Origin of the sequence: Thiomonas arsenitoxydans (assembly GCF_000253115.1) — a bacterium.
GTDB lineage: Bacteria > Pseudomonadota > Gammaproteobacteria > Burkholderiales > Burkholderiaceae_C > Thiomonas > Thiomonas arsenitoxydans.
Map to the genome: position 1 here is coordinate 3,563,930 of NC_014145.1, position 115,343 is coordinate 3,679,272.

Consider the following 115,343-nt stretch of genomic DNA (forward strand, 5'->3'; position numbering starts at 1 on the left):
CCCTGACAGCAGCCCAACGGGCGGTCCGCGGCATGGTCAAGCGTGGCCTTCTGCGTCGTTACAGGACCGACCGATTCCAGACGGTCTACGGACTCACGCAGCCCGGCGTAGATTGGCTCGGCGACCATGGCCACGACGCCGCATCTTCAGTGCGAAGGGTCAGCGATATGACCAATCCCGAACACCGATTGTGGGCCCAATTTCTTGTGGTTTGCAGCTGGGCGCGAGGCCTCCGTGCGGTCACAGAATCCGAGCTCCTGCATGACCTCAATGCCAATGCCAAAGCTGGCACGCGCAATGGGAGCAGCAAGGCCGTCCAAGGTTACATCACCGTGAGCGTCCATCGCCGCGGCGCCTCTGTCCGCAAGCACCTGCGCCCAGATGCCGTCGCGTTCGATGTGGAGGGGCGAGGCGTCACCTGGTTCGAGGTTGACCGCAGCAAGCGTGGCTCAGACCGCGCGGCCGACTTGGCTGCTCTGGTCGGAGCAATTGGCAACAAAACGGCCGACGGTCGCGTTCTCCGCCGCGTTGTCGTCATGTGCAAAACCGAGCGCATTGAGCGGGATGCCCTGCGCATCGTCGAGCAGCTCGCGGCTGCTTGCAATCAGCTCGTGCTGACCGAAGGGCGTAGGCACATCCGGCGGCAGAGTGATGGCGTCTATGAAGTGATGGCGGCAATCCCGGTCAAGCGTCAGGACGGTCGAACCGCGCTGATAGACGAGCAAGTTGGGCATGTCATCGTGCAGATGCTGCCAATCTGGCTGCCGAAGGTGCGGATTGACGCGAGCAATCGATGGAGCACCGATGGTTGGTTCAGCGACAACTGCCTCCCGTACAGGCGGCCAGGAAACCTCAGCCTATGGCCGATGCCCGGGTCGCCGCTCGTCACGGTGGACGATGAGTGACCCGTCGCTACACGAAGGGATGGCGCCATGCCATCTCCATTCGAATAGGACAAAACATGCAAGTTTTTGGAAACGTCGCGACCGCGCCGGAGCGAAAGGTCAGCAAATCCACTGGGCGGGGACATTTTGAGTTTCGCTTGGCAGAGAGCCAGCGCGGTGTCGATACCGAACCGACCTGGTACACGGTGCGCGTGATGAAGGACCACAACCCCAAGCTCGACAAGGGCGCGTTTGTCAAAGTCACTGGAAAGCTGAAAACCGACTTCTACCTTTCACGCGAAGGCAAACCGACCGGCACCCTGTTGATTCTGGCATTCGAGGCGACCAAGCTGGCCAAACCCGCCGCGCAGGCCACCGAGCCTGCGCGGCAAGAACAAGAAGACTGACTGGTCTTCGTTGATTCCAGCGCCCCCGACACCGGGGGCTTTTTTCTTGGTTTTATGGAAAAACCTTCCACGGCTGACCCTCCATAGCTCCCATCGCCGGCTTGGCGCGTGTCGAAGACCTGCCGATGACTGCAGGTGGATAAATGCACTGCCTAGACGTGCCAGCTGATGCCAAAAACAGGCGTCAGTCGGCGTGAGAGTCCGCAGTCGGTCGGCGTCTCTGCCCATAAACGACCGGCTGGAGTTTCACCATGGAAGCACAAAAATTGCTCGACCTGGACGAGCTCGCGCAGATGCTGCGACGCAGCCCCGAGACCATCAAAAAAGACCTTCGCCGCAACCCAGACGCCGTGCCGCCGCGATTGATGCTGCCGCATACGCGCCTGCTGCGGTGGCGCGCTGTGGATGTCGATGCCTGGCTTGGGCAATACGTGCAGCCGGCCATGCCTCGCGGGAGGCTGCAATGACGCGCCGCGCATTCCAGCCCCATCTCTACGCCAGCCACGCCGTCGCGACCGGTGGCATCGCCTCGGACTCCAACCTTCTCTATCAGTGGACGGGCACTCACTGGTCCCCTATCGATGAAGAAGCGGCTGAACGCGATGCGTACGCGTGGCTCGTCGCGCAAGACCCTGCTTGGGCGAGTGCCGAGAACGCCCGTAAGGCAGTTCGTGCTGCGAGTCTTTTTTCCCCACGCCTGCCCAAGCTCACGGATGCGGTCGTCGTGCCGACCCAGTCCGGCTACGTGCATCTTGACGGAGCAGAGCTCGTTCTAAAGCCCGCCGACCCGAGCCTGGGGCTGACGCATTGTCTCGATTGCCCTTATGCGCCTGAGGGCGTGATGCCAGCCCACTTCGCAGCCTTTGTCCAAAGGGTATTGCCGGACCCCAGCGTACGGGCACGCGTGCAGGAGTACATCGGCTACACACTTCTTGCGGATGCGCGTTACCAGCGGGCACAGTTTTGGCTCGGCGAAGGCGCCAATGGCAAGGGGGTTCTCGCAAATGTGGTCCAAGCCCTCCACGGCCACATCGCGGCAATGGCGCTGGACCAGTTGGCCGGCTTTCATCTGTCGGTCCTCGTTGGTGCAAGCCTGGTCTATGTCGACGAGGTGCCTCGCAAACCGATTGACGAGCAGCGGCTCAAATCCATGATTGCCGGGGAGCGCATACCCGTGGACCGCAAGTACCGCGAACCACTCAGCATCCATGTGCGCGGAAAGTGGCTTGTTCTCGGTAACCACCTCCCGGCCATATCCGACCACAGCAGCGGCTTTTGGCGGCGTTGGGACGTGGTGCCGTTTTCGGTCACGATTCCGGAGCGCGAGCGTGACCCGCTCCTCGCGCAGACCATCGTCCGCGAAGAACTGTCCGGCGTGCTGCGCTGGGCTCTCGATGGACTGGTGCGGCTACAAACCCGTGGAGGCTTTGACCCTGTCATGCCGGCGGCAATGCAGGCGATGCTGCAAGAAGCCAAAGCGGACACGAATTCCGTCGTGGCGTGGGTTGAAGACCTCGGCGTGAAACTACAGCTGGCGTGTGATGTCCCGAAGGAGCGTGTGTTCGAACACTATCGCAACTGGTGCGCGGTCAATGCCATGCACGAGGTGAGCGTCGTCCAATTCTGGAAGCGGGTGCGCGAGCATTTTCGGGAATTGACCGAGGCGCGCATACGGACGGGGCCTGGCCAGCGGCGGGTCTGCAATGTGAAGCTCTCGGCATCGACGACAGACCTGGATATCTGAACTGAAGGGCTGCATCAAGGGCGCGGGGCGCGAGTGCATTGGTCTCGCGCCCTTTTGCGTTGGCTCTGCCCGAGGAATGGCCGTGCCGAGTGTGCCAGGCGAAAATCCCAAAGACTTTGGGTTGTGTGACTCCTATTTCCTTTTTCCTTATCTTTCGCGAAAGTTTGGATTCTGACCCGTCACACTCGGCACAGAAGCAGCATTCATCCATCAAAACAATCACCTACAACATGCGCCGGGTGCGCCTTTGACCCGGCAACAGCCAGCACAGCCAAGGCAGCCACTTGGCGCATGACCCTGGCCCGAGTCGGGGCCAGGCAGGGCGACCACCACGAACCGCCGGTGGCAGGCCTCGAATACGCATGGGACAGGGGCAACCGGCTCTGCGTCCCACCGCCACACTGGCCGACCAGAGTTGGCCAGTGCATGAAGCAAGACAATCTATCCAGGAAGGAAAGGGTCCAGGGTCGACGCGGCTCTCCAAGGATGCGTTCCGGCGCGGTGGGTCTGGCAAACCAAGCTGAAGGACGCATGCGCGCCCGCAACGTCCCGCTGGTGGCTGGGTGCTTGCGCTGTGATTTCGACTTCTGTCGATGACGCTTGACTTGCTGACGCCTGAATCAGTCCATGAGAGATGCCACCCATGTTTCAGTAAACTATTTGAAATTACTGAAATTCGCGCAACGCCATGCATGCCTTTGCCCTGTACCGGGTGCACGAACAGGCCTACAGCACGCTGTTTGCCAGTCTGGCTCAATCGGCTGCCACGCAGGAGCAGGTTCTCTTGGGCGCGCCCGGCACCATCATCGAGCACAAACGGGGCGCACACGTCTATTTCGCGCGGCAGTTCATGAGTCCGGAAGGCAAGCGGTGCGAAGAAACCCTAGGGGGCACCGCCAGGGACCCTGACGTGCTGCAGCGTGTACAAACCATGCGCCAACGCATGGAGCGCAGCCACGGCCTCATCGCGCGCATTCGCGAGCTTGGGCGGCTGGGCTTTCAACTCGCCGACAACAAAACGTGCGCCACGGTTGGTGTCTTGTACAACCATGGTCTGTTTGCCGCCGGTGCTGTTCTCGTGGGCTCACATGCCTATGCCGTGCTGCTGAACATGCTGGGCATTCAGGCCGTGGCGTACCGCACCGAAGACGTCGACATCGCTCGCGGGCACCCCTTGGCCTTGGCCGGCGTACCCGACGATGGCCTCTTGGGCATGTTGCGACAGACTGGTATTGCGTTTGTGGAGGTTCCCGGCCTGCATCCGGCTGAACCCGCAACATCGTTCACCCAAATCGGTCCCTCTCGCTTCCATGTGGACCTGTTGGTCCCGGCCAGAACGCAGGACATTGCCATCGTCCCGGTACCCGAGTTGCGCGCGCATGCCACGGCGCTGCCCTATCTGGGCTACCTGCTTGAAAACACCCAGATGAGCGTGCTGCTGGCCCGGCACGGCGCAGTTCCGGTCCGCATTCCTGACGCCGCACGCTTTGCCCTGCATAAGCTGGTTGTCGGGCGGCTGCGTCCTGCTGCGATGCACGCCAAGGCCAGCAAGGACCTCCAGCAAGCGGCCACCTTGTTGGCCATGCTTGCCGAGCAGCGCCCGGGGGACATCGAGGACGCCTGCCAGGCCTTGCCAAGTGCCGCGCGCGCGAAGGCTCGAGGTGCCTTGTCTTTTGTGAAGAGCCTTTTGCAAAACGCGCACCCTGCGGCCATTGAGGCGTTGCAAGCTGGCCTGAGTGCCAAGGCCTGAGACCTTGTGGCGACGATTTTGCAGGCTTCGGGGCCGGCGATTTCAATCGTGGAAGCGCATGGCTTTGTCGTTACGTCGTTACGCGGTTACAGCGTGACGCCGCCGCATCAACATCGGCTCGCGCTTTGCCCGGGGCCGCCCATTGCATCTCCAATCCGACGACGCCTCTGACCTCCGCATATTGCCGAATCGCGGACTTCTTCCGTCCCCCCGCCACTTTCGCCGCTAAGCTAGCCACACGAAGGTGGCGGCAAAGCAAGGCAAAGCCGCCAGCCGCACCAAGCGCGGCTCAACCAGGGGGAGCTGATGAGCTACATCGACCGCAATCTGCTGACCAACGAGCAAATCCTGCACCGCGGCTACCTCAGCCGCATCGTGTTCGTCTCACCGTCCCTGCTTCTCCTCCTCGGGCTCGCCGTCCTCGCGCTCGACGGTGATGTCGCGGTCATTGGCGTCATCCTCCTGCTCGCAGGCGTGGCTGGTTTGCTCGGCGCCTTCATTCGTTACAAGACGTCCGAATTCGCAGTCACGAACAAGCGCGTCATCATGAAGGTAGGGCTCATCCGCAGGACCTCTGTGGAGATTGTGCTCAGCAAAATTGAGAGCATCACCGTCGACCAGGGGATTGCCGGGCGAATTTTCAACTTCGGCTCGATTGCTGTGGTCGGAACCGGCGGAACCCACGACCCGTTCCATCGCATCGCCGCGCCGCTGCAGTTTCGGCGGGCGGTGCAAGAGCAGTTGGCGGGGTAGAGCACCGCCACACGTATTGCTTCCATCCGGCAAACGAATCGAAACACGCCCAAGCCTAGACGCAACCATGCGTCGCGCAGAAACTGCGCGAGGAGCTTGCGAATGTGTCATCGGAGCCCTCCTCGATGCCGGCTGCCGACCTATCCCGCCGCAGCCGGCATCTACGAGAACCTGCAGTACTCATGGGTGGGTCGGTGTCGGGCCAAACTATGCATGCCACCGCATCGCCGCTCAGGCACGTTTGCCCGCGTCTTCAGCGCTGACCATCTCGATGGCTGTCCAGTCGAGTTGCCCGCGCCCCTTGGCGAGACTGGTCAGCAGGCGGGCATGGAGCAAGTCGGCCAAGGGCATCGGCACCGTGGCGCTCTCGGCCGCATCGCGGACCAGGCGCACATCCTTCATGCCCAGCTCCAGCTTGAATCCCGCCGGCTCGTAAGTCTGGGCTGCCAGGATGCGGCCGTAGTTCTGATAGATGGGGCAGTTGAATATCGTCTGTCCCAGGAAACCGGCCAGGGCCTGCCGGTCGATTCCGCTCTTCTCGGCCAAGGTGAGCGCCTCGGCCATCGCCTCCACGGCGGACAGAATCAGAAAATTGCCCGACAGCTTCACGACATTGGCAGCGCCCGGCTCCTCACCAAAGTCGTGAATGGCCTGGCCCATGGCCTCGAGCAGTGGCTTGGCACGTGCCTTGGCCTCGGCCGTGCCGGACTGGCAAATCCACAGCTTCTGCGCAGCGGCCGCTTCTGGGCGACCGAAGACAGGTGCGCTGAGCCACAGGCTGCCCCGCTTGGCATGCTCGGCAGCCAGATGGCGGGACGTTTCCGGCGAGACGGTGCTCATCGAGATATGCAGACCGCCAGCGCCCAGCCGGTCGGCAACACCCGAGCCGCCAAGGGTGACGTCCAGCAGTGCAGCGTCGTTGGCCAGCATGGTGATGACCACGCCGCCAGGGGTCACCGCCGCTGCGACCGAGTCGGCCACCTTGGCGCCTGCCGCGGCCAGCGGCGCGGCGCGCTCGCGGGAGCGGTTGTAGACCGTCAGCGCGACGCCGCTGCGCAGCACGCTCGAGGCCATGGGTTCCCCCATGGCGCCCAGACCGATGAAAGTGACCGATGAGTCTTGCATCGTGGATTCCTTGTTGGTGAGTGAGAAGGGCCCAGGACTAGGCCCCTGGCATGCCCAACCGGGAATTCTCCGTTGGATGCCGACTTTGTGCTGTCGCGGCGGGGCAGGCTTCTTTGCCAGGCCATCGGCAGCCTTGGTGCGGCCTGGTATCGGATGCATCCGCGTCACGCCATGACTATCGCAAAATCGAGAATGCCCCCGTGTTGCGCCGTTACAGGACTCTGTACGCTTGGTCACATTTCCTCCAGTTACATCTCTGCCACTGCCCGTAAACTGGGATTCCAATCAAGTTGTATGCCAGCCTCGCCGACATCGCGCAAGCGCTGGCGGAGTACGGCAAAACAAGTACAAGGACAAGGCGTCTGTACCCTGCATGAACCAAGACCTCAAGAAAACGCTCTGGGCCGCCGCCGACAAGCTGCGCTCCAGCATGGACGCCGCCGAGTACAAGCACATCGTGCTTGGGCTCATCTTCATCAAATACATCTCTGACGCATTCGACGAGCGCCGCGAGCAACTCAAAACCCAGTTCAACGACCCCGCGTCCGACCTGTACCTGCCCGATGCGGCCGACCAGGCCGCCGCGCTGGAGGAGCGCGATTACTACACCATGGCTAATGTGTTCTGGGTGCCCGAGGTCGCGCGCTGGGAGACCCTGCGCGCCCAGGCCAAGCTCTGGGACATCGGCATCCGCATCGACCAGGCACTCGACGCCATCGAGGCCGACAACCCGCGCCTCAAGGGCATCCTGGACAAGCGCTACGGCCGCGCCCAACTGGAGCCGGGCAAGATGGGCGAGCTGGTGGACTTGGTCTCCACCATCGGCTTCGGCACGGGCACCCAGGCCAAAGACGTCCTGGGCGAGGTGTACGAGTATTTCCTCGGCCAGTTCGCCAGCGCCGAGGGCAAGAAGGGCGGGCAGTTCTACACCCCGGCCTCGGTGGTCAAGGTGCTGGTCGAAGTGCTCGCACCGCACCAAGGCAAGGTCTACGACCCCTGCTGCGGGTCGGGTGGCATGTTCGTGCAGTCCGAGAAGTTCATCGAGAGCCACGGCGGGCGCTTTGGCGACATCTCCATCTACGGCCAGGAGGCCAACCCCACGACCTGGCGCCTAGTGGCGATGAACTTGGCCATCCGGGGCATGGACTTCAACCTCGGCAAGGAACCCGCCGACACCTTCCACCGCGACCAGCACCCCGACCTCAAGGCCGACTACGTGCTGGCCAATCCGCCGTTCAACATCTCCGACTGGGGCGGCGACCGCCTGCTGGACGACAAGCGCTGGCTCTACGGCACGCCCAACCCGAGCAATGCGAACTACGCCTGGCTGCAGCACATCCTCTGGCACCTGAACGCCAACGGGCAGGCCGGCGTGGTGCTGGCCAACGGCAGCATGTCGTCCAACCAGAACAACGAAGGCACCATCCGCAAGGCCATGGTCGAGGCCGACGTGGTGGAAGTCATGGTGGCGCTGCCGCCGCAACTCTTCTTCAACACCCAGATTCCCGCCTGCCTGTGGTTCCTGACCAAGAGCAAGACCGCCCATGGCCGCGACCGCAGGGGCGAGGTGCTGTTCATCGATGCCCGCAAGCTCGGGCGCATGGAGACCCGTGTCAACCGCGTGTTCGATGACGAGGACGTGGCCAGGATTGCCGGCACGGTGCATCGCTGGCGACAGGATGGGGAGGCTGGTGCGCAAGAGCCCTATGCCGATGTGCCGGGATTCTGCCGCGCGGTGAAGCTGGCCGAGATTGCCGAACACGGCCATGTGCTCACGCCGGGGCGGTATGTGGGCGCGGAGGCGGTGGATGATGACGATGAGGCGTTCAACGAGAAGATGGAGCGGCTGACCACCTTGCTTGCCGAGCAGATGGCGAAAGGCGCGGAGCTCGATGCGGTGATTCGGGAGAAGCTGGGGAGGATTGGGTATGCGGTTTGAGTGGGTGCCGCGACCTCTCTCCGAAGTGGCTCGCGAAATCACAGTGGGATTTGTGGGGACGATGGCAGACCAGTACGTCGCCGAGGGAGTGCCGTTCTTGCGGTCGTTGAATGTTCGTCCATTCGAGATTGACCTTGGTGATGTGAAGTACATCTCGCGTGACTTCCACGACCGCCTGCGGAAGTCGGCGCTACGTCCTGGTGATGTGGTCATCGTGCGGACCGGCAAGCCAGGGACGTGTGCCGTCGTTTCAGATGCTCTGCCTGAAGCGAATTGCTCTGACGTCGTCATAGTTCGCTGCGGAGAAGAGTTGAACCCGCACTTCTTGTCCTACTGGGTAAACGCCATGGCGGCTTCGCACGTCACTGCCCATACGGTTGGCGCTGTTCAGCAGCACTTCAACGTGGCGTCGGCGAAGCTGCTGCGCCTGCCCGTTCCGCCGCTGTCTGTTCAAGATGAAGTGCTCGCTCCGTTGCTAGCTATTGACCGTCGCATCGACCTCCTGCGCCAAACCAACGCCACGCTTGAAGCCATCGCCCAGGCGCTGTTCAAGAGCTGGTTCATCGACTTCGACCCCGTGCGCGCCAAGGCCGAGGGGCGCGAGCCCGAAGGCATGGATGCAGCAACGGCGGCGTTGTTTCCAAGTGAGTTCGAGGAGTCGGCGCTGGGGGAGATTCCGAAAGGGTGGGGGGTTCGCTCGCTTGACTCGTTCGCGAACTACCTCAACGGGTTGGCCATGCAGAAGTTCCCGCCGGAGAGTGATGAAGAGTACCTGCCAGTAATCAAGATTGCACAGCTTCGTGCAGGCAACACCAGTGGCGCTGACAGGGCTAGCTCGCGGCTTAAACCCGATTACATTGTGCGTGATGGTGATGTCCTCTTCTCATGGTCTGGTTCGCTTGAAGTGGAGCTATGGTGCGGCGGAAATGGCGCCCTGAATCAACATCTGTTCAAAGTAACGTCCAGCAAGGTGCCAAAGTGGTTCTACTACTTGGCAACGAAACAATTCCTGCCCACATTTCGTGAGATTGCCGCCCACAAGGCGACTACGATGGGGCATATCCAGCGGGTGCACTTGATGGAGGCGAGCGTGGCCATGCCAGCACCTGAAGTCTTGGACGCTCTTTCGCCGCTGATGAGGTCCATTCTGGAACGACGAGTGATTGGCGCGCTACATGCGCGGGAGTTGGCTGCCGTCCGCGACGCCCTCTTGCCACGCCTAATTTCAGGCAAACTTCGCCTGCCCGAGGCCGAGGAAGCCTTCGCAACTTCTTGACCTCTAACAGGGCTCACAATGGCACTTTGGCTCGTTCGCGCTGGCAAGTATGGGGAACATGAAACTCGGTTTCTCGATGACAACCGCATCTATCTGACTTGGGATGCATTTACGGAGACCGACCTATCGGTCGCGAAGGACTACGAAGGCGTCAAGGCCCTCATGTCACAGCGTTATCCAAGCGAGCCATCGCGCCGCTTGGGAAACTGGTCAGGGCAAGTGTGGGCCTTTCTCCTCGCCATGAAGGTCGGAGATTGGGTGGTAGTGCCAAGTAAGACGTCACCCACGATTGCGATTGGGGAAGTCGTCGGGCCATATGCGTTCGACCCCAAAGCGGAGCCGATGTACCGTCACTCCCGTGCCATCAAATGGCTAAACAAGGCCGTCCTTCGCAGTGCATTTGGCCAAGACCTTCTGTATTCGATGGGTGCATTCCTGACGGTCTGCGAAATCAAGCGCAACGACGCGGAGGCGCGCGTACGCAAAATGGCGGCCAATGGATGGCGGGATGTGTTCGTGAATACGACGGCATCCGTTCCAAGCAACGGGGGTGCCGAAAGTCAGGCTGACGCGGTAGACGTGGACCTCGAAGAGCTTGCGCGCGATGCCATTGGCAAACTCATCATCCAGAGATTTAAGGGCCATGGGATGGCGAGGCTTGTCGAAGCCATCCTAAAAGCCCAAGGTTTTGCCACGTACCTCAGCCCCGAGGGGCCAGACAAGGGAATCGACATCCTGGCAGCCGGTGGCGCTTTCGGATTCGAGCGTCCCCGCATCTGCGTGCAAGTCAAATCGGGCGACACGCCGGCGGACCGACCCGAGTTCACCCAACTTATTGGGGCAATGCAGAGTGTGAAGGCCGAGCAGGGTCTCTTTGTCTCGTGGGCGGGGTTCAAGCCGACTGTGCTTAAGGAAGTCCCGACCCATTTCTTCTCGGTGCGTGTCTGGAACGAGAAGGACCTCGTTGAGCAGGTACTGGCGAATTACGACAAACTTGACCAGGATGTCCGTGCAGAACTTCCACTCAAGCGAGTCTGGATGATTGCCTCTTCGGAGGAGTGAGCCGAGCATAGCCAGCGAACAATTGAACACAAAGCCCAAGCCATGACGAGCGCAGTCCTTGAAGACCACCTCGAACAAGCCACGCTTCAGTGGCTCTCCGCGCTCGGCTGGCAAACCGCGCATGGCCCTGACATCTCACCGCCCGACGCCAGGACCGCTGGCACCGAGCGCGACACCTACCGCCAGGTCTGCCTACCCCATCGCCTTGCGGCCACGATTCAGCGCCTGAATCCCAACATCCCGACGAGCGCACGGGACGCGGCTCTGCGCCTAGTCCTCAACCCCAACACCCCCGGCCTCGTCGCCGCCAACCGCCAGTTCCACCGCTGGCTGGTCGAAGGTGTCCCGGTCGAGTACCAGAGGGACGGCGAAACCCGCGGCGACCGCGTCCGGCTCATCGACTTCAGCGACGTTGGCCGAAACGACTGGCTGGCCGTCAACCAGTTCACCGTGCAAGGCCCCAAGCACACCCGCCGCCCCGACCTCGTGCTGTTCCTCAACGGCCTGCCCCTGGTGGTGCTGGAACTCAAGAACCCCGGCGACGAGAACGCCGACATCTGGGGCGCCTTCAACCAGCTCCAGGCCTACAAAGACGACATTCCCGACCTGTTCATCGACAACGAGCTGCTGGTCATCACCGACGGCATCTCCGCCCGCATGGGCTCGCTCACCGCCGACCGGGAACGCTTCATGGCCTGGCGCACCATCGACGGCCACACCACCGACCCGCTCGGGTCCATGCGCGAACTGGAAACCCTGGTCCAAGGTGCCTTCGACCGCCAGACCCTGCTCGACTATCTGCAGCACTTCATCCTGTTCGAGGACGATGGGGGGCTGGTCAAGAAGGTCGCCGGCTACCACCAGTTCCATGCCGTGCGCGCCGTGGTCGACAGCGTGCTCAAGGCCAGCGCCCCTGGCGGCTCGCGCAAGGGCGGGGTGGTGTGGCACACCCAGGGGGCTGGCAAGAGCATCGAGATGACCTGCCTGGCCGGCATGCTCATCGGGCACCCGGAGCTCCAGAACCCCACGGTCTTGATGGTCACCGACCGCAACGACCTGGACAACCAACTGTTCGGCGTGTTCGCCGGCGCCACCGAGCTGCTGCACGAAACCCCGGTGCAGGCCGCCACCCGCCCCAAGCTGCGCGAGCTGCTGGGCAACCGCCCCAGCGGCGGCATCGTCTTCACCACCATCCAGAAGTTCGCACCTGGCGAGGACGAAGACAGCTTCCCGGTGCTGTCCGAGCGCAGCAACATCATCGTCATCTGCGACGAAGCCCACCGCAGCCAGTACGGCTTTGCCGCCAAGCTGCCCGGACAGGACGATGCCACCCGTCGCTACCGCCAGACCGCGGCCGCGCCGCTGAGCGCGCAGGATGCCGGCGCGATTGGGGCCACCACGGCCTTGGTCACAGCGGCCCCGGCCTCCAGCGTGCGCTACGGCTACGCCCAGTACCTGCGCGACGCGTTGCCCAACGCCACCTTCGTCGCCTTCACCGGCACCCCCGTGTCGCTGGAGGACCGCGACACCCGCGCCGTGTTCGGCGACTACGTCCACATCTACGACGTCGAGCAGGCGGTCAAGGACGGCGCCACGGTGCCCATCTATTACGAGTCGCGCCTGGCGAAGCTCGAACTCGCGGAGGAGGACACCACCTGGCTTGATGATGACGTCGACCAATTGACCGAGGACGATGAGGACGACGCCAGCAAGACCAGCAAGCTGCGCCGCTGGGCCGCGCTGGAAAAACTCGTTGGCGCACCGCCCCGGATTCAGAAGGTGGCCGCCGACATCGTCGAACACTTCGAAAACCGCCTTGCCGCCCTGGACGGTAAGGCCATGGTCGTCGGCATGAGCCGCGAGATTTGCGTCCATCTCTACGACGCTCTCGTCGCCCTGCGGCCGGAATGGCACGACCCCGACCCCGACAAAGGCGCCATCAAAATCATCATGACCGGCTCGGCCTCGGACAAGCCGATGCTCAAGCCGCACATCTACACCAAAGAGGTCAAGAAGCGCCTGGAGCGGCGCTACAAGGACCCTGCCGACCCGTTCAAGCTGGTCATCGTGCGCGACATGTGGCTGACCGGCTTCGATGCGCCCTGTCTGCACACGATGTATATCGACAAGCCCATGCGTGGCCACAACCTGATGCAGGCCATCGCCCGGGTCAACCGGGTGTTCAAGGACAAGCCCGGCGGTCTGGTCGTCGACTACATCGGCATTGCCAACGAGCTCAAGGCCGCCCTGAAGGACTACACCCTGGCCCACGGCAAGGGGCGGCCGACCATCGACACCCACGAGGCCCTGCGCTTGCTGCTGGAGAAGATGGAGGTGCTCCACGGCATCCTGCACGGCTGCGACTACGCGGACTTCCGCACCCAAGCCTGGCAACTGCTGCCCAAGGTGGCCAACCATATCCTGGGCCAGGATGACGGCAAGAAGCGCTTCGCCGACGCCGTCCTGTCCGCCACCAAGGCGTTCGCGCTGTGCTGCACGCTTGACGAGGCTCTTGAACACCGGGACGAACTGGCCTTCCTGCAGGCCACCAAGGCTGCCCTGACCAAGCACACCACACAGGACAAGAAGCTCAGCGACGAGCAGAAAGAACACGCGCTGCGGCAGATTCTGAGCAAGGCCGTGGTCAGCGCCGAGGTCGTCGACATCTTCCAGGCGGCCGGGTTGAACAAACCGGATATCGGCATTCTGTCCGAGGAGTTCCTCGACGACGTGCGGCACATGAAGGAGCGCAATCTGGCGGTGGAGCTGCTGGAGCGCCTGCTCAAGGATGACATCAAGACCCGATTCAAGACCAATGTGGTCAAGGCGGCCAAGTACAGCGAATTGCTTCAGGAAAGCCTCAAGCGCTACCGCAACCGCGCCATCGAGACGGCCCAGGTCATCGAGGAACTGATTGCGATGGCCAAGCAGTTCCAGCAGGAGGCCATCAGGGGCGCCGCGCTGGGGCTGAGTCCCGAGGAGCGGGCGTTCTACGACGCGCTGGCCGCCAATGAGTCGGCGGTCAGAGAACTGGGCGACGAGACGCTGAAGAAGATTGCGGTCGAGCTGACGCTGAAACTGCGTAACTCTGTAACCGTCGATTGGTCCGTGCGCGACGCGGTGCGGGCAAGCATTCGGGTGATGGTCAAGACGCTGTTACGGCGTTACAAGTATCCGCCGGACAAGCAGGAGGAGGCAACCGAGACGGTGCTCAAGCAGGCGGAGATGCTGTCGGCGGAATGGGTAGGGTGAGCAAAGTGGCACAACAGCGTCGCGGAGCTTCCGTTCGCAATTGGTCTATCAGAGCATCACGATTCAGTGCGTCAATAAGAGAGCCGATGGCCAGCAGTCGATTGCTGGCCATCGGCTCAAGTGTGAGCAGGTCTTGCCCGTGAAAGAGCGTTTAATCCAACTCGTAGTTTGCCCTGATTTCTAGACGCAAATCTTCAGCATCAAAATCTTGTGACCAATTATTGCCGTCGTCGTCTTCCTGCATCACATCTTGATAACTGTCGATGTGTCGCTGAAATGTCTCTTCATCTCGCGTACAAGCATCAATTTCAGAGCGGGACATATTGCGCCTCAAATTATCTTTGATGCCGTCTGCAAGTCCGGAATAGTCGTCTGCAATTTCGACATCGCCAGCGTCATAAATTTGCGGCTCGCCTGCTTCCTCCGCTTCACGATTCATTGCGCGTACCGCTGCCGTTACTGCGTCACGGCGGTACATATACGTTGAATACAGATAGGCGTTCGCTTCGTCGTCCCAGACGTACACGCTGTATTCTGGCCATTCGCTTCTCGGGTCCTTGAAGCACTCTACATAGGAACGAGGTTGAAATTCTTTCATTGCTTACTCCGAGTTCAGTGGGTAGGTTGCGTAAGCCATCTGACTTACGCCATGGTGTAGGCAGTCAGTTCGGAAATCGCGGCATCCGAGATATCTTGTTTCTGCTGTTGCATGTTGATGTAAATGCCAAGGGCGATGCGCCCTGGCAAGCTCGAGTTCATCCACGGGCGTGGCGTCGAGAGAGTGGGGTTCTGCGCAAATTGCCCCTCCAGAAAGAACGGTCCTTGCATGCTCGAGGGGTTCGATTGCTGCCAGCTTCGAGCGCTTGCCGAGTTCATGGCCTTTCACGGTCGATGCGTTTTATGGAGTGCTAGTGTTTGGCCGCAATTCAGGGGCCGGCGCCGTCAACGGCGGTCAGCTGCCACTATTGGGCGTCGGCGAACGGATGGCGCGGGTTCGGCTTTTTGGGTATGGCCGGCTCAAACCCCGTGGCGGGTGAAGCATCGTCTGCGGTTACTCGCATTTGCAAAAAATTTCCAGCGCATAGTGGGCGTCTGGAACATGTTGCTCAAGGTCTGCCGCCGTGTACGTCTTTCCCTCGAGGTCGAAAGCCACGGTCTTCGCCAGCGAGTCGCGCCAGGAGTTCTCGAAGGGACTGCCTGCGAAGTTTCTTGCCAGACCGCCGTCATCTCGTGTCCCGAGCACGACGATGCCCGGTTCACAGTAGTGGAGGCCATTTCGCCGAAGTCTTTGGTCCGAGACACGGGATGCATGCCCCCCAGCTGAATGACGCGCCTCGCAAAGCGACTTGAATGTTGTCGTCCTGCCACTGATACGAAGTGTTCTCTCCAGCACGTGCCGAACAGCCGAATTGGTGACGACCGATGCGCGCCATGATTTTGGCGATGCTGCAATCGGGACAGCGAAGGATTTCTCCCTGGAAGACCAAGGAGAGTTCAGCCAATTCACTTGCGTTTGGAGCAGGTCTGAAGCACAGCGCTCCAGTTCATCCAAGGTGCCAATGAGAGCGCCTTCGACTTCGGCGTCTCGCCGGCGCTCGAGGTCAAGGCGAACATGCAGAAGCGCGTCTTTGGCGAACAGCGTGGGCCATGCCTTCAGGTCTCCTTTGGCCAGCATTTCCGTCAGCGCGCTCCGGGAAAACAAGCTGAACAGATTGGCCGTTGCATGCATTGCAAACAGATTGGGGCTGCCAAGATGGCGGACTGCGTAAAGGGCGCCGGTCGTTGCGTTCAGCAGTGACGCCGCGTCATAGACGATTCCACTCGCGGGGTCCTTCTTGCCTTGGCTGACGCTTCGCAGCGATTCGTCAAACATTGCGATGTATCGCGCGGCTTGGTTGTTTTTGTTCATGAAAGCGTTCCAGGTTATTTGTTGCGGATGCTTAGGTGTGTGTGTGTGTGTCGAATAGTCGACATGGGGAATCTTTGGCGCATTGCGCCGTGGTAGGGGTCTTGGAGGCGCCCCTTGCCTTCTTCTCTGTCATGGCAGTCGCACCGCGACTGCCATGCGTTGCCGGTCGATGCCTGAGCACAAGTTTTTAAGGAACGCGAGCCACCAACTTGGTGGTCCGTTGCCGGGCGAACCGGCATCACAATCAACGAATATAAATAATACGTCTATTTTCTATGCGTGTCAATAAAGTAGACGTGTGGCACAATGCGCCTATGGCAAACACGCAACACCACACATCCACGCCGTCGGCGCTCGACCCTGCCGGTCATTGGGGCCAAGGCCGCCGGCTCGAATTCATTGACTTTCGCCTGCGCTGGGAGGGGCGCTTGAACCGGTCTGACGTGATGGAGTTCTTCAGCATCTCCACACCGCGGGCTTCCATGGACATCGGGCGGTACCTGGAGCTGGCACCCGGCAATGCCTTCTACGACCGCAGCTCACGCAGCTACTTGGCAGCCAAGGAGTTCAAGCCGCTTTTTCCCGACAACAACCCCGAGCGCTATCTCAACGAGTTGCTGGCACGTGAGGCTGGCGTCGTGCCCAAGGGCCTCAGCTTCATCGGTTGGGTCCCGCCACTGGCCGTGATGCCGCGACCTGGACGCGTCGCACGGGCTGATGTCTTTCTCCAGGTCTTGGATGCCATCCGCGGTCACAAGGCATTGACGGTGGTGTATCAATCAATGAGCACTCCGCGGCCACAGGAGCGCGTCATTGCTCCGCACGCGCTTGCCCATGACGGGATGCGCTGGCACGTCCGTGCCTATTGCGCCCAGCGGGAGAAGTACCTCGACTTCCAGTTGGGGCGCTTTCTCGAGGTGGCTCCAAGCCAACGCCCTGGTACGGATGGGGCTGACGACGCTGCTTGGCATCGCATGGTTCCGCTGGTTCTGGCCCCGCATCCTGAACTGAGCCCCGAGCAGCAACACGCGATTGCCCTGGACTACGGGATGGTGGACGGCTGTACTACCTTGCAGTGCCGCCAATCGATGCTCTTCTACACGCTTCGCTCTCTGCGCTTGCTCAAAGAGGGAGTCGAGTCCCCGCAGGACCAGCAAATCACGCTGAGGAACCGCGCGGCGATTGCGGAGTTCCTCCCCAAGGACGCTGCTAAGAGCTGACGGAACACGGCGCTGCTCGAGGCCGCTTAAGGAGCATTCGCAGTGGGCAAGACCCTGGGCGCATTCGTTGCAAGAGCACGCGTCGAGCTCGCAATGACCGATGCCGCAGGCAAATGGTTGCCAGCACACACGCGGGCTGCAGGAACTCCCGCGCAGGTCTACACGCGGGGCCCCAGTACTCCGCCCGCTCCAGCATCATGCGCTGAACCCTCGGCGCGCTGCGGCTTGGCACGGTTGTGCGGCACTTCTTGCGCCTGACGGTTCCTGTATCACAGTTCGCCCGCGTCATATGGGCCCCTGGTCGCTGTGATAATTCGCCACTTGTCTCCTACGACGACGTGCCGGAGGCTTAGCTCATGACCCTGCGGGCCAGGAGTTTGAAACTCGCCAAGGCAGCCGGAACGGCTTTGCACGCATTGATAGCGAACCGATGACCGACGAATCCCAACTCACCATCCCGCCGTCCTTCATCGCCCTTTACGTGGAGCCAGGCCGCACCAAGCCCCATGCGCCGCGCGACGTCATCACCCAGCGCTACGAGTTCTGCGAAGACCTGGCGACGATGCTGACCGACCGCGCATCGGAAATCAAGTTCGACCTGGGGGTGACCGAGTCGGATGTTCTTGAACGCATCCACCGCGGCTTGGAGGTCGAAGGCTCTGGCCTTGATGCCAAGGAGGCGCGGTGGGTGGTGACGCGCCTGGCGGAGTTGCTGGGGTGGACGGCGTAGGATGTTTGAGAAGGATACGTACGCCTGATGTGCCGATTGGCTTGCGTTCCAGACACCGCATATTTCACACCTGGAACGACGGCGGCCTCAGTTCGGTCGGCCGGCCCTTGCCTTCCAGAAAATACCCAATCTCGACCATGGCCCAGGTGTCCTGTTCGCAGTAGGCCAGCAGGTTGCGACGTAACTCCGCCTTGCGCCTGGGCGTCAGCTCGGCGTCGAAGCAGGACTGCAGGTAGGCAACCTGCGCGCCGGTGCCGTCCTGCACCTCGTCCAGTTCTCCATAGTTCAGGTCAGGGGCGATGACCGGCAGCACCTTCTTGATGGAGAACGACCCCTTCATCGCCGGATGGTAGAAATGCTCCTTGACCACGGGGTGCAGGTCGACCAATCGCGCGGCCAGTCGCTTCAGCCGGTCCTCGAAGGCCGGATGGCGTTTGGCCAGCTCGACGATGCGACCTCGTTCATACGTGGCGTAATACACCAGGATGGGGCCACCGTCCTCCACGTCGATGGCGTGCAGCATCTCCTCGATGCAGGGCTCGGAGGGGTCATGCCCGCTGAGGTCCAGGAAGGCGCGGTGCTCGAACACGCCGGGCGCCCGCTCGATATGGCAAGACCACTGGAACGGCACCTGCTCGTAAGGTCGCAAGCCGACCCACCGCGGCACCGGCAGGTCAATGCCTTCGAAGTCGAAGTAGTAGCGGGGATACGTCAGCCTTTGCATGAAGGTGTTGGCGCCAGGGGCGAGGATAGGGCGCCCGGTGCGGTGGGCCTGCTGGATGCGGCGGTACAACGCCGCCTGTGCACCGACCAGCTCACCGGGACGCGGCTCCAGCAAAGACGTATAGCCCTTGGCGGCGAGCTTGCGCGCCAAGGCCTTCCCAGCCGTATCGGGGAGCAAACTCAGCGGATGTTCGGGGCCGGGCGGCTCCAGCCTTTGGCACAGCGCCGCGTAAGGGCAGGGGTGGGGATGGGTGCATTGATTGCCCATGCGGACGTCGGGCATGTCGCCGTCAACCACATCCCGAGCCTGCCGCAGCCATTGTGGAACAGCACGCATGCGCTGTTGCACCGCATCGGTGACGTCCAGTTGGCGAAACAAGCCGCGGTAGTCGCCGGCGCCTGGATACCGCCATTGGTTGTCCAGCAGATTGAGCTCGGCGCGCGCCAGCGGCAGGCCGGCGCCTTCCAGCACCCAGGCCTGCACGGCGACATCGTCCAAATGATGCTCGTCCGGCGAACTCGGGGTGGCCTTGTCCGGCTTCAGCGGAAACGTGGAGGCCTTGGTCTCGCGCAGGACATAGCCCGCCGCCTCCGGCAGCAAGGCATCGGCGCGGGCATACAAGCCGTCGCGCACCATGGGCATTTCGACGGCGGGCAGCATGGCGGCGGCGGTCAGTTCGGCCAACGCGGTCGCAGCATCGCTTGCCGGGTCTCCGGAGGTGTTCGGCCAGAGGTACTCCCCGACATCCCGACGCGCATACTCGCCGACGAGACGGCCGTCGAGGGTGCGGCGGTCGACGGGGACGGACGCAGAAGTTTGCGGCTCGGGCGGATGGTGATGCAGCCACAGCATCCGCGGGCATTGGCGCCAGGCCATCAGGTCGGATTTGGTCAGCACCGAAGCTCCCCCTTGTCAATCCGTGTCGGGCGGAACGGCGTGTTCCGGTCAACAGCATTGTGCCGAGCTGGAGCCTTGCGTCGCAAGCAGCGCCAGGGCTTGTTGTGTCGGAGGGACATCGGCGGTTCTGCAGGGCGCGTGCGTTCCCATAAAAAAGAGGCGCGTTTGGTGCAGCGTTACGTCGTTACGGGGCACCGCATCACAACGCGATTCAAGACCACCGCCGCGCTTTACGGAAGCGCGCCCGCAAGCGCGGCCAAACAAATCCCGCCAAAGCGTGAATTTTTCACGCGCCGCTATCTGGGTTTTGGTAAGCGGTGGCTTTTCGCTGCTGAGCTGTTCCTCGAGCGCATCTCCTAGGCTCTTACGCGTCGTTCCGGAAAAGCGATGACGTTCGACCGAGGTGGCGTGGGCATTGCCGTGGCGGCAATGAAGTTCACCGACAAGGTGGACGCGTCCCCGTTTGACACGAGCTCCGCCATCGTGACATTCGCCTTTTCGGCAAGCCGTTCACGGCCCTTATGCGTGTAGTGCGCACCCTCGGTAGCGAACGCGGCATCGAGTCGCAGCGCCATCTTGGATGCGCAAAGGTGGGCATACCGTGTGAGCATTCGAAGGTCACGATGACCGGAGAAGGCCTGTAGGTCGACCAGATTGAATTGACCCGTGTCGGCGACGCGGCTGATGCCCTCGTGCCGCAAGTCGTGGATATGAAGCCCTTCAATGTGCGCATGGTTCAGGATGTAAGCCCAGGCGTCACGCACCTTGTCCACGCTCATGGGGAACACCCGTTCGTCATGGCGAGGAAGGGCGTCGAGCATCGCCACGAGTTCAGCGCGCAGCGGCAAGGTGCGCGCCAAGCCATTCTTGGTCTCGGGCAAGAACGCGGTTTGCTTGACCAAATCCACATGGGCCCATGTCAATCCGAGGGTCTCGCCCCGCCGCGCAGCGGTCATCAGCTGGAATGCAACGAAAGCCTGCATCATGGTGCCGGGTTGCGCTTGAGCCTGCGCTACCGGGCGCAATTCCTTGCGCAGTCGCGCCTCGATGCGCTTCTTTTGCGAGAGGCTGCGGTACTGCTCGGGGACCTCGGGATGGCTTGCCAGCAGTTGTTCGACGGTCGCATCGACGGCGCGTTCGAGGTCCCAGGCCCGTGCACCGGCAAAAATGCGCTCTTCTTCACCGTCAGCGAGTCGGCGGTTACGCTCGTTGCGGTAGCGTGGTCGTTGGACACCTCTGATGGGTGAGTCGGCCAGAGGGTATTTCCAAACGTCGAGGATGAACGTGAACAAGGCGCTGAAGATGTCGACTTCACGGTCGACCGTGGCCGGTTCGCTGTCCTGCAGACGCTCCTCAATAAAGTCGTTGAGGTCATCGGTCGTGACCTCGGGCAGAGGTTTGTGCAGCCATTCCAGGCTGCCATAGGTTGTCCGCATCTGAAAGCTGCCGGGGTGCACCCTACGACCATGGGCCTTTTGCCAGTCCTTGAACTCTTCGACCAGCGCCTTTCCGTGCGGGCCGCTGTCCATGAGCATGGCCTCAAGCTTGTAGGTGAGCATGTCGGCGGACTTGAGCTTGGGCACCTTCTCCTTCAAGTACCGAACCATGAGTTGCGCGACCGTGACCTTGTGGGAGCGTGCGTAGTCGACGTACAGACCTCGTCCGCGCTCCTCCTCGATTTTGCGGATGAGCTTTTCGGCTGTCTCGACCGACGGCAGGGTGAAGGTTTGTGGCGCGCGGCCTTTCTGCCGTACCCGCACCAGGATGGTGTCTTCGAGCTGGGTCACGGCAGGTTTGAATCCCTGCGCCCGCAGCTCGGCCATGTGGCTGGCCACGCGCGCTGGTGCGTTGAAGGGGAACTCCCGCGTGAGGTCCTCGCGATTTCTGACTGTGACGCGAAAACGGGAGCGGTTTTCCAGGGTTGCCATGCGTGTCTCCAAAACGAAGTGGGGACACCGTGAAGCAACCAGGTTTATGCGCCGCGCAAGGTCGGCGACGCATGGCCCTCAAGCCGTTTGGCGTGCGTCGCACGCCGGACTTTGAGGCAATCTGTGGCACAGAATTGCCACAGATTTCAATTCGCGGGATTTTTTCTTTCCGGAAAATCTTCGCAATTTATTGATTTTGCAAAGATTTTTGGTCGGGGTGAGAGGATTCGAACCTCCGGCCTCTACGTCCCGAATGGGTGCCACCGTCTGGCGTGCTGTCATCCGCTCGCGGCGCCGATGCGGCCAAAGGTGCGGCAATGTCGCAGGAATTGACTGAGCGCTTTGTTGCGGCCATTCGCGCTGAGTTTGGCATCTCCGGAAAGGCAAAGATATGACCCAGGTCCTCAGAATGTGGCCGCTTCTTACCGCCACCCATCGCTATGACAAGTCCCTCTCCACGCGCAATCGGGGAAATGGGCAGATCATCGAAGCGCCCATCCTTGCGTATTTGATCGAGACCACGCAGGGACGCATCCTGTACGACGTGGGCTGTGACTATCGCAAGATTGAGAGCAAGTCTCTGCGCGAGCGGTATTACGACCCGCAGACCTTCGCCTTCGGCGCACCCGACATGCAGGAGGAGCAGCGCCTGCCACATCACCTGCAACGGCTCGGCTTGACCATGGCTGACATCGACCTTGTCTTTCTCGGTCATTTGCATTTCGACCACGCCGGAGGATTGTGCGAAATCTGCGGCGCCGAGGTGCATGTGCAGCATGACGAGATGGAGGCCGCGCGCAGCGGCCTGGACCCAGCGTATTTCCCTGATGACTTTGCTGGAAATCATCGCTGGAAAATCATGCAAGGAGAGTATGACTTGGTGCCCGGTGTACGGGCGATTTCCAGCCCGGGCCACACAGCTGGTCATATGTCTCTCTGGGTCGAACTCCCGCGGGGTGCGCCTGTCATTTTGTGTGGCGATGCAGCCGATCTGGAAGAGAACCTCCGTGATGAAATCGCCCCTGGCATCTGCTGGCAGGAGCGGGACGATCAAGCCGTGCAGAGCATTCGCAAACTCAAAAACCTCGCAGCAAATGAAAAGGCCCAGCTCTGGCCCAATCACGACCTCGCGTTCTGGAAGAGCTTGTGCCAGTTCCCGGAGTTCCACGATTGATCGAGCACATCGTTCCTCAGCGCTACCAGGGCGTTTGGCGCCGAACGCTGCTGACCGCTCCTGAGGTTTATGACGACAGAACCCTGGTGCTGTGGATGCAGACTGCTCGGTGGCATGCCGATCTGCGCATTCCGGCGGATCGGCCGGATTGCTCCGGCTGCACCTCGCTCGCAGAGTGCAGCCGTGCGCAGTTGCTGTGTCTATTGAAGCAAGAAGGGTTTGCTGGCATCACGACTGTCAACGGAACAAGCTGCGAGTGGCGCCGCCAGATGGACTACCACCCCAAGGGATGGCGCGACAGAGGAGAGATGGCCTTTTCGACATGCACCAGAGCGCTGGATGAATATGGCATCGAGGCGGACTATGCCGAACGCTGGGAACGCGATCCGGCCAGTGATCAGTCCGGCTGGGTCGCCCGCAGCAGCAGCGCGGCAGGTCCGGTTCTCTGGCTGCGCTCAGGCAAGCGTTTCATGTTGGCTCGACCGCGTGCAATGGACGCCACGGAAACCCTGGCGATCTGGTCGCGTGCGTCTGCCAACCGGGCCAGCATCGAGGAACTCAGGCGACTGGCTGACTTCGAAATCTCCTATGGAGTGATCACCGGAGACGATGGTTGCATCCTGCACAGCACCCTCCCCTGGCGCGAGTTGCAAAGCGTTGTTCTGCCTAAGAACTGGTCGATCGACTGCGCAGTGGGGGATCTAGCCTCCGGTGCGTGCCTCGGCTGAAGCCACCAATCAATACATCTTGTAGGGCAGAAACTTGCCGCTCATCGTGATGTGCACGCGGTCGCCCTTGGGGTCGGGCTCGCGGGTGAGGTCCATCTTGAAGTCGATGGCGCTCATGATGCCGTCGCCGAACTCCTCGTGGATCAGCTCCTTGAAGGTCGTGCCGTAAACGTTGATGAGCTCGTAGAAGCGGTAGATCAGCGGATCGGTCGGCACGGCGGTGGGCAATGCGCCTTTGTACGGCACCACCTGCAGCAGCTTCACGGCCGCGGCGTCGAGGTCGAACAGCGCGCCAATCACAGCGGCCTGTTCGGCACTGAAGGTCATTTGGCCCAGGCATCCGGCGGTCACCCACTCCTTGCTCTGGCCCACGGCCTTGGCCACGTCCGACCAGTTCAGGCCTTTGGCAATCTTGGCAGTGATGATGGCCTCGGTCACGTCGTTGCGATTCATGGAAGCTCCTTGTTACTTGGTCGTAGATGGAAGAGCGCTCAGGTCTGCAAATAGGCTTTCCAGCCAGCCAATGCAGTAATGTCCTTCGCCCCTTCGATGCCGATGCCTTCGCAGATGAACCCGGCAACGCTGCTGCCATCTTCAAGCTGCACGCTACCGATGCCCAGCGGCGCTGGAATGCCTGCAACGAAGGAACCGAAAGCCGTGGCGGGAAGCTCCCACACTTCGCAGGCGATGGAGGCGCCACCGCTAACAACGCGAATCAGCCCGGGGCGCTTGCCGTCGGGCAGGGCGTAGAACTTGTAGTGTGGCGCGGTGCGAGTTGCACGCAGCAAACGTGCGCCGCGCGAAGTGAGCTGGCCATTCAGCGGCAAACCACTGAGATGCGCGCCGACCACGGCCACGCGCACCTGACCACTGGGGATAGCAACTACAGGTGAAACGGGTTTTACGGGCGGTTCGGTTTCCACTGCGCCGCAGGGCAGCGCGCGGTCGTCCTGCCAAAGATCGGCCAGATGCAGCAGCGGCACGTCCTGATGCGCCGGGGCGAACAGGGTGATGCCCAGCGGCAAGCCGTCAGCCCGGAACCCTGCCGGCACGGCGATGGCGGCGTAGTCCAGCAGGTTCATGAAGTTGGTGTACAGGCCAAGATCGGTGTTGCGGGCAAGCGGCTCGGCCAGCATCTCGGCGCGGGTATAGATGGTGCCTGCCGTGGGCGTGACGATGCAATCCACCACGTCCCACACCGGTGCGCACTGACGCTGCAAATCGCGCAGGCGATATTGCGCGGCGAAGGCATCGGCCGCCAGGGGCTTGGCGCCACCCAGGGTGATCTCACGGGTGACGGGGAACAGCGCCTCGGGCTTGGCGTCGACAAAGGCGCGGATCGCCTGGTAGCGCTCCGCGACCCAGGGGCCGCCGTAAAGCAGGCGTGCGGTGTCCATGAAGGGAGCGAAGTCGATCTCCACGGCCTCGCCGCCGAGACGCTTCAACCGCTCCACCGCAGCGTCGAACAAGCGCTCGGATTCGGCGTCGCCAAAGAACTGCAGGTCTTTGCGCGCAGGCACGCCGAAGCGAAACTGCGCCGCGCGACCAAAGTCAAAGCCATGCGGCAGCGCCGCGCGAGAGTATGCGTCAGCGGCGTCTTCGCCCAGGGCCACGGCAAAGACCTGCTGTGCATCGGGCGCAGAGAGGGAGAAGATGGACACCACGTCGAGCGAGCGGCAGGCGGGCACCACGCCGTGGGTGGAAATTAGTCCGCATGTGGCCTTGAGTCCGACGAGGTTGTTGAACGCCGCGGGCACGCGACCCGAGCCGGCTGTGTCTGTGCCCAGTGAAAAGCTTGCCAGCCCCAGCGCCACGGCCACAGCCGAACCGGAACTGGAGCCGCCGGAGATGTAGTCGGGGTTGAACGCATTGCGGCACGCGCCATAGGGTGAGCGCGTGCCGTTGAGCCCGGTGGCGAACTGGTCGAGGTTGGTCTTGCCCATGGCGATGGCCCCAGCGTCCAGCAACTTCTGCACCACGGTGGCCGACTGCTGTGGCGTGTAGGCGTAGTCCGGGCAGGCGCAGGTGGTGGGCACTCCAGCGAGGTCGATGTTGTCCTTGATGGCGAAAGGCACACCGTACAAGGGCAGGTCGTCCATGCCATGCGCCTCCAGCTCACGAGCGCGGTCCAGGAGACGCGCACGCTCCGGCGGCGTGATCCAGATGGCGTGATCGGGATAGCGTGCGCTGCGCGCCAGCAATTCTTCGATCAGTGCCGTGGGGGTCAGACTGCCGTCGCGATACGCGGCATGCAGAGCGGGGATGGTCAGGCTGATGATCATTCAGGTCTCCGTCAGGATGATGAGGTTTTGTCCGGCACTCACCGTGCCGCCCTCGCGGCACAGCAGACGCTCCACAATGCTGCGTGAGGGAGCAGCCACGTTGATTTCCATCTTCATCGACTCCAGGATGCACAGCGCCTCCCCCGCCTCGACGGTCTGGCCGGGCTGCACCAGAACCTTCCACACACTGCCCGCCACCGGGCTGGCGACCGGGCGAGCGCCTGCGGGCAGGTCGAGTTCGCTGTCGCTGCCGGCGCTGGCGATGTCGGCATCACTGCTCCAGTCGACCTGCCCCGTCTGCTCCCAGCGCTGGCGCTCGGCGGCAAAAGCCTGCTGCTGTGTGGCGCGGAAGGCGGCGATGCTCTGCGCCTGCGCTGCCAGAAAACGGCGGTAGTCGGCCAGGCGGAAGCGATCTTCACGAATGTCGAGTGGATAGCGACCATGCAAAAAATCGGCCCGGATGGACTGCAACTCTTCGGTGCTGACGGGGAAAAAACGCACCTGGTCGAAAAAGCGCAGCAGCCAGGGCTTGTCGTCCTTAAATACGGGCGTCTGCCGCCAGCGGTTCCACATCTGCAGGGTGCGGCCAACGAACTGATAGCCGCCCGGCCCTTCCATGCCGTAGACGCACATATAGGCGCCGCCAATGCCCACGGCGTTTTCCGGCGTCCAGGTGCGCGCCGGGTTGTATTTGGTGGTGACCAGGCGGTGGCGCGGGTCGAGCGGCGTGGCCACCGGTGCGCCCAGATACACATCGCCCAAGCCCAGCACCAGATAGCTGGCCTCGAACACCGTGCGCAACACATCATCCACGGATTCCAGCCCGTTGATGCGGCGGATGAACTCGATGTTCGACGGGCACCAGGGCGCATCCTTGCGAACCCCGGCCATATATTTCTCGATAGCCAACCGGGTGGCGGGATCGTCCCAGCTCAGGGGTAGATGGACGGTGCGCGAGGGCACTTCCATGTCTTCAGCCGGTGGCAGCGCCGCCTCGGCTTCTTGTAGCGCCAACAACAGTGTGGGCAAGGGCAGCACGCGGTTGTCGTAGTGAATCTGCAGCGAGCGGATGCCGGGGGTGAGGTCGATAACACCAGGTAATTGGCGCTCTTCGATCCACTGCATCAGCGCATGCACCCGCAGGCGCAGTTCCAGGTCGAGCACCAGCGGGCCGTATTCCACCAACAGGTTTTTGTCACCGGCTACGCGGTAGATCACGCCAACCGGATGATCGGGCACAACCCGCTGCCCAACGATTGGCGACTCCAGCACGGGCGCGGCGGCGAGCGGTGGGTCAAGGGGATGGACATGCAACGCAGTATCGGGCGCACCTAAGCTTTGAAGCGCTGCGTCCTGCAAGGCTTCGAGTCTGGCCGCCTCATCCAGGCTCACCGGCACAAAGCGCACGGTATTGCCCGGACGCAGTTGGCCGAGCTTCCACAAGTCTGCCGCCGCGACCACGCCGGGGCAGACAAAGCCGCCGAGGCTCGGGCCATCAGGACCGAGCAGGATGGGCATGTCGCCGGTGAAGTCGATGCTGCCTACGGCGTAGGCGTTGTCGTGGATGTTGGAAGGGTGCAGGCCCGCCTCGCCACCGTCGCTGCGCGCCCAGCGCGGCTTGGGGCCAATGAGGCGCACGCCCGTGCGGTTGGAGTTGTAATGCACCTCCCAGGCCGTGGCGAACAGCATGTCCACGTCATCATTGGTGAAAAAGTCCGGCGCGCCATGCGGGCCGTAGCGCACGGCGATGTCCCAATGCGCCGCGTACATCGGCAGCATCTCGCCTGCAACTTCATGCCCTGGCTGCGACCGCGCGTTGCTCCCCAGATGCAATACATCCCCCGTGCGCAGCGTGCGTCCGGCATGGCCGCCAAACTGGCCGAGGGTGAACGTGGCACGGCTGCCGAGGTACAGCGGAGCGTCGAAACCACCAGCCACCGCGAGATAGGCGCGCGCGCCCCCGGTGCCAGACGCTGCATTGCCGAACTGGAGCACCTGCCCAGCCCGCACCGCATGGCTGCGCCAGTTGGGCAGAGGCGCACCGTCAAGCGTTGCCGCCATGTCGGCTCCAGCCAGTGCGATCACGGTGTCAGTGTTGAAGCGCAGCGTGGGCCCGGCAAGGAGGATCTCCAGGGTGACGGCGTCCGTCGGATTGTCGAGCAGGCGGTTGGCGGCGCGATGCGCCAGCGCGTCCATGGGGCCGGAGGGCGGCACGCCGACGTTCCAGTAGCCCAGCCGACCTGGCCAGTCCTGCAGGCTGGTCTGCACGCCAGGTTCCAGCACGTCCAGCGTGCGCGCCTGTGCAGGCAGGCCTTCCAGATAGCGCGTGGTCTGTCTGCCCTGTGCAAATGTGGGGTCAGCCACGATCTGCCGCAGATAGCCAAGATTGGTCTCGAAGCCATAAAGCCGCGTGTCGGCCAGGGCGGTCTGCAGGCGCTTGAGCGCATCCGCGCGGTCACTGCCGTGCACGATGAGCTTGGCCAGCATCGGGTCGTAAAACGCGCTGACTTCCGCCCCCGTCTCCACCCAGGTTTCCACCCGCATATCGGCGGGAAAGCGCACCTCGGTCAACAGCCCCGTGGCCGGCTGGAAGTTCTTGGCCGGATCTTCGGCATACACCCGCACCTGCATGCTGTGGCCGTGCGGCTGGTGCACATAGCCCGCGCTGGGCGCCTCGCCCGCGGCCAGCCGCACCATCCACTCCACCAGATCGACACCGCTGACTTCTTCGCTGACCCCATGCTCGACCTGCAGCCGGGTGTTGACCTCAAGAAAGTAGAACGCGCCGGATTCCGCGTCGAGCACGAACTCCACCGTACCCGCATTGCGGTACTGCACACCTTGGGCTAGGCGCACAGCGGTGTCGCACAGTGCAGTGCGCACGGCATCGGCCAAATGGGGCGCCGGTGTTTCTTCTATGACCTTTTGGTTGCGTCGCTGCACCGAGCAGTCACGCTCGCCCAGATGCACCACGCCGCCCGCGCCATCGCCGAACACCTGCACCTCGATATGGCGCGCCGCCTGCACATACTTCTCAAGATAGATGCCAGCTTCCTTGAAGTTGGCTCGCGCCAGTCGGTCCACCCGGGCGTAGGCCGCGTCCAACTGGTCTTCGCTCCAGATGAGTTGCATGCCGATGCCGCCGCCGCCCGCCGTGCTCTTGAGCATCACAGGAAAGCCGATGCGCCGGGCCTCAGCCAGCGCGTGGCCCGCGTCCAACAGCAGCCCCGTTCCGGGCAACAAGGGCACGCCGCTTTGCCGCGCCAGTTCGCGTGCGGTGTGCTTCAGGCCGAAGGCGCGCATCTGCGCGGGCGTCGGCCCAATGAAGGCAATGCCAGCAGCCTCGCAGGACGCCGCGAAGTCCGGGTTTTCCGACAAGAAGCCATAGCCGGGATGGATCGCCTGCGCGCCGGTCTGTCGTGCAGCCTCCAAAATGGCATCGGCCCGTAAATAGCTTTGCGCGGCAGGCGCTGGGCCGATGCACACCGCAGCGTCCGCCATGCGCACATGGGCGCTGTCGCGGTCGGCCTCGGAGTACACGGCGACAGAGCGCACCCCCATACGTTTCAGGGTGCGGATGATGCGGCAGGCAATGGCGCCGCGATTGGCAATCAGAACAGTGTGGAACATGGCGGGCTGGGTTGGGTCGTCCCATGCTGTCGCAAAACCATCCGGGCCGTCCCGGCGGCGCGGTTAAAGAACGATCAGTTCCAGATCAGCAGGCGTACCGGCGTGGGGTTGTAAGCGTTGCACGGATTGTTGAGTTGCGGGCAGTTGGAGATCAGGCAGAGCACGTCAATCGCAGCCTTCATTTCCACATACTTGCCCGGCGCAGAAACGCCGTCGGCAAACTCCAGTCCACCCTCCGGGGTGACAGGCACGTTCATGAAAAAATTGATGTTGGCGGTGAGATCACGTTTCGTGAGCGCCCCCTGGGCCGAGCCGGGCTCGGCCCGCCCCCCGCGGGAGTCAAGGGCATTTGGGGCGGCCCCGCATTCCCTTGAGAGGCCGCTGTCGTATTGCCACAGGCACTTGAGAAAGGTGTCGCGGCAGGAATGCATGGGCTGCTTGTTCAGGGCGTATCGCACCGCGTTGCTTTCGGCGGAACAGGCGCCGCCCAGGGTGTCGTGGCGGCCGCATGTGTCGGCGGTGATCGTGAGCATCTCACGCCCACGGCTGGACATGAGGCGACTGCCCGCGGTGAGGTAGATCGCTCCCGCTTTCAGGGTTTCGGTGGCGCTGTAGCGTTCGGTTAAATCGCTTGCGCTGTAGAACAGCGTGTCGACGGCCTGATTGCCTTCGAGATCGAGGATGCGCAGTGTCTGCCCTGCATGCACGGGATGCAACCAGCCTTCACCAGCGGGCAGCACATGGTCATAGATCGCATGCGCGGGATCAAGCGGGCTTTCAACAAGATTAAATGAACTCATGATGGTCAACGGTAGAGCAGTTCGGTGCGATAAAAGCCGCGTTGGTTTTCCGGACAAGCGTTGCGGCAGTCGTCATGGGCATCAGCCGGGCCGCAACGCCAGGCGGTGAGATGCACATCGCTGGGGGCGTAATCCGGGCGTGGGTCGAGAGCGTGTGGCGCGGCGGAAAACACGGCCAGCACGTCCATGTCGAATCGCAGATCCAGCCACTGTCCTGCCTTGCCATGTGTGGTGTCGAACTGCAGCAGACCGGCTTCGTCGACCGTCAGCTTGCTGAAGAAATTGACGTTGGGCGCAAGATCTGCGCGTCCCAGTCCGTGCTTGAACAGCTCGATCAGCAAACCATCCTCTGCGCTGCGATGCATGGCGTTGCGCGCGGTCTGATAGCGCGATGCACCGTACCTGCCCATGATGTCGGCGTCGGTGGACACGCCACCAATGGTGTCATGCCAGCCTGCGGTATCGGCGATGATCGAGCACAGGACACGGCCCATATCCGAATACAACGCATGCCCTCTGGTCAGCATGGCGGTGTGCTGTGCCTTGAGGGTGTCGGGCATGTTGTAACGCTCAATCGGCGCGTCTGCGCGAAAAAACAAGGCGGACAGATTGGCACGTCCCGTGTGGTCGGCAATACGCAATGCTGTGCCGCGCCGCAGCACGCCAGACCAGTGACAGCCTCCCGGGATGAGGTCTTCCCACAGAAACGTCTCTGCAGGGACAGGATGAATGGATTGGGCCATGGGTTATAGGATGTTTGCAGGGTGAAGTGAAATGCTTGCGCGCAATACGCCAGAGATGCTGTTCGAAGTCAGTTCTGGGAACCTTGCTGGCTCAGTTGTTCGAGCATGTCCCGGTTCGTTTTCATGCCTGAAGTCTCGCGGATGCGGTGCAGGATCTGGCGCTTAAGGCCGAGGAAGTCCACCGTGGCTTTCAGGTCCTGCTCCCGCTGGCGCCCAAAAGGCACGCTGACCACACTGTCGATCCGACCTGGCCGCGGCGCCATCACCACCACACGGTCGCCTAGATAGAGCGCCTCTTCCACGTCATGGGTGACGAAGACGATAGTGGTTCCTTCAAGCTGATGCACATGGCGGATCAGGTCATGCATCACCTCGCGAGTCTGTGCATCGAGCGCGCCGAAAGGCTCGTCCATGAGCAGCAGTTTGGGGCGGTTCATCAACGCACGGGCAATCGCGACGCGTTGCTGCATACCGCCGGAGAGCTGATTGGGGTAGTAGTCCGCCGCATGGGACAGCCCCATCAGACTGAGCAGCGCATCGGAGCGGCCCGAGGCAGCCTCCACATCGCTGCTAGTCAGCTGGTCGCGCACCACCCGAAGCTGCCGGCTGAAGCGGATGTTGTCCTTCACGGTCAGCCAGGGATAAAGGCTGTAGTGCTGAAACACCATGGCGCGGTCGGCGCCAGGGCCATGCACCGGCTGTCCGTCCAGAATCACCCGGCCGCTGTCATAGGTTTCCAGCCCGGCCAGAATGCGCAGCAGCGTAGATTTGCCGCAACCGGATGCGCCCACCAGCACCAGAAATTCGCCCGGCGCGACATGCAGCGATACTTGGTCGAGCACCAGCAACGCAGACTCGTTGCGCCGCTTGAAGCTTTTGCTGACCGTCTCGAAATGGACTTCGGATTGGGACATGGCAGGCATCTTCATGCGCGCTTCCAGGGAAAGGCCAGGCGGTAGATCCAGCGGAAGGCCAGGTCGAACAGCAGGCCGATGAGGCCGATAATGAAAATGCCGACGAAGATTTTTGGCGTGTTGAGAAAGCGCTGGCTTTGCAGGATTTGGAACCCCAGGCCGCTGTTAGCCGCCACCATCTCCGCCACCACCAGGTAGGTCCAGGCCCAACCCATATTGATTCGCAGGATGTCGAGCAACTCCGGCAGAATGCCGCGCCAGATCACCAGTTGCATCACTTCGCCTTGACGCGCGCCCATGGTGTATGCGACTTCGAGGTAATTCTCCGGCACACGTCGCACCGCGTCGGCCACCATAACGATGATCTGGAAGATCACGCCAATGAAAATGATCGCAATCTTCGAGCCCTCGCCAATGCCCACCCAAAGCAGCACCAGCGGAATGAATGCCGAGGCCGGCATGTAGCGCACGAAATCATTGACTGGCTGCAACAGCGCCTCGAACCATTTGTACGCACCGATGTAAATGCCCAGCGGCACGCCGATGGCTGCCGCCAGAACAAAGCCCATGACCACGCGATAAATGCTGATCAGGGTGTCATTGGACAAACCGTTCTGCGTCCAGTCCACGAAGCTGTGCACCACATCAAGTGGCGACGGCAGGAACAGCGATCCCATCCATCCGCTGGCCGCAATCCACTGCCAGGCGATCAGAGGCAGCACAAAGCCGCTGATGGACAAGACGATATAGACCCAGCGCGGAATGGCCGCTCTGATACGCAGGCGGCTTTGCCAACGTTGCCCGCCAGGCTGGGAAGGCTGCGCGGCAAGCGACACGCTGCCGCCCGCATCCAGAGGTTGTGCGCTCATGGGATCTCCGTTGACAGGGACTCAGCAGAGTTTTTTCAGGGCTTCATCGCGTCTTTGACGATCGATGAATCGATGAAACTTGCCGGATTGGGGCTGGCATCAATCTGCTTCTGGCTCACGAGAAACGCGCCGGTGGCTGCCGTGCTGGTGTAAAGCGAGACGGGTGACGCACTCTTGCTCATCGCTTCTTCATTGAGCTTGGGCCCAAACAGCTTCGTGCCTGCCAGGCTCAGTGCATATTCCTCAGGTTTGAGCCCGACATGCGGCGCCATGATGGCTGCCGCCTTGGCCGGATTGGCATCAATGAACTTCACCGCATCGAACCAAGCCTTGGTCATAGCAACGAAGTCCTTGCGGTGTGCGGCCAGTGCAGTGTCACGTGCATACACCACATCAGGAATCAGGCCGGGGGCGGATTTACTGGTAAAGAGTGGATGTCCGGCCTTATGCGTCTGAATGCGCTGGATCCAAGGATTCCACACCCCGGCAGCAGGAAGTTTCCCGGCGATCAATGCGGCAGCGGCATCCCCCGTGGACATGTTGACGAAGTTCACGTCCTTCTCGCTCAGCCCGTTTTTCTGCAGGCCGGTCGCCGCGAGATAGTTTTCAATCGACCCGATCTCCAGGCCGATCGTTTTGCCTTTCAGTTCCGCAAACGACTTGATGTTGTTGCTGACCATCAGGGCATCGTTTCCCGCCGAGTTGTCGGTCACCAGAATGACCTTGGCTGGCACCTTCTTCACGGCAGGTGACAAGGTATCGATCAATGCCTGGCAATTGGCATCGATCTGCCCAGCAGAGAGCGCGTTGACCGAGGTCATGTAGTCCGGAAACCAGACCAGCTTGACGTCTGCGCCATATTTTTTGAAATAGCCTTCTTTCTCTGCGACGTACCAAGCCACCCAGCCCGGCCAGTCGGACACGCCCAGTGTGACTTGAGCAAAGGAGGGCACGGGGTGCAGCGCCAGCGTGAGCATGCCAGCAGCAGGAAGAACTTTGCGAAGAAGCGTTTGCAACAGGGACATGGCGGGCTCCAGAATGTCGGGGATGAGTCGGAGGCGCGCCATTTGGGCGTCCTCCCGGGCTTTTATCCCTCCGTGGAGCTCTGCAGTTGCAAAGCCGACAAGCTCTCGGACCAGGCATCGCAACCAACGAAGAGCGACCGGAACCCTAGCTCACCTCAGTGCGCACTCAACTGTGCGCCTCCTAACTCGTACAAAGCAGGAACCATGCCAAGCAAAGCCCCTCATGATCAGTCTGTTCTAACGAACAGATGCCCTCCTCAACACGCACCATTCATGAGCACTATGGCACTGGCATGGTGCGGATTGCACATTGAGCATTGGTTCAAGCATCGGCTACGGTGACGAGTGAAGACAGGGCCAAACCAAGTGCAACGCGTCTGCAATCACGCAGACCTGGTCGCGCTCCTAGCATTCACGCATCTCACTTGGCGTGTTGACGCCGACCGAAAACTGACCACCGGAGTTTTGAATCGGCACCAACACCTTCGAGGCAGATCGTCGCGGCAGAGCCCCACCTATGCCATTGCCTCGCGCCCTGAGTATGGCTGACAATTCAAGCAGACTCTGCATTCCATACATTTCCTTCAGGATCGATCGCTTTGCTGATCCATCAACGCAACTTGATCTGGACCGATTGCCCCACTCCTGCGCCAAACCCCTGTTCCCTTGCGACGCTGCCGACCGACCTTGGGCAGGACTTGGCCGCGCGAGTGGCGACTCATAGGGACTCGTCGTGACCGCCGCCCCTGCTGCAAGCCCTGCGCATCCTGAACGTCGCGGACGCCCCCCCGCCGGATTGCTGGCAGGCGGTTCCTGCGAGTCCATTCTCCTGCCCCAGATCCGGGACGAACATCCGCTATTGCAACAAGCGCTGAGCGCACTCCACCCCCGGCCGATCGACGATGTGCTGACCTTCACTCCCAAGGCGATCCACATCCTCTGTACCTTGCATCCGCTGGTCGTCCGTCCCGTGGGGGGCAGGCAGAGCAAAGGCTATGAGGTGCTCGCCGGGCTGCTGGCCTGGCGCGCGCTGCGTCCCCATCATGCACTCCACCTCGCCGCACAAACCGCATCCGCTGCCGGGAAACCCGCGGTCACGGCGCCGCTTCAAACCGAAGAATCGGCGGCCCCGCCCGCACGCGCCAAACAGCGAAAGCGTGCGCCGCCCACTGCGCTGCCTGCCGCGTTTGCTGTGCCCGCGATGGTCTTGCCAAAAGACACGCATGACGACGACATCACCGCCTTGCTCTGCGCTGAACGCTGGCTGCTGATCACCAGTGTCGGCCCGCTCAAGGCCTTGCAAGCCGAACTCGTGCAACTGCACGATCAGGCGCGCAGCCACGGTTGGACTCAAGATCTCACCCCGCAGATCAAGAGTTTGAACGCCTTGGCCCGCGTGCTGGACGTCACCCGTCAGACGCTGTCCACCCGCCGCCCCACCCGAGCCGACGCGGACGATGCACACCCCAACAGCGCAACAGACCGTCCTTGACACGCTGCGGCAACTCAGCGGCGATGCCGACGCCGCGGGCGCGGCACTGCAGTGGATTGAAGCGCCCGACACGGCACTGGCCTTGGCGCTGGTCATCGAAGGCACGCAATTGCTGCTGCCGACCTTGCGCACTGTCGCTGCAGATGACGCCACTGCACTGGGCGTCGTGGCGCCGTCTGCCGAGGTCATTGCCGGACTGCAGGCGATGCAGAACGTGCTGAACCCCCCATCGTCCAAGAGCCCGCCTGCCCTCAAACCGTTGCAACGCCCTGCCGCCACCCGCCTGCAACCGTTTCGCGGTGTGATGTCCTCGCATCCCCTGTACACGCTGTTGGGCAGCTGGCACTGGCGAAACGCAAATGCAGCGCACAATCCCATAATCCTGAAAGCGGTCGCGATGGTCGTGCTGTTTGCCAAGGCGCGCGCGCAGCAACTCGCAGCCGAGCAGGCCGGATCCTCTCCGATTTACGACGCCTGCACAGCCTTGCGCGAGCTGGTGCAAAGCCACCCTCAGATCCTGGCCGAGCGCCCCCTGGCAAACGACTGGATCCGCATCCCTACATCGAGCGAGCGTGAGTCGCAGGTCGATGCCATTCGTCGCATCATCGAGCCGGTGCTGCGCCACCACGATCTGATCAAGACCGCCGCACAAGACGACGAAAACGATGAAGACAGCGGCGAGACCTACAGCCCACCGCCCCAAAAACTCCGGCTCGATCTCGGCGATGCGCTGCAGATTCAATCCGTGACGCGGCTGCGCACCACGACGGTGGAGGCGCTCAAGCGCAGCGGGCTGAGCCTTGCCGAATTCGACCCGCAGGAAGAATACGTCGAGTGGACCGAAACTGGCGAAGACGACCCGCTCGATCTCACCCCGCCTGTGCCCAAGGAACGCAGCCTGGCCGAACAGGTGCTGCGCACCCGGGCGCTCATCGCCCGCCGTGAGCGGTCGATGCAGTTGCTCGCCGCGGATTGGACGCGACTCACCGAAGCGGAAGTGGCGCGGCTGTGGCAGGCCCTCTGCGCCGACAGCAAAAGCCAAGACCCGGCGACACGCGAGACGGCCGCCCTGCTGGGACTTGCGCTGTGGACGTCCCATCCGCTGCAGACCGAAGACGGCGGCCTTTGCGCATTGAAGATATTCTCGTGTGCTCAGGATGCACCGCAGGCCGCCCCGCGGTATCCCTTGTTACTGCTGGATCGCTGGGTATTGCGCTTGCCCGTGCGACGTCCTGCAGGTCAACCGGGCTACCACGGCGTCGACCGGAGCAAAGCACGGCCTTGTGCGGACGCCATCGACGTTCCGCTTCCCGTCGTCCTGCGTCCCGTGATCGACGCCCTACCCAGCGTGCAGCGCTTATCCACCCCTCCGTACAAAACACGGATTGACGCGTTTGTGCTCGAGCCCTTGCAACAGCAGGCGACTGACTGGCTTCAAGTCCATGCGCAGCAAACCGCGGGGCGTCTCACCCTCAGCGCCGTGGGGCAATGGATGTTTCGTCGGCTCGTCGAACAGCGGCGCGATCATGCCCTGGCCAGTCTGGCTACGGGACGACCTCATCTACTGGCCGACACCGGGCTGCACTATCTGCACGTGCCCACGGGTGACCTCGTGCGCTGGATCCGCCAGGAGCAGGCTCGGGCCTGGAGGGCGTTGCAGCAGGCAGACCCGAGCTTGGGCGAGAACGGCGATGCCCATTCCACCTCGGCAATCGAACCTGACGCATCGGACATCGGTGTGGGCGCGCCCATCGTCCCGCTCGACCGGACGGTGCAGGCGCTGGCCCACAGCCTGGACCAAGCGCTGACGCATGCGCGGTCCACTCCCTTGGCCGACGACGCTTTACTGATTCTGCACAACGCCTTCACGCAGTATGTCCACGCCCTGCTGCGATTCAGTCTGGGGTTGCGCGATGTGGGGCAACCGCTGCCCCACTGGAACCAGATCGATGGGCATCACGGCGTGGTTCTCCTCAGCGACAAGGACGATACTGCCGCATCCGCCACCCGCCTGGCGCCGCTTTGCACGACTGCGCTGGAGCAACTGCGCGTTTACGCCCAGCACGCCCGCGCCACCCTGACCCGCCTGACGCCTGAGACCCTGATCTCACCGCCGCCGGTGCTGTTTTATCTGCGGCGATTTCATGGCCGACTCGAATGCATCGACCACCCCACGCGAGAGATGCACACCGCGCTGGAGCAGGTCACCGGCTATACCCTGCCGCGCAACACCAGTCGGCATTGGCTGCGTTCGCGTCTGGTGCAAATGGGGTTGTCGGGCGAGCTCATCGAATTCTTCATGGGGCACTGGCAGCGCGGTGCCGAGCCCTGGGGACGCTACAGCGCCCTGCCCGCGCGCAGGGTCATCGAGTCTTTACGCGACCCGATCGAACAACTCGTGCGCGAGGCTGGCTTTCACGTGGTTCGGGGCTGGGCTTGAGCGACTGGAAAGGATTCGCCGTCGCCGCGTCCGAGCCGCAGGCCGCAGAGAACGGCTTGCAGCAACGCCGCGCGAACGCAGAGCACCATCGGGCGCGCGCTCAGGCGCAGGTGCGTGAGTGGATCGCGCAGCAGGGGTTGCAGGATTGGCTGCAGGGCCGCCCCGATCTGGTCATTCCCGATGAAGCGGTGCAAACGCTGCGCCAACGCATTGATCAAACCTTCACCGGGGCGGAACGACGCTGGGCGACCAACTATCTCAGCGCCGGGCTGGAGCGCGGGCGGCTGGAACGCGGCTGGAGCGTGCGTGTTCCCCCGCGGATTCTGGTGCTGCGCGGGCCGACCCCGCCGCTCAACGCCCTGACCTTCCCGGCCTTGACGCAAGAGGGCTTGATCGAGCAGGCGCTTCAAGCCCATTGGCAGCGAAGCGCCCAGACTGGCGCAGAAATCACTTTCGAGCAGATTCTCATCAACGCCATTTGGTCGTCGGCGCTGATCGGCGAAGACCGCGTCCGGCAAGTCGCCGCCGCGCTCAGGGCCAACACGCTTCGCGTCAGCCCAGATGGTCGCCGGGTTTGGACGGAGTGGATTGACCGCAGCGGCAACTGGCAGCGACATCTGTTCGATCCGTTCACCGCCCTGCTTGCGCTGCGCTGGCTCGACCAACGCCGCGACAGCCCGCCCCTGAGCGAAGAAGCCGACTCGCCCCCGTCTGTGGCACGTCCGATTTGGAAGGCACTCAAACGCTTTCTGGATGTCCAGTCCCTGGGCTTGGACAGCTATACCGACTTCGTGCGCTGCGCCCAGGCGAAGTGGCACTATCGGCTGCCGCCGTTTCTGGCGCAGGCGGCCCGCGGTCTTGTCGCCAACGCGTGTCTGCCGCCGCACGCCTGGTGGCGTCTGTTGATGGGCCAGCGACTGGCCCCCGAACCGATCCCGGCGCTGACGGTGGAGCGCACCGGGCCGGGCCGCGCCTCTGAAACGCCGCCTTCGCCCGATGCCATCGTCCCCCCTACCGAACTCCGTCGCCTGCTGCGCGCCGCGCCGCAACAGGCTCCGCATATCGTGCGCGTGCTGCGCCACTTCGTGCGCCAGCATGCAACAGACCGGGACCGGCTGGAAGTCGTCTTGGCCGGATGGCTGACCGGACTGTTGCGCCCTTCTGGCCGCAAGGGCATTCGCCTGAGTTCGGCGCGCGAGCTACTCGCCCGAGTGGATCGCAAACTCGCTGCGGTGCTGGGTACGCATCTTCCCGACGAGGTCACGGTCTGGGACGATGCCATCCAGTCCATCGTGCAGGCCACGGGGGAGCGTCATCGCAGCAACATCGCCACCGCACTCCAACAGCTCGACACCTTCGTGCGTGCGCACAAACGGTGGGATAGCCCGGCGCCCGACCTGGACGAGGGTATGGGTTCCAGCGTCGACGCCCAACTGATCACCGAATCAGAGTTCGTGTCGGTGCGGCAAACACTGCGGCGCAGCGCCCAGCCACGCCACAGCCAGGCGGCGGCGATCCTGGGCTATCGCTGCGGCCTGCGGCGCACGGAAATCCGCGGGCTGCGCTGGATCGATGTGCAACTGTACCCGCAGCCCCTGCTGTTCGTGCGCAGCCATGCCGGACGCGCGCTCAAGCGCGACAGCGGCCGCCGAGTGCTGCCGCTGAGCGCGTTCTGCACTCAGGAGGAACTGGATCTGCTGCGCCGGATCCATGCGGAAACGGAACGACTGCTACAAAACCGCCCGGACTTCAGGCAGACGGCCTTGTTCCTGCCCGATCCGCAGGCGCCGGACCAGCCCCGGCCCGAGGAGGCCCTGTTCAACCCGGTGCAAGAGGCGATGCGCGCGGTCTGCGGGGAACCGTCGCTGCGATTCCACCACCTGCGGCATAGTGCGGCCAATGCGCTGCTCGCCCAGTTCATGGACGACCTCACCCCGGGAGCCGCCGCCCTGCTCGGCGTGAAACCCGAGTCCATTGCGCCCAAGCGCCAGGCGCTCCTCGGACTGGGCCAAGCCCAGCGCCCTTTGTTGTGGGCTGTGGCCGCCTTCATGGGGCACGCCACGCCGCAAACCACTTTGGGCAGCTATGTGCATCTACTCGACCTGCTGCTGGGTCTGGCGGTGCAACATGAGGCGTCATCACCGCCTTCGAAGGTCATCGCCTGGTTGGCAGGCTCCACGGTCAATCGGGTCGACGTACAACAGCACCGCCTGGGCCCACGCAGCAGTTGGGTGGTTCGCAGCGCACACTGGGTTAAAAAGTTAGCGACGTCCTCAGCCCACGCGCAATCCCTGTGTTGTCCCTGGCCCGTGGAGCCCCCGTCTGGCGTGGCGCCCAGCGCTGGCCAGCCCTCTCCGGTCGAGTCGGCGCTGATGAACATCACCGATGCGCTCGACTTGCTGGCAGCTTTGCGCCGGGTTCCCTATGACACGGAGTCGGTGCGCCAAGTCAGCGATACTCTGGCACAGCGCATCCATCAAGTCATGGAGCGGTGGGCGCAGTTGCGCGGTACCAGCCCGGCACGACACACGCGAACCGAACGCCCTGTCGCGCCGATGGTCGTCGGTCATTTGCGACTCGAACGGCCTCGCACCCTCAAGCAACTGCGCTCGCGGCCGCTGCGCACCACGGCCCAGGCCATGCTTGAGGCCTTGCGGCACTGGTGGCGGACGGACGCGGCAGCGGCCGAGCAGGCGCTGAGCCTACACTGGCGCTTGCACGACAGCGATGATCATGCCGTGGCGTTCACCGCACTCGAGGATGCCCGGCGGTGGAAGCAGATGCTCGATACCCTGTCGATGCACTCCCCAGTGCTCCAAGCCCACGTGCTGTCATGGCAGCTCCAACCCGCGTTGCGCAGTGCGCACACGGCAACCGAGCAGGTGCATCATTGGGCGACGGCACTCGGTGGCGCGGTGACGATCTCGGTTCAAGCAGCGCGGTCATTCCACCCCTCGCATCCTTCGCCGCCCGATGGGCAGTTGCGGGTGATCGATGCCGCGCACGGCAAGGCCCGTCCTGGCGGGCTGATCGCCGCTCTGGATGCCGCCGCTTATGTGATGACGATATCCATACTGGTGAGAAAAGGGCCATAACCTCCAACAGATCGACCTTGCGCTGGGAGTTTGTGGACAGCCTGCCGCCTGCCCACCGCCCGTCCACCGGTCGGCGGCTGCCCACAAGCTCCACAGCGCCCCGCCACCTCATTCCATTCCCAAACCCGAGCCATCCCGTGTTTTACGAACGCCCTCACACTAGTTCGGGCGCTGCCACCCGATAGGGTCGCCGTCCCAAGTGCTTGTGATAGGCGCCCCAGCCTGCCCCGTTGGGCAATAATCGCTGCATGAGATCGTCCGTCCCGGAGAGCCGGTCGGCCAGCGAGAGCAGTTCCGCTTCCGGGGTTTGCGGCTCTCGCAGGCCCATCCACGCCGGGGCATGCGCAACAGCGGCCAGAATGTGCAGCAGCGCCATCTCGTGTCCGGCAGGCAGGCGGATGCGCCAGCGGGCGATGGCGCCGGCCACCCATTCGATGACGGTGGTGCGATGACCAATGAGTCGCCCGCGGTCGCTCATCCCCCAACTGCCATCGGCACGCCGCCGATATTCTTCCGCCTTGCCGGCGTCGTGCAACAGCGCCGCCAGCACGGCCAGATCCCGGTCGACATACGCCCGGTCGGTCGCCAGTGCGCGCACCTGCTCGGCCACTTCGACGGTATGGCGCAGATTGCCCGCTTCGTCGTGATGGTGTCCTTCCATCGAAGACGGGCCGGTACAGAACCGTCGAAACCGCTCTGCGTCCCAAAAGAGGGCGTTGAGCAATAGGCGGTGGGAAACCGGCAAAGCCTCCCACAGCCGGTGCGCGCGCTGCAGTAGCGCAGGCTCTACCGGCCATCCGGGCAATGCGGTCTGGAACAATCCCAGCTCGGCCACGGGCCGCTCCAAGACCACCAGCCGCGCGATGGCCAGGCAGCCGTTCTCGCTGCGCCCAGGGCCGCTCCAGCGCGGACTGACCAACACCCCGCTGCGCAGCCGGGCATCGAGTTGGCCGGAGGACCAGCAGGCTTTGAAGCTGGCCTGGGTGTGAAACAGATGGGCCGTGTGATGCAAACATCCGGTCGCATCGGCTCGGCTGTTGACGCTGGCCAGCCGGTAGATCTGCGGCAACATCGGCAAGTCGCTGGGACAGGGGTGCGTGAGATCAGTCATATTGGGCTCCATGTGCGGCGGCGGGCAGGTTCTGCGTCACGTCCACACGGGCCATAGCCGTGATGAGCAAGCGCTCGAACGCCGAGCCATCACGACGGGTCAGGTTGGGGACGTAGCGGCTGTAGACCTTGAACAGCATCTCGGTGGAGGTGTGTCCCATCTGCCGGGCGATCCATTCGGGGTTCTCGCCGGCGGCCAGCCAGAGGGTGGCGGCCGTATGCCGGGTCTGGTAAGGGCGCCGGGGCGTGGAGCCGAGATAGCGCAGCAACGGGTACCACACGCGCTTGGTGACGTTGTTGTGATCCAGCGGCTGGCCCTGGCGGTTGCAAAACACCCAGTTCTTCAGAGTCCCGGTGCGCGCAAATTGCCTTTGGAGGGCCTCAAGCACGACCTGGCTCATCTGCACGTCACGGTTGGACTCGATGGTCTTGGTCTCGTCTTCCTCGCCCGCCACGAGGGTTTCGCGAATGAGAATGAGGCGGCGCGAGAAGTCGACATACTTCCACTTGAGCCCGTCGATCTCTCCGGTGCGCAGTCCGGTAAAAATACGCACGGTGTAGTAATCCCGGTAATCCTCGCGCACGGCCGCGAGCAGCGCCTTGACCTCGTCGAGGGTGAAGGGCTGCACGTCGCTCTTGGCGACCTTGAGCGGTTTGATGTTGTAAAACGGACAGGTAAACTGGTAGCGGTCGGAGGCTTCAAAGAGGATTCCGCGCAGGATGTTCATCACTGCGTTGATTCTGCGGGGTGACAGGGTTTCCTTCTTGCGGCCCGGAGCTTTGGCGAGTGAGGACCGAAAGATCAGAATCTGTTCCCGCGAGATGCTTCCGACTTCCTGCTGCCCGAAGTGCGGCAACAGGTGCACCGAAACGATGTCGGCAACCGTGCGCTGGTAAGAGCGCCGCCATTGCACGGCGTTCTCGGCTTGCCATTGCTGCGCGAAATCGGCGAACAGTGGGGTTGGAGGAATCGCTGCCGCCGTAAACGTCGCTGTGGTACTCGGCGGGGCCGACGTTGCGGATGCTATTGCCGATCGGGTGCTAAATCCTGCTTTCGGGAAATAGGCGCCTGGATCAAACGTCCCAAGTTGCATATCGCGTTGGATTCGTGCAGCAAGCCGCTCCAACTTCTTCCGGTTCTCTTTCGTGTCCTCCATGGACGTCTGTTCACGGTAGCGCTTGCCGCCGTGCCGGAAGTCCAGAAAGAGCTTGCCCGTGTCTGGGCGGACTCGGATGTTAGGCATGACACACGCTCCCGTCTGCCATCCGAATCGCCGAAGACTCGCCCGACAGCGCGTTGAGGTCTTTTTCGATCTGCTCCCAGATGTAGAGGATCTTGCGGCGCCCGAATGGGCGCACGTAGTGAATGCCTTCAAGCAGCACGGAGTCCTTGAGACGTTCGCGGATTGTCCGCGCGTCGTACTTGATCCGGGCTGAAAGCTCGTCGGTGGTGAGATAGGTGCACATCGTGTTGCTCTCCTAGTAAGATGCGTTGAAGGTCGGATTCACTCCCCATTGCTCGGAATGATCTCCTAGAGACCATTCTATGTCGTTGTAGATCTTTTGCAAGCCAAAACGATCTCCCTGTTGCAAAAATGATTCGCTGGAGGTCATTGTGATCAAGTGCAGACTCTCTTCACTGCTGGGCGACCGCAAACTCAAGATTGCGGACGTCGCGCGCGACACCGGGATCAACCGCGGAACCTTGACGCGCCTCTATCACGAGACTGCAGAGCGGATAGAGCTCGATGTGCTGGACAAGCTTTGCGAGTACTTCGGGTGTGAAGTGCAGGATTTGCTACGGCACGAGGCCGGAACCTCGGCACGATAGCCCACGAGGCCAGATCCGCTTTTTCGCATCCCCCACTATGACCCAGATAAGGGGGTGCGCCGCGAGGCCATTCCGGCGCCGAATCTTGGCGCCTGCCGCAGCTTTAGATCGATATGGATAGCAGACAGCGCAGCGCGCAGCTCAATGCAGATGGGGCCCCGGCGGAGCGGTCTCGCTTGTGCTCCCGCAACACTTCTTGAACTTCTTCCCGCTGCCGCATGGGCATGGTTCGTTGCGGCCGACTTTCGACGTGGCGCGCACGGCGGGAGGACGCTGCCGCCCGAATCCGAAGTCATCCTCGACGATCCCTGCAGGCACCGCCTGCCGCCGTTCTTTCCAAAAAGCGTGAATCTTGATCAGCATCGGTGCGACGGCCTGCATCCACAGCTCGGCATTGCTTTCATTCTTCGTGGAGTTGATGCCCGTCTCCGTACCCAGTCGTAGGAAAGGCGTCACCCAGGTTGGCTGAATCACCCATAAACCCGCCCAGGCCTCACGGTCGAACCGCGTGCCCAGCAGGAACCCTTCGCACCATTCGGCGGCGCCCCATTGCGCGCCACGCCAATAAATGGGCTCGAACGCAGCCGGGTCGGTCAAGAAGGTTTGAACAATGCCATTCAGAAAACGCATCAGCAGACCCATGATGCGATTGGCCTGATCGAGATCAGCGAATACGGCCTCTTCCTGCCCTTCGTCGGCATCCCACACCCAGGGCAACCACTGCGATGGCATCACCACGCGCGGGCCGATGAGTATGGCCGTCAGATACCCCTCCAGCATGGACAGATCCATCGACCGATCCTCCATATCGGGCTGAGCCAGAAAATCGCTGAGCTCGTCGAGCTCTTCGGCAGTCAGGGCTTGGTTGAGATCGGTCATGGAGATAGTTTTTCAAGGTGTCGTCGAAGGCATGCGTTACGGCTTCGTCGCCAAATAGCCCTTCGTGGGATAAACGGTCAAATCAGACGCCGTACCGGCGGGACACTCTTGCGGGTTGTTGGTATAGGTCACCTGACCGTTCACGACGCATTTGAGCAGTTTGTCGCCCGCCGCGATGAATGGGCGATTTTGAACTGGCGGCGTTTGCGGGGTCGCAGCCGTGTGGGCGCTTGGGTTGACGGGCACAGGGGCGACGGAGGTCGCCGGACTGGGCATCAGCGCACTTTGTGATGCGTGCCCGTGTAGCGGCCCTGTAACCGACTGAAACGTCTTAATCGACATCACCAAGGCAATGATCGAGACAGCGAACCAAGCCACCGCCATCCACGGAATCGGCTTCACGCCCCAACCTCCTGACGCGCAGGCATCTTGTGACTGCAACGCCCGCAGACCCAGAACCGGCTTGCATTGGTGGAGTTCGTTTTGAGCGTCATCTTCGTTCCGCACTGAACGCAGGTGGGCCGCCAGAACTCGCCCTCCGTGGCCACTGCCAGCAAGCGTTGCTGCACTTCAACGGGCTGCGCCAGAATGCGGGCCAGCAGCCCCCTGCCATCCACCCACACGATGTCATGCCGGGCCGCCAAATCCACCGCGCCGGGCAGGAACGAGGACGAGGTGATGAACAACGCCGTGCTGACGCCGTGATCGGTTTTCAGGCCTAGGAATTCGCGGATCGGCACTTCACTGATCTTTTTCCTTGACCAGTTCTTGCATTGCACGATGCCGCTCAACTGAGACTTGGACGCATCGCCGTAGAGCCGGATGTCGATGCCGCCATCCGCACCGAACGCCTGCGATGCGGTGAACCATCCCTCCTGTTGCAGCAGGGCCTCGCACAGCGCTTCAAAGCGCCGCCATTCGATCAGATCGAACACGGCTTGCGTCCAGGCTGTCGGCCGCGCAACGGCGGCCTCCGCCCGCTCGGGGGGACGCCAGCGGTCGCGCAGGTCATCGTCGATCAATACGTCTGCGGGTTGACTGGATCTGTGTGTTGAGGGGGACCGACGGCTCCCGAAGCTCGGCTCGACAGGCATCCAGCTCGAATCACCGCCCCGTCGGGTGGACATTGCCTGCAAGCCGAGGAGGAAGGCGCCGAGAGCGACGGCCAGCCACGCCCAGGGACGCAACGCCATGAACATGATCGTCAAGGGACTGTTTTGCAAAAAGCTCAGCGCAAGCAGCCCGCCCCCGCCGATGGCGAGCAACGTGAACCCCATTTCACTGAGGCTTTTGCGCTTGCGGCGGCGTGCCATCGTCAGACCCCGATCTTGGCTTCGAGCTGTTTTGCCACGTCGCGCCCCTGCTCATCGCGCTCCACCGCGAACAGGAACAGGCAGCGCCCGTCGCTGCTGCGCTCCCATTGCTCACCGGCCAGTTTTTTCTCGCGCGAGTCGTCGTTGGTCTTGTAGGGCTCGCCCTTGTATTCCACGACGAGAATGCGACCGTCGATGAGTTCGGCCACGAAGTCCGGGTAGAAGTAATCCGTGGCGGTCGGCAACCAGAACGAAGATTGCGGCTGGCGCTCGATGTTGCGCACCCAGAACTTCACCAGGCGGTGCGCGTCGATCAGCCGGGCGCATTGGAATTCTTCGGCTTCCTTCCCGCCGGGGGTCTTCTCCCGCAAGTCGTGAATCACCGGGTAGAAGTGCTTGTCGAATTGGTAGCTGCCCCGGTACACATTCCTGGCCGGATATTGCCCGGGCTGGAAGCGAAAGCTGTGCGGCGCGGCTTGTTCCAGCGGCGGCACAGTCATCTCCGGCAGCCGAAGCTGAAACCCCTGCGCCACGGCATATTGCCGCAGCCGTTCGATCTCGCGCTCGATGGCCTGCGCCAACTGGAACCGCGCCCGCACCAGCGCGGTGAGGGTCATGCGCCGGTCGTGCAGCAGGTGCTGCACCATGCGAAGCAGATAAGCCTGTAATTGCGGCTGCGACACATCGGGCTGGCGCAACTCCCGATCCAGCCACGCCACCAGGTCTTGCTCGGACACATGGCTGGGGGCATCGTCGAGGTGAAGCTGCGCGGTGTCGATCTTTCGGTATTCAACGCGCGCGGCGTTCACGTCGATCTGGAAGGTGTTCACCGTCTCGGTGATGTTGAACCCGGCCAGTTGTGCGGGCTGCTTCGCCAGATTCCAGTCGCCCAGTCCGGTCAGTGTCTCCCGCTCCACCGTTTCCAGGTGACCGTCGAGGTTCAGACAAAGCTGCGGGATGGGGACGAAGGTCGCGCCCAGTTGCGCCGGGGCGCGCATCGCCTGGCGCAGGGCGCGGAAGTCGTCGAACTGATCGCGCACCTTGTCGCGTTCCTTGGCGGGAACGGTGTGCTCGACGAAGGCTTGCGCCTGCGCCAGCGTGTCGGCGCTGACATCGCCGCGCAGAATCACCGTCGCGCCCAGCGAAGTCGGGCGGATGTCCACGGCCTGCCGCAGCGGTTCCGGCCAGTGCTGGGTGTCAGGCGCTTGTGAAACCTGCAGCGTGAAGTCAGGAATCGCGTTTGGCGCCCTGCCTTGTCCCCCTTGCAAATCGAGTGAGCCCTGCGGCAGCAAGGCCGCTGCGGCCTCGAAGCGCTCGAAGCCCATGTTCTGCACCATGCGGTCTTTGAGCGTGGACGCCGCCTGGGCGAAGTTCTCGGCAATGATGTGGGCATAGGCCTTGTTCAGCGCCTCCTGCTGGCGCGAGCGGGCATAGGGCATGCGCAGCACGCGGCCGAGCAACTGCTCCACGTCCTTGGCCGAGTTCACCGATTGCAGCGAAGCCAGCACATAGGCAAAGGAGCAATCCCAGCCTTCCTTGAGCGCTTCCACGGTGATGACGTAGCGAACCGGGCAGGCGCGGTCGAACAGGTCGATGCCGTCGAGTTCCTTTTGCGCGCCGGTGGCCACCGCGATCTGATCTTCGGGAATCTTTTGCTCGTCGATCAGGTATTGGCGCACTACCTCCACCGTGGCCTCATTCCCTTTGGGCGCCGCCTGAATCAGGACGATGGGGCGGATGTAGTCGGGCTCGGCCTGCGCCGTGGTCTCCAACTGGTCGCGGGTGCGCATGGCGTCGGCCACACAGTCGCGCCAGCCTTGCGGATGCTCGGCCAGCACGATGGGCAGCTTGATCATCTGCTCGGCCTTGAGTTCTTGGGCGCTGACGTGGTGCAGCACGTTGTTGCCCGCAACCGGCGTGGCGGTGAGTTCGATGATGCAACTGGGATTCACCCGCCCCAGCGTCTGGAAAAAGCGCTCGGTGCGGTTGTTGTGCGCCTCGTCCACGATGACCACTGGGCGCTGCAGGTGCAGCCAGTTCGCCACGGAATACTTCACCCGCCCCACGTCCTTCTCGGTCAAATAGGGCTGGCTCAGCAGATCGGCGGCGGTGACTTTCTCTAGCCCCTGCGTGAGCTGCGGCGGCAGGTTGTCGAAGTGCGGCGCCAGTTCCTCGAAAAAGGCGTACACATTGCGCTGCGCGGTGTTGCTGACGTTGAAGCTCTGAATGGTGGCCACCACCACGATGGCCGTCTTGCCCACGTCCTGCGGGCTGAGGGTCTGCAGGCTGTCGAGGTCGCACACCTGCACGCGGTCGCCGAAGGAGTGCGCGAGCGCCTGCCGGTAGGGGTGGCGCACGTTGGCCAAGGCTTCGAGGGTCTGGGTGCGGATGGTGTCGGAGGGCGTGAGCCACAGCGTCACGGGGGCATCGGTGTCGAGCAGGGTGCGCGATGTCGCGGCGATGCAGTGCGCGGCCAGCAGCGTCTTGCCGCCGCCGGTCGGGATGCGCAGGCACACGGCGGGGGTGTCACCGAAAATCGGCTGGTAGGCAACGGCCCGTTCCTGCCCTGCCAGGGTGGCGGCGAAGGCTTGCGCCACGGGCTGACTGCGGCAGCGCTGCAAAAACCCGGTGAGCGCATCAAGGGTTTGCTGCTGGTAGGTCTTGAGAGTAAGCATGACGGTCAGCGCATCTTGATGTCGTAGGGAATCTGCTTGAAGGTGATGCCCTCGGCAGCAAGCCGCGCCGGGCCAAGGCGGCTGCTCTCGCCGTAGATCACCTTCGGCCCGGTATGCGCCGCCAGGGCATTCAGATGCTGCAACACCGGATGGGTGAGCACATTGCCGCCATCGGGCCTGCGATCGCCCAGAATGCCGTTGTAGAGCAGGTAGTAGGCCGTGCCGTTGTGCATGCCCAGCAAGGGTGAATCGAAGGCCTGCGCGCCCGGCTCGCCCACTTCGAGGTGCCAGACATAGGCGGCCAGCGTCGCAAAACGCACGGCGGCGTTGATATGGCCGTGGGCGTCGAAGGCCGTCTCGCCCAGGGTGTAGAAACGAAAACCGCCGCCGCCCTTCCAGCCCACGGCTTCACTGATGCCGCCTTGTTCGCCGTCGATGACCTTTTGCAGGCGGGGAATGCAATGGGTGCGGGCGTGCTCGCCCATTTCGATGCCGATCCAGCGACGGCCCATTTTGTGCGCCACGGCGGCCGTGGTGCCGGAGCCTAAGAAAGAGTCGAGGACGAGGTCGCCGGGGTTGGAGGCTATGTGGATGATGCGTTGAATCAGGGCCTCGGGCTTCGGCGTCTCAAATGACGCCTTCTCACCAAACAACAGTTCAATCTCGCGCGCGGCATGCTGGTTCAGTCCAACATCATCCCAAATCGTGGGAGCCGACATGCCGCTCTTGGCTTCCGTCTTGAACAGCTTTCTCATTGGCGTCCCAGCTTTGCCGTCTTTTCCCCAAAAGAAACGCCGTTCAGCCACCATCGTGAGCATTTCTTCCTTTTTGTAGACCCAGCAACGACCTTTCCGCGGCCAGACTTCCTCGCCAGTGAACGGATTTTTGACCGGATAAATTAGGCTCTCCACATATCGCCCTCCCTTGGCGTTGCCTGTTGAATCGACCTTTCGAAATGGGCCTCTCTCATCAAATCCGAACGGCTCTTCATAGATTCGATATTGGGCATCGGCCTTCTCCGTTCGCTGCATCAGATTGAACGCATCTTCGGCCAGCGTTTTTTTCGAGTTCGCAAAACGCGTCTTGGAAAAAGCAAAAATGTGGTCGTGTATTGCGCCGATTTTTCTATCGTTCGGCGCTCCATCACGCCGTTTCCATGCAATATCTGCGATAAACGATCCCCTCCCAAACACCTCATCCATCAACACCTTGAGGTAGTGCGCTTCGTTGTCGTCGATGGTCACCCAGATCGAGCCATCCTCCGTCAGTAACTCGCGCAGCAGTACCAGCCGCGGGTACATCATCGACAGCCACTGGCTGTGCTCCAGCTTGTCGTCGTAGTGCTCGAACGCGCTCTGGGTGTTGTAGGGCGGGTCGATGAAGATGCACTTCACCCGGCCCGCATAAAAGGGAATCAGCGCCTTGAGCGCAAGCAGGTTGTCGCCCTGGATCAGCAGGTTGTCGGCCGCGTCGCCGTAGGTCTGTTGTTGGTGGAGCAGGTGATAAGGCACGTCGCGCGACGTTTCCTTGGCCTGGTTTTTGTTGACCCAATCGAGAAATGGCATGGGGTGGTGTGTTGTATGAAGGCGTGCCGCCAATGACTACGCCGCGAGCAAGCGTAGCAAGTCGTCCAGCGTGGGTTCTATTTTTCGCCCGACTTGCAAGGCATCAGCGCCGAAGTGCGCCGCGTAATGGCGCGGATCGAGCAGCGCAGCAACCTGGTCGAACTGGTGAATGCGCTGGCGGATGGCGTAGTCCACCACATGGCCTGCGCCTTTGCCGTGGGCGCAGCGCACGGTCACACGCAAGCCGCTGCCGCGTTGCACGTACAGCGCCTTGACGTGCTGCAAAAAGGCCTGTTTGGTTTCGCCCTCGCCGACAAGGAGCAGGGTGCGGTATTGCGGGCGATTCGGATGTCGCGGCGCCATTACAGATTGGGCACCGCGCCAAACGCACCGGCCATGTATTTGCCGTACAGGCTGACATCGCTGCGCACGCCGCTGATCTGATCGAGCCGCAGGGCGGTGCTCTCACAATCCGCGTTCTTCTCCACCAACATGACCTGATGTTTATCCAGCAGGTTCAGCACTTCGATGGCGTGGCTGGTGAACACCAACTGGGCGTTATGCGGATTGGTCCGCTGACTGGCAAAGAGATCGAGAATCGCTGCCAGCATGTGGGGGTGCAAGTCGCTCTCGAATTCATCGATCACCGCCAAGCCGCCCTTGCTGAGGGTGGGCAGCAAGAACGAGAGCAAGGAGAACGCGCTCTTCGTGCCGTTGGACTCTAGGAAAAAGGGCAACTCGAAATCCTGACCGTGACTGGCATGGCGGCCGTAGGGCATCCAGACCTTCTGTTTGACGTCAGGGTTGAGCAGGTTCTGCGCGACTTCGGACTCGCGGATGCTCAGTCCAGAAAGGCCCAGATCCCAGCCGCAGAGCAGACGTTCCATCTGCTCGCGCAGAGGCGGGTTCTCATAAAAGCTCTTGCTGGCCTGCAACACGGCAAGATCGCCCGTCTGGACACGGCCCACCATGTTGACATTGCTGCTGACGATGGGCGTGGCGAGCTTGAGCGCCAAGGGCACGCCGTATTGCGCAGCCCAGGCAATCAGCGAGACATTGGGCCGCGCTTCCACCGCCTTGGTGGGGTCAAGGCCAAAGTCCTGCTGTCGCACGGAGTAGCTTGCTTTGGCCTCAATCCAATCTCGGATGTAAACATAGCGAAAGCGGTCATGTTTGCGGTACAGCGCTTCGTGCAGCACCCGCTGCGGGGTGCAACGCAGCACATAGCGCCACAGATCGCCCTGGATTTCAGCGGTGCATTCCAATTCCACCGGCTCGGCTGCGCTGGCAAAGTGAGGTGAAATGGGAATGGGCGCACCGGGCTGCGTTTGCTGGAACGAGGCACTCAGAAACCAGCCCAGAAACGCCAAGGGCTTGAGCAACGCTGTCTTGCCGGACGCGTTCGCGCCGATGACGCCCAGCACCTTGGACACACGCTGACCGGCAGCGCTGGTCGCCATCCAGTCGGTGTGGGGAACGCGCTGATTGACGACGAGATCGATCTCGACACGGTCCAAGAAAGACTGGAAATTGGTCGCCGCATAGCTGTGCAGCATAGGGTGGGCTCCTATCTTCAATTTCGCACGCAATTTCGTGTGAAATCAATTCAGCCTGGCCATTATGCCTTGTCGATAGGGCCATCGAGATCCGCCCGAGTTTTAGAGCGCCTCGGATCGCCACCGGCATCACAACTAAAGTAGGGGGCGGGTTTGATCGATCGGCGCATGTATTTCATGCCATCCCGTTCGAAACTCCGTGCCCAATTCAGGGGAGTTCATGTTGACCGAAGGTCATAACGCGCGTGCAAGGCGCCTTGGTTTGGGCACGAGATGGGCACGGATTGGGCACCGTGCCCAAAATGCCGCAGGCAACAAAAAAGCCAAGAACCGCTAAGTCCTTGGCTTCATTGAACAAATTTTGGTTGCGGGGACAGGATTTGAACCTGTGACCTTCGGGTTATGAGCCCGACGAGCTACCGAGCTGCTCCACCCCGCGCTGGAAGCTGTAAATCATACTTGAAGGCCGCCCTTTGTGCAAGGCGCCCCGTTCGCCTATGTCTTAATTGGCGATTGGGGGCCTTGAAATCAGGTTTGATCAGATGCGTTGTCGGATTCTGCCGAGTGCAGGGTGCTGTCTTCGAGCGCCTGCAGTTCGGCGGCGGCCTGGGCTGCGCGGTCGGCCTGGTCCATCGCATCCTTCGCCTTGCGCGCCTGGTGGAACGCCAGGCCGGTGCCTGCGGGGATGAGGCGGCCGACGATGACGTTTTCCTTTAAGCCACGCAGTTCGTCGCGCTTGCCCATGATGGCGGCTTCGGTCAGCACGCGCGTGGTCTCCTGGAAGGACGCGGCGGAGATGAAGCTGTCGGTGGACAGGCTGGCCTTGGTGATGCCCAGCAGCAGGTTGTTGAAGGTGGCGGGCATCTTGCCCTCGCGCAGGAGCACATCATTGCGCGCCAGCACCTGGGAACGCTCGGCCTGTTCGCCCGCGATATAGTCGGTGTCGCCCGGGTCTTTGATTTCGACGCGGCGCAGCATCTGGCGAACGATAACCTCGATGTGCTTGTCGTTGATCTTCACGCCCTGCAGACGGTAGACGTCCTGCACTTCGTCAACGATGTAGCGCGCCAAGGCCTCGACCCCCAGCAGGCGAAGGATGTCCTGCGGCTCGGCGGGGCCGTCGACGATCAGTTCGCCCTTGTTCACCACTTGGCCTTCGTGCACCAGCACGTTCTTTTCCTTCGGGATCAGGAACTCGTTGGAGTTACCGTCCAGGTCGGTGATGACCAGGCGGACCTTGCCTTTGGTTTCCTTGCCGAAGGAGACGGTGCCGGTGGTTTCGGCCAGCATGCCGGCGTCCTTGGGCGAGCGGGCCTCGAACAACTCGGCCACGCGCGGCAGACCGCCGGTGATGTCGCGGGTCTTCTGGCCTTCCATCGGGATGCGCGCGAGCACTTCGCCCGGGCCTACGTCTTGGCCGTCGCGCACCTGGATCAGCGCGCCCACGGTGAAGCCGATGGTCACTGCGTGATCGGTGCCCGGAATCTTGACCTCTTGGCCCTGCTCGTTGAGCAGCTTGACTTGTGGACGTACCACCTTGGCAGAGCCGCGGCGTTTCGGGTCGATGACCACCAGGGTGGACAGGCCGGTGACTTCGTCCACCTGCTTGGCCACGGTCACGCCTTCTTCGACGTTCTCGAACTTGGTCTGTCCCGCGTACTCGGTGATGATGGGGCGGGTCAGCGGATCCCAGTTGGCCACCAGCGTGCCGGCCTTGATCACCATGCCGTCCTTGACGAACAGCGTGGCGCCGTAAGGCACCTTGTGACGCTCGCGCTCGCGGCCGTGGTCGTCAGTGATCAGTACCTCGCCCGAGCGGGTGATGACCACCTGCTCGCCCTTGGTGTTGGTGACATAGCGCATGGTGGCGGTGAAGCGCACCGTGCCCGCACTCTTGGCTTCCACACTGGACACGACTGCTGCACGCGATGCCGCGCCGCCGATGTGGAAAGTCCGCATGGTCAGCTGGGTGCCGGGTTCGCCGATGGACTGCGCGGCGATCACGCCGACCGCTTCGCCATTGGTCACCAGCGTGCCGCGGCCGAGGTCGCGGCCGTAGCACTTGGCGCAGATGCCGTAGCGGGTTTCGCAGGTCAGCGCGGTGCGCACCTTGATCTCGTCGATACCGGCAGCTTCGACCAAATCGAGCATGTCTTCATCGAGCATCTCGCCCGCCGGAACGATGACCTCCTGGGTCTCGGGGTTGACCACGTCGACAGCGGCCACACGGCCGAGCACGCGGTCGCGCAACGATTCGATGACTTCGCCGCCTTCGACCAGCGCGCGCATATTGGTGCCGTTGGCCGTGCCGCAATCGTGCTCGGTGACCACCAGATCCTGCGTCACGTCCACCAGACGGCGGGTGAGGTAGCCGGAGTTCGCAGTCTTCAGCGCGGTGTCGGCCAGACCCTTGCGCGCGCCGTGCGTGGAGATGAAGTACTGCAGCACGTTCAGGCCTTCACGGAAGTTCGCCGTGATGGGGGTCTCGATGATGGAGCCGTCTGGCTTGGCCATCAGGCCGCGCATGCCAGCGAGCTGACGGATCTGCGCAGCGGAGCCACGGGCGCCCGAGTCGGCCATCATGTAGATGGAATTGAACGACTCTTGACGCACGTCCTTGCCATGACGATCCTTGACCGTCTGGTTGGAGAGGTGATTCATCAGCGCCTTGCCGACTTCATCGCCCGCACGGCCCCAGATGTCCACCACCTTGTTGTAGCGCTCGCCCTGCGTCACCAGACCGGAGGAGTACTGCTGCTCGATTTCCTTGACTTCCTTTTCGGCGCGAGCGATGACCGTGTACTTCTCTTCCGGAATCAGCATGTCGTCGATGCTGATCGAGATGCCGGCCTTGGTCGCCAGCGAGAAGCCCGACTGCAGCAGCTTGTCGGCGAAGATCGCGGTTTCGCGCAGGCCGCAACGGCGGAACGACGAGTTGATCAGGCGCGAGATTTCCTTCTTCTTCAGCGCCTTGTTCATCACGCTGAACGGCAGGCCCTTGGGCAGAATTTCCGATAGGATCGCGCGGCCCACGGTGGTTTCCACCACGGCGGTCTTGGGGGTGAAGCTGCCAGTGGCCTTGTCTTTTTCGTACTCGGTCAGACGTACGCTGACCCGGCTGGTGATTTCCACCTGCTTGGCGTCGAGCGCGCGGTGCACTTCGGACACATCGGCGAACACGATGCCCTCGCCCTTGCCGTTGATGCGCTCGCGGGTGGCGTAGTACAGGCCCAGCACCATATCCTGCGACGGCACGATGGACGGTTCGCCGTTGGCAGGGAACAGGATGTTGTTCGACGCCAGCATCAGCGCGCGGGCTTCCACCTGCGCTTCCAGCGACAGCGGCACATGCACGGCCATCTGGTCGCCGTCGAAGTCGGCGTTGAACGCGGCGCAGACCAGCGGGTGCAGCTGGATGGCCTTGCCTTCGATCAGCATGGGCTCGAAGGCCTGAATGCCCAGGCGGTGCAGCGTGGGCGCACGGTTGAGCATGACCGGATGCTCGCGGATCACATCTTCGAGAATGTCCCAGACGATCGGGGTCTGCGATTCAACTTCCTTCTTGGCCGCCTTGATGGTGGTGGCCACGCCCATGGTTTCGAGCTTGTGGAAAATGAAGGGCTTGAACAGTTCGAGCGCCATCAGCTTGGGCAGGCCGCACTGATGCAGCTTGAGCGTCGGGCCCACGGTGATGACCGAACGGCCCGAGTAGTCGACGCGCTTGCCCAGCAGATTCTGGCGGAAGCGGCCGCTCTTGCCCTTGATCATGTCGGCCAGCGACTTGAGCGGGCGCTTGTTCTGCCCCACCATCGCCTTGCCGCGACGGCCGTTGTCCATCAGCGAATCGACCGCTTCCTGCAGCATGCGCTTTTCGTTGCGCACGATGATTTCAGGCGCAGACAGCTCCAGCAGACGGCGCAGGCGGTTGTTGCGGTTGATGACACGGCGGTACAGATCGTTGAGGTCGGAGGTCGCAAAGCGTCCGCCGTCCAGCGGAACGAGCGGACGCAGATCGGGCGGCAGCACCGGCAGCACGGTCATGACCATCCACTCGGGCTTGGCGCCCGAATCCTTGAACGCCTGCATCACCTTGAGGCGCTTGACGTTCTTCTTGACCTTGGTGTCGGAGCCGGTCATGTCGCCGCGCAGCTTCTCGATCTCCAGGTCGAGATCCATGTTGTGCAGCAGGGCATGCACGCCCTCGGCGCCCATGAACGCGACGAACTCGTCGCCGAACTCGGTGCGCTTGGCGGCGTATTCATCTTCGGACAGCACCTGACCCGCCTTGAGCGGCGTCATGCCGGGGTCGGTGACCACATAGGCTTCGAAGTACAGCACGCGTTCGATGTCGCGCAGCGGCATGTCGAGCACGATGCCCAGACGGGACGGCAGGCTCTTGAGGAACCAGATGTGCGCCACCGGGCTGGCCATGTCGATATGGCCCATGCGCTCGCGGCGCACCTTGCTCTGGGTGACTTCGACGCCGCACTTCTCGCAAATCACGCCGCGGTGCTTGAGGCGCTTGTACTTGCCGCACAGGCACTCGTAGTCTTTGATCGGGCCGAAGATCTTGGCGCAGAACAGGCCATCGCGCTCGGGCTTGAACGTGCGGTAGTTGATGGTCTCGGGCTTCTTCACCTCACCGAACGACCAGGACCGGATTTTTTCCGGCGACGCCAGGCCGATACGAATGGCGTCGAAATGCTCATCCTGATGAAACTGCTTGAACAGGTCGAGTAGCGCTTTCATGCTTTCACTCCTTCAGTTGCTTGCCCGGCGCAACCAAGCGGCGCCGGGCGCGGCATCAATCAATTGCGTTCGAGTTCGATGTCCAGACCCAGGGAACGGATTTCCTTGATCAGCACGTTGAACGACTCGGGCATCCCGGCTTCGATGATGTGGTCGCCCTTGACGATGCTCTCGTACATCTTGGTGCGGCCCTGCGTATCGTCGGACTTGACGGTGAGCATTTCCTGCAGCACATACGAGGCGCCGTAGGCTTCGAGCGCCCAGACTTCCATCTCGCCGAAACGCTGACCGCCGAACTGCGCCTTGCCGCCCAGCGGCTGCTGCGTGACCAGCGAGTACGGGCCGGTGGAGCGGGCGTGCATCTTGTCGTCAACCAGGTGATGCAGCTTGAGCACGTGCATGATGCCCACGGTCACCGGGCGCTCGAAGACTTCGCCAGTGCGGCCATCGGTCAGCATGACCTGCTTTTTCGCCGCGGTGAGCTGCAGCTTCTCGGCGATGTCGTCGGGATAGGCCAGGTCGAGCATCTGGCCGATTTCGGCTTCGCTGGCGCCGTCGAACACCGGGCTGGCGATGGGCAGACCGGCCTTGAGGTTGCTGGCGAGTTCAAGCACCTCGGCGTCGCTGAGCTGATCGAGCGCTTCCTGCTTGCCGCTGAAGTTGTAAAGAGTGCCCAGGAATTTGCGCAACTCGGCCGCCTTGGCATGCGACTGCAGCATGTCGTTGACCCGTTTGCCGATGCCGATCGAGGCCCAGCCCAGGTGGGTTTCGAGAATCTGCCCGATGTTCATGCGCGACGGCACGCCCAGCGGGTTGAGCACGATGTCCACCGTGGTGCCATCAGGCATGTGCGGCATGTCTTCGACCGGAACGATCTTGGACACCACACCCTTGTTGCCGTGACGGCCGGCCATCTTGTCGCCTGGCTGCAGGCGGCGCTTGACGGCCAGGTAAACCTTGACCATCTTGAGCACGCCGGTGGGCAGCTCATCGCCCTGGGTGAGCTTGCGGCGCTTCTCTTCGAACATCAGATCGAAGGCGTGGCGGCGCTTCTCCAGCGAGTCCTTGAGCTGTTCCATCTGCTGCGCCAGCGCTTCATCCGCCGGGCGGATGTCGAACCAGTTATAGCGGTCGGTCTCGCCCAGGTAATCGGCGGTGATGGTTGCGCCCTTGGCCAGCTTGTTCGGGCCGCCGTTGGCGGTCTTGCCAGTGAGCAGCTTGCCCAGACGGTCGAAGGTATCGGCCTCGACGATGCGCATCTGGTCGTTGAGGTCGAGGCGATAGCGCTTGAGCTCGTCGTCGATGATCTGCTGGGCGCGCTTGTCACGCGGGATGCCTTCGCGGGTGAACACCTGCACGTCAATGACGGTGCCGTACATGCCCGAGGGCACGCGCAGCGAGGTGTCCTTCACGTCGGACGCCTTTTCGCCGAAGATGGCGCGCAGCAGCTTCTCTTCCGGGGTGAGCTGGGTCTCGCCCTTGGGGGTGACCTTGCCCACAAGCACGTCGCCCGCTTCCACTTCCGCGCCCACGTAAATGATGCCCGACTCGTCCAGACGCGCCAATTGGTGCTCGGACAGATTGGGAATGTCGCGGGTGATTTCTTCGGAGCCCAGCTTGGTGTCGCGCGCCGGGACGTTCAGCTCTTCGATGTGGATGGAGGTGAAGCGATCTTCGGCCACCACGCGCTCGGACAGCAGGATCGAGTCTTCGTAGTTGTAGCCGTTCCACGGCATGAAGGCCACCAGCATGTTCTGGCCCAGCGCCAGTTCGCCGAGGTCGGTCGAAGCGCCGTCGGCCACGACATCGCCCTTGGCGAGTATGTCGCCGCGCTTGACCAGCGGGCGCTGGTGGATGTTGGTGTTCTGGTTGGAACGCTGGTATTTGATGAGGTTGTAGATGTCCACGCCGACTTCGCCCGCCTGGGTTTCGTCGTCATTGACGCGCACCACGATGCGTGCGCTGTCCACATAGTCCACCACCCCGCCGCGCAAGGCGGTGACCACGGTGCCCGAGTCGACCGCGGTCACGCGCTCGACCCCGGTGCCGACCAGGGGCTTTTCAGGACGCAGCACGGGCACGGCCTGACGCTGCATGTTGGCGCCCATCAGCGCGCGGTTGGCGTCGTCGTGCTCCAGGAAGGGCACGAGCGAGGCCGCGGCCGACACGATCTGGCTGGGCGACACGTCCATGTACTGCACCCGCTCTGGCGAGACCATGATGGACTCGCCAGCTTCGCGGGCAGACACCAACTCGTCGTTGAGCATGCCGTGCTCGTCCATGCCGGCATTGGCCTGGGCGATGACGTACTTGCCTTCTTCGATGGCCGAGAGGTAGTCGATCTGGTCAGTCACCTTACGGTCGATCACGCGGCGATAAGGCGTCTCGATGAAGCCGTATTCGTTCAACCGGGCGAACAGCGCCAGCGAGTTGATCAGACCGATGTTCGGGCCTTCCGGCGTTTCGATCGGGCAGACGCGACCGTAGTGCGTGGGATGCACGTCGCGCACTTCAAAACCAGCGCGCTCGCGCGTCAGACCGCCCGGGCCCAGGGCCGAGACGCGGCGCTTGTGGGTGATCTCCGACAGCGGGTTGGTCTGGTCCATGAACTGCGAGAGTTGCGAGGAGCCGAAGAATTCCTTGATCGCCGCCGAGATGGGCTTGGAGTTGATGAAGTCGTGCGGCATCAGGTTTTCGGTCTCGGCCTGGCCCAGACGCTCCTTCACCGCGCGCTCGATGCGAGACAGCCCGGCACGGAACTGGTTCTCGGCCAGCTCGCCCACGCAGCGCACGCGGCGGTTGCCGAGGTGGTCGATGTCATCGACTTCGCCGCGGCCGTTGCGCAACTCGACCAGCAGCTTGATAACCGCCATGATGTCTTCATGCGACAGCACCATCTCGCCTTCGATCTCTTCGCGACCGAGGCGGCGGTTGAACTTCATGCGGCCCACGCGCGACAAGTCGTAGGCGTCAGCGTCGAAGAACAGGCGGTTGAACAAAGCCTCGACGGCGTCTTCGGTCGGCGGCTCGCCGGGGCGCATCATGCGGTAGATCGCCACCTTGGCCCCGAGCTGGTCGGCCACTTCATCGATGCGCAGGGTTTGCGAAATGAACGCGCCCTGGTCGAGGTCGTTGATGTAGAGGGTCTGGATCTGCTGAATGCCGGCTTCGCGGATTTTCTTCAGCAGCGCCTCGGTGAGCTCCTCATTGGCGCGGGCCACGATCTCGCCGGTGTCTTGTGACACCAGGTTGCGCGCCAGCACTTTGCCCAACAGGAAGTCTTCCGGCACCGACAGGCGTTGCGTGCCGCCCTGCTCCAGCTCGCGCAGATGGCGGGTGTTGATGCGCTTGTCCTTGGCGACAACCACTTTGCCATTCTGGTCGATCAGGTCGAAGCGGGCCACTTCGCCCTTGAAATGGTCGGGCACGAATTCGAGCAAAGCGCCATCGTCCATCAACTGCATGTGGTCGAAGGCAAAGAAGTGCGCCAGGATCTGCTCGGGATTCAGGCCCAGGGCCTTGAGCAGAATGGTGACCGGCATCTTGCGGCGGCGGTCGACGCGGAAATACAGAATGTCCTTGGCGTCGAATTCGAAGTCGAGCCAGGAGCCACGGTAGGGAATGATGCGGGCGGAAAACAGCAGCTTGCCCGAGCTGTGGGTCTTGCCCTTGTCGTGCTCGAAAAACACGCCGGGCGAGCGGTGCAGCTGGCTGACGATCACCCGCTCGGTACCGTTGATGATGAACGAGCCCTTGTCGGTCATGAGCGGAATCTCGCCCATATAGACCTCCTGCTCCTTCACCTCCTTGACCGTGGGCTTGGCCGCTTCGCGGTCCATCACGATCAGGCGCACTTTGGCCCGCAGTGCCGACGCAAAGGTCAGACCGCGCTGCTGACATTCGCGCACGTCGAACACCGGGCGTGCCAGGGTGTAGCCGTTGTATTCCATGCGCACATACTGGTTGTGCGACACGATGGGGAAAATGGCGCGGAACGCCGCTTCCAGCCCTTCGTCCTTGCGCTGCGGCAAGGGAAGGTCTTTTTGCAAAAAGGCCTCGTAGGAGTTGATCTGCGTAGCCAGCAGATAGGGGACATCCAGAACACTTTGGCGGCTGCCAAAACTTTTCCGAATGCGCTTTTTCTCAGTGAACGAGTAGGACATGGATACGCTCCGCTCCACAGGGACAAAATCAGTTATCGCATAACCCGGGCTCACCCCAGGCCATGTGGTAACCAAGCTACCGGCCTGAACCGGCAGAAGGCGCGAAAGCCCGGAAGGCCAATTGACCTTCCGGGCCCACGCAAAACCATAGACTTACTTGATTTCAGCCTTGGCGCCGGCTTCTTCCAGCTTCTTCTTCGCAGCTTCGGCATCGGCCTTGGCCACGGCTTCCTTGACAGCCTTGGGCGCGCCGTCCACCAGATCCTTGGCTTCCTTCAGGCCCAGGCCCGTCAGTTCGCGCACGGCCTTAATGACGCTGACCTTGTTCGCGCCGACTTCCGTCAGGATCACGTTGAATTCGGTCTGCTCTTCCACGGCAGCGGCAGCACCGCCACCCGCGCCAGGAGCGGCCACGGCCATCGCGGCAGCGGACACGCCGAATTTTTCTTCGAACGCCTTGACCAGGTCGTTGAGTTCCATGACGGTCATGCCGCCGACTGCGTCGAGGATTTCCTGTTGATTCATTGCCATTTGTTGACTCCGAGATAAATGTTTGAAAAGAGAATGTTGAAAGCTTCAGCCTGATCAGGCTGCTTCGGTTTCGCGTTTTTTCGCCAACTGGCCCAGCGCCACAGCAAAGCCGGACACGGGAGCCTGCATGACACCCAGCAGACGCGCCAGCAGCACTTCGCGCGACGGAATGCTGGCAAGGGTCTTGACCCCGGCGGCGTCGAGCGCCTTGCCGTTGACCACACCCGAGCGAATGACCAGCTTGTCATTGGTTTTGGCAAAGTCGTTGATGACCCGGGCGGCGGCTACTGCATCTTCGGAAAATCCGTAGATCAGCGGGCCTGCCATTTCACCGGCGATAACTTCGCATGAGGTTCCCGAAACGGCGCGCTTGGCCAGGGTGTTCTTGAACACCTGGAGATGCACCCCGTTTTCGCGAGCCTGCTTGCGCAGCTTGGTCATCTGCTCGACTGCAATGCCGCGATACTCGGCCAGAACCAGGGATTGCGCCTTGGCTGCCAGCGCCGAGATTTCCTCGACTGAAGCTTGCTTTTCAGAGCGGTTAAGACTCAAGATTGACTCCTGAAGAAATTGCCTTGAACCCTAGCGGCTCAAAGCGCCTAAACAAGCGTCCTCTGGAGTGACTACAGGCAACGTTCGCACCTTGCCCATTCTCTCGTCCAGCGGGTTCGCCATCTGCGCAGACCCGACGTCGCAGGCATGACGTCGAATTAAGCGAGACTGCCGTCTCGCGCCTGCGGTCTTGGATCGCCCGAGGCGGCATGAAAATCACCGCATCGGCCCACCAATTGCTACTACTCATTCCTGCTCAGGCCCGACCGATCATTTCAACCGGCCGGGACTGCTTCAAACATTTACTGCCCGGCGACCGCGGCGTTCACCGTGGCGGTATCGACGCGCACGCCAATGCCCATGGTGGACGAAACCGCCACCTTTTTCAGGTAGATGCCCTTGGCCGCTTGCGGACGCGCTTTTTGTAGCGCTTCGATCAGCGCGGCCAGATTGCGGCGGAGCGCATCGGGGCCAAACGAGGCGCGGCCGATCGTGCCATGCACGATGCCGGCCTTGTCGGCACGGAACTGCACCTGACCGGCTTTGGCGTTTTTCACCGCACCCGCGACGTCCGGCGTCACAGTACCCACCTTGGGGTTGGGCATCATGCCGCGCGGGCCGAGAATCTGACCCAGCGCACCGACTACGCGCATGGCGTCGGGTGAGGCGATGACGATGTCGAAATTGAGGTTGCCGGCCTTGACCTGCTCCGCCAAGTCCTCAAAACCAACGATGTCCGCACCAGCGGCCTTGGCCTCTTCAGCCTTGGCGCCTTGGGCGAACACGGCTACGCGCTTGATCTTGCCGGTGCCCGCGGGCAGCACGACCGAACCCCGCACGACCTGGTCAGACTTGCGGGTATCCACGCCGAGGCTCACCGCCACGTCGATGGATTCGTCGAACTTGGCGACCGCGCACTCCTTGACCAACACCAGCGCATCATCCAGCGCGTACAGCTTGTTGGAATCGACCTTGGCTCGCAAGGCCGCATAACGTTTGGGCATCTTGGCCATTTACACGCCCTCCACAGTAACGCCCATCGAACGGGCCGTGCCCGCGATAGTGCGAACAGCCGCGTCGAGATCGGCGGCCGTCAGGTCTTTCATCTTGGTGTTGGCGATCTCTTCGAGCTGAGCCCGGGTGATCTTGCCGACCTTGTCGGTATGCGGTTTGGCCGAGCCTTTGTCGAGCTTGATGGCCTTCTTGATCAACACTCCGGCAGGCGGGGTCTTGATGATGAAGGTGAACGATTTGTCCGCGAAGGCGGTGATGACCACCGGCAGCGCGAGGCCCGGCTCCACACCTTGAGTCTGCGCGTTGAACGCCTTGCAGAACTCCATGATGTTGAGGCCGCGTTGACCGAGCGCCGGGCCGATTGGCGGCGAGGGATTGGCTTTACCAGCTGGCACTTGCAGCTTGATGAAGCCGACAATTTTCTTTGCCATAGTGACTCCGAATGGGTACGAGCGCCTTTGTTTTCACAAGGCTCCCCGAAACCCGCCCTTTACGACTCACACTGCAACCCGGGCGGGATGGGCGGCAGCAATCAAACGATTTGCAGTTGCTCGCAAACAACCATGCAGATCAACAAGCGGTCAAAGCCGCTCAATCTGCTGAAACTCCAATTCAACCGGCGTGGCACGACCAAAGATGGTGACCGAGACGCGAAGCCGCGACTTTTCGTAGTTCACCTCTTCCACATTGCCGTTGAAGTCGGTGAACGGGCCTTCCTTGATGCGGACCATTTCGCCCACCTCGAACTGCACCTTGGGACGCGGCTTGTCCGCACCCTCCTGCATCTGGCTCATGATCTTGTTGACATCCGCCTCGCTGATCGGCACGGGGCGATTTTTGGCGCCGCCCACGAAACCGGTCACCTTGCTGGTGTGCTTGACCAAATGCCAGGTCGCGTCGTCCATTTCCATTTCCACAAGCACATAGCCCGGGAAAAAGCGACGTTCGGTAATACTTTTATGGCCATTCTTGATTTCGACGACTTCTTCCGTCGGCACCAGAATGCGCCCGAATTTGGTTTGCATCCCCGCGCGCTCAATGCGCTCGGCGAGGTTGCGCTGCACGGCCTTCTCCATGCCGGAATAGGCGTGGACGACATACCATTGCTTGCCAGCTTGCGCCGCCATCGTTTGTGCTTCAGCCATACTCATGCTCCTAGCGCTTCCAACCAAGGATCAGGTCGTAGAGCACATATTCCAGCGATTTGTCGGTCAGCCAGAGAAAAAGGGCCATCAAAATAACAAACGCAAATACGATGCCCGTCATCTGCATGGCCTCTTTGCGCGTCGGCCAAACCACCTTCTTGGTTTCGCGCACCGCATCCTGCCCGTAGGCAATGAGCGCACGCCCCGGCTCGGAGAGGAAAAACACCACAACCGCGCCCGCCAGCAGTACCAGGAACGTGACGACGCGCACCCACATGGGCTGCCCGGCCAGACCATAAAACAAGCCCAGCGCGGCGAGCAGCAAGACCGCTGCCGCCCCCAACTTAGCTTTGTCCGCCCCAGTGGAGACGGTTTCGACAGACGGATTCGCCATATGGATTTACGCGCGTTCAACCCCGAAACGGTTCGGAGTGGCAGGGGCAGAGGGAATCGAACCCCCAACCTTCGGTTTTGGAGACCGACGCTCTGCCAATTGAGCTATGCCCCTGTACCTTCTAGCACCAAGGCCGTTGTCTGCGAAACAGGCAACGGCCGCAATTCAAACAGATTCGGGCTGGCCCCGCAGAGCGCCCTCACAAAACCCTAGTTCGGAGCGCACGCCAGATTTCTCCAGAAGCCACACCGAATCCAGGTTGAACGATTTACTCGATGATCTTGGCCACGACCCCGGCGCCGACGGTACGACCGCCTTCCCGGATGGCGAAGCGCAGACCTTCTTCCATCGCGATCGGGGCGATGAGCTTGACGGTGATGCTGACGTTGTCGCCGGGCATGACCATTTCCTTGTCCTTGGGCAGTTCCACCGCACCGGTGACGTCGGTGGTGCGGAAGTAGAACTGGGGACGGTAGTTGTTGAAGAAGGGGGTGTGACGGCCGCCTTCGTCTTTGCTGAGCACGTAGATCTCGGCGGTGAAGTGGGTGTGGGGCTTGACGCTGCCGGGTTTGCACAGCACTTGGCCGCGCTCGACGTCTTCGCGCTTGGTGCCGCGCAGCAGAATGCCGACGTTGTCACCGGCTTGGCCTTGGTCGAGGAGTTTGCGGAACATTTCGACGCCGGTGCAGGTGGTTTTCTGCGTGGCGCGAATGCCGACGATTTCGATTTCTTCACCGACTTTGATGATGCCGCGCTCGATCCGGCCGGTCACGACGGTGCCGCGCCCGGAGATGGAGAACACGTCTTCGACGGGCATGAGGAAGGCGCCGTCCACAGCGCGCTCGGGCGTGGGGATGTAGCTGTCGAGGGCGTCGGCGAGGTTGAAGATGGCTTTCTCGCCGAGTTCGCCTTTGTCGCCTTCGAGGGCGAGTTTGGCGGAGCCTTTGATGATGGGGGTGTCGTCGCCGGGGAAGTCGTACTTGGACAGCAGCTCGCGCACTTCCATCTCGACGAGTTCGAGCAGTTCGGCGTCGTCGACCATGTCGCATTTGTTGAGGAACACGACGATGTAGGGCACGCCGACCTGGCGGGCGAGCAGGATGTGCTCGCGGGTCTGGGGCATGGGGCCATCAGCGGCGGAGACGACGAGGATGGCGCCGTCCATCTGGGCGGCACCGGTGATCATGTTCTTGACGTAGTCGGCGTGACCGGGGCAGTCGACGTGGGCGTAGTGGCGGTTGGCCGTCTCGTATTCCACGTGCGCGGTGTTGATGGTGATGCCGCGAGCCTTCTCTTCGGGCGCTGCGTCGATCTGGTCGTAGGCCTTGGCCGATCCGCCAAACTTGGCCGCCAGCACGGTGGTGATGGCCGCCGTCAGCGTGGTCTTGCCGTGGTCCACGTGACCAATCGTGCCCACGTTGACGTGCGGCTTGGTCCGCTCAAACTTTTCCTTCGCCATGATTCAAACTCCTCAAGCCTACAAAGATGGACAAATCGATAAATTCAACTGGTGCCCATGGCGGGAATCGGACCCGCGACCTCTCCCTTACCAAGGGAGTGCTCTGCCACTGAGCCACATGGGCCTGAACGCTTGCACGCTCAAGAAAAAACCGTTACATAACAACACTAAATACCGCAGGAGCTGGAGCGGGAGACGGGAATCGAACCCGCGCCATTAGCTTGGAAGGCTAAGGTTCTACCATTGAACTACTCCCGCCTTGCCTAGCCCTGGACACCCTGGCGAGGCCCGCAGCGATCAACTCGGAGCGACTGATCGTCGCCAACACGACGAAGCCCGCAGCAAAAACCAAAAGCAGCAAAGCACATCATTCTTGCGCCTGGTGGAGAGGGCTGGATTCGAACCAGCGTACTCGTAAGAGGGCAGATTTACAGTCTGCTGCCATTAACCACTCGGCCACCTCTCCGAGGCGAACCGCAGATTCTTAGCGATTTTTGCGGCAATGTCAAATAGAAGGCCTTTTAGCCGGGTCAATCGAAGAGCGCGCGCAGGGCCGTGCCGGGGTCGTCCGCGCGCATGAAGGCTTCGCCGACGAGGAAGGCCTGAACGCCGGCGGCCCGCATGCGTGCGACGTGATCGGCGGTCAGAATGCCGCTTTCGGTCACAACGACGCGGCCCTCAGGAATCTGCGGCAGCAGATCGAGGGTGGTCTCCAGCCGGGTTTCAAAGCTGCGCAAGTCGCGGTTGTTGATGCCAAGCAGAGGCGTGCGCAGCGCCAGCGCCGCCTCCAGTTCAGCCGCGTTGTGTACCTCGACCAGCACATCAAGGCCGTAGCTCATCGCCTCGGCTTCCAGTTCGATCAATTGCGCCTGCGGCAGAGCGGCGGCGATCAACAGCACGCAGTCAGCCCCCATCGCTGCAGCCTCGGCGATCTGGTAGGCGTCGACCATGAAATCCTTGCGCAATACGGGCAGCGCGCAAGCCGCCCGCGCCTGCTGCAGATAAGACGCCGCCCCCTGGAAGTACTGCACATCGGTGAGCACGGACAAGCAGGTGGCGCCCCCGGCCGCGTAGCTGCGAGCAATCGCGGCCGGATCGAAGTCGGCCCGCAGAACCCCGCGCGACGGACTGGCCTTTTTCACTTCCGCAATGACGGCGGGCCCACCCGTGGCGACTTTGGCCTGCACCGCGGCGGCAAACCCCCGCGGCGCGTCACGCGCCGCAGCCTGCTCGCGCAGCGCCGATAAAGGCACCTGCTCGCGCGCTGCCGCCACTTCTTGCGCTTTGGTGGCGAGGATGCGCTGAAGGATGTCGCTCATACGCTGGCCGCCAGATTCTGCATGGCGCGGGTGACGCGCACGAACTCCTGCATTTTGTCGCGCGCTGCGCCACTGGAAATGGCTTCGCGCGCCATCTGCACGCCGTCGATCAATGCGGGCGCGACGTTCGCGGCGTACAGCGCGACCCCTGCATTGAGTGCCACGATGTCTCTGGGCGCGCCCGCCACATCGTTGAGCGCCTCGTGCATCAGCTCGATGGACTGAGCCGGGCCTTCCACCCGCAGCGCCTCCAACGGCGCGGACTTCAGCCCGAGATCGCCGGGGTGAATGGCGTATTCGCTGATCTGGCCGTTCTTGAGTTCGCCAATCAGCGTCTCGCCCGACAGCGACACCTCGTCCAGACCATCCAGCCCGTGCACCACCAGGGCGTGCTCGCTGCCCAGCCTTTGCAAAACACGCACCAGAATACCGACCAGATCGGGGTGGAACACCCCCAGCAACTGGTTAGGCGCACCCGCGGGGTTGGTCAGCGGGCCGAGAATATTGAACAGAGTGCGCACCCCCAACTCCTTGCGCACCGGCGCCGCGTGCTTCATGGCCGGATGGTGGTTGGGCGCGAACATGAAGCCGATGCCGCATTCGGCCAGACTTTGCGCCACTTGCTCTGGCGTGAGCTGGATGTTGGCACCCAGCGCGTCGAGCGCGTCGGCCGAGCCGGAGGAAGAACTCACGCTGCGCCCGCCATGCTTGGCCACCTGCGCCCCGGCGGCGGCGGCGACAAACATGCTGGCGGTGGAGATATTGAAGGTGCGCGCGGAATCGCCCCCCGTGCCGACGATGTCGACCAGGCGCTTTTTATCGGCCACTTCGACCGGCGTGGCGAATTCGCGCATCACCATCGCGGCGGCGGTGATTTCGCCGATGGTTTCCTTTTTCACCCGCAGGCCGGTGATGAGCGCGGCCATCATGACCGGGGACATCTCGCCGGTCATGATGCGGCGCATCAGCCCGATCATTTCATCGTGGAAGATTTCGCGGTGCTCGATGACGCGCACCAGCGCATCGTGATTACTGATGGTCATGGAAGTGGCTCTCGTTCAACGCCAGAAAATTCTGCAGCAGCCGGTGGCCGTGCTCGGTCTCGATGGATTCCGGGTGAAACTGCACGCCTTCGATGGCGAAATGGCGGTGACGCACCCCCATGATTTCGCCATCTTCGGTCTGCGCGGTAATTTCCAGGCAGGTCGGCAGGCTGTCGCGCTCGATGGCCAGCGAGTGATAGCGCACCACGGTGTACGGACTGGGCAGATCGGCGAACACGCCTCGGCCGTCATGGGTGATGGGGCTGGTCTTGCCGTGCATGATTTGTCGCGCCCGCACGATCTGGCCGCCAAACGCGGCGCCGATGGCCTGATGCCCCAGGCAGACGCCCAGAATGGGCAGTCGCCCGGCGAAATATTGCAGCACCGGCACGGAGATACCCGCCTCGGCGGGCGAGCACGGCCCGGGAGAAATGACGATGCGCTCGGGATTGAGCGCCGCGATGGCTTCGAGATCGAGCTCATCGTTGCGCACGGTGTGCACGTCCTGGCCGAGTTCGCCGAAATATTGCACCAGGTTGTAGGTAAAGCTGTCGTAGTTGTCGATCATCAGCAGCATGATGGGCTCCGTGGGTCTGGGAAGAGAGGGGGCGGACGGCGCTTTAGCCGTCCAGCCCTTCCTGCACTTGCTCGGCCGCGCGCAACACGGCGCGGGCCTTGGCCTCGGTTTCGCGCCACTCCATCTCGGGCACAGAATCAGCCACCACGCCAGCGGCCGCCTGCACGTACAACCAGTTGTCCTTGACGATGCCGGTGCGAATGGCGATGGCCAGATCCATGTCACCGGCAAAACTCCAGTAGCCGATGGCCCCGCCGTACAGCCCGCGGCGGGTGGGTTCGAGTTCGTCGATCACTTCCATGGCGCGAATCTTGGGCGCGCCCGACAGCGTGCCCGCCGGGAAGGTGGCGCGCAGCACGTCCATCGGCGTGCGCTGCGGTTGCAGCAGCCCCTCGACGTTGCTGACGATGTGCATCACATGCGAATAGCGCTCGATGGCGAACGCCTCGGTCACCTTCACGCTGCCGGTCTGCGCGATCCGGCCCAGATCGTTGCGCGCCAGGTCGATGAGCATCAGATGCTCGGCGCGCTCCTTCGGGTCGGCCAGCAGTTCGGCCTCGTTGCGCACATCGGCCTCGGCGGTGGCGCCGCGCGGCCGCGTGCCCGCCAGCGGGCGGATGGTGACCTTGCGTCCTTCGGGCACAGCCTCTTCGCGCACCAGAATCTCGGGCGATGAGGCCGCAATCTGAAAGTCGCCGAAGTTGAAATAAATCATGTACGGCGAAGGGTTGAGCGAGCGCAGCGCACGGTAGAGCGACAGCGGCGAATCGCTGAAGCGCTTGCGCAGGCGCTGCCCCACCTGCACCTGCATGAAGTCGCCGGCGGCGATGTAGTCCTTCGCCTTCTCGACCGCTTTCAGATAGTCGGCCTTGTCGAACTCGCGCTCGATCGGCGTCACGCTGCTGCGCTGCATGGGCGGCGCCGAAACGGAATAGCGCAGTTGCTCGCGCAGACCGCGCAAGCGCGAGCGCGCCTGGCTATAGGCCTCGGGCTGGCCGGGGTCGGCATAGACGATGAGGTAGAGCCGCCCCGACAGGTTGTCGATCACGGCAAGTTCTTCGCACAACATCAGCAGGATGTCGGGCATACCCAGTGGATCGGGCTTGGGATGCCTGGCCGCAGACGCCATCAGGCGCGGCTCGATATAGCGCACCGCGTCATAGCCGAAATACCCCGCCAACCCGCCGCAAAAACGCGGCATGCCCGCAGGCAGCGCCACCTTGAAGCGGGCGTGGAACGCCTCGATGAAATCCAGCGGCGGCGCTTCGGAGGTTTCCACCACCGCGCCGTCGCGCAACACCTCGGTGAGGCCGTTCTTCACCCGCACCTGCATGCGCGCGGCCAGGCCGATGAAGGAGTAGCGGCCGAAGCGCTCGCCGCCGACGACGGATTCCAGCAAAAAAGTGTTTTTCCCGGCTCCTGCACCCACCCCCAGCTTGAGGTAGAGCGACAGGGGAGTTTCCAGATCCGCCAGCGCTTCCGACACGAGCGCAATGCGGTTGTAGCCCTGGCGGGCCAGTTCTTTGAATTCGAGTTCAGTCATGTTCGTCTCAAGGGTCGGCTGCCCCGCAGGGGCGGGCAGCGGATATCGCGGGAGTGCAGCCTGTTGCCGACACGGCCCCGAGCATTGACGCGCGAATGGGGCGCAGATCGGAGATGAGTCAGGCCGCAGCAGCGGGCACGATCAGCCAGAACCGCCAGGGCCAGGCCCCCCGGTCTCCAGAACCCGATGCGTGTCGCCGATGGATGAACATGGAAAGTGAATGAATCGCGCAGATCTATCCGAGTGAGCGAATGTAGCAAACTCGCAGGGCCATTTTCCGCGTAACGGGCTCAAACGCGGTCTCAAGCGCCGAAGTTTTCCGGCATCTGTACCGCGACGACCTCCCCGCGCACGGTGGCCACGCCGCCCGCAAACACCGTGGACTCCACAATGACCTTGCGGCCCTTGATTTCTTTGACACGACCGCGAATTTCAAGCTCTGTACCCAAGGGCGTCGGCTTGAGAAAATCGACATGCAGCGATCCGGTGACAAAACGGAACGCCGGTGGCGTGTCCATCTCCCGCCCTTCGGCACGGTACATCGCCGCTGCCGCCGTGCCGGTGCTGTGGCAATCGATCAGCGAGGCGATCAAGCCGCCATACACAAAGCCAGGCACTGCGATGTGATAGGGCTGGGGCGTAAAGCGCGTGACCGTTTCATCACCATCCCAGACGGTCTTGATCTGATGCCCCTCGGCATTGAGGCGGCCGCAGCCATAGCAGTGCGCCAGCGCGTCGGGGTAGCTGTCCTGAAAAACCTTGGGCATGACGTCTCCTTCATGGGTGTTGTTGCAGTATCTTAAACGGCGCCCGATCCAAATTCACTTGTCAAAGCACGGCGTTTTACGAAAAATGAACGACCGTTCGATAACAGACAACAGGAGACTTCATGGATCACACCGCTCACAAGCCGCTGCGCACCTTCGGCGCAACCGCCTCGCTAATCGCCGCCCTGGCCGCCGCATCCTTCATGCCGAGCGCGCAGGCGCTCACCCTGCACGGCGTGGATATTCCGCCGCAAGTGGATGTCGGCGGCAAGACGCTGACGCTCAACGGCGCCGGTACCCGGTACGTGTTCTTTTTCAAGGTTTACACCGCCGCGCTGTATTTGCCGCAGAAAAGCACGCAACCGCAGGCGATTTACAACATGGCCGGGCCCAAGGAGTTGAAACTCACCCTGCTGCGTGATGTGAGCGGCAAGGAGCTCGGCGACAAACTCAACGAAGGCATCAAAAACAACCTCAGCCCGGAGGAGTTCAGCGCCTTCATTCCCAGCCTGGTGCAACTGGGCGGACTGTTTGCCCAAAAAAGCCAGATCAAAACCGGTGAAACGGTGACTATCCGCGAGATTCCCGGCAAGGGCAGCACCATCGCCATCGATGGCGTGCCCTCGGGCGGGGTGTTCACCGAGCCGCAGTTTTTCAACTCCATGCTCAAAATCTGGCTGGGCAAAAATCCCGCTGAAGACCGGCTCAAACGTGCGCTACTGGGCAACGAAGCGGACAGCAACTGACCGGCTTCACCGGGCAAGGCTTGCGCGCCGTCATGTTTGGTGACCACTCAAACACGCCGTTTCGGTGAAAACCCGAACATGCAAGGGGTGGGTTCATAAAATAAGATTTGGCTGATATACCCACAAACCACCCGAGGATCGTCCATGAAAACAGTTCTGACCGCAACCGCCATCGCGCTGGCCGCGACGTTCGGCGCCGTAAGCGCCAATGCCGCCGTCAAAGTGGGCGGCGTTCCTGTGATGCAAACCGCCCCGGCCAACGGCGTGCCCCTGCTGATCAACGGCGCTGGCGTGGTCGATATGGGCGGCAAGATGGCCGCGGCGGTTTACCTGCCGCAAAACACCACGTCGGTCAGCAACATCATGACCATGCCCGGGGCCAAATCGATTCGCCTCACCGCCATTTCCAATATGTCGGCCGACGCTTTGGCCAAAGCGCTGGATGCTGGGGTGAAAAAGGGCGTGTCCGCCGCGCAGTACGCCTCGTTCAAGCCGGCGATGGACGCCTTCAGTAAACAACTGGCCAGCGTGAAGCAGATCGCCAAGGGTCAAACGGTTGAACTGCTGTTCGAACCCTCCAACGGCATCGTGCTGATGGGTCCGGGCTCGCACATCATTCCGGGCACCGGCAACGCCGAGCTGTATCAGGCCATGCTGCGCATGCTGCCCGCTGGCGTGCTGTCCAACACCTCGATTCAAAAGCAGAACATCAACGGCTGATCGTGTGGGCTCTGCCCACAAAAAAGCCGCTCCTGTCCGGAGCGGCTTTTTTATTGCTGCGTGCTGAATTATTCAGGCGGGCAGCAGATCGCCGATGCGGTCGGCAAAGCCATCTGCGTCCACCGCACGCACGGGCTCGCCGTGGTTGTAGCCGTAGGTGACCAGAGCCACCGGGCAACCGGCGGCACGGGCGGCCAGGGCATCGTTCTGCGAATCGCCGATCATCAGCACCACCGCGGTGGGCAGGCCGATCTGCTTGCAGGTTTCGACCAAGGGCATGGGGTCGGGCTTCTTGCGCGGGAAGGCGTCGCCGCCGTTGACCACTTCAAAGTGCTGCAGCAGCCCTTTGAGGTCGAGCAGTTCGCGCGCGTAGCGTGTGGGCTTGTTGGTGATGCAGGCCAGCCGCAAGCCCGCAGCCTTCAAGGACGCTAGCCCTTCGGGCACGCCGGGAAACGGGTTGGAATACTGGCCGTTGATGGTGCCGTAAATACGCTGATAGGTTTCGATGGCGCGCGGGTACAGGTCTTGGGCCTGATCGTCGCGGAGGTGAATGCGCAGGGTCTGCAGCACCAGATATTCGGAACCTTTGCCGATGCGATGCTCCACCTGCTCACGGCTGACCGCGGGCAGACCGAGTTCGTCCATCAACCGCGAAAGCGCCGCATGAAAGTCGCCCAGGGTGTCGATCATGGTGCCGTCGAGATCGATGATGGCGGCCTGCACGGCGTGGCCGACCAAGGTCAGGGCTGGCGTTGCAGCGGTGCGGGCGTCCATCAGGCCACCGCCGCGAGGTTGGCGCGCATGGCGTCGATCACGGCCTTGTAGTCGGGCTTGCCGAAAATGGCGCTACCGGCCACGAAAGTGTCCACCCCGGCCGCGGCGGCCGCGGCGATGTTGTCGGGCTTGATGCCGCCGTCGATTTCCAGCAGGATGTCGCGGCCCGTCTGTGCCTTGTAGGCGTCGAGCTTGGCACGTACCTGTTTGGCCTTGGGCAGGCTGCTTTCAATGAAACTCTGTCCGCCAAAGCCGGGGTTGACGCTCATCAGCAGCACCAAATCGACCTTGTCCATGACGTAGTCGAGCACGGAAAGCGGCGTGGCGGGGTTGAACACCAGCCCGGCCTTGGCGCCGCCGTCGCGAATCATCTGCAGGGTGCGATCGACGTGCTTGCTGGCTTCGGGGTGGAAGCTGACGATGTCGGCGCCCGCCTTGACGAAGGACTGGGCGATGGCATCGACCGGCTCGACCATCAGATGCACATCCAGCGTGATGGGGGTGCCGTCGGCCTTCTTGCAGTAGGGCTTGATGGCCTCGGCCACCAGCGGGCCGATGGTGAGGTTGGGCACGTAATGGTTGTCCATCACGTCGAAATGAATGAAATCAGCGCCGGCGTCGATGACGTTGCGCACCTCCTCGCCCAGGCGGGCAAAGTCGGCCGAGAGAATGCTGGGAGCGATGCGGTAGGTTTTCATGGCGTTCATTTTAGAGGGATGCCCAACTGATTCTGTAGGGATTTGAACCCAACTACCTGACGCGGCGCAATTCCCTGAATGTCAAGCCATCTCAAGCGCGCATTCCACTGCTAACTCCTAGAATCGGGCGCATGTCGACCTATCAATTTTCCGTTTCGGTGATTCCGCAATACCTGCCCGAGAAGTCGGATGCGGAGCAAGGCGTTTATGCCTACAGCTACACCGTCACCGTGATCAACACCGGGCGCGTGGCCGCGCAGCTCATTTCCCGCCACTGGATCATTACCGACGGCGCGGGCAAAGTGGAGGAAGTGCGCGGCCTGGGCGTGGTGGGGCAGCAGCCCTTTCTCAAGCCCGGCGAAGCGTTCGAATACACCAGCTGGTCGCAACTGAGCACGCCGATGGGCAGTATGCGCGGCAGTTATTTCTGTGTCGCCGAAGATGGCGAGCGCTTCGAGGCGCACATTCCCGAATTCGCGCTGGTTCAGCCGCGGAGTCTGCACTGATGTTTTTTGCCAAGCGACGGGCGCGCAAGGCGGCGGCGCGCGCGGCGACGGAGGTGCATTCGCTGCTCGACGCGGCCAGCGCACAGGCGCAGCCCGTGGAGCAAGCGCTCTGGATCATCGAACTGCTGGACTGGCTGCGACGCGGCCCCGACGCCGATCTCCTGCGAGAGGGTCTGAACCTCCCGCCGACTCTCGCTGAGCAAGACGGAAAAGACACTGCGGCGCCCGCCGAAATCCGCCGACTGCAAACCCTGCTGGACGTGCTCGACCACCTGCCCGAGCGCCGCGCCGAAATCGCCGCCGTGATCAACGGCCTGCTGCGCAACACCGATGCCACCTTGCTGCTGGCCGATTTCGGCTTCAGCCAGCGGCCTTCGTTTTTCAGCGAATTCAGCGAACGGCTGGGCAACAAATGGCTGCCCAAATCGCCCGAAACGCGCGATCTCGCCGTGCTGTTCGCCCTGTTTTTTCCGCAGGCGCACGACGCCGTCTGGCTCGAAGCGCTCGATGCCGAGACCCTCGCACGCCTGCGCGAATTGCTGGCCACGCGCGAGATCGAAACCGAAAAAACCGCCAGCGCGCAGCTCTGGCGCACCGCCCTGCTCGATGCGCTGACCTATACCGTCAGCCAGATCCGCGCCACCGGCTTCTCGCCCGATCTGCGCTCGCGTATGCACAACAGCGGCCCACTGGCGGGCGAGGTCGAAGCCCCGTTCAAGCAGCTGGCCGCGCAGTATGAAACGGTACAGGCGCTGCTGGCGCGGCAGCCCTCCGGCGACGAAGAGGCGCTGCGGCAGTCGCTCACACTGCTTCGCGCCGGGCTGGAAGCCTGTCGCCAGCAGGCCGATTCGGTCACGGCGCATCTGGAAGACTACGGTACTTCGGTCAGCCTGGTCTATGTGCTGCACCAGCTGCATCAGCGCATCGACCGCGCCGAGGCGCTGCTCAATTGCCTGGTGGGCGACACCCCGGCGCGCGACACCGCCCATCTGTTCGCCAATTTCGTGCGCTTGAGCGCCCAGCGCCGCAGCCTGCGCGCCCTGTGGCGGCACAACACCGCGCTGCTGGCAGAAAAAATGGCCGAACGCCACGCCGAGACAGGCGAGCACTACATCACCCGCGACCGCCGCGAATACCGCGCCATGCTCGGCGCGGCGATGGGCGGCGGGCTGATCATGGGGTTCACCACCTGGATCAAGATCGGCATTCTCGGCCTGAAAACCGCGCTGTTCTGGACCGGCCTGCTCGCCGGGCTGAACTACGCGGTGAGCTTTGTCATCGTGCAATTGCTGCACTGGACCATCGCCACCAAACAACCGGCGATGACCGCACCGGCCATGGCCGACAAGCTCGGCGAGCTGTCCAAACCCGGTGGGGTGGAGCGATTCGTTGACGAAGTCGCCAACCTCACGCGCTCGCAGTCGGCCGGGGTGTTCGGCAACGTCTTGCTGGTCATGCCGGTGGCGCTGCTGCTTGGCCTGGGTGGGCTGGCCGTGTTCGGGCCGCAGTTTCTGCCCGTGCCCAAGGCGGAGCACGAGCTGCAATCGTTGTCGCTGCTCGGCCCTACGCCGCTGTTTGCCGCGTTTACCGGGGTGCTGCTGTTCCTCTCCAGTGTGATTGCAGGCTGGGCGGAAAACGCCTTCGTGCTGCACCGGATCGACAGCGCCATCGCCTGGAATCCGCGCATCCGGCGTCGCCTGGGCGCGCTGCGCGCAGCGCGCTGGGCCGCCTGGTGGCGTCGCAATATCGGCGTGATGTCGGGCAATGTGTCGCTCGGCCTGCTGCTCGGACTGACACCGGAGTTCTTCCGCATTTTCGGCCTCGACCTGCAAGTGCGGCACGTCACCCTGTCATCGGGTCTGTTTGGCGCGGCGTGCGCCAGCCTGGGGCCCGCGGTCGTGAACGATCCGGCGTTCTGGTGGGCGCTGGCGGGCATTGCCGTCAACGGCGTGCTCAACGTCGGCGTGAGTTTCTATCTGGCTTACCGCCTGGCCTTGCGCGCCCGGGGCATTCAGGTGAAAGAGCGCCGCGCCATCTACACCAGCATTGCCCGTCGGCTGTGGCGCAGGCCCTGGACGTTCATCCTGCCGCCGCGACACGCTGCGGCCAGCGTACACGGCTGAGCATGACGTTGTTTTCGCACCGACCGGGGTTGATGGGCCGGGTCCGCACCGCCCTGCTCTGCCTGCTGGGGCTGGTACTGGCGTCCTGCGCCACGCCGCCCGCGCCGCCGCCTTCTTCGCCCACGACCCTGCCGCCCACTTCAGCGCCGACGGCGCCTTGGCCTGCAACCCCGCCGGGCACCGCCGCCGCGCTCACCGGCCCCGGCGTGCGGCTGCAACCCGCGCAGTGGGCCGATTTGCCTGGCTGGCCGCAAGACGATTTCAGCGGCGTCTGGCAGGCCTTCCGGCGCGACTGCGGCGCACGCCTGCCCAGCGCGCTGGCGGCGGTGTGCCGACGCGCGGCGTCCGTGCCGGCAGACGATCCGCAGTCGCAGCGGGCGTTCATCGAGGCCGAGTTCGCGCCGTGGCAAATCACCGCTTCGGGCAAACCGGACCAAGAGGACAAAGGCTTGATCACCGGCTACTACGAGCCGGTGCTGCACGGCTCGCTCACCCGCATCTGGCCTTATGTGGTGCCCGTCTGGGGGCTGCCCGCCGACCTCGTGCCGCGCGCGCCGGGCGCCGATGGTGTCAGCGGCGGCCGGGTGGCTTGGGTGGACGGGCAGCAGCGCGTGCTGCCCTACTGGAGCAGGGCGCAGATTCAGTCCGACCCCGCGCTACAGGCCGCGCTGGATCGTCACACCGTGGTCTGGCTCGACAGCGCGGTGGACGCCCTGTTCCTGCAGGTACAAGGCTCCGGCCTCGTGCGTCTGCCCAGCGGCCAGACCTTGCGGCTGAGCTACGCCGGCACCAACGGCTGGCCCTACAAATCGGTCGGCCGCTGGCTGCTCGACACCGGGCGGGTGAACGGCACGATCACCATGTCCATCATCCGCGCCTGGGCGCAGATGCACCCTGCTGAAGTGCCCGAAATGCTGGCCGCCAACCCGCGCGTGGTGTTTTTCAACGCCGCGCTCGACACCGACCCGCAGCGCGGCCCCATCGGTGCCCTGGGCGTGCCCCTCACGGCCATGCGCAGCATCGCGGTGGACAAGCGCGCCATCGCGCTGGGCCTGCCGGTGTGGTTGTCCACCGCGCAGCCTTACGACAGCCGCGCGCCCGCGCCGCAGCCGCTCAACCGGCTGGTGTTCGCGCAGGATGTGGGCTCGGCCATCACGGGCGCTGTGCGCGCCGACTTGTTCACCGGCACCGGCGATGCGGCCGGCGAACTCGCAGGCCGCATGCAGTGGCCCGGGCGCATGTGGGCGTTGCTGCCGGTCAATCCCTGAACGGCCCTGCAACGGGCAGCTTGCGCGCAGCGGTGGCATGTCCGCGCGAACCGTCCTATGGTTAAGCCTTGCTCAACAACACAGGAGGACGTCCCCATGACACTAGACCCGCACGATTTGACCCACGAATTTCCCGCCCAGGCCGACAAGATCCACGCGCTGAAAGCGGACAACGCCCACTTCCAAAAGCTGGCCCAACGCTACGAAGAACTCAACAAGGAAGTGGTGCAGATTGAAGAAGGCGTGCACGCCGCCGATGACCTGCACCTGGAAACGCTGAAAAAAGAGCGTTTGCAGCTCAAGGACCAGATCGTTGCACTGCTGGCTGCCTAAATACTTTGTCGGTATGCGCACCGGCGCGGCTCAATGTGCCGCCGCGCCGCGCCCCCGAAGTTTCTGCCCGAGCGTCCACACGCCAAGCACTCCGATGCCGGTGGCGATGCCCACCGCGGCATCGAACAACAGCGGGCTCAACCAGCCCAGCGCCGCACCCGACTGATGCACCACGGCCTCGCTGGCGTGATGCAGCCAGGGCCAGCCGTGGCTGATGATGCCGCCGCCCACCAGAAACATCGCGACAGTGCCCACTACGCTCAGCCCCTTCATCAGCCAGGGCGCCGCAGCCAATAGGCCACGCCCCAGCGCCTGCGCCGCGGCAGACGCCTGACGGTTCAGGTAGAGCCCGGCGTCGTCCAGCTTCACAATGCCCGCAACCAGGCCATAAACGCCCACGGTCATCAGCACCGAAATACCGACCAGTACGGCCACCTGCGTGGTGAAGCTCGCACCAGCCACCGCACCGAGCGTGATGGCGATGATTTCGGCGGAAAGCACGAAGTCGGTGCGCACCGCGCCCTTCACCTTGTCGCGCTCCAGCGCCAGCAGATCGACCTCCGGATGGGTCAGCGCCTGGGTCAAATCCTCGTGATGGGCTTCTTCTTCTGATGGGCTGTGGAAGAGCTTGTGCGCCAGCTTTTCCGCGCCCTCAAAGCACAGATACGCCCCGCCCACCATCAACAAAGGGGTAATCGCCCAGGACGCAAAGGCGCTGATCGCCAGCGCCAGCGGTACCAGAATCGATTTGTTGATCAGCGAGCCCTTGGCCACGGCCAGCACCACGGGAATTTCGCGGTTGCTCTGCACCCCGGTGACCTGCTGGGCGTTGAGCGCCAGATCGTCGCCCAGCACGCCCGCGGTTTTTTTGGCCGAGAGTTTGGTGAGCAGCGCGACGTCATCCAGCACGGTGGTGATGTCATCTAAAAGAGCGAGCAGACTGGTTGCCATTGCAGTAGGGGGTCGTGTTACCAATTGAAAGCGTGAAAGCGGCATTGGACGACAAACCGCAGGCCTGCCGGGCGCAGCGCTGGCGTTCTGCGTATGCTTGACGCTTTTTCGCATCAAGCTCATGTTCAACGACGGTTTCACTTTGGCGCTGGTCGCGCTGGCCGCTTTTTTTGGGGCCGCGCTCAACGCCGCGGCCGGGGGTGGTAGCTTCCTCACCCTGCCCGCATTGATCTATGCCGGGATTGCGCCCGTTGCCGCCAACGCCACCGGCACCACGGCCCTGTTGCCCGGCTACTTGGCCAGCACCTGGGGCTTCCGCGAAGACCTCGGCCCGCCGCGCTCGGTCGGCATGACCGCGCTGATGCTGACCTGCCTGGTGGGCGGGGGCATCGGCGCCGGGCTGTTGATCACCACGAGCAATCACGCATTTCGGGCGCTGGTGCCGTGGTTGCTGCTGTTCGCCACCGCCTTGTTCGCCTTCGGGCCGACCTTGTTGCGCCGCATCGGCCGCCATCCCGAGCAGCATGCGCCGCGGCTGCAGGCGCTGGTCGGCCTGTTCGTGGTCAGCGTGTACGGCGGCTACTTCAACGGCGGCCTCGGCGTGCTGCTGCTGGCGATGCTCACCCTGATCGGCGAGACCCATCTCAACCGCATGAACGCGCTGAAAAACGCCATCTCCGCCGTGCTCACCCTGTTCGCCGTGGGCATCTACGCCGCCGCTGGCACTGTGCAGTGGCGCTGGGTGGCGGTCATGCTGCCCGCCGTGCTGGTAGGCGGCTATGTGGGTGCGCGCGTCGCCCGGCGAATTCCGCGCGAGGTGATGCGCTGGAGCATCGTGCTGATCGGTCTGGTGATGAGCGCGCTGTTCTTTCGCTGAATTCCTGGGCCTCTCATCCCGGCCTCTCATCGCCCGTCTTTGACGATGAGATAGACGCCCACAGCGACCAGCCCCATCCAGAGCGCGACCGCCCCCGTGCCCATCCATTGCGCCGCCTGGTCGATGAACAGCAGAAACACCGCGGCCAGCGCCAGAATGCCGTTGCCCAACCAGAAGCGGGGTCCGTGTTTGGGTTCTTGTTGCACAGTTCCTCCCGGGTTGATAAAGAGGTGCAGCCTATCGTAGGGCGATGCTGAAAGGCATCGCTTGGGTGGAAACTTGGCCCCTCGCCTTCCGAATCTTGATGCCCCTCAGCCCAAGGCGCATCGCCGAATTGTAAAGTTTCATCCTGAAAACTATATTTGGGCCACCTGCCCAACTATCGTCAACCCAGCCCGTATGGAACTGAACTTTTTTTCGGCGACAAACGCCCACAAAGCGTGGAAGAAGCGGTTGCACGATTGTGTCAGCGGCGCTTGCTCCACGCTCGACCCGGACACCATCGCGCTGGACAACCGCTGCGATCTGGGCAAGTGGCTCTATCGCATTCTCGAAAGCCGTCCGGCGCTGAGTACCGACACGCAGCGCTTGTTCACACGGCTGTTCGAAGAACACGCCGCATTTCATCGCGTGGCCGCCGATGTCGCCCGCCAGGCTTTGGCCAATCAACGACAAGAGGCGCTGCAGCAATTGCAAGGCGGAGGCGAGTACGCCCGCATTTCCAATCAAGTCATCGGCACCTTGGGCGAGCTTTATCTCAAACGCAGGGAATTCGGCATGGATTGAACCCGGATGATCCACCCCGGCCTGTGGCGACCCTGATGACAAACGCTACAGGCGCACCCGCGCCGTCATCCCTTGTCCCCACAGAGCATCCGGGTTGAAACATCCAGAGCAAAACGCGCGCCGGGCTGCACCTGCAGTTTGCGACAATACCGTTCATGACCGCACCCATTGCCAACGACACCTTCCTGCGCGCCCTGCGCCGCCAGCCCACCGACTACACCCCGCTGTGGCTCATGCGCCAGGCCGGGCGCTATCTGCCGGAATACAACGCCACACGCGCCCGCGCCGGGAGTTTTCTCGGCCTGGCGCAAAACCCGCACTTCGCCACCGAGGTGACGCTCCAGCCGCTCGACCGCTACGCGCTGGACGCGGCCATTCTGTTTTCCGACATTCTTACCGTGCCAGACGCCATGGGTCTGGGCCTGCGCTTCGAGGCGGGCGAAGGCCCGAAATTCGATCGCCCGCTGCGCTCCGAGGCCGATGTGGCCGCGCTCGCCGTTCCCGACATGGACAAGCTGCGCTACGTGTTCGACGCCGTCAGCGAAATCCGCCGCGCGCTGGTGCAGAACGGCACTCAGCGCGTGCCGCTGATCGGTTTTTCCGGCAGCCCCTGGACGCTGGCTTGCTACATGGTCGAAGGCGGCGGCAGCGACGACTACCGCACCGTCAAGACGATGCTGTATTCCCGCCCCGATCTGATGCACCGCATTCTCGCGGTCAACGCCGAGGCGGTGGCGCAGTATCTGGCCGCGCAGATCGACGCCGGCGCGCAAGCCGTGATGATTTTCGATAGCTGGGGCGGTGTGCTGGCCGACGGCGCTTTTCAAGAATTTTCACTCGCCTACAGCCAGCAGGTCATCGCCGCGCTCAAACAGAAGGCGTCCCTGGCCGACGTGCCCGTGATTCTGTTTACCAAGGGCGGCGGCCAGTGGCTCGAAGCCATGGCCGACACCGGCGCCGACGCGCTCGGGCTCGACTGGACGACTTCGCTCGCCAAGGCCCGCGCCCTTGTGGGCCAGCGCGTGGCGCTGCAAGGCAATCTCGACCCCAACGTACTGTTCGCCCCGCCCGCCGCCATCGAAAAAGAAGTGCAACGGCTGCTGCACAGTTTCGGCCCGGTCGGCGCGGGCGCAGGCCATGTGTTCAATCTGGGACACGGCATTTCGCAATTCACCCCGCCCGAGCATGTGTCCGCGCTGGTCGAAGCGGTGCACACCCATAGCCGGGCCTTGCATCGCAGCGCGTCCTGAACGGGTGAAGCTGGCTGCGTTCAGGCTCGCGGCCAGCTCCCCGGCGCGCCCCTTTATCGCTGCCCGGCGATACCCCGCGCTGCAAGGGAAATTCTGATTTGTCAAGCTTGACAAATCGGCTTATGCACATTTTTGGTCAGCTTGCACCGCAGCAAGTTGATCACAGATTTAGCTTTAGATCTTCTCGCTTAATTCTTTGATTTATCTTGATTTTTTCGATATTTCACAATTCGGTAAATTTTTCTGCACAGGCTTATCCACAAGGCTGCCGTCCTGGCTCACGGTATTGATACACAGAGTTATCCACACCCTGTTTTGATCCAGAATAACTCCTGATCTGACGCCGACTTAGCGCCCGTTTCGAACGCCGACCTCAACCCGCTGCGCACTACTCATGTCCGTCGTTCTCCAGGTTGCCGTTGACGCGCCGGGCCTGCCGCCACTCGATTACAGCGCTCAGGCGCCGCTGGCGCCGGGCACGCTGGTACGCGTTCCTCTGGGACGCCAGACCGTCAGCGGGGTGGTGATGGCGCTGGTACCGCAGCCGGACGCAACCCGTCTCGCCGCGCTGCGACCCATTGCCGCAGCGCACACCGCCCTCACCCCGCTGGCCCCCGCCTGGCTGGACTTGATGCAGTTCGTCGCGCGGTATTACCAGCGCGCGCTGGGTGAAGTCATCGGCGCGGCCCTGCCCGTCCAGTTGCGCAATCGCAAACCCGGCGAGGGAACGGCCGCGCCACCTCAATCTTCGAACACGAGCTATCGCTGCACCGCAGCGGGCCTGTCGGCCTTGCCCGGCCAGATTGCGCCGCGCAGCGTGGCGCTCTGGCGGCTGGCGCGCGCACTCGGCGTCGCTGAAGCGGGGGAAACTCCTGCTGCCTCGACGCTGCCGTGCCTCAGCCTGACCGAGGCACGGCGCTTGCATCCACACGCCGTCAAGGTGCTGGCCGACTGGGAGGGCTCGGGCTGGGTGGAAGCCACCGCAGCCGCCCCCGTCTCGTCGAACCTGGCGGCATCGGCCGCTGCCCCCACGCTGCACCCGGAGCAAGCGCAAGCGGTGGAGGCCATCGCCGCCAGCTCGGGCTTTTCGCCCTTCCTCTTGTTTGGCGTGACCGGCAGTGGCAAGACCGAGGTTTATCTACACGCCGCGGCGCAGGTGTTGCAGCGCGAGCCCGAAGCGCAGGTGTTGGTGCTGACGCCCGAAATCAATCTCACGCCGCAACTGGTGGGCCGTTTCGAGCAACGCTTCGGCGCAGAGCACCTCGCCGTTTTGCACAGCGGCCTGTCGGAAGGGCAGCGGCTGCGACACTGGCTGGCGGCCCACAGCGGCGCGGCGCGCATCGTGCTCGGCACCCGGCTGGCGGTGCTGGCTTCGCTGCCGACGTTGCGGCTCATCGTGGTCGACGAAGAGCACGACCCGTCCTACAAACAGCAGGAAGGCGCGCGCTATTCCGCCCGCGACCTGGCGCTATGGCGAGCGCAGCAACTCGGCATTGCCGTCGTGCTTGGCTCGGCAACACCCTCGCTGGAAAGCTGGCGGGCCGCGCAGACCGGGCGCTACCAGTTGCTCACCTTGAAACAGCGCGCCACCGGGGTACTGCCCCGCGTGCACATCGCCGACACCCGGCGCGACCCGACGCTGCGCGCCAGCGGCACGCTGATCGGCCAGACACTCGACGCCGCGCTGCGCCAGCGGCTCGCGCGCGGCGAGCAAAGCCTGCTGTTTCTCAACCGCCGCGGCTATGCCCCGGTGTTGAGCTGCCCCGATTGCGGCTGGATGTCGGACTGCCCGCACTGCGACGCGCATCTGGTGTTTCACCGCACCGACCGCACCCTGCGCTGTCACCACTGCGGCTACCAGGCCGCCGTGCCGCGCGCCTGTCCGGGCTGCGGCAGCCTCGATCTGCAGCCCGTGGGCAAGGGCACGCAGCGGGTGGAAGAGGCGCTGGCCGAAAAGTATCCCGAGGCCCGCATCGCCCGCATCGACGCCGACAGCACGCGCCGCAAAGGCGCGGCGGCAAGCCGTTTCGACAGCGTCCACGCCGGTGAAGTGGACATTCTGGTGGGCACGCAAATGGTGACCAAGGGCCACGACTTCCAAAAAGTCACCCTGGTCGCCGCACTCAACCCCGATGCCGGGCTGTTCACCCACGATCCGCGCGGCCCCGAGCGTCTGTTCGCCCAACTCATGCAGGCGGCCGGGCGGGCGGGCCGCGCCTTGCCGCCCCAGGGCGATACCCCCGCCTCCACCCCCGAGATGCTGGTGCAGACCGCCTACCCCGAACATCCGCTGTACCGCGCGCTGGTGGCACACGACTATCCCGGTTTTGCGCAGGCCGAACTCATCGAGCGCGAGCGCGGCGGCATGCCGCCGTTTTCCTATCAGGCTTTGCTGCGCGCGGAACACCGGAATATCGACGCCGTGGTCGAGTTTCTGGCACAGGCGCAGCAACTCGCCGCGCCCTTGGGCGAGACGCTGGGCGTGACCGTCTATCCCCCCATTCCCGCCACGCTCGCCCGCATGGCCGACGTGCACCGCCTGCAGATGCTGATCGAAGGCAGCCATCGCGGCGCGTTGCAGAATCTGCTTTCGCAGTGGCGCGCCGAGCTCACCGCCCTGCGCTCTCGGGTGCGCTGGGCAGTCGATGTCGACCCGCTCGATTTCTGAACGCCCGCATTGGCGGATGAAATCGCGCATTTGTCGCATTCGGCGGCGGATTCGACATTTCGATACAACAGCCCGGCGCAGCACGGACTAAATTGAGTGCATCGAAAGCGTATTGCAGTGCAGCAAACGCTGGTCCTTTTCTGGGAGAGAACCCTCATGTCCACTCAACGCCCTCTGCATCATCACCCCCTTCCCGCAGGCACACCCGTGATCGAGTTCGACCACGGCCGCCCCGGCAGCGTCACCCCTGACTCTCCGGCCACCGATGTGATGACCGACCTGCGCCACACCCCGGCCTTCACCACCGAAGCCGACGCGCCCGCCAACCAAGCGCTGCAAAAGATGATGCACGCCGGGGTGCGTCTGCTGCTGGTCACCAACTCCGCGCGGCACGTCGTCGGCCTGATCACCGCGCGCGACCTGATGGGCGAAAAGCCGGTACGCGCCGCCACCGAAAACCAGATTCCGCGCGACGCGGTCACCGTGGCGCAATGCATGGTGCCGCAGCAGCACATCGAAGTGCTCGATTACGCCGAAGTGCTGCGCTCTACCGTGGCTGAAATCGTGCTCACCCTGCGTCACTCCGGCCGTCAGCATGCGCTGGTACTGGAAGCCGACGGCAAACCCGTGGTGCGCGGCATTTTCTCGGCGGTGCGCATCGGTCGGCAACTGGGGATCGAACTGCAGGCCAGCGGCCAGATGCAGAGCTTTGCCGAACTGGAGCAGGCGATCGCCGCGCTCTGAACAAGGCCTGCGTCAACGCGGCGCGAGGCGCTGGTTCGCCCACAAGGCCAAGCCTGCAAACGCACAGAACACGGCGGCCATCGGCAAGGCGCTGTGGGCGGCGATCATGCCCACGGCCGAGCCGCTGGCCGCCGCCAATGTGAACTGAAGGCTGCCCATCAGGGCCGCCGCACTGCCCACGCGGCCCGTCTGATGCGCCAGCGCCAGCGCCGTGGCGTTGGGAAACGAAAAACCCAGGCTGGACAGGGCGATGAACAGGGGAATGGCCACGCCCCATAAACCGCCCACCTTGAGCACGGCAAGCGCCAACATCACGCTCGCCCAGACCGTCAGACTGAGCAAGGCCTTGTGCAACAGCACGCCGCTTCCCACGCGAGCCAGCAGCGCATGATTGATCTGCGACGCGGCAATCAGGCCCAGGGCATTGGCGCCGAACACCCAGGCGAATTGCGCCGAACTCAGCCCGAATACCTGCATGAACACGAACGGCGCTGCGGCGATGTAGGCAAACATGGCCGACTGCCCCAGCGCCCCGCTGAGGGCAAAGCCGATGAAGCGCCGATCGCGCAACAGAGCGAAATAAGTGCGCAGGGCATTGCGCACCGGGTGCTGCTGGGCGCTGCTGCGCAAGCCCGGCGCCAGCGACTCTGGCAACGCCAGCGCGGCCAGCAGACAGGCCACGCCGAAGGCCGAAAGCACCAGAAAAATCGCCCGCCAGCCCCAGGCCTGCACGAGGGCCGCACCCGCCAGCGGCGCCAGAATGGGGGCAGCGCCCAGCACCAGGGTCAGCCGCGAGAACACCCGCGCCGCGTCAACCGGGGCGTAAAGATCGCGCACCATGCTGCGGGCAATCACGATGCCCGCACAGCCGCCCAGTGCCTGCAAGAGTCGCCACAGCATCAAGGCATCCATCGAGGCGGCCATGGCGCAGCCCAGCGAGGCCAGAACGTAAAGCGCGATGCCGATGAGCAGCGGCCGCTTGCGGCCATAGCGGTCGGACACCGGCCCCCAGAATGCCTGACCCAGCGCCAGTCCGACAAAAAACACCACCAGCGTGCGCTGTACCGCCTCGGGCGTGGTGTGCAGATCATGCTGCAGGGCGGTGAAGCCCGGCAGGTACATGTCGATGGACATGGGGGCGAAGGCGGTGAGCGCCCCCAGGGTGAGAATGCGCTGCAGCGCGCCGGATCGGGCCATGCAGCGCATTGTCGCAGCGCTGCCACGCTGCCACTGCGACTGACCCTGGCCCGTTGCGATCAGTGCGAGGCGATGGCGAGCCGCAACTCTTTGACCTGCTCGGCCGAGACCGGCTCGGCAGCGTTGCCCCAGCTAGTGCGGATGTAGGTCACCAGATCGGCGATCTGCTGATCGCTGAGTTGCGCGCCAAACGGCGGCATGACCATCGGCGCGGGGGCTGATGCCGTCACCGCGGTGCTCGCCCCGGCCAGAATGACGTGGATGGCGTTGGTCGGGTTGATGCACTGCACAGAGGGATTGGCCACCAGGCTGGGAAAGGCAGCGGGCACGCCCTGGCCGTTGGGTTGATGGCAAGCCACGCAATGCTGGTCATACAGCGCCTTGCCGCGCTGCACCGCAGCGGGGTCGGGCTGGGTGCCCGCCACCTGCGCGCTGGTCTCGGAGGGCAGCGATTTGAGATAAACGCCCATGGCGAGCAGATCCTCATGGTCGAGGTGCTGGGTGCTGTGATGGATGACCTCGGTCATGCCGCCCGCCACGGTGTAATTCTGGGCGCTACCCGTTTGCAGCAACAGCGCGAAGTCCTGCGCGCTGAGGGTTTTCTGCAGACAGGCGCTGCGCAGATTGCTGGCATACCAGTGCTCCACCGTACCGCCGGTGAGGTAGAGATGGCCGCCCGGCCCGTTGGCGCTCAGCGCTTTTTCCTGGAAGAACAGCCCGCGCGGCGTATGGCAGGCGCCGCAATGCCCCAGCCCTTCGACCAGATACGCGCCGCGGTTCCACTGCGCGCCCTGCTTGGGATCGGGTTTGAACACCGTGTCGCGCACGAACAGCCAGTTCCAGATCGCCAGCGGCCAGCGGATGGTCATCGGCCACACCATGTCGGGTTTGCGGTTGGGCGTGGGGTTTGGCGCCACGCCTTGCATGAAATAGGCATACAGCGCGCGCATGTCCTGCGGCGTGACGCGCGCATACGACGGATACGGCATGGCCGGGTAGAGGTATTTGCCGCCCGGCGCCACACCATGGCGCACCGCGCGGTCGAACTGTTCGAAGCTGTAGTTGCCGATGCCGTGCGTCTTATCCGGGGTGATGTTGGAGGAATAGATCGCGCCCATGGGCATGACCATCTTCAGGCCGCCGACAAAGGGCTTGCCGCCCGGCGCCGTATGGCAGGCCACGCAATCGCCCGCGCGGGCCAGATACGCGCCACGCTGCACCTCCTGGTCGGAAAATTGGGCCGCCACCGCCAAACCGCATTGCGCGGCCAGCAGCCCGGCCAGCATGACACGCCATCCCGTCTTCTTGTTCATACCCGTTCCTTTTCAGCGCTGCGATGAAAGAGTTTGCAGCGCAACAATCTGTAATCAGGTTACGGGGCGTGGCGGCCTTCAGGGTTGATGCAGGCCAAAGGACTGCGACACGGTGTCGCAACCCGCGCCCGGCGACAGGCAGGCGGGCGGACGGGTTGACCTGCTGCAGGGCCGGGTGCAAATCCCTGCATTCCACCCGCACGGCAAATAGAAACTCTTCGACGACCGCAGCCAACCGCGTCGCTTCAGCGCAGCAACGCTGCGAGGGCCAGCACCAAAGCCACGGCACCCAGGCCCAGCGCCAGTGCGGCCCAGCGCTGCTGTTTGCGCTGCGCCTCGGCGAGTTGCAGGCCAGCCTGCTCCAGCGCGGTGACCGTGGTTTGCAGTTGCTGTGCGAGCGCCCGCACGTGTTCGGCGTTGTAGGTCACGGCCGTCTGCAATTCCTCGATCTGTTTTTGCTGCGAATCGGCCGCCTCTTTGTCTGACTTGCGTTGCTTGAACACCGGCAACGCAAGCTTCGCCACCGATTCGATGTAGGGCAAAGCGGCACTGATGGCCGTCATCCAGGTTACGGGCATGGCTCAGAGCTGAGAGGCGTTGAAGGTATCGCAGACCTGCGGCCGCCCGCTGGCGAAACCGGTCTGGAACCAGCGCGCGCGTTGCGCCGAGGTGCCGTGGGTGAACGAATCGGGCACCACATAGCCCTGCGCCTGCTTTTGCAGTCGGTCGTCGCCCACGGCCTCGGCCGCGTTGATGGCCTCTTCCACATCGCCCGGCTCCAGCACCTTGCGCTCGTTCTGCGCGTGATAGGCCCAGACCCCGGCGTAGCAATCGGCCTGCAGCTCCAGCCGCACCAGCAGGGCGTTGGCGCGAGCGGGGCTGCTGCGCTGCATGGCGTCGCGCACCTTGCTCTCCACGCCCAGCAGGTTCTGCACATGGTGGCCGACTTCATGCGCGATCACATACGCCTCGGCGAAGTCGCCCTTCGCGCCAAGGCGCTGCTGCAACTCCCGGAAAAACTGGATATCGAGATACAGCTTCTGGTCCGCCGGGCAGTAGAACGGCCCGGTGGCTGCCTGCGCGTAGCCGCAGGCCGACTGCACCGCGCCGGAAAACAGCACCAGCTTGGGATCGACATACTGCCGCCCCGCCTGCTGGAACAGCGCGCCCCAGGTGTCTTCGGTATCGGCCAGCACCACGGAGAGAAACTCCTTGTCCTGCTGATCCTTGGCGGTCAGCGCGGCAGGGGCTTGCTGTGTGGATTGCTGCGTCTGCTGCTGCGCCACCTGATTGAGCACCACACTCGGGGCGACCCCGAAATACAGCGCCACCAGCGCCAGCACGATGGTGCCAATGCCGCCGCCCACAAGCCCGCCCCGCCCGCTGGGCCGAGGCCCGGAAGCCCGCTGATCTTCGACGTTGTCACTGCGTCTGCCATTTTTCCAGAGCATGATGCCCCTCCCCTTCAAGGAAACGCCGGGCCGCCCCAAGTTTCCTTGACCCCCATGGGGGGCGGGTCGGCAAGCCGACCCCGGGGGCACTCGAATGGCGCGAATTATGCCGTTTCAACGAACCCGCCCGGAAGGATGGCACCTACATCAAGCCACGGTCTCTGGCACGGCCTGGGAGTCTGGAGACGAGGCGCCCGCCGTCACTTGCCGCCACTTGCGCATCAGCGCCTCCCACTGCGGCAGCACTTGCGCCAGATAGCGCTGCTTGATGTGGCCGTAGCCGCGGATGCCGTCGGGCAGACGGGCGATCTGCGTGGCGAGCTGCAGGCGCTCGGGCGGGCTGTTGGCGTTGAGGCCGCGCAGCAATTCGGCGATCGTTTCGCGGTATTGACCGATCAGGGCGCGCTCCTGCTTGCGCTCTGCCGTATGGCCGAAGGGGTCGAGCGCGGTGCCGCGCAGCACCTTGAGCGGCGCGAGCAGCCTGAAAGCCACGCCCATCCAAGGGCCGAACTCGCGCTTGATCAGCTCGCCCTTGGCATTGCGCTTGCTCCACAGCGGCGGCGCGAGGTAGTAATGGCGCTTGAAATGGCCTTCGAACTGCTCTTGCAGTTGTTTGGCAAACGCCGGGTCGGACTGCAGCCGGGCGACTTCGTACTCGTCTTTGTAGGCCATGAGCTTGAACAGATGGCGCGCCACGGCCTCCGTCAGCGCAGTGGACTTGAGCGGCGCTTCGGCGGCGCGCACCTGCGAAACGAAGTCGGCGTACTGCCGGGCGTAGGCAGCATTCTGGTAGCCGGTGAGGAACTCCACCCGGCGCTGAATGATTTCGTCCAGGCTGGGACGCTTGACCAGTTGAATGACTTGCTCTGCAGCACTCAGCGCGGCGATGCCCTGCGGATCGTGCGCCGCATGGCGGCCCCACTCGAACGCCGCCTTGTTCTTCTCGACCTGCACCGCGTTGAGCTCGATGGCGCGCATCAGCGCGGCATGGCTCAGCGGCACCCAGCCCTTCTGCCAGGCGAAGCCCAGCAGCATGGGGTTGGCGTAAATGGCGTCGCCCAGCAACTTCTCGGCGGCGCGCACACAGTCGAACCCCGCCACATGGTCGGTGCCAGCAGCCTGTTCAATGGTCTTGTGGCAGGCAGCGTCGGGAAACTGCCAATCGGGGTTGTGAACGAAGGCCGCGGTGGGCGTGCTGTGGGTGTCGAGCGCGATGTGGGTGCGGCCTTCGCGCACGCGCGCCAGGGTTTCGCGGTCGGCGGTGACGATAGGGTCGCAGCCGAGAATCAGCTCGGCCTCGGCCGTGCCGACGCGGGTGGTGACGATCTGCTGCGGGTCATTCGCGATCAGCACATGGCTCCAGGTCGCGCCGCCTTTTTGCGCCAGCCCGGCGGCGTCCTGCGTGACCACGCCCTTGCCCTCGATATGCGCGGCCATGCCGAGCAACTGGCCGATGGTGATAACGCCGGTGCCGCCGACACCGGCGACGACGATGCCGTAGCTGCCGCCGCCCGCCACATCGTCGCGCACCGGGTCGGGCACCTCGGGCTGAGGCAGTTCGGGCATGGAAGACAGATCGGCTCCCGGCTGCGGCTTGGGTTTGCGCAGCGCGCCGCCTTCCACCGTGACGAAGCTGGGGCAAAAGCCCTTGAGGCAGGAAAAGTCTTTGTTGCAGCTGCTCTGGTTGATGGTGCGCTTGCGGCCGAATTCGGTTTCCAGCGGCTCGACCGACAGGCAGTTGCTCTGATCGGAGCAGTCGCCGCAACCTTCGCAAACCAGCGGATTGATGACCACGCGCCGCGCCGGATCGACCATCAGCCCGCGTTTGCGGCGGCGGCGCTTTTCGGTGGCGCAGGTCTGGTCGTAGATGATGACGGTGATGCCAGCCTCTTCGCGCAACTCGCGCTGAATGGCATCGAGATCGTCGCGGTGGCGCACCGTCGCCCCGCTGGCCAAGCCGACGGCGTTGTCGTACTTTTGCGGTTCGTCGGTGACCACCACGATGCGGCGCACGCCTTCTGCCTCGAGCTCGCGGCTGATTTGCGGTACGGTCAGGCCTCCCTCCACCGGCTGCCCGCCCGTCATCGCCACGGCGTCGTTGAACAGAATCTTGTAGGTGGCATTCACCCCGGCGGAGATGGCCTGGCGAATGGCGAGCAGCCCCGAGTGGTAATAGGTGCCGTCGCCCAGATTGACGAACACATGCTCGTCGGTGGTGAACGGCGCTTGGCCGACCCAAGCCACGCCCTCGCCGCCCATCTGGCTGAAGGTTTGCGTGGCACGGTCCATCCACACCACCATGTAGTGGCAGCCGATACCGGCCATGCCGCGCGAGCCTTCGGGCACGCGGGTAGAGGTGTTGTGCGGGCAGCCCGAGCAGAACCAGGGCGGACGCTGGGCACTGGCGCCCGGCGCCTGCAGGGTGCGCTCGCGCGCGTCGATCACCGCCAGCCGTTCGCTGATGCGGCGCTGCACATCCACCCCGGCGTCGCGCAGGATGCCCAGCCGCTCCAGCCGCGCGGCAATGGCCCGGGCGATGATCGCCGGATTGAGGTCGGCCTTGGCGGGCAACAGCCAGTTGCCGCCGGGATTGGGCTGGCTCCATTCGCCGCCGGTGCGGTCTCCCGCGATTTCGTCGAACTTGCCGATGACGTTGGGCCGCACGTCTTCGCGCCAGTTGTAGAGCTCTTCCTTGAGCTGATACTCGATGACCTGGCGCTTTTCTTCCACCACCAGAATCTCCTGCAACCCGGTGGCGAATTCGCGGGTGAGCTGCGCCTCGAGCGGCCAGACCACGGCGACCTTGTGCAGGCGGATGCCGAGCTGCGCGCAGGTGTCAGCATCCAGCCCGAGATCGTTCAGGGCTTGACGGGTATCGTTATAGGCCTTGCCCGAGGCCATGATGCCCAGCCGCGCGTGCGGGCTGTCGATGACGGTGTGGTTCAAGCGATTGGCGCGGATATAGGCCAGCGCCGCGTACCACTTCACATCCATCAGCCGTGCCTCCTGAGCCAGCGGCGTGTCGGGGATGCGGATGTGCACGCCGTCCGGCGGCAGGGCAAAGTCTTCGGGCAGCAGGATGCGCACGCGGTCGGCGTCCACATCGACCGTGGCCGAAGACTCCACGATTTCCTGGATGGTCTTCATGCCCGACCAGACGCCGGCATAGCGGCTCAGGGCAAAGGCGTGCACGCCCAGATCGAGAATGTCCTGCACCGAGGTGGGAAAGAACACCGGCAGCCCGCACGCCTTGAAGATATGGTCGCTCTGGTGCGCGAGCGTCGATGATTTGGCCACATGGTCATCGCCCGCCACGGCGATCACCCCGCCGTGACGCGCGGTGCCCGCGCTGTTGGCGTGCTTGAACACATCCGAGCAGCGATCCACGCCGGGGCCCTTGCCGTACCAGATGCCGAACACCCCGTCGAATTTGTTTTTGTCGGGAAACAGATCGAGCTGCTGCGTACCCCAGACGGCGGTGGCCGCCAGCTCCTCATTCACCCCGGGCTTGAACACCACGTGGTTGGCTTCGAGGATTTTTTTGGCCTTCCACAGCGCTTGGTCGTAGCCGCCCAGCGGCGAGCCGCGATAGCCCGAGACAAAGCCCGCGGTGTTGAGCCCGACTGCAGCATCGCGCTGCCGCTGCAACATGGGCAGACGCACCAGCGCCTGAATGCCGCTCATGAAGGCGCGGCCGGAATCGAGGGTGTATTTGTCGTCCAGCGAAATGGTCGCCAGCGCACGACGGATGTGCTCGGGTAGGGGAGCGTTCATCGCCTGTCTCCTTGTGTGGCGCGCACCGCTCAAAGGCCGCGCCTGTGGGTCACCAATCGGCCGCCGATCAGGCTGGCCGGGCAATTGCGGTGCCATGTCTTGGCACGGCCCGCACGCCGTCTTGTGAACGGCAGTCAGCCTTATGCCGACAAAGCCATGCTAGTGCGGCTGCGAAGGAGTGAACAGGGGGAGAAGCGATAGGCGCTTTGGGCTTGCGGACTTGCGCGCGCAAGCCTTGCGCGCGGTCAGGCGTAGGACGGCAGAATGAGCACGTAGGTGTCCACCGCCGCATTGGGGTTGACTACCGGATTGCTCGGATCGCCATCGCCCCAGTCGCTGTTGAACAGAATGCGCGTACCGCTGGTGCTGAAGGTCACGTTCGGCTGCGCCCAGTAGTTGCTCTGCGAGGCGTTGCTGTAGTTGCCCGTGCTGCGGTGGTGGGCAATGCGCCAGGTGACTCCGCTCGTCAGGTTGGTGATCATCAGCTCTTGGTCGAGGATGGTGCAGGGATTGGCGGTCGGGCCGCTGTTGCCGCTGCTGCCGGGCGAGGCCACCCCATTGCTGCCCGTGCTGTAGATGTTGCCCGTCATGCCGGTGACGACCCAAGACGGATTTTTCCAGGCGGTCGAACCGCTGAGGCTGCCCGTCGTGGGATAGCCCCAGCCGCTACTCTCGCCCACATCGTTACTCACCGCTCCGGTGTTGAGGTTGCAAACAATCACATTGCCGTTGCCGCCGGTGTTGCGCGAGAACTGCGAGCCCACCAGCAGATCGTTGCCGCTGGCGTCCATCGCGGTGTCGCAGTGCTCGTTGGTGTCGAAATTCACCCAGCGCACCAGCTTGCCGGTCGAGGCGTCCAGTACGGCGCTTTGCGTTGTCGGCTGCGATTCGAGTCCAACCGCGGCATTCCAGATGAAAAACTTGCCTGACACCGACGGGAACGGCGTCGATCCCCGCGCCTGCGGCTGCGGCACGACGCTGGTGTCATAAAGGGTGAACGCCCCCGTCGCCTCGTTGAAACCGAACACCCACATGCCCAGCTCGCCAGACACATTGGGGACGTTGGAGCCAAATGCGCCCAGACCCCAAATGCGCTGCCCCTGCGCATTCACCCCCAGCGCAAACGGGTAGCCGCAGCGCACCCCTTGCGTGCCGGAAGGGCAACCCGGCGGCAAGCCGTTCGGGAGGAAGCTGTGGATGATGGTCTTGACGCCCGTCTCCACATTGATCGCCGTGAGGTCGGCCAGGTTGGTGCTGCCCGACGAATGGTTGTCGATATAGCGCAGCGTGGCCGGGTCGGCGTGATCCCAGTAGAACTGTTCCACGTCACCCGGATTGATGTCGAGGAACTTGATGAAGGCGTAGGTCGTGCCGTCATACATCGCCCAGCCTTGCTGCCCGCCGTTTTGGGCCGTCGAACCGGGCACGTAAAGGATGAAGCGGGTTTCATCGCAATTCCAGGCCATCGCCGTGGGGTAGGCCGGGGCGACACACAGATTGTTGAAATCGCCCACGCAATCGGTGATGCGGATGATCTTGGCGCCGAAGTCGGGATCGGTGACGGTGGCCCCTTTCGCGGGTTTCGACAAAGCGCTGTAAGGCACGGGTGACTTGCCGTACTGGGTGAGCCCTTTGGACAGGTCGGTGCCCGGCGGCACGGTAACCGGCGTAGAGGTGGCCGCAGGGGTGACCGAGTTCGACGCTGTTCCTTGGCTGCCCGTTACGGGGGCCGTCTGATTTCCCGCAACCTGGGATGTCGAGCCACTGCTGGCACCCGCGCCCCCTCCGCCGCCACAAGCCGCCAGTGAGCCCAGCGCGGGCAGGGAAAAGAGAGACTTCTGAATGAAACGACGACGGGATTGCTGCATAAAACGACTCCTGGAACTTGGCCGCGCTCGACAAAAGCAAACGCAGACCCGTGACAAACAAGCGCCATGACCTATACCGTACGAACGCGGAAACAAGTCTGCCCGGGAGGGTGTGAAATCTTCACGCTATTCGCCCCACAAAAAGGCACTTTCCCCCCAATTTAGGGGGTGCATGGGGCTGTCGTCTATATCCAGATGTAATAGTCGCTACCAAAGAAACAAATCACTGCTGCTGACACACCGTGTTGGTGTTCTGCAGGAAGTTGGTCACCGTGGCCTGGCGGCCTTTGAACCACACCTGGAAAGCGCTGTTGCGATAGCGGGCGCCGTCGGCGGAGACGGTCTGATCCAGGGTGAGATTGCCCAGTGCGGTTTGCAGGCTGACCGACACATCGCCGAAGGTGGCGATGAAAGAGCTGCCGTCCTGGCAGTTGAAGCGCACGGCGCCCGGCGGCAGGGCGGGTGCACTGGGCTGCGGCATCGAAACTTCAGGCGCGGGCGCGAACTGCGGCGCAGCGGGCGCGCTTGCGGCCGGGGTCACCCCGGCAGGCCCCAGGGGCTGCACGGTGATGGGCGCGGCAGGGGCCAGCGGCTGGGCTTCGCTCTGGGGCGCTTGCGGAGTGACGGGGGCGTAGGTCGACGGCGGCACCGTGACGCGCGGCGTTGGCGGATTGAGTTGCTGCACCGGAACGGGCTGGTTGAGGTTGACCGGCGTGGCGCATCCCGCCAGGGTCAGCGCACCGAGGGCCGCAAGTGTCGCAGCGCCGACAGCGCTCAAGCGCAGAACAAAAGTGTGTTTTTGCCGATTCATGCAGAGACTCCCGAAATCTGTTGCAGAAATTGAACCATACAAACACAAGCCGCTTGCCCGTGTGACGGCGCGCAACTGTAGAGACTTGTAAAAGCGACGAAACTCCCGCGTCGCGCTGCCCGCTTTTTATGATGCGCCCAGACGCCCTGTCGAGAAAGCGCCGGGACGCCCGCCATCAACCACCTGCCTGCGGCCTGAAGGAACCCGACTTGCCGACTTTTGCCCTTGCCGTCCTGCTGGGCTGTGCGCTGCAGACCGCGCAGGCCGCGCTTTGGCCGCAGCCGATTTACGGCGTGATGGCCACCGCAGGCATCGGACTGACTGCGGCGCTGCTGCTGTGGCAGGGCCGCTACGGCGGCTTGGCGAACAAAAAGCAAAAGCGGCAACGCATCGCCCTTGAACTTCTGCTTGCCAGCGGCGGCTTTGCGCTCGCTTTCGGGCTGACGGGCTGGCGCGCCACTGCGCTGCTGGCCGACCGCCTCGATCCGGCGCTCGAAAGCCAGATCATCCAGGTGCGCGGCGTGGTGACCGGGCTGCCGGTGCTCTACCCCGATGCCACGCGCTTCGTCCTCACGATCACCCCGCCCGCCCCAGCCGGAGTGCCGAGCAAGGTGTCGCTGAGCTGGTATGCGCGGCACAGCGGTACCGGCCCCGCTGAAGCTCCGCCGCGCGTGCATCCCGGCCAGGAATGGCAGTTTTCGGTGCGCCTCAAGCGCCCGCATGGCCTGGCCAATCCGGGCGGCAACGACACCGAGTTGACGCTGTTCCGCGAGGGAATCGGCGCCACCGGAACCGTGAGCCGCATGGGCGCGCCCCCGCGGCTTCTCGGCCTTCGCCGCGCGCCTGCCGACTGGATCGCGCAACTGCGCGACCACCTGCGCCAGCGCATGATGACCGCGCTGCAAGGGCAGAACGCGCCTCACCCCCTCCCAACCTCCCCCACGGCGTGGGGGAGGAGCGATCACTCCGTCCCCGCCGCCGACACCGTCATCGCGCTGGCTCTGGGCGATCAAAGCGCGATCTCCGCGCAAGACTGGGCGACTTACCGCATCACCGGCGTCGCGCATCTGATGAGCATTTCCGGACTGCACATCACCCTGCTGGCCTGGCTGGCCCTGGGTCTCGTGGGCGGTTTGTGGCGGCAGAGCGCCCGGCTGCGTCATCCCTGGACGCTGACCGTTCCCGCCCCCACCGTGGCCGCCTGGGGCGCGCTGCTGACCGCCACCGCCTACGCGTTCATCGCGGGCTGGGGCGTGCCGGCGCAGCGCACCCTGCTGATGCTCGCGGTGGTGCTGTTGCTGCGCCAGCGGGGGCTGCGCGCCGACTGGCGCGACGTGATAGCGCTGGCGCTGACCGCCGTGCTGCTATGGGATCCGTGGGCGGTGCGGCAGGCCGGGTTCTGGCTGTCTTTCGTGGCGGTGGGCATGCTGTTCGTTGCGGGCAACCGCAGGCACCCGGAAACCGCCGCGCTGGCCTGCGGCCCCGGCGAAGCCGCGCCCGCCGGTCGGCTGCAGCGCGGCGCTCAGGCGCTGCGCCGCGCCGCGCACTCGCAGTGGGTGGCCACCATCGCCCTGCTGCCGCTCACGCTGTTGTTCTTTCAGCAGATCGCGGTGCTCTCGCCGCTGGCCAATGCTCTGGCGATTCCCGTGGTCACCCTGGTGGTTGCGCCGCTGGCGGTCGGCGGCCTGCTGCTGCCCGCGCCGCTGGACGGCTGGGCGTGGCGGCTCGGGGCCTGGGTGCAGCAGGGTCTGGACGCGGTGCTGCACCAAATGGCCGACTGGCCGCTGGCGCAGTGGCACGCCGCCGCGCCCGACGGCCTCACGCTGGCGCTGGCCGCGCTCGGCGTGCTGGCGCTGGCGCTGCCGTGGAACTGGCGGCTGCGCGCGCCCGGTCTGTTGCTGCTCCTGCCACTGGCAAGCAACCCTGGCACGGCGCCCGAGACCGGGGCGATGGAGGTGTGGTTTGCCGATGTCGGACAGGGCATGGCGGTAGTGGTGCGCACCGCGCGACACACCCTGCTGTACGACACCGGGCCGCGACAGGCGCCGGGCGTGGACGCCGGTGGCCGCGTGCTGCTGCCGCTGCTGCACAGCCTGGGCGTGCGCCATCTCGACCGCGTGGTGGTGAGTCACGACGACAGCGATCACGCGGGCGGCGCAGCCACCCTCGCCCGCGCCCACCCCGAGGCCGATCTGCTCACTTCGGCCCCGCCGGACGCCGCCGCCCGCTACGGCCTGCAGCAGCGCCAGCCCTGCGCCGCCGGTCAGCACTGGGTCTGGGACGGCGTGGACTTCCGCATCGTCAGCCCCCGGCCCGGCGACGCACCGAACAGCGACAACGCCCGCTCCTGCGTGCTGCATGTGGCCGCGCGCGGTGCCTCGGTGCTGCTCACCGGCGACGTCGATCAGCCGCAGGAGCGCGCCCTGCAGCGCGCCGATCTGCTGCCCTATGCCGACGTGCTGCTGGCGCCGCATCACGGCAGCAAGACCTCGTCGAGCGAGGCCCTGCTCGACACGGTGATGCCGCGCGCCGCCGTGGTGCAGGCGGGCTACCGCAATCCGCACGGCCACCCCCACCCCGCCGTGCTAGCGCGCTACGCCGAGCGCGGCATCGCCGTCTGGCGCACCGACCAGCAGGGTGCGCTGCTGTGGCGCGACAGCGCGCCCGACACCTTCATCGCCTGGCGTGTTGCGAAACTGAATTACTGGAGCGCAAATGTGAAGCCTGCCGAGGTTTCTCGCTGAAGTTTCACACCACCCGACCTGTCTGGCCTGTATCTTGCTAAATCTGCTGCACAGCCCAATCGAGAGACGACGATGCGCTTCTACGACGAAATGACCCCCGCAGACGGCGGTGTGCGCCCCCACTACGCCCAATACGCTCACTGGCTGGCGCAGCAGCCGCCCGACACCATCAGCGCCAAGCGCGAGGAGGCCGAGCTGATCTTTCGCCGCGTGGGCATCACTTTCGCGGTGTATGGCGACGAGGCAGGCACCGAGCGGCTCATTCCGTTCGACCTGATTCCGCGCATCATTCCCGCGGCGGAATGGAAGCACCTCGAAGCCGGGCTGAAGCAGCGCGTCACCGCGCTCAACCGCTTCCTCCACGACGTCTATCACGACCAGGAAATCCTCAAGGCCGGCATCGTGCCGCAGGAGCAGGTGTTCGGCAACGCCCAGTTCCGCCCCGAGATGATGGGCATCGACCTGCCGCACCACGTCTATGCGCAGATCGCCGGCATCGACATCGTGCGCGCCGAAAACGCGCAGGGCGAGGGCGAATACTTCGTGCTCGAAGACAACCTGCGCGTGCCCTCCGGCGTGAGCTATATGCTCGAAAACCGCCGCATGATGATGCGGCTGTTCCCCGAACTGTTCGCCCGCCACAGCATCGCGCCTGTGGCGCATTACCCGGACATGCTGCTGGAGAAACTGCGCGCCGTCGCCCCGCCCAATGTGAGCGAGCCCACGGTGGTGGTGCTCACGCCGGGCATGTACAACTCGGCCTATTTTGAGCACGCCTTTGTCGCCCAGCAGATGGGGGTGGAACTGGTGGAAGGGCAAGACCTGTTCGTCAAGGACGACTTCGTCTATATGCGCACCACCCAGGGGCCGCAGCGGGTGGACGTGATCTACCGCCGCATTGACGACGACTTTCTCGACCCAGAGGTGTTCCGCGCCGAATCTGCTATCGGCTGCGCCGGGCTGATGCGAGCCTACCGCGCGGGCAACGTCAACCTGGCCAACGCCATCGGCACCGGGGTGGCCGACGACAAGTCCATCTACCCCTATGTGCCGCGCATGATCGAGTTCTACCTGGGCGAAACCCCGCTGCTGCACAACGTGCCCACCCGCATGTGCCGCGAGCCCGACAGCCTGGCCTATGCGCTGGAGCACCTGCCCGATCTGGTGGTCAAAGAGGTGCACGGCGCCGGGGGCTATGGCATGCTGGTCGGCCCGGCCTCCACCCAAGCCGAGATCGCCGCCTTCGCCGAAAAGATCAAGGCGCATCCCGAGCACTACATCGCCCAGCCCACGCTGGCGCTGTCCACCTGCCCCACCTACGTCGAGTCGGGCATTGCGCCGCGCCACCTCGATCTACGGCCCTTCGTGCTGTCGGGCAAGACGGTGTCCATCGTGCCCGGCGGACTCACCCGGGTGGCGCTGGGCGAAGGCTCGCTGGTCGTCAACTCCTCGCAGGGCGGCGGCACCAAAGACACCTGGGTGCTCGAAAAGTAGCCCGCCCCTCGCAAACTCTCAGCCCCGAGAAACGCATCATGCTCAGCCGAACTGCCGATCACCTGTTCTGGATGGCCCGTTACACCGAACGCGCCGAAAACACCGCCCGCATGCTCGACGTGCATGTGCAGTCGGCCCTGCTGCCGCAAGGCGCCGAGGCCATGCAACTGGGCTGGCGCGGCCTGCTGGGCATCTCCGAACTGACCGCCGCCTACACCGAACGCCACGGCGAGATCGACGCCGACAAGGTGCTCGACTTCATGGTGTGCGACACCAGCAACCCCTCCTCCATCCAGAGCTGCCTGCGCGCCGCGCGCGAAAACTCCCGCGCGGTGCGCGGCGCCATCACCACCGAGGTCTGGGAAACGGTCAACCAGACCTGGCTGGAATCGCAGCGCATGCTGGCCAAGGGCCTGTGCCGACAAGACCCGGCGCAGTACTTCGAGTGGGTGAAATACCGCTCGCACCTCTCGCGCGGCGTGACCTCGGGCACCATGCTGCAGGACGAGGCCTATCACTTCCTGCGCATCGGCACCTTTCTGGAGCGCGCCGACAACACCGCCCGGCTGATCGACGTGAAGTTCCACGCGCGGCAATCCGACTTTTACGGCTCAGCCAACGGCAACGGCCGGGTGCAGGAGCACGACTTCTATCACTGGTCGGGGGTGCTGCGCTCGGTCTCGGGTTTCGAGGTCTATCGCAAGGTGTACCGCGACGTCATCACCCCCGAGCGCGTGGCGGGGCTGCTCATCCTGCGGCCTGACATGCCGCGGTCACTCGCCGCCTGCATGATGGCGGTGAACAATCATTTGCAGGCCGTGGCCAACCCGCAATCGCGCGAAACCCTGCGCCGCGCCGGGCTGCTCAACGCGCAACTGCAGTTCGGTCGGCTCGACGACATCATGGCCACCGGGCTGCACGCCTATCTCACCCACTTCCTGGGGCGCATCAACGATCTGGGCGTCGGCATCAGCCAGGATTTTCTCGCCGCCTGAGGTTTCACCCCGCCGGTTCCTCACCGCCTCGACTGCTTCTCTTCAACTTTTCCAAGGTGCCCGGATGTCCATCCACGTCGCGCTCACGCACACCACCACCTACCGCTTCGACCGCCCGGTGGGCCTCTCGCCGCACGTGGTGCGCCTGCGTCCCGCGCCGCATTGCCGCACGCCCATCCTGTCGTACAGCCAGCGGGTGGAACCCGCCGGGCATTTCATCAACTGGCAGCAAGACCCGTTCTCCAACTACCTCGCCCGCCTGACCTTTCCCGGGAAAACCACGCTGCTGCAGATCACCATCGATCTGGTGGCCGAAATGTCGGTGCTCAACCCCTTCGACTTCTTTCTCGAACCCGAAGCCGAAAAATTCCCCTTCAGCTACGCCCCGGAACTAGAAGCCGAACTCGGCCCCTATCTGGCGGCTGCCCCGCTCACCCCGCGGGTCAAAGCCCTGATCGACAGCATCGACCTCACCCCGCGCCGCACGCAAGATTTCCTGGTCGATCTCAACCAGAAGTTGCAGCGCGACATCGGCTACACCGTCCGCCTCGAGCCCGGCGTGCAAACGCCCGAGCAGACGCTCGAACTCGCCTGCGGCTCCTGCCGCGATACCGGCTGGCTACTGGTGCAGGTGCTGCGCCACCTCGGTCTGGCGGCACGCTTCGTTTCCGGCTACCTCATTCAGCTCACCCCGGACGTGAAGGCGCTCGACGGCCCCACCGGAGCCGAGGCCGACTTCACCGATCTGCACGCCTGGTGCGAGGTGTATCTGCCCGGGGCCGGGTGGATCGGCCTCGACCCCACCTCCGGCCTGCTCGCAGGCGAAGGCCACATCCCCCTGGCCTGCACGCCGCAGCCCTCGGGCGCGGCCCCGGTTGAAGGCATGATCGACGAATGCGAGGTGGAGTTCAGCCATCACATGGCCGTGACCCGCATTTACGAATCGCCGCGCGTCACCAAGCCCTACACCGACGAACAGTGGCAGGCCGTGCTGACCCTGGGCGAAGTGGTCGATCAGCAACTCAAAAACGGCGACGTCCGCCTCACCCAAGGCGGCGAGCCCACCTTCGTCGCCACCACCGACCGCGACGCGCACGAATGGAACACCGACGCGCAAGGGCCGACCAAGCGCGGCTACGCCGGCGAACTCATCAGCAAACTCATCGCCCGCTACGGCCCCGGCGGATTTCTGCATTTCGGCCAGGGCAAGTGGTACCCCGGCGAGCAATTGCCGCGCTGGGCGCTGTCGGCCATCTGGCGGCGCGACGGCCAGCCCTGCTGGCACAACTCCGAGCTGTTCGCCGACGAACGTCTGGGCGGCAGCGCCACCGCGCTCGACGCGCACACCTTCATCCTCGCCCTGGTCGATACGCTGGGCGTCAATCCGGCGCATGTGCAGACCGGCTTTGAAGACACTTGGTACTACCTGTGGCGTGAGCGCCGCCTGCCGGTCAACGTCGATCCGTTCGATTCGCGGGTCGAAGACGAACTCGAGCGCGCCCGTCTGCGCAAAGTGTTCGATCAGGGGCTGAAAACCCCCACTGGCTACGCCCTGCCCATCCGCCGCGAACCGGGCTCACCCCAGCTCAGCGGGCCGCGCTGGGTCTCCGGCCCGTGGTTCTTCCGCGACGAACGCATGTATCTATTCCCCGGCGACTCGGCCATGGGCTGGCGCCTGCCGCTGGACTCGCTGCCCTGGGCCACCGAGGGCGAGCGCGCCTCCGACTGGCCGCACGACCCCTTCGCCCCGCGCAACGGCCTGCCCGACTCCGCTGCGCTGCGGCTGCAATATGGCCCGATGCACCGCATTGGGGGCGGCTACGCCGAAGGCGGCACCGTCGGAGTGCAAAACCAGGGCGCTGACGCACCACGCCGGGGCGGCAGCGGAGGATCAGCCCCCCTGTCCAGCGGTGATGGCCAGCGGTTGCGGCCCGGCGATGGCCGCCACCCCGACCGCTTCGAGTCAGCCAGCTGGATTTTGCGCACCGCGCTGTGCGTGGAGGCGCGCGGCGGCATTCTGTATGTGTTCATGCCGCCGCTGGTTTCGGCGGAAGACTATCTTGAACTGCTCGCCGCCATAGAGACTACGGCGCAGCGCCTGCGGGTCAAGCTGGTGCTCGAAGGCTACCCGCCGCCGCGCGACCCGCGGCTCGACCTGCTGCAGGTCACGCCCGACCCCGGCGTCATCGAAGTCAACATCCACCCGGCGCACAACTGGGCGGAAATCGTCGATCACACCGAATTCCTCTACCAGGCCGCGTTTGAAACCCGGCTGGGTGCGGAGAAGTTCATGCTCGACGGTCGCCATACCGGCACTGGCGGCGGCAACCATGTGGTGCTCGGCGGCGCCACCCCGGCCGACAGCCCCTTCCTGCGACGCCCCGATCTGCTGGCCAGCCTGATCGCCTACTGGCACAACCATCCCAGCTTGAGCTATTTGTTCTCGGGCCTGTTCATCGGCCCCACCAGCCAGGCTCCGCGGGTGGACGAAGCGCGCGACGATCAGGTCTACGAACTCGAAATCGCCCTGGCCGAGCTGCGCGCCAGCCGCGCGCGCTACGGCGTCGACGCCCCAGCTTGGTTTGTCGATCGCACCCTGCGCAACCTCCTGATCGACGTCACCGGCAATACCCACCGCAGCGAGTTCTGCATTGACAAGCTCTACAGCCCGGACGGCGCCACCGGCCGCCTCGGCCTGCTCGAACTGCGCGCTTTCGAGATGCCGCCGCACGCCCGCATGAGCGTGGTGCAGCAACTGCTGCTGCGCGCGCTCATCGCCCGCTTCTGGCACGCGCCCTACACCGCCGCACTGCAGCGCTGGGGCACCGCGCTGCACGACCGCTTCCTGCTGCCCACCTTCATTGCGATGGACTTCGATGACGTGCTCACCGAACTGCGCGAGGCCGGGTTCGACTTCGACCCGCAGTGGTTCGCACCGCATCACACCTTCCGCTTCCCGCTGCTGGGCGATTACGCGGTGCGCGGCATGAAGCTGGAACTGCGCATGGCGCTCGAACCTTGGCACGTCATGGGCGAAGAAGGCGCGGCGGGCACCACGGTGCGCTATGTCGATTCCTCGCTGGAACGAGTAGAAGTGAAGATCAGCGGCCTGACCGACAGCCGCCATGTGCTCACGGTCAACGGCCAGCCCGTGCCGCTGCAACCCACCGGGCGCAGCGGCGAGTTTGTCTGTGGCGTGCGCTACCGCGCGTGGCATCCGCCCTCGGCGCTACACCCCGGCATCGGCGTGCACGCGCCGCTGACCTTCGATCTGGTCGATACCTGGATGGAGCGCTCGCTTGGCGGCTGCCAGTACCACGTCGAGCACCCGGGCGGCAGCAATCCCACTGTCTTCCCAGTCAACTCCTACGAGGCCGAGAGCCGCCGTCTGTCGCGCTTTTTCCGCATGGGCCACACGCCGGGCCGCATGCGGGTGGCGCCGGTGCATCCCAGCCTGGAATTCCCCTTCACCCTGGATTTGCGAACGGGCGCGTGAAATTTGACCGAAATCGGGGGATGCCCGCCGCTGTCTCGGCGTCCCCCGCATGCCACAATGTCATATGGTCAGCCTGTTCCAATCTCAATCACAATCGCAAGGCTCGTTCGATCCGGGTGAAGACTGTGCCGCGCTCGCCCGCGACTTGGCTTCCCCCGTCATCCCCGGACACTGGGACGAATTGCGCGGCGGCGTCTCCGATGGCGGGGCGGGTGCGCCGCTGGCCCCGCTCTGGGATCACTTTTTTCGCCTGCTCGGCTCTGGCGGCTTCGACAGCCTGAGCGCCCGGCAGCAGCAGTTGCTGCAGCAGATTCACGACGACGGCGTGACCTACAACGTCCACGCCGACGCCGCGCAAGCCGTGCGCGCCTGGTCGGTCGATCTGTTCCCGCTGCTGGTCGACTCAGCCTCGTGGAAGCAGATTTCCACAGGTATCGCACAACGCGCCGCACTGCTCAACACCATCCTTGCCGACCTCTACACTGGCCCGCAGCGCACCCTCAAGGAAGGGCTGCTGCCACCGGCGCTGGTGCAGGGGCATCCCGGCTATTTGCGTGCCCTGCACGGCCACGCACCGCCGGGCAATATCTGGCTGCACATCGCCGCCTTCGATCTGGCGCGCGGGCCCGACGGCGTGTGGCGCGTGGTCAACCAGCGGGTGCAGGCGCCGTCGGGCCTGGGCTATCTGCTGGAAAACCGCATCCTCATCTCCCGCCTGTTCCCGGACGCGTTCAGCCACCTGAAAGTGCAGCGCCTGGCCGCCAGCTACCGGCTGCTGATGGATACGCTGCTGCGGCTCTCGCCCGGTGGCGTGGGCAGCCGCGTGGTATTGCTCACACCCGGCCCGTATAGCGAAACCTATTTCGAGCAGGTCTATCTGGCGCGTTACCTGGGCATCACCCTGGCCGAAGGCAGCGACCTCACGGTGCGCGAAGACCGGCTCTACCTCAAAACCCTGCGCGGCCTGGAGCCGGTGCACGTGGTGCTGCGCCGTCTCGATGACAGCTTCTGCGACCCGCTCGAACTGCGTCCCGATTCCATGTTGGGCGTGGCTGGGCTGCTGCAGGCGGTGCGTGCGGGCAACGTGCTCGTGGCCAATGCGCTCGGCGCCGGTTTTCTGGAGTCGCCTGCGGTGCAGGGATTTCTGCCCAAGCTGTGCGAAACCCTGCTGGGCGAGCCGCTCAAGCTGCCCTCGCTGCCCACCTGGTGGTGCGGCGAGCCCGGTGTATGCGACGCGCCGATGGACGATCTGCGCGCCTGGGTGATCAAACCGGTGCACGCGGAATGCGGCTTCGAGCCCACGGTGATGGCCAGCCTCGATTACGGCCAACTGCCCGCGTGGCGCGAACGGGTGCAGTCCAGCCCGGCGCTGGTCACCCTGCAGCAATATCAACCCCTGCCGCATGTGCCGGTATGGAGCAATGAGCGGCTGGCCGCCCGCGCGGCCATGCTGCGGGTGTATGCCCTGTCAGACGGCCGTGGCGGCTGGCGCGTGCTGCCCGGCGGGCTGGTGCGCACCGCGCCGCGCGGGGGCAACACCGTGTCGATGCAGCGCGGCGGCAGCAGCCAGGACGCCTGGATCATCACCGGCGACGCGGTGGACAGCTCCACCCTGCTGCCCGAGCCGATGCGCCCGCAAGATCTGATCAACCATCACCGCGTGGTCACCAGCCGGGCGGCCGAAAACCTCTACTGGCTCGGTCGCTACTGCGAGCGCGCCGAATTCAGCGCCCGGCTGGCGCGCATCACCCTGCGCGCGCTGTCAGGCGACGACGATCTGGGCCCGGCCGTCTGCGACATGCTCGACCAATGGTGTCGCAGCACCGGTCTGGTCGAAAAGGAAGCACCCGATCTTCGCGACAACCCGCAGGGCTTCGAGCACTGCGTGGTGCGCGGGCTCGTGCCGGGGCAGCACGCCGGCGGCATCGTGCAGAACCTGCAGGCGCTGGGCCACGCGGCCACTCAAGTGCGCGAACGCTTGGGCGGCGACCACCGGCAATGGATCGCCTCGGCCACCGCGCTGGAGCTTTTGCCCACGGCCTCGCGGCGGGAAGAATTGCAGTCGGCCCAGGCCTTGCGCGGGCTGGAGCAGCTCACCGAAGTCCTCAGCGCCATCACCGGCGCGCAAACCGACCGCATGACCCGCGACGACGGCTGGCGTCTGCTGAGCATCGGCCGCCACATCGAACGCCTCTTGCTGCTGGGGCAAGCGCTGGCCGTGGCCTTCCGCAGCGGCGCGGTGCACAGCGACAGCGGCTTCAACCTGCTGCTGGCGCTGTTCGACAGCACCATCACCTACCGCGCGCTATACCAGAAGCGGCTGGAAGTTCCGCCCCTGCTCGACCTGCTCATGCTCGACCGCGAAAACCCCCGCGCCCTGGGCTGGGTGGCGCAGACCCTGCGCGCCCGCATGGCCAGACTGCCCGGCGAGGCCGCCGACAAAGAAGCCCTGATCGCCCTCGCGCCCGACCCCGATGACTGGCACCTGCCCGAACTCTGCACCCACACGCAAGAATTGCATTACACATGGCTGGATCTCGCCCTGACGCAGAGCATTGATCTCGCCTGGCGCCTGTCGGACGAGATCAGCCGCCGCTATTTCGCCCACGCCAGCCTGCCTGACCGCACGCTTGGCGGGTATTGAAAGCCGCACGCATGACTCAAGACGCCTCTACCGCGCAGGCTGACGCCGTGCTCTACCACGTGGTGCACGAAACCGCCTACGCCTACGCCACACCGGTCGAACTGGCCCACCATCTGGCGCATCTCTGTCCGCTCGATCACGCCGCGCAAGACCGCATCGACTACGTCTGCGACATTCACCCCGAGCCCGAACATCGTCACAGCGATGTCGATGTGTTTGGCAACCAGCGTGAGTTCTTCGCCTACTACAGCCCGCACGACACGCTGACCGTGCGTGCCGTCAGCCTGGTGCAAGTGCGCGCGCCCGAGGCGCCCGACTGGGACGCCAGTCCGCCGTGGGAGCAGGTGCGCGAACAACTGCTCTACCGCGTCGGCAAGCCCTACGTCGCCGAGGCCGAGTTCACTTTCGGCACGCATTTCGCCCCCCTATTTGCCGCTGCCGCCGCCTACGCCGCCCCCAGCTTTGCGCCCGAGCAACCGTTGCTCGGCGGCGCGCTCGGCCTGATGCAGCGCATTCACGCCGACTTCACCTACAACCCCGAGAGCACCGAAGTGCAGACCCGCGCCCCGCAGGCGCTCGAACTGCGCGCCGGCGTCTGCCAAGACTATGCGCACGTCATGATTTCCGCCCTGCGCAGCCTCGGGCTGGCCGCGCGCTACGTCAGCGGCTACCTGCGCTCGCATCCCAAGCCCGGCGAAGAACAACTCGTCGGCGCCGATGCCTCGCACGCCTGGGTGGCCGTGTGGTGCCCGGTCAACGGCTGGGTGGAGTTCGACCCCACCAACAACCGCCAGCCCGCCGCCGACTATGTCCGCATCGCCCTGGGCCGCGACTTCGCCGACGTCTCTCCCCTGCGTGGCGTCATCCGCGGCGGCGGCGATCACACCCTCGAGGTCGGGGTACGCGTCAGCCCGGTGGACGCATGACAGCCGCCACGAACCTCATCACATGACCGCGCCGCTGCTTTTTCTGGCAGGCACGGCGTTATTTGTCTGGGTTTCCTCGCGCTCGTGTTGCTGAATTTTCCGATGTGGTCGACCGATCCTTTTGCGCTGCGCCAGGTGCGCTCTTGGACGCGTCTGCTCATATCCCTGATCCTGGCAATTCGTGCGGTGCACTTCGGTTATTGCCCCGGTTATTGCCCCAATTGCCGCTCCAGGTCGCCGCGCGTGTAGGGTTGTGCATGGCCGCTCAGATGGCATGCCACGTCCTCGAGCAATGGCGTGGAAGGAAAGATCTGGCCGTAGGTCAGCACCAAGGGCAGGATGAGCGCCAGCGGCAACAGTAGACCGGGACGGGACAGGCCGCGCCTCGACGCATTCCAACTGAGGGCTAGGAAAACCCCAGCGAGAACGCCGCCCCAAAGGGCGCCAAGCAGTGCTTCGGGCTGCGTGTGGACATCGATAGCCAGCCGCGACACCATAATCGCCGCCGACAGCACGGCGCCTGCCAAAGGCAGCGCCAGCCGCCAGAACCGACGGCGACCCACGGCCAGAAGCATGCCGATCGTGGGCCAAACCAACATCGACAGGGCGCTGTGCCCGCTCAGACCGGTGAAATTCCAGCCCTCCGGATGCAGACCCCAGCCCATATAGAGAATTTTGCTCAGGGCCACCACCGCCCCGTCAAGGCCGAACAGCCCCGCCCATAAGGCTGCAATGCGCAAGGACTGCAGGCCCAGCCAGAGAAAAATCACCAGCGCAAGCGGCAACAGCACAGCGCTGTCGCCCAAATCCGTCACATGCACCCAAAACGACACAATCCCCATGCACGGGCCTCAAGCACAACGCATGCCGTGGAGCCGCCCCCGGCCCGCCGCAACGATGCGCCACGGCAGGGCCGCTCAGTTTGGCTTGCCGTAGTTATTCGGCATGAACTGCATCTTGTCCCAAGGGAAGTTCTGCAAGACCTGCCAGTTGGCCATCCCTCCAAACAGTGCGGGGTAGGAATCGGCCTGGCCCGCGAGGGTGTAGGTCATGGGGTTGACCGCCCGCAGGGACACCGAGCCAGCCTGGTCCCACACCACAAAACCGTACTTCTGTGCGGCTTTGGCGATGATCTTGCCCACCGGGGTGAGGTTGAGCGCATCGACGTTCACACTCGGGTCAAGCCGCATGCGCGTGCCTTCGGGAATGGCATGGGTCTGATTGTCCAGGTTGTAGCCATCGGTCCGGTTTGCAGGCCAGGAAAAAGTCGGCCACTTTGCCGGGCTGGCAAGGGAGATGCCCATGACGTGATTGATAACGCCGTCCTTGAGTTCCTGCGCTGAAATCTCTCCACCGATGAACGGCAGGCCGGTTGCCGTGGTGCCATAAGGGTTGGGATAGATGCCGTCACTCTGGTCGGTATGCTGGATGCGCCCGCCCCAGCAGGCCGTCCATTGGCCGTTGTTCTGACGCATGACCCAGAAATCCCACAGTGTCTTGGTGCTGATGTCGTAAATGGACATCTCACTGTCAGTGCCGTTCGCCTCGGTCGCGCCCGCAGGGATAGGCACGTTTTGCCACTGCGCGATCAGCTTGGGATCGGTCCAGCCCTTGTTCTGGCAGTCGTTGAAGCCGACGTTAACCGTCTGCGCCACCGGATAAATGGGCATGCCGTCCTGCCAGGTCACGGTCTTGGCGCCGCCGACCGTCTGCACAAAGTAAATCGGTGCGGCATAACTGGTGGTGTTGAGCGCTGTCGTCCCGTTGTAACGGTTGACGATCTGGGCGACCAGATTTTTGGCGTAAACCGCTGACAAAGAATTCAACGTCGCATTGGCTGGGATGGGCTGATACCAGAAGCTCTGCGAGGAAAAGACACGGGTCACCGACGGGGTCGAGGTCGGTGTCACTACCGGAGCAGCAACTGGCGTTTGAGCAACCGTCGTCTCGGTCGGCGCAGGAGCCGCCGTGGCCACCGCAATACTCGTGTTGCCATCCGATGCAGTTGCGCTTTGGGTGCTACCGCCCCCTCCTCCACAACCTGCCAGGGCGAAGCCCAGAAACAAAGCAACAGGCCAACGAATGATCTTGTACATGACAAACCCCTTCAACCAAAGCGCGCTGATTTGTCTCAGGCTGTACGGGAAAAGAGGGAACAGCCTCCATTCCTGCAGCAGAGCGGCAAAAGACAGCGAAAGAGGGTCGCATATTACAAGCGCAATCGGGCCTCTCGCGGTAAGTCAATGATGGTTTTCGTTTCGGAAAATTCTTACTTTTTCTCAAAGCGCCAAATCTATTGCGATGTAATGCACCACAATGATGCAAAAGCACCAATTTCAATTCTGACAGTCTCGCACTCAAGTCCAATTCAGTGCGCCAGCGGCTCGTGAGTCAAAGCGCCCCGGCTCTGCAGTCGTCGCCACAAGACGCGTGCGACGAACTGCGGGTTGCCCAACACATAGCGCGCAAATAAGCGGCGCGGCTCAACCAACAGCCGAAATAGCCATTCGAGGCCGAATCTGCGCATCAGCCTCGGCGCTCTGGGAATCGTGCCCGAGTAAAAGTCAAACAAGGCACCGACCCCGATGCAGACCGTGGCGCCCAAATCGTCCCGATGGGCGTGAATGAACTGTTCCTGCCGGGGCACCCCCATTGCGACAAAGACCAGGCGCGCCTGCGAGTGTCGAACGGCCTGAAGTACGTCCGACGTCTCCGCAGCCGAAAAATAGCCGTCCTGAATGTAAGTCACCTTCAAGCCGGGATGCGCGTCCATCATGTTGCGCGCACAGGCCTGTGCGATGCCCGGCTTGCCCCCAATGAAAGCGAGCTCCAGCCCGGCTCGCGCTGCCCCGGCGCAGAGCAGCGGAAACAGATCGGTTCCGTTCACGTTGCCGCGTAGCGCAACACCCGCAACCCGAGCAGCCAGTCGCATGCCGATACCGTCCGCATAAAGCAGATCGGCGTCATGAAGGATGTGCTCGTAGTCTGCCTCCGAGGCGGCGATGTTGACGCAGTGCGCGTTGACGAAATACACCCGGCGTCCCTGCCTGCTTGACGCGGATTGCAACAGCGTTTCGGCCGCCAGCTCCAGAGTGGTGTTCTGGATGGACAGACCAAAGAGTGACATCGCTCCGGGTGCTGCCGACGTCTGCGTGCGCGGAACGTCAGAGGACATCACTCGCCCTCCCGAGCCGAGCGCACCCAGTTTCGTTCGCGTCGCAGAAGGAAGCTGAGGTAGATCGGCACCTTCCAGAGGATATAAATCGGCACGCCGGCCAGTTCCCTGAAAGTCAGCAGATCGCGACCATGCCGAAGCCATGCGGTGAAAATCGCCAGCCACAGCCCCGCACAAAGCGCCCAAGCCATCACTGCAGGCGCTGTCCAATGCAAAAGCCACCCGGCAAGGCTGGATAGCGCAGCAACCGTAAGCGTCAACAGTGTCAACAGCGCCAAAGGTGGAATGCACAAGTCGGCGGCCAAGGCGAACAGTCCGAGGTTGGCCGAACGCAATCCTCGCCAGAGCAGTTTCGGCGCCACGCTGACCATGCCGAGATGCCCATGCTCCCATCGCCTCCTCTGTGTCGTCACACCAGCAGCACTCTCGGGAAACGCGCTGACCACCTCGGCTTGTGGCACGAATACGGGCGACGCCCGCATTTGCGCGAGGTCCAGCCCCAACTTGAGATCCTCGACGAGGTGGCCGCTGGCCAGATCAACGCGATGGATCAGCGCCCAAGGAAAGGCCATACCACTTCCCATCAACTGACAAGGCAGGCCCATGCGGCGATAGCCCAATGGGCGCACTAGGTTTTTGACCCGCCAGGCGAGCCCCGCAATCTTGATTTTCAGACCAGCGCCCGGCGGAAGCGCCATGCGGTAGTGCGCCTGCGCCGGGGCGCCCGCCTGCAACGCGGCGGAAGATAAGCAGATCATCGCACCGCGCCCGACCCTGCAATCTGCATCGACGATGACGACCACGTCCGGCGGGTTCGCGGCAAGGTGCTTCAGACCGAAATCCAGGGCGTAGCCCTTGCCACGCCGCAGCGCATCCTGCCGCTCAACCACTTCGGCCCCGGCCGCACGGGCAAGCGCCGCCGTGTTGTCGCTGCAGTTGTCCGCCACCACCAGTACGCGATCCCCCGCACGCAACTCCTGCAGAACGCCCCGCACTGTCGAGTCGATGTTTCTGGCCTCGTCATGCGCCGGGACCAACACGGCGATCTGCGCGTCCGCCTCCAAAGAAGGAGGTGGCGAGAGCCTTCCTCCTTTGAAACCAGCACTCAATATTTGCAGCAACAACAGCCCGATGGGCAAGGCCAGTGCCAGAATCACCAGCAGCAACAGGGCATACATCAGCGTCATCATGGCAAACTTCCCTGTTGCACCGGAAATCTTTGGAATAGCCGCCCAAGCCGCAGCGCCTCGACGTCGGCGTCATGCTTAGACATCACGACTTCGCGTGCATAGGCCCCCATGGCGTCGAGTCGCTCCGCGCTGGTGTGAAGACAGCGTTGCATGGCGCGCGCCAGCGCGGCTGCATCCCCCGCAGGGCACAGCCAGCCGCTTTTTTCGTCCTCGACCAGCTCTGACATGGCGGCGACCTGCGTGGCGATGACCGGGCGACTCAGCGCCATGGCCTCCATGACAACCACCGGCAACCCTTCGGCAAAGCTCGACAGCACCAGCGCCCTGGCCTGCAACAAATGCTGACGAACTTCTGGGCTTCCAATCCAGCCGGTGATGACGACTCTTTCACGCAGGCCCATGCGGTTGATCGCAGCTTCGATTTCAGGGCGCAACTCGCCATCACCGGCCAGCGTCAGCGAGAAGTCCTCTCCTTCCGCCACCAGCAAGGCCGCCGCCTCCAGAAGCAGGAGGTGCCCTTTCTGCTCACTCAACCTGCCTACACAGACCAGTTGCCGACCGGTGTTGCATCGATTCGCCTGGCCGCCGTGAAAGCTCGTTTCGATGCCGCAGCGCACGACGTGAACCTTGTCCCAATGACGCGAACCGACCCAGCGAAACAACTGGCTGCGACAGAACGAACTGATCGCCACGACAAAATCACTGTGCTCAATCTTCTCTTTCAGATGAATCCCCAGCGGCTTGTCGAACTCCTCCGGCCCGTGCACCGTGAAACTGTAGGCCGGGCCGCCCAGCAGCCGCGCCAGAAAAACCACCTCAGCGGAGTTGGTTCCGAAATGCGCATGAATATGCGTCGCTCCGGCCGCCTTCACCCAAAGCACGAGCTGGCAGGCTTCGACGAGATAGATCAAATGGTAGGGAAGGCCCCGCTCATTCAGCCTGGACATGCGCCCTGCCCATGCCAGGGCGCGAAGCATGCCCACGGGGTGCCGCAGCAAACTCTTGAACAAGGGCCCCGTCAGTCCACGCAATCCTCGCTGCAGTATGTACTGGGTCTGGCTTCGCTCCACGCGATCCGCAGCATCCACCAGTTCGGCATCCCAGCCGCGCAAGGCGATGCGCTGCACCGAAATTCCTTGCCGTTCCAGCGCCTGAATCTCGCGCCGGATGAAGGTGTGGCTGACCTTGGGGTACTGGTTGATGAAATAGGCCACCTTCATTCCCGGCCTCATCGTGACGGCTCGCATTTCAGCTTGCATGGCCAGATCGCTCATTTCACACATCCGTCTGCCGCATTAACGGCGTTGGCACCACCACAAGACTGTGTGTACGCGCGTGCAGAGGCCGGGCCGGTACGCCGGCCACCGTCACGCCCGCGGCCACATCGTGCAGCACGACTGACATCGCCCCCACCCGGCAGCCCGAGTGGAGCACAACGCCCCCGAGCACCTGCGCGTAGGCGCCCAGTTCCACATCGTCTTCCAGCACAGGCACGGGCCCGCCCTCGGTCTTGTTGCCGATGGTCACGCCCTGCCGCAAGGTGCACGCCCGCCCCATCCTGACACCGGGGTGAATGAAGATGCCGCCGAAATGGAAGATGCGCAGACCGCCGCCAATCACCGCTTCTTTCGGCAGACTGATGCCGGTCCAGGTTTCGACAAAGCGGAACATCAGCCAATAGAGATGGGTTCGGATGCGCTTGCCCAAGCCGTGCGGCAGCGCGTCCACCCGGCGGCCGTAGCGATACACCCAGATTGCCCAGATGGATTGCTCCTTGAAGAACGGCCGCGCCATGCCAAGCCGCAGCAGGTCCTGCTGCCAGTCGGGGTCGTGTTTGCGCCGCATCACCGCCTCCACCGCATCATGGGGTCAAACGCGGATCGCTCGAATGTCGACATGCGTTTGATCGGTTGCGTGGTTGCAGCTTGCGCGGTGCGATGGAAATGCAGGCTGATTCCGGCGCCGAGGACAAACCACAGATACCAGTTGTAGACCAGGTAGTCGAGCATGTTGTCCGAGACCGAGACCAGCGCGAACTCCAGCACCAGCATCAGCAGTAAAAATCCCTCCACGCGATCCGTCTTGCGCACGCTTGCAGCGAGCGCGCCCGTGCCAATCAGCAACCAGACGAAGCCAGCCAGCCCCGCTAGTCCGCCGTCGAAGAACACCTGCATGTAGACGTTGTGTGCGGGTGGGCCTACACCGTTGGCCAAGGGGTAGAACAGCCGCGAGTAGAACTCATAGGACTCCTTGCCGTAGCCGAACAGGTAGTGCTGCGGCTGCATGAAGTGCAGCGCGGCTGCCCACATCTCCTTGCGCCATGCGAAGGAGTTGAGCGGCTGGTAATACATGCCGCTGTTGCCGGTGTTCAGCTCGGAGATGCGCTCGCGGACTTCGGGCAGCAACAAAGAGGCCAATCCGGCCAGAATCAGCAGCGGCAACAGCTTGCGCTCCATCACCAGGCTGTAGGCAAGGAAGAAGAACGCCATCGCGCCCCAGGCGCTGCGTGTCTTGGTGGTCACCAGCAGGAACAGCAGCAGCAAGATGTAGAGCGGCAGCAACCGGCGCACTCGTAGGCCGACGGTCAGGAGACCGCCGCGCCACACCACGAACAGCAGCGAAATCTGGAGTACCAGATAGAAGGCAAAGATGTTGGGGTGGGAAAAGGTGCTGTCGATACGCATCCCCACCTCGGCGTCGTAAAAGCCCTGGTGGGTGGCGATTTGGTAGAAGCCGTAGAGCAGGGGGCCAATGCTCGAGAGCAGCACGGCCCGTATCCAAAGGTCGTGGCTGGCCTTGTCGCGCACATACACAAAGGCGAGCAGGAAGATGGCGGCGTTGGAC

The 115,343-nt window shown here is 63.5% G+C and carries 92 protein-coding genes, 5 tRNA genes and 1 riboswitch (1 of these 98 cut by a window edge); of the genes, 36 read left to right on the plus strand and 61 right to left on the minus strand.

Annotated features, from left to right (window positions below; genetic code table 11):
• The 6 genes from THI_RS16885 to THI_RS16910 form a co-directional block, all read left to right on the plus strand.
• Positions 1-905 (plus strand): DNA-binding protein (locus tag THI_RS16885; RefSeq protein WP_083829886.1); only part of this gene is annotated, 905 nt, incomplete at its 5' end.
• On the plus strand, positions 902-1,291 hold the full coding sequence (locus THI_RS16890) for a single-stranded DNA-binding protein (protein ID WP_231836256.1): 390 nt from the start codon (positions 902-904) through the stop codon (positions 1,289-1,291). The genes THI_RS16885 and THI_RS16890, both read left to right, overlap by 4 nt.
• A gap of 251 nt (positions 1,292-1,542) precedes the next feature.
• The gene (locus tag THI_RS16895) at positions 1,543-1,758 is read left to right on the plus strand and encodes a hypothetical protein (protein ID WP_013104709.1); all 216 of its coding nucleotides are present in this window, start codon (positions 1,543-1,545) and stop codon (positions 1,756-1,758) included.
• The gene (locus tag THI_RS16900; protein WP_013104710.1) at positions 1,755-3,035 is read left to right on the plus strand and encodes a DNA primase family protein; all 1,281 of its coding nucleotides are present in this window, start codon (positions 1,755-1,757) and stop codon (positions 3,033-3,035) included. Before THI_RS16895 ends, THI_RS16900 begins: the two co-directional genes overlap by 4 nt.
• Positions 3,036-3,723: 688 nt before the next feature.
• Positions 3,724-4,785, plus strand: coding sequence for a GSU2403 family nucleotidyltransferase fold protein (locus THI_RS16905; RefSeq protein ID WP_013104711.1), 1,062 nt, complete (start codon positions 3,724-3,726; stop codon positions 4,783-4,785).
• A gap of 306 nt (positions 4,786-5,091) precedes the next feature.
• A complete protein-coding gene (locus tag THI_RS16910; protein ID WP_013104713.1) occupies positions 5,092-5,538 on the plus strand; it encodes a PH domain-containing protein in 447 nt (148 codons plus the stop codon).
• A 231-nt stretch (positions 5,539-5,769) separates the two neighbouring features.
• On the opposite strand, the gene THI_RS16915 is transcribed toward THI_RS16910, so the two are convergent.
• Positions 5,770-6,663, minus strand: a complete 894-nt coding sequence (locus tag THI_RS16915; protein WP_013104714.1) for an NAD(P)-dependent oxidoreductase — start codon at positions 6,661-6,663, stop codon at positions 5,770-5,772.
• Positions 6,664-7,036: 373 nt separating this feature from the next.
• On the opposite strand from THI_RS16915, the gene THI_RS16920 reads away from it, so the two are divergent.
• From THI_RS16920 to THI_RS16935, 4 genes are read left to right on the plus strand one after another with little or no spacing between them, the layout of a single operon-like run.
• Complete coding sequence (locus tag THI_RS16920; protein WP_013104715.1) at positions 7,037-8,602, plus strand: class I SAM-dependent DNA methyltransferase; 1,566 nt, start codon at positions 7,037-7,039, stop codon at positions 8,600-8,602.
• A complete protein-coding gene (locus THI_RS18635; RefSeq protein WP_013104716.1) occupies positions 8,592-9,878 on the plus strand; it encodes a restriction endonuclease subunit S domain-containing protein in 1,287 nt (428 codons plus the stop codon). The genes THI_RS16920 and THI_RS18635 overlap by 11 nt, the downstream gene beginning before the upstream one ends.
• Before the next feature lie 18 nt (positions 9,879-9,896).
• Positions 9,897-10,940, plus strand: coding sequence for a restriction endonuclease (locus THI_RS16930; RefSeq protein ID WP_013104717.1), 1,044 nt, complete (start codon positions 9,897-9,899; stop codon positions 10,938-10,940).
• A 42-nt stretch (positions 10,941-10,982) separates the two neighbouring features.
• Positions 10,983-14,192 (plus strand): type I restriction endonuclease subunit R, encoded by a 3,210-nt coding sequence (locus THI_RS16935; RefSeq protein ID WP_013104718.1) that lies wholly within the window; start codon positions 10,983-10,985, stop codon positions 14,190-14,192.
• A gap of 151 nt (positions 14,193-14,343) precedes the next feature.
• On the opposite strand, the gene THI_RS18640 is transcribed toward THI_RS16935, so the two are convergent.
• The 3 genes from THI_RS18640 to THI_RS16945 form a co-directional block, all read right to left on the minus strand.
• Entirely contained in the window at positions 14,344-14,790 is a 447-nt protein-coding gene (locus THI_RS18640) for a hypothetical protein (protein ID WP_013104719.1), read from the minus strand.
• A gap of 44 nt (positions 14,791-14,834) precedes the next feature.
• On the minus strand, positions 14,835-15,020 hold the full coding sequence (locus tag THI_RS18645; protein ID WP_141130496.1) for a hypothetical protein: 186 nt from the start codon (positions 15,018-15,020) through the stop codon (positions 14,835-14,837).
• 223 nt (positions 15,021-15,243) lie between these two features.
• The gene (locus tag THI_RS16945; protein ID WP_013104721.1) at positions 15,244-16,101 is read right to left on the minus strand and encodes a hypothetical protein; all 858 of its coding nucleotides are present in this window, start codon (positions 16,099-16,101) and stop codon (positions 15,244-15,246) included.
• A 314-nt stretch (positions 16,102-16,415) separates the two neighbouring features.
• On the opposite strand from THI_RS16945, the gene THI_RS16950 reads away from it, so the two are divergent.
• Positions 16,416-17,321, plus strand: a complete 906-nt coding sequence (locus THI_RS16950; protein ID WP_041609122.1) for a WYL domain-containing protein — start codon at positions 16,416-16,418, stop codon at positions 17,319-17,321.
• A 430-nt stretch (positions 17,322-17,751) separates the two neighbouring features.
• Positions 17,752-18,051 (plus strand): hypothetical protein, encoded by a 300-nt coding sequence (locus THI_RS16955; protein WP_013104724.1) that lies wholly within the window; start codon positions 17,752-17,754, stop codon positions 18,049-18,051.
• A gap of 64 nt (positions 18,052-18,115) precedes the next feature.
• Here THI_RS16955 and THI_RS16960 read toward each other — a convergent pair whose 3' ends face one another.
• Complete coding sequence (locus THI_RS16960; protein ID WP_013104725.1) at positions 18,116-19,672, minus strand: DUF2779 domain-containing protein; 1,557 nt, start codon at positions 19,670-19,672, stop codon at positions 18,116-18,118.
• 75 nt (positions 19,673-19,747) lie between these two features.
• Here THI_RS16960 and THI_RS16965 point away from each other — a divergent pair, with 75 nt between their 5' ends.
• On the plus strand, positions 19,748-20,032 hold the full coding sequence (locus THI_RS16965) for a hypothetical protein (protein ID WP_141130497.1): 285 nt from the start codon (positions 19,748-19,750) through the stop codon (positions 20,030-20,032).
• Here THI_RS16965 and THI_RS16970 read toward each other — a convergent pair.
• Positions 20,029-21,600: a site-specific integrase gene (locus tag THI_RS16970; RefSeq protein WP_013107478.1), complete on the minus strand. Its 1,572-nt coding sequence runs from the start codon at positions 21,598-21,600 to the stop codon at positions 20,029-20,031. The two genes, THI_RS16965 and THI_RS16970, sit on opposite strands and share 4 nt — an antisense overlap.
• Positions 21,601-21,991: 391 nt before the next feature.
• Here THI_RS16970 and THI_RS16975 point away from each other — a divergent pair, with 391 nt between their 5' ends.
• Together THI_RS16975 and THI_RS18200 are read left to right on the plus strand one after the other, a co-directional pair.
• Positions 21,992-22,774, plus strand: coding sequence for an N-acyl homoserine lactonase family protein (locus tag THI_RS16975; protein ID WP_013107479.1), 783 nt, complete (start codon positions 21,992-21,994; stop codon positions 22,772-22,774).
• Positions 22,771-23,502, plus strand: coding sequence for a hypothetical protein (locus THI_RS18200; RefSeq protein ID WP_013107480.1), 732 nt, complete (start codon positions 22,771-22,773; stop codon positions 23,500-23,502). Before THI_RS16975 ends, THI_RS18200 begins: the two co-directional genes overlap by 4 nt.
• A gap of 9 nt (positions 23,503-23,511) precedes the next feature.
• Here THI_RS18200 and cynS read toward each other — a convergent pair whose 3' ends face one another.
• From cynS to THI_RS17020, 8 genes are all read right to left on the minus strand, one after another.
• Positions 23,512-23,955: a cyanase gene (cynS, locus tag THI_RS16985; RefSeq protein WP_013107481.1), complete on the minus strand. Its 444-nt coding sequence runs from the start codon at positions 23,953-23,955 to the stop codon at positions 23,512-23,514.
• A 38-nt stretch (positions 23,956-23,993) separates the two neighbouring features.
• On the minus strand, positions 23,994-25,784 hold the full coding sequence (gene atzF / locus THI_RS16990) for an allophanate hydrolase (RefSeq protein ID WP_013107482.1): 1,791 nt from the start codon (positions 25,782-25,784) through the stop codon (positions 23,994-23,996).
• Entirely contained in the window at positions 25,785-29,414 is a 3,630-nt protein-coding gene (gene uca / locus THI_RS16995) for an urea carboxylase (RefSeq protein ID WP_013107483.1), read from the minus strand. It abuts the gene before it with no gap.
• 74 nt (positions 29,415-29,488) lie between these two features.
• Positions 29,489-30,214, minus strand: a complete 726-nt coding sequence (locus THI_RS17000; RefSeq protein WP_013107484.1) for a DUF1989 domain-containing protein — start codon at positions 30,212-30,214, stop codon at positions 29,489-29,491.
• A 5-nt stretch (positions 30,215-30,219) separates the two neighbouring features.
• Positions 30,220-30,957: an urea amidolyase associated protein UAAP1 gene (locus THI_RS17005; RefSeq protein ID WP_013107485.1), complete on the minus strand. Its 738-nt coding sequence runs from the start codon at positions 30,955-30,957 to the stop codon at positions 30,220-30,222.
• A 68-nt stretch (positions 30,958-31,025) separates the two neighbouring features.
• Positions 31,026-31,871, minus strand: coding sequence for an ABC transporter ATP-binding protein (locus THI_RS17010; protein ID WP_041609386.1), 846 nt, complete (start codon positions 31,869-31,871; stop codon positions 31,026-31,028).
• An 11-nt stretch (positions 31,872-31,882) separates the two neighbouring features.
• Entirely contained in the window at positions 31,883-32,740 is an 858-nt protein-coding gene (locus THI_RS17015; RefSeq protein ID WP_013107487.1) for an ABC transporter permease, read from the minus strand.
• Between the two features lie 35 nt (positions 32,741-32,775).
• Positions 32,776-33,765, minus strand: a complete 990-nt coding sequence (locus THI_RS17020) for an ABC transporter substrate-binding protein (protein ID WP_013107488.1) — start codon at positions 33,763-33,765, stop codon at positions 32,776-32,778.
• Positions 33,766-33,814: 49 nt separating this feature from the next.
• Positions 33,815-33,925: riboswitch (guanidine-I (ykkC/yxkD leader) on the minus strand.
• A gap of 573 nt (positions 33,926-34,498) precedes the next feature.
• Here THI_RS17020 and THI_RS17025 point away from each other — a divergent pair.
• From THI_RS17025 to THI_RS17035, 3 genes are read left to right on the plus strand one after another with little or no spacing between them, the layout of a single operon-like run.
• A complete protein-coding gene (locus THI_RS17025; protein WP_013107490.1) occupies positions 34,499-35,257 on the plus strand; it encodes a hypothetical protein in 759 nt (252 codons plus the stop codon).
• Entirely contained in the window at positions 35,223-37,697 is a 2,475-nt protein-coding gene (locus THI_RS17030; protein ID WP_013107491.1) for a hypothetical protein, read from the plus strand. Before THI_RS17025 ends, THI_RS17030 begins: the two co-directional genes overlap by 35 nt.
• Positions 37,694-40,792 (plus strand): tyrosine-type recombinase/integrase, encoded by a 3,099-nt coding sequence (locus tag THI_RS17035; protein ID WP_013107492.1) that lies wholly within the window; start codon positions 37,694-37,696, stop codon positions 40,790-40,792. Before THI_RS17030 ends, THI_RS17035 begins: the two co-directional genes overlap by 4 nt.
• A gap of 154 nt (positions 40,793-40,946) precedes the next feature.
• Here the strand turns inward: THI_RS17035 and THI_RS17040 are convergent, their stop codons facing one another.
• From THI_RS17040 to THI_RS17050, 3 genes are read right to left on the minus strand one after another with little or no spacing between them, the layout of a single operon-like run.
• A complete protein-coding gene (locus THI_RS17040; RefSeq protein WP_013107493.1) occupies positions 40,947-41,903 on the minus strand; it encodes an HD domain-containing protein in 957 nt (318 codons plus the stop codon).
• Complete coding sequence (locus THI_RS17045) at positions 41,896-43,146, minus strand: site-specific integrase (RefSeq protein WP_013107494.1); 1,251 nt, start codon at positions 43,144-43,146, stop codon at positions 41,896-41,898. The genes THI_RS17040 and THI_RS17045 overlap by 8 nt, the downstream gene beginning before the upstream one ends.
• On the minus strand, positions 43,139-43,369 hold the full coding sequence (locus THI_RS17050; protein ID WP_013107495.1) for a hypothetical protein: 231 nt from the start codon (positions 43,367-43,369) through the stop codon (positions 43,139-43,141). The genes THI_RS17045 and THI_RS17050 overlap by 8 nt, the downstream gene beginning before the upstream one ends.
• Before the next feature lie 148 nt (positions 43,370-43,517).
• On the opposite strand from THI_RS17050, the gene THI_RS17055 reads away from it, so the two are divergent.
• Positions 43,518-43,733 (plus strand): helix-turn-helix domain-containing protein, encoded by a 216-nt coding sequence (locus tag THI_RS17055; protein WP_013107496.1) that lies wholly within the window; start codon positions 43,518-43,520, stop codon positions 43,731-43,733.
• 141 nt (positions 43,734-43,874) lie between these two features.
• Here the strand turns inward: THI_RS17055 and THI_RS18990 are convergent, their stop codons facing one another.
• The 26 genes from THI_RS18990 to THI_RS17185 all read right to left on the minus strand — a co-directional run bounded on the left by THI_RS18990 (position 43,875) and on the right by THI_RS17185 (position 70,977).
• On the minus strand, positions 43,875-44,612 hold the full coding sequence (locus THI_RS18990) for a UPF0149 family protein (RefSeq protein WP_013107497.1): 738 nt from the start codon (positions 44,610-44,612) through the stop codon (positions 43,875-43,877).
• Between the two features lie 36 nt (positions 44,613-44,648).
• Complete coding sequence (locus THI_RS17065; RefSeq protein ID WP_013107498.1) at positions 44,649-45,014, minus strand: hypothetical protein; 366 nt, start codon at positions 45,012-45,014, stop codon at positions 44,649-44,651.
• A complete protein-coding gene (locus THI_RS17070; protein ID WP_041609060.1) occupies positions 45,011-45,925 on the minus strand; it encodes a restriction endonuclease in 915 nt (304 codons plus the stop codon). Before THI_RS17070 ends, THI_RS17065 begins: the two co-directional genes overlap by 4 nt.
• Positions 45,926-45,927: 2 nt before the next feature.
• Positions 45,928-48,600, minus strand: a complete 2,673-nt coding sequence (locus THI_RS17075; RefSeq protein WP_013107500.1) for a DEAD/DEAH box helicase — start codon at positions 48,598-48,600, stop codon at positions 45,928-45,930.
• 5 nt (positions 48,601-48,605) lie between these two features.
• Entirely contained in the window at positions 48,606-50,198 is a 1,593-nt protein-coding gene (locus THI_RS17080) for a site-specific DNA-methyltransferase (protein ID WP_231836258.1), read from the minus strand.
• A gap of 3 nt (positions 50,199-50,201) precedes the next feature.
• Entirely contained in the window at positions 50,202-50,528 is a 327-nt protein-coding gene (locus THI_RS17085; RefSeq protein WP_013107502.1) for a hypothetical protein, read from the minus strand.
• Entirely contained in the window at positions 50,528-51,721 is a 1,194-nt protein-coding gene (locus THI_RS17090) for an AAA family ATPase (protein ID WP_013107503.1), read from the minus strand. Before THI_RS17090 ends, THI_RS17085 begins: the two co-directional genes overlap by 1 nt.
• Before the next feature lie 362 nt (positions 51,722-52,083).
• Positions 52,084-52,160 (minus strand) — tRNA-Met (locus THI_RS17095).
• Positions 52,161-52,249: 89 nt separating this feature from the next.
• A complete protein-coding gene (gene rpoC, locus THI_RS17100; protein ID WP_013107504.1) occupies positions 52,250-56,470 on the minus strand; it encodes a DNA-directed RNA polymerase subunit beta' in 4,221 nt (1,406 codons plus the stop codon).
• A gap of 59 nt (positions 56,471-56,529) precedes the next feature.
• On the minus strand, positions 56,530-60,633 hold the full coding sequence (gene rpoB / locus THI_RS17105) for a DNA-directed RNA polymerase subunit beta (RefSeq protein WP_013107505.1): 4,104 nt from the start codon (positions 60,631-60,633) through the stop codon (positions 56,530-56,532).
• Positions 60,634-60,786: 153 nt separating this feature from the next.
• Entirely contained in the window at positions 60,787-61,164 is a 378-nt protein-coding gene (rplL, locus tag THI_RS17110; RefSeq protein WP_013107506.1) for a 50S ribosomal protein L7/L12, read from the minus strand.
• Positions 61,165-61,218: 54 nt separating this feature from the next.
• On the minus strand, positions 61,219-61,716 hold the full coding sequence (rplJ, locus tag THI_RS17115; protein ID WP_013107507.1) for a 50S ribosomal protein L10: 498 nt from the start codon (positions 61,714-61,716) through the stop codon (positions 61,219-61,221).
• Positions 61,717-62,018: 302 nt separating this feature from the next.
• Positions 62,019-62,729: a 50S ribosomal protein L1 gene (gene rplA / locus THI_RS17120; RefSeq protein ID WP_013107508.1), complete on the minus strand. Its 711-nt coding sequence runs from the start codon at positions 62,727-62,729 to the stop codon at positions 62,019-62,021.
• On the minus strand, positions 62,730-63,161 hold the full coding sequence (rplK, locus tag THI_RS17125) for a 50S ribosomal protein L11 (RefSeq protein WP_013107509.1): 432 nt from the start codon (positions 63,159-63,161) through the stop codon (positions 62,730-62,732). It lies immediately after the preceding gene.
• Positions 63,162-63,311: 150 nt separating this feature from the next.
• Positions 63,312-63,857, minus strand: a complete 546-nt coding sequence (gene nusG, locus THI_RS17130) for a transcription termination/antitermination protein NusG (protein ID WP_141130661.1) — start codon at positions 63,855-63,857, stop codon at positions 63,312-63,314.
• Between the two features lie 28 nt (positions 63,858-63,885).
• The gene (secE, locus tag THI_RS17135; protein WP_013107511.1) at positions 63,886-64,269 is read right to left on the minus strand and encodes a preprotein translocase subunit SecE; all 384 of its coding nucleotides are present in this window, start codon (positions 64,267-64,269) and stop codon (positions 63,886-63,888) included.
• 38 nt (positions 64,270-64,307) lie between these two features.
• Positions 64,308-64,383, minus strand: a tRNA-Trp gene (locus THI_RS17140).
• Positions 64,384-64,537: 154 nt separating this feature from the next.
• Complete coding sequence (gene tuf / locus THI_RS17145) at positions 64,538-65,728, minus strand: elongation factor Tu (RefSeq protein ID WP_013107281.1); 1,191 nt, start codon at positions 65,726-65,728, stop codon at positions 64,538-64,540.
• A 49-nt stretch (positions 65,729-65,777) separates the two neighbouring features.
• Positions 65,778-65,852 (minus strand) — tRNA-Thr (locus THI_RS17150).
• A gap of 60 nt (positions 65,853-65,912) precedes the next feature.
• Positions 65,913-65,986 (minus strand) — tRNA-Gly (locus THI_RS17155).
• A 122-nt stretch (positions 65,987-66,108) separates the two neighbouring features.
• Positions 66,109-66,194: transfer RNA gene (locus tag THI_RS17160), tRNA-Tyr, on the minus strand.
• A 64-nt stretch (positions 66,195-66,258) separates the two neighbouring features.
• Positions 66,259-67,047, minus strand: coding sequence for an indole-3-glycerol phosphate synthase TrpC (trpC, locus tag THI_RS17165; RefSeq protein ID WP_013107512.1), 789 nt, complete (start codon positions 67,045-67,047; stop codon positions 66,259-66,261).
• Positions 67,044-68,090: an anthranilate phosphoribosyltransferase gene (trpD, locus tag THI_RS17170; RefSeq protein ID WP_013107513.1), complete on the minus strand. Its 1,047-nt coding sequence runs from the start codon at positions 68,088-68,090 to the stop codon at positions 67,044-67,046. Before trpD ends, trpC begins: the two co-directional genes overlap by 4 nt.
• Positions 68,077-68,667: an anthranilate synthase component II gene (locus THI_RS17175; protein ID WP_013107514.1), complete on the minus strand. Its 591-nt coding sequence runs from the start codon at positions 68,665-68,667 to the stop codon at positions 68,077-68,079. Before THI_RS17175 ends, trpD begins: the two co-directional genes overlap by 14 nt.
• Before the next feature lie 43 nt (positions 68,668-68,710).
• The gene (trpE, locus tag THI_RS17180; RefSeq protein ID WP_013107515.1) at positions 68,711-70,210 is read right to left on the minus strand and encodes an anthranilate synthase component I; all 1,500 of its coding nucleotides are present in this window, start codon (positions 70,208-70,210) and stop codon (positions 68,711-68,713) included.
• A gap of 302 nt (positions 70,211-70,512) precedes the next feature.
• Positions 70,513-70,977 (minus strand): PaaI family thioesterase, encoded by a 465-nt coding sequence (locus tag THI_RS17185; RefSeq protein ID WP_013107516.1) that lies wholly within the window; start codon positions 70,975-70,977, stop codon positions 70,513-70,515.
• A gap of 122 nt (positions 70,978-71,099) precedes the next feature.
• On the opposite strand from THI_RS17185, the gene THI_RS17190 reads away from it, so the two are divergent.
• Together THI_RS17190 and THI_RS17195 are read left to right on the plus strand one after the other, a co-directional pair.
• Positions 71,100-71,723: a chalcone isomerase family protein gene (locus THI_RS17190; RefSeq protein WP_013107517.1), complete on the plus strand. Its 624-nt coding sequence runs from the start codon at positions 71,100-71,102 to the stop codon at positions 71,721-71,723.
• Positions 71,724-71,867: 144 nt separating this feature from the next.
• Positions 71,868-72,443: a chalcone isomerase family protein gene (locus THI_RS17195; protein WP_013107518.1), complete on the plus strand. Its 576-nt coding sequence runs from the start codon at positions 71,868-71,870 to the stop codon at positions 72,441-72,443.
• A gap of 72 nt (positions 72,444-72,515) precedes the next feature.
• Here THI_RS17195 and gph read toward each other — a convergent pair whose 3' ends face one another.
• Positions 72,516-73,217, minus strand: coding sequence for a phosphoglycolate phosphatase (gph, locus tag THI_RS17200; RefSeq protein WP_013107519.1), 702 nt, complete (start codon positions 73,215-73,217; stop codon positions 72,516-72,518).
• Positions 73,217-73,915 carry a ribulose-phosphate 3-epimerase gene (gene rpe / locus THI_RS17205; protein ID WP_013107520.1) on the minus strand — a complete coding sequence of 233 codons (699 nt, stop codon included), beginning with the start codon at positions 73,913-73,915 and terminating at the stop codon, positions 73,217-73,219. Before rpe ends, gph begins: the two co-directional genes overlap by 1 nt.
• Positions 73,916-74,046: 131 nt before the next feature.
• On the opposite strand from rpe, the gene apaG reads away from it, so the two are divergent.
• From apaG to THI_RS17225, 4 genes are all read left to right on the plus strand, one after another.
• Positions 74,047-74,421, plus strand: coding sequence for a Co2+/Mg2+ efflux facilitator ApaG/CorD (gene apaG, locus THI_RS17210; protein WP_013107521.1), 375 nt, complete (start codon positions 74,047-74,049; stop codon positions 74,419-74,421).
• Positions 74,421-76,544, plus strand: a complete 2,124-nt coding sequence (locus THI_RS17215; protein ID WP_013107522.1) for a transporter-like protein TlpB — start codon at positions 74,421-74,423, stop codon at positions 76,542-76,544. Before apaG ends, THI_RS17215 begins: the two co-directional genes overlap by 1 nt.
• Before the next feature lie 2 nt (positions 76,545-76,546).
• Positions 76,547-77,812: a murein transglycosylase A gene (mltA, locus tag THI_RS17220; RefSeq protein WP_231836261.1), complete on the plus strand. Its 1,266-nt coding sequence runs from the start codon at positions 76,547-76,549 to the stop codon at positions 77,810-77,812.
• A gap of 96 nt (positions 77,813-77,908) precedes the next feature.
• Positions 77,909-78,145, plus strand: a complete 237-nt coding sequence (locus THI_RS17225) for an HP1242/YdcH family protein (protein WP_013107524.1) — start codon at positions 77,909-77,911, stop codon at positions 78,143-78,145.
• A 30-nt stretch (positions 78,146-78,175) separates the two neighbouring features.
• Here the strand turns inward: THI_RS17225 and THI_RS17230 are convergent, their stop codons facing one another.
• Complete coding sequence (locus THI_RS17230) at positions 78,176-79,096, minus strand: DUF808 domain-containing protein (protein ID WP_013107525.1); 921 nt, start codon at positions 79,094-79,096, stop codon at positions 78,176-78,178.
• A 121-nt stretch (positions 79,097-79,217) separates the two neighbouring features.
• On the opposite strand from THI_RS17230, the gene THI_RS17235 reads away from it, so the two are divergent.
• Complete coding sequence (locus THI_RS17235; RefSeq protein WP_013107526.1) at positions 79,218-79,973, plus strand: sulfite exporter TauE/SafE family protein; 756 nt, start codon at positions 79,218-79,220, stop codon at positions 79,971-79,973.
• A gap of 26 nt (positions 79,974-79,999) precedes the next feature.
• On the opposite strand, the gene THI_RS17240 is transcribed toward THI_RS17235, so the two are convergent.
• Entirely contained in the window at positions 80,000-80,179 is a 180-nt protein-coding gene (locus tag THI_RS17240; protein WP_013107527.1) for a hypothetical protein, read from the minus strand.
• A 193-nt stretch (positions 80,180-80,372) separates the two neighbouring features.
• On the opposite strand from THI_RS17240, the gene THI_RS17245 reads away from it, so the two are divergent.
• From THI_RS17245 to THI_RS17260, 4 genes are all read left to right on the plus strand, one after another.
• On the plus strand, positions 80,373-80,759 hold the full coding sequence (locus THI_RS17245) for a CZB domain-containing protein (protein WP_013107528.1): 387 nt from the start codon (positions 80,373-80,375) through the stop codon (positions 80,757-80,759).
• Positions 80,760-80,914: 155 nt separating this feature from the next.
• Positions 80,915-82,009: a uroporphyrinogen decarboxylase gene (gene hemE, locus THI_RS17250; protein ID WP_013107529.1), complete on the plus strand. Its 1,095-nt coding sequence runs from the start codon at positions 80,915-80,917 to the stop codon at positions 82,007-82,009.
• 394 nt (positions 82,010-82,403) lie between these two features.
• Complete coding sequence (locus tag THI_RS17255) at positions 82,404-84,677, plus strand: primosomal protein N' (protein ID WP_013107530.1); 2,274 nt, start codon at positions 82,404-82,406, stop codon at positions 84,675-84,677.
• A gap of 156 nt (positions 84,678-84,833) precedes the next feature.
• On the plus strand, positions 84,834-85,421 hold the full coding sequence (locus THI_RS17260) for a CBS domain-containing protein (RefSeq protein WP_013107531.1): 588 nt from the start codon (positions 84,834-84,836) through the stop codon (positions 85,419-85,421).
• A 12-nt stretch (positions 85,422-85,433) separates the two neighbouring features.
• Here THI_RS17260 and THI_RS17265 read toward each other — a convergent pair whose 3' ends face one another.
• The 7 genes from THI_RS17265 to THI_RS17295 form a co-directional block, all read right to left on the minus strand.
• Positions 85,434-86,618, minus strand: a complete 1,185-nt coding sequence (locus tag THI_RS17265) for a multidrug effflux MFS transporter (RefSeq protein ID WP_013107532.1) — start codon at positions 86,616-86,618, stop codon at positions 85,434-85,436.
• Between the two features lie 59 nt (positions 86,619-86,677).
• Positions 86,678-87,931, minus strand: coding sequence for a cytochrome c (locus THI_RS17270; RefSeq protein ID WP_013107533.1), 1,254 nt, complete (start codon positions 87,929-87,931; stop codon positions 86,678-86,680).
• Between the two features lie 245 nt (positions 87,932-88,176).
• Positions 88,177-88,509: a hypothetical protein gene (locus tag THI_RS17275; RefSeq protein ID WP_013107534.1), complete on the minus strand. Its 333-nt coding sequence runs from the start codon at positions 88,507-88,509 to the stop codon at positions 88,177-88,179.
• Between the two features lie 3 nt (positions 88,510-88,512).
• Positions 88,513-89,382, minus strand: coding sequence for a KPN_02809 family neutral zinc metallopeptidase (ypfJ, locus tag THI_RS17280; RefSeq protein WP_013107535.1), 870 nt, complete (start codon positions 89,380-89,382; stop codon positions 88,513-88,515).
• Between the two features lie 147 nt (positions 89,383-89,529).
• On the minus strand, positions 89,530-93,156 hold the full coding sequence (locus THI_RS17285; RefSeq protein WP_013107536.1) for an indolepyruvate ferredoxin oxidoreductase family protein: 3,627 nt from the start codon (positions 93,154-93,156) through the stop codon (positions 89,530-89,532).
• 245 nt (positions 93,157-93,401) lie between these two features.
• The gene (locus tag THI_RS17290; protein ID WP_013107537.1) at positions 93,402-95,024 is read right to left on the minus strand and encodes a hypothetical protein; all 1,623 of its coding nucleotides are present in this window, start codon (positions 95,022-95,024) and stop codon (positions 93,402-93,404) included.
• A gap of 223 nt (positions 95,025-95,247) precedes the next feature.
• A complete protein-coding gene (locus tag THI_RS17295) occupies positions 95,248-95,835 on the minus strand; it encodes an MliC family protein (protein WP_013107538.1) in 588 nt (195 codons plus the stop codon).
• 209 nt (positions 95,836-96,044) lie between these two features.
• On the opposite strand from THI_RS17295, the gene THI_RS17300 reads away from it, so the two are divergent.
• From THI_RS17300 to THI_RS17325, 6 genes are all read left to right on the plus strand, one after another.
• A complete protein-coding gene (locus THI_RS17300) occupies positions 96,045-98,579 on the plus strand; it encodes a DNA internalization-related competence protein ComEC/Rec2 (protein ID WP_231836264.1) in 2,535 nt (844 codons plus the stop codon).
• Between the two features lie 72 nt (positions 98,580-98,651).
• The gene (locus THI_RS17305) at positions 98,652-100,073 is read left to right on the plus strand and encodes a circularly permuted type 2 ATP-grasp protein (protein ID WP_013107540.1); all 1,422 of its coding nucleotides are present in this window, start codon (positions 98,652-98,654) and stop codon (positions 100,071-100,073) included.
• Between the two features lie 38 nt (positions 100,074-100,111).
• Positions 100,112-101,068: an alpha-E domain-containing protein gene (locus tag THI_RS17310; protein ID WP_013107541.1), complete on the plus strand. Its 957-nt coding sequence runs from the start codon at positions 100,112-100,114 to the stop codon at positions 101,066-101,068.
• A gap of 64 nt (positions 101,069-101,132) precedes the next feature.
• Entirely contained in the window at positions 101,133-104,564 is a 3,432-nt protein-coding gene (locus THI_RS17315; RefSeq protein ID WP_013107542.1) for a transglutaminase family protein, read from the plus strand.
• Between the two features lie 64 nt (positions 104,565-104,628).
• Positions 104,629-107,208: a circularly permuted type 2 ATP-grasp protein gene (locus THI_RS17320; protein WP_013107543.1), complete on the plus strand. Its 2,580-nt coding sequence runs from the start codon at positions 104,629-104,631 to the stop codon at positions 107,206-107,208.
• Between the two features lie 11 nt (positions 107,209-107,219).
• Positions 107,220-108,134 (plus strand): transglutaminase family protein, encoded by a 915-nt coding sequence (locus tag THI_RS17325; RefSeq protein WP_041609061.1) that lies wholly within the window; start codon positions 107,220-107,222, stop codon positions 108,132-108,134.
• A gap of 209 nt (positions 108,135-108,343) precedes the next feature.
• Here the strand turns inward: THI_RS17325 and THI_RS17330 are convergent, their stop codons facing one another.
• The 7 genes from THI_RS17330 to THI_RS17360 form a co-directional block, all read right to left on the minus strand.
• Entirely contained in the window at positions 108,344-108,976 is a 633-nt protein-coding gene (locus tag THI_RS17330; protein ID WP_013107545.1) for a phosphatase PAP2 family protein, read from the minus strand.
• Between the two features lie 75 nt (positions 108,977-109,051).
• Positions 109,052-109,960: a DUF4124 domain-containing protein gene (locus tag THI_RS17335; protein WP_141130488.1), complete on the minus strand. Its 909-nt coding sequence runs from the start codon at positions 109,958-109,960 to the stop codon at positions 109,052-109,054.
• 542 nt (positions 109,961-110,502) lie between these two features.
• Positions 110,503-111,309 (minus strand): WecB/TagA/CpsF family glycosyltransferase, encoded by an 807-nt coding sequence (locus THI_RS17340; RefSeq protein ID WP_013107547.1) that lies wholly within the window; start codon positions 111,307-111,309, stop codon positions 110,503-110,505.
• Positions 111,309-112,499 (minus strand): glycosyltransferase family 2 protein, encoded by a 1,191-nt coding sequence (locus THI_RS17345; RefSeq protein ID WP_013107548.1) that lies wholly within the window; start codon positions 112,497-112,499, stop codon positions 111,309-111,311. The genes THI_RS17340 and THI_RS17345 overlap by 1 nt, the downstream gene beginning before the upstream one ends.
• On the minus strand, positions 112,496-113,719 hold the full coding sequence (locus tag THI_RS17350) for a glycosyltransferase family 4 protein (RefSeq protein WP_013107549.1): 1,224 nt from the start codon (positions 113,717-113,719) through the stop codon (positions 112,496-112,498). The genes THI_RS17345 and THI_RS17350 overlap by 4 nt, the downstream gene beginning before the upstream one ends.
• 55 nt (positions 113,720-113,774) lie before the next feature.
• Positions 113,775-114,344, minus strand: a complete 570-nt coding sequence (locus tag THI_RS17355) for a serine acetyltransferase (protein WP_013107550.1) — start codon at positions 114,342-114,344, stop codon at positions 113,775-113,777.
• Positions 114,344-115,343: the 3' portion of an O-antigen ligase family protein gene (locus THI_RS17360; RefSeq protein ID WP_013107551.1), read on the minus strand. Its footprint extends 473 nt past the window's final position; 1,000 of the gene's 1,473 nt are visible here — the last part of the coding sequence; the start codon falls outside the window, past its right edge — the gene reads right to left on this strand; its stop codon occupies positions 114,344-114,346. The genes THI_RS17355 and THI_RS17360 overlap by 1 nt, the downstream gene beginning before the upstream one ends.

What these genes read in the sequence shown, in the direction of transcription:
- THI_RS17330 (WP_013107545.1), bottom strand. Translation starts at nt 108,976, where the DNA reads ATGGGGATTGTGTCGTTTTGGGTGCATGTGACGGATTTGGGCGACAGC.
- THI_RS17175 (WP_013107514.1), bottom strand. Translation starts at nt 68,667, where the DNA reads ATGCTGCTGATGATCGACAACTACGACAGCTTTACCTACAACCTGGTG.
- nusG (WP_141130661.1), bottom strand. Translation starts at nt 63,857, where the DNA reads ATGGCGGCGCAAGCTGGCAAGCAATGGTATGTCGTCCACGCCTATTCC.
- rplK (WP_013107509.1), bottom strand. Translation starts at nt 63,161, where the DNA reads ATGGCAAAGAAAATTGTCGGCTTCATCAAGCTGCAAGTGCCAGCTGGT.
- ypfJ (WP_013107535.1), bottom strand. Translation starts at nt 89,382, where the DNA reads ATGCTCTGGAAAAATGGCAGACGCAGTGACAACGTCGAAGATCAGCGG.
- THI_RS18635 (WP_013104716.1), top strand. Translation starts at nt 8,592, where the DNA reads ATGCGGTTTGAGTGGGTGCCGCGACCTCTCTCCGAAGTGGCTCGCGAA.
- rplL (WP_013107506.1), bottom strand. Translation starts at nt 61,164, where the DNA reads ATGGCAATGAATCAACAGGAAATCCTCGACGCAGTCGGCGGCATGACC.
- atzF (WP_013107482.1), bottom strand. Translation starts at nt 25,784, where the DNA reads ATGATCATCAGCCTGACCATCCCCGCTCTGCATGCCGCGTATCGCGAC.
- THI_RS16930 (WP_013104717.1), top strand. Translation starts at nt 9,897, where the DNA reads ATGGCACTTTGGCTCGTTCGCGCTGGCAAGTATGGGGAACATGAAACT.
- hemE (WP_013107529.1), top strand. Translation starts at nt 80,915, where the DNA reads ATGACCGCACCCATTGCCAACGACACCTTCCTGCGCGCCCTGCGCCGC.
- THI_RS17325 (WP_041609061.1), top strand. Translation starts at nt 107,220, where the DNA reads ATGACTCAAGACGCCTCTACCGCGCAGGCTGACGCCGTGCTCTACCAC.
- THI_RS17000 (WP_013107484.1), bottom strand. Translation starts at nt 30,214, where the DNA reads ATGAGTTCATTTAATCTTGTTGAAAGCCCGCTTGATCCCGCGCATGCG.
- trpD (WP_013107513.1), bottom strand. Translation starts at nt 68,090, where the DNA reads ATGACCATCAGTAATCACGATGCGCTGGTGCGCGTCATCGAGCACCGC.
- uca (WP_013107483.1), bottom strand. Translation starts at nt 29,414, where the DNA reads ATGTTCCACACTGTTCTGATTGCCAATCGCGGCGCCATTGCCTGCCGC.
- trpC (WP_013107512.1), bottom strand. Translation starts at nt 67,047, where the DNA reads ATGAGCGACATCCTTCAGCGCATCCTCGCCACCAAAGCGCAAGAAGTG.
- THI_RS17050 (WP_013107495.1), bottom strand. Translation starts at nt 43,369, where the DNA reads ATGTGCACCTATCTCACCACCGACGAGCTTTCAGCCCGGATCAAGTAC.
- secE (WP_013107511.1), bottom strand. Translation starts at nt 64,269, where the DNA reads ATGGCGAATCCGTCTGTCGAAACCGTCTCCACTGGGGCGGACAAAGCT.
- THI_RS17265 (WP_013107532.1), bottom strand. Translation starts at nt 86,618, where the DNA reads ATGGCCCGATCCGGCGCGCTGCAGCGCATTCTCACCCTGGGGGCGCTC.
- THI_RS16945 (WP_013104721.1), bottom strand. Translation starts at nt 16,101, where the DNA reads ATGAACAAAAACAACCAAGCCGCGCGATACATCGCAATGTTTGACGAA.
- THI_RS17005 (WP_013107485.1), bottom strand. Translation starts at nt 30,957, where the DNA reads ATGGCCCAATCCATTCATCCTGTCCCTGCAGAGACGTTTCTGTGGGAA.
- rplA (WP_013107508.1), bottom strand. Translation starts at nt 62,729, where the DNA reads ATGGCCAAGATGCCCAAACGTTATGCGGCCTTGCGAGCCAAGGTCGAT.
- THI_RS17030 (WP_013107491.1), top strand. Translation starts at nt 35,223, where the DNA reads ATGCACACCCCAACAGCGCAACAGACCGTCCTTGACACGCTGCGGCAA.
- THI_RS17270 (WP_013107533.1), bottom strand. Translation starts at nt 87,931, where the DNA reads ATGAACAAGAAGACGGGATGGCGTGTCATGCTGGCCGGGCTGCTGGCC.
- THI_RS17290 (WP_013107537.1), bottom strand. Translation starts at nt 95,024, where the DNA reads ATGCAGCAATCCCGTCGTCGTTTCATTCAGAAGTCTCTCTTTTCCCTG.
- THI_RS16970 (WP_013107478.1), bottom strand. Translation starts at nt 21,600, where the DNA reads ATGGCAACCCTGGAAAACCGCTCCCGTTTTCGCGTCACAGTCAGAAAT.
- rpe (WP_013107520.1), bottom strand. Translation starts at nt 73,915, where the DNA reads ATGAAAACCTACCGCATCGCTCCCAGCATTCTCTCGGCCGACTTTGCC.
- THI_RS16920 (WP_013104715.1), top strand. Translation starts at nt 7,037, where the DNA reads ATGAACCAAGACCTCAAGAAAACGCTCTGGGCCGCCGCCGACAAGCTG.
- cynS (WP_013107481.1), bottom strand. Translation starts at nt 23,955, where the DNA reads ATGAATCGCAACGACGTGACCGAGGCCATCATCACTGCCAAGATTGCC.
- THI_RS16915 (WP_013104714.1), bottom strand. Translation starts at nt 6,663, where the DNA reads ATGCAAGACTCATCGGTCACTTTCATCGGTCTGGGCGCCATGGGGGAA.
- THI_RS16900 (WP_013104710.1), top strand. Translation starts at nt 1,755, where the DNA reads ATGACGCGCCGCGCATTCCAGCCCCATCTCTACGCCAGCCACGCCGTC.
- THI_RS17275 (WP_013107534.1), bottom strand. Translation starts at nt 88,509, where the DNA reads ATGCCCGTAACCTGGATGACGGCCATCAGTGCCGCTTTGCCCTACATC.
- THI_RS16975 (WP_013107479.1), top strand. Translation starts at nt 21,992, where the DNA reads ATGACCCAGGTCCTCAGAATGTGGCCGCTTCTTACCGCCACCCATCGC.
- THI_RS17255 (WP_013107530.1), top strand. Translation starts at nt 82,404, where the DNA reads ATGTCCGTCGTTCTCCAGGTTGCCGTTGACGCGCCGGGCCTGCCGCCA.
- THI_RS17040 (WP_013107493.1), bottom strand. Translation starts at nt 41,903, where the DNA reads ATGACTGATCTCACGCACCCCTGTCCCAGCGACTTGCCGATGTTGCCG.
- THI_RS17260 (WP_013107531.1), top strand. Translation starts at nt 84,834, where the DNA reads ATGTCCACTCAACGCCCTCTGCATCATCACCCCCTTCCCGCAGGCACA.
- THI_RS17305 (WP_013107540.1), top strand. Translation starts at nt 98,652, where the DNA reads ATGCGCTTCTACGACGAAATGACCCCCGCAGACGGCGGTGTGCGCCCC.
- THI_RS17185 (WP_013107516.1), bottom strand. Translation starts at nt 70,977, where the DNA reads ATGCCCAAGGTTTTTCAGGACAGCTACCCCGACGCGCTGGCGCACTGC.
- THI_RS17315 (WP_013107542.1), top strand. Translation starts at nt 101,133, where the DNA reads ATGTCCATCCACGTCGCGCTCACGCACACCACCACCTACCGCTTCGAC.
- gph (WP_013107519.1), bottom strand. Translation starts at nt 73,217, where the DNA reads ATGGACGCCCGCACCGCTGCAACGCCAGCCCTGACCTTGGTCGGCCAC.
- THI_RS17195 (WP_013107518.1), top strand. Translation starts at nt 71,868, where the DNA reads ATGAAAACAGTTCTGACCGCAACCGCCATCGCGCTGGCCGCGACGTTC.
- THI_RS18645 (WP_141130496.1), bottom strand. Translation starts at nt 15,020, where the DNA reads ATGCAAGGACCGTTCTTTCTGGAGGGGCAATTTGCGCAGAACCCCACT.
- THI_RS17355 (WP_013107550.1), bottom strand. Translation starts at nt 114,344, where the DNA reads ATGCGGCGCAAACACGACCCCGACTGGCAGCAGGACCTGCTGCGGCTT.
- rpoC (WP_013107504.1), bottom strand. Translation starts at nt 56,470, where the DNA reads ATGAAAGCGCTACTCGACCTGTTCAAGCAGTTTCATCAGGATGAGCAT.
- THI_RS17345 (WP_013107548.1), bottom strand. Translation starts at nt 112,499, where the DNA reads ATGATGACGCTGATGTATGCCCTGTTGCTGCTGGTGATTCTGGCACTG.
- THI_RS16895 (WP_013104709.1), top strand. Translation starts at nt 1,543, where the DNA reads ATGGAAGCACAAAAATTGCTCGACCTGGACGAGCTCGCGCAGATGCTG.
- THI_RS17320 (WP_013107543.1), top strand. Translation starts at nt 104,629, where the DNA reads ATGGTCAGCCTGTTCCAATCTCAATCACAATCGCAAGGCTCGTTCGAT.
- THI_RS17085 (WP_013107502.1), bottom strand. Translation starts at nt 50,528, where the DNA reads ATGGCGCCGCGACATCCGAATCGCCCGCAATACCGCACCCTGCTCCTT.
- THI_RS17230 (WP_013107525.1), bottom strand. Translation starts at nt 79,096, where the DNA reads ATGGCAACCAGTCTGCTCGCTCTTTTAGATGACATCACCACCGTGCTG.
- THI_RS16950 (WP_041609122.1), top strand. Translation starts at nt 16,416, where the DNA reads ATGGCAAACACGCAACACCACACATCCACGCCGTCGGCGCTCGACCCT.
- THI_RS17020 (WP_013107488.1), bottom strand. Translation starts at nt 33,765, where the DNA reads ATGTCCCTGTTGCAAACGCTTCTTCGCAAAGTTCTTCCTGCTGCTGGC.
- THI_RS17225 (WP_013107524.1), top strand. Translation starts at nt 77,909, where the DNA reads ATGACACTAGACCCGCACGATTTGACCCACGAATTTCCCGCCCAGGCC.
- THI_RS18640 (WP_013104719.1), bottom strand. Translation starts at nt 14,790, where the DNA reads ATGAAAGAATTTCAACCTCGTTCCTATGTAGAGTGCTTCAAGGACCCG.
- THI_RS17340 (WP_013107547.1), bottom strand. Translation starts at nt 111,309, where the DNA reads ATGTCCTCTGACGTTCCGCGCACGCAGACGTCGGCAGCACCCGGAGCG.
- THI_RS17310 (WP_013107541.1), top strand. Translation starts at nt 100,112, where the DNA reads ATGCTCAGCCGAACTGCCGATCACCTGTTCTGGATGGCCCGTTACACC.
- THI_RS16955 (WP_013104724.1), top strand. Translation starts at nt 17,752, where the DNA reads ATGACCGACGAATCCCAACTCACCATCCCGCCGTCCTTCATCGCCCTT.
- apaG (WP_013107521.1), top strand. Translation starts at nt 74,047, where the DNA reads ATGTCGACCTATCAATTTTCCGTTTCGGTGATTCCGCAATACCTGCCC.
- THI_RS17045 (WP_013107494.1), bottom strand. Translation starts at nt 43,146, where the DNA reads ATGCCTAACATCCGAGTCCGCCCAGACACGGGCAAGCTCTTTCTGGAC.
- trpE (WP_013107515.1), bottom strand. Translation starts at nt 70,210, where the DNA reads ATGACTGAACTCGAATTCAAAGAACTGGCCCGCCAGGGCTACAACCGC.
- rpoB (WP_013107505.1), bottom strand. Translation starts at nt 60,633, where the DNA reads ATGTCCTACTCGTTCACTGAGAAAAAGCGCATTCGGAAAAGTTTTGGC.
- THI_RS17075 (WP_013107500.1), bottom strand. Translation starts at nt 48,600, where the DNA reads ATGCTTACTCTCAAGACCTACCAGCAGCAAACCCTTGATGCGCTCACC.
- THI_RS16905 (WP_013104711.1), top strand. Translation starts at nt 3,724, where the DNA reads ATGCATGCCTTTGCCCTGTACCGGGTGCACGAACAGGCCTACAGCACG.
- tuf (WP_013107281.1), bottom strand. Translation starts at nt 65,728, where the DNA reads ATGGCGAAGGAAAAGTTTGAGCGGACCAAGCCGCACGTCAACGTGGGC.
- THI_RS17015 (WP_013107487.1), bottom strand. Translation starts at nt 32,740, where the DNA reads ATGAGCGCACAACCTCTGGATGCGGGCGGCAGCGTGTCGCTTGCCGCG.
- THI_RS17235 (WP_013107526.1), top strand. Translation starts at nt 79,218, where the DNA reads ATGTTCAACGACGGTTTCACTTTGGCGCTGGTCGCGCTGGCCGCTTTT.
- THI_RS18990 (WP_013107497.1), bottom strand. Translation starts at nt 44,612, where the DNA reads ATGACCGATCTCAACCAAGCCCTGACTGCCGAAGAGCTCGACGAGCTC.
- THI_RS17245 (WP_013107528.1), top strand. Translation starts at nt 80,373, where the DNA reads ATGGAACTGAACTTTTTTTCGGCGACAAACGCCCACAAAGCGTGGAAG.
- THI_RS16935 (WP_013104718.1), top strand. Translation starts at nt 10,983, where the DNA reads ATGACGAGCGCAGTCCTTGAAGACCACCTCGAACAAGCCACGCTTCAG.
- THI_RS17285 (WP_013107536.1), bottom strand. Translation starts at nt 93,156, where the DNA reads ATGAACGCTCCCCTACCCGAGCACATCCGTCGTGCGCTGGCGACCATT.
- THI_RS17070 (WP_041609060.1), bottom strand. Translation starts at nt 45,925, where the DNA reads ATGGCACGCCGCCGCAAGCGCAAAAGCCTCAGTGAAATGGGGTTCACG.
- THI_RS17010 (WP_041609386.1), bottom strand. Translation starts at nt 31,871, where the DNA reads ATGTCCCAATCCGAAGTCCATTTCGAGACGGTCAGCAAAAGCTTCAAG.
- mltA (WP_231836261.1), top strand. Translation starts at nt 76,547, where the DNA reads ATGACGTTGTTTTCGCACCGACCGGGGTTGATGGGCCGGGTCCGCACC.
- THI_RS16910 (WP_013104713.1), top strand. Translation starts at nt 5,092, where the DNA reads ATGAGCTACATCGACCGCAATCTGCTGACCAACGAGCAAATCCTGCAC.
- THI_RS17090 (WP_013107503.1), bottom strand. Translation starts at nt 51,721, where the DNA reads ATGCTGCACAGCTATGCGGCGACCAATTTCCAGTCTTTCTTGGACCGT.
- THI_RS17295 (WP_013107538.1), bottom strand. Translation starts at nt 95,835, where the DNA reads ATGAATCGGCAAAAACACACTTTTGTTCTGCGCTTGAGCGCTGTCGGC.
- THI_RS17215 (WP_013107522.1), top strand. Translation starts at nt 74,421, where the DNA reads ATGTTTTTTGCCAAGCGACGGGCGCGCAAGGCGGCGGCGCGCGCGGCG.
- THI_RS17190 (WP_013107517.1), top strand. Translation starts at nt 71,100, where the DNA reads ATGGATCACACCGCTCACAAGCCGCTGCGCACCTTCGGCGCAACCGCC.
- THI_RS17350 (WP_013107549.1), bottom strand. Translation starts at nt 113,719, where the DNA reads ATGAAGGTGGCCTATTTCATCAACCAGTACCCCAAGGTCAGCCACACC.